This is a genomic window from Pseudofrankia saprophytica, assembly GCF_000235425.2.
GTDB classification, from domain to species: domain Bacteria; phylum Actinomycetota; class Actinomycetes; order Frankiales; family Frankiaceae; genus Pseudofrankia; species Pseudofrankia saprophytica.
On the sequence record NZ_KI912266.1, the window covers coordinates 6279043 to 6374255 of the forward strand.

The following is a 95213-nucleotide window of genomic DNA, read 5'->3' on the forward strand; positions in this document are numbered from 1 at the left end:
CTGGCCGGCGAGTCCCTGGGTGGACCGCAGGTTCAACGTCTGCCCGGCAGAGGTCCCCCGCAGCGCGTCCGCCTCCGCCGCCGCCCGTGAGCGGGCCGACGGGGCCGGCGATTTGGACGGCGGCAGGGCCAGGGGCGGCGCCGGGGTCGGCGGCTGCTCGACCCACGTCACCAGCGCGGTCTCGACCGCCTGGTCCGACTCCTGGGGAGTGTGGATCTCGCGATGCAGCAGGCCGCTGACGAGAACCGTCGCGGACGGACGCGCTCGCGGGTCCTTCGCCAGCGCCGCCCGCACCAGGTCGACCAGCTGGGGCGGGACGCCGGCGAGGTCCGGCTCGGCGTGCTGGATGAGGCCGACGGCCTCGAGCGGGCTCGAGCCATGGAACGGCGAGTGCCCGGTGGTGGCGTAGGTGACGCAGGCGCCCCAGGCGAACACGTCGGCCGGCGGGCCGACCGTTTCGCCGCGCAGCTGCTCGGGCGCCATCCAGACGAGGGTGCCGACGCGTTGGCCGATCTGGGTCCTGGCCTGGGTGAGGTCGGGGTCGGAGTCGGTGGTCGAGCCGCCGAGCATGGGTTGGGTGGTCAGCGCGACCCCGAAGTCGATGATCTTCGGGCCTTCCCAGCCGAGGATGACGTTGGCCGGCTTGAGGTCGCGGTGCACGACGCCGACCGCGTGCATCGCGACCAGCCCGTCGGCGAGGCCGGCGGCGAAGCCGACGACGAGCCGTGGCGCGAGCGGCCCCCTGCCGGCGACCGCGTCGAGGAGGGTGGCGCCCTCGACGTACTCGGTGGCCAGCCACGGCGACTCGGCCTCGGTGTCCGCGTCGACGACGGTCGCCACCGAGCCGCTGCTGATCATCCGGACGGCGTCGACCTCGCGGCGGAAGCGGGCGCGGAACCGCGGGTCGCCGGCGAGCTCGGGCGTGGGGACCTTCACCGCGACCGGGCGGTCGTCCGGCCCGAACCCCAGATAGACGGTGCCCATGCCGCCGGAGCCGAGCCGACCGGTCATCCGGAACGGGCCGATCATGCGCGGATCGGCGTCGCCGAGTGGTGCCAGCACTAGTCCCCCAACCCCCGAGGTGGCGCCGCGGCCGGATCGGGGCCGCGGTCGACCTCACGAAGGTGGCACCACCTTTGCCCCTCACCTTCTCAACAGTCGACCCGCCGCGCCGGTTTATTTCCCGACATCATGAATGTCGGTTCCAGGACATCGCCCATCCGTGCCAGCGGGCCCGACGGAAGGGCCCGGCAGAAGGCCCAGGGGCAGAGCCCGGTGGAGAAGCCGGCGCGCGCCACGGTGACGCCGCCCGGTCAGCGGCGGCTGCCGTCGACCTTGGGGTCGGAGGTCGGGATGCTGGCCTCGTTCTGGGGGCGGAAGGCCTGGCCGTCCCAGTTGTAGCGAACCCGGGCGGTGCCGCTCGGGCAGCAGTCGCCGTCGCTGACGGCGTAGGTGCCGTACTCGAGGACGACGTAGCTCGGCGTCTGGTCGAGCACCTCGATATGGCGGCTTGGCTCCTTCAGGTCGGTGCCGATGAACTCGCCGTTCGCGAAGACGAACGCGAGCTGGGCCGTCGTGTCGCTTCCGTCGACGCCGCCGCCCGGGACATCCTTGGAGCCGATGACGACGTTGAGGTCACGGGTCCGGTCGAACGTGCCCAGGTCAGCCTGGTAGCCCTTGCTGTCGACGATCTGGTCGACCTCCTGCGCGGTCAGCTGATGACGGGTCGGTGAGGGGGTCACGGGCGTCGTGCCCTGCCCACCCGTGGCCACGCCGCCGCCCGTCGACGGCCCGGCGGTGGGCGCATCGGAGCCCGCCGGCGTGGTGACGGCCGCCGTCGACGAGGACACGTCCGGCGAACCGCCATCGCCACCGCCACGGTTCGCGAGCGCGAGGGCCGCGGCGGTGGCGCCGCCGAGCAGCAGGACGAGCGCGACCACGAGCAGGACGGTGCCGGCGGACCGGCGACGCGGCGGCGGCACGGGAGTCGGCCGGCCCGCCTGCAGGGGCCAGCCACCCCCCGACGCGCCGGCAGGCGGGTAGCCGGAGTCGCGGTACCCCGAGCCGCCGTAGGCCGGTGGCGGCGGGGTCGACGGGCCATAGGCCTGCCGCGGCGGCGGCGACTGCTGGTAGCCCGCCGGCGGGTACTGGCCGGGCGGGGGCGACTGCTGGTAGCCCGCCGGCGGGTACTGGCCGGGCGGGGGCGAGTACTGGCCCTGCGGGGTCGAGTGCGGGCCGGGCGCCGTACCCGGCTGGCCGGGCGGCGGGCTGGGGAGCTCCCAGAGCCTCGCGAGCGCCGTCGCGTAGCGGTCGTCGCCGGCGGCCCTGGTGGTCGCGTCGGGGGCGGCGACACCGCGCAGCAGCCGGTCGCGCAGCTCGACGGCCGACGGTCGGCTCGCCGCGTCCTTGGCGAGCGCGGCACGCACCGTCGGCAGCAGCGACGCCGGTACGCCAGCCAGGTCTGGCGGCTCGCCCAGGATCTTGAGGGCGACCGCCTGCGGGTTGTTGGCGTGGAACGGCGGCCGGCCGGTCGCCGCGTAGGCCACGCAGGCGCCCCAGGCGAAGACGTCGGCCGCGGGGCTGGCGCGCTCGCCGCGCAGCTGCTCGGGGGCCATCCAGACGATCGTGCCGACGAGCATGCCGGTGCTGGTGTGCTGGGTCGTCCCGCTGGCGCTCGCGACCCCGAAATCGATGACGCGCGGGCCGTCCCAGGACAGCAGGATGTTGGCCGGTTTGAGATCGCGGTGGATGACGCCGGCGTCGTGGATCGCTACCAGCGCCTCCGCGAGGCCGACCGCGAGGCCGCTGACGAGCCGCTCGTCGAGGTGGCCGCGATCGGTGACCGCCTCGGCGAGGCTCGCGCCCTCGACGTACTCGGTCGCCATCCAGGGGCGCTCGGCGTCCGCGTCGGCGTCGAGGACGGCGGCGACGGCGCGGCCGCGCACTCGGCGGGCGGCGTCGACCTCGCGGCGGAAACGGGCGCGGAACTCGTCGTCACGCGCCAACGCCGGCGAGGGCACCTTCACCGCGACCGCCTTGTCGGCGGGCGAGAACCCGAGGTAGACGGCGCCCATGCCGCCCCTGCCGATCAGGCTCTGGATGCGGTAGGGCCCGATCTCGCGCGGGTCGTCCGTGCCCAGCGGCGTCAGCACGCGTGCTCGTCTCCTCCCGGGGGCCCAGGTCTCAAGTGCCCAGGTATGCCCAGGTCTCTAGTGCCCAGGTATCAGACGCATAGGCGCCTATGCGGTGGTTCCTCGACATCGGGCCCGATATGCGTCCCCGCGAGCGCGCCGACGGATCGCCAGCGCGCACGGCCGGTCACCCGGACACGTCGCCTTCGTACGCATTCTTGCCTGACGCCGGATTCGCCGTCCCCGAAGGTCGGGGCCACGACGGAGGGCGCGGCCGAAGCCCCGGCGGCGATGTGCCAACCTAGAACGCTGGAGTGGCGTTTCGCGCCCCTCGACCACGCCTCGCACCACGCGCACCCGCCGGCCGCGCTCGCACGCGCCCGGCGCGGGCTGGCACCGGTGCCGGGGCGGATCGGGGTGGGTCGAGGCGCGGGTGGAGGCACGCGGAGAGGGTCTGGCGGATGTCGGGGGAGAAGCCGGTCGGACGCGACGGTGGGCGGCCCGGTGACCGGCTCACGGGCGGCCAGGTCGGTATCCTGCTCGCCCTCATGGCCGAGGGCCGGCCGTTGCCCAACCCGGAACTGGCCGCCCGCTTCCGGCTCTCGCTGGACGGCGTCGACCGACGCCGGCTGAACGACCTGAGGCTGGTCACCAGCCGCCGGGCCGGCCGTTCCTACGTCCACGAGCTGACCGACGCCGGCTGGGCCCGTTGCCGCCGCGAGCTCGCCGCACCGCCGCCCGACCGGCGCGGCGGCATCCCGCCCGGCGCCGTCCACGCGCTGCTCGCCGGGCTCGCCCGGCATCTCGACCGCACCGGCCTCGACCTGGCGGACCTGTTCGCCCGCCCGCCCGCCGGCCCGGGCACGACGACGGGCCAGGCCGAACTCGCCGGGACCGAGACCAAGGCCGGGGCGGACGCGGAGTCAGTGGCGGCGGCCAGCGAGGAGGTCGAGCGGCGGATCAGGACGGCGTACGGGGCTCTCGCCCGGTGGCCCGGGGACTGGGTGCGGCTCGCGGAGCTGCGGCCGCGTCTCGGGGCCGACCTGGCGCGCACCGACGTCGACGCCGTGCTGCGACGGATGAACCGCGGACCGGGGGTGACCGTCGCCCCGGACGAGGACCAGAAGGCGCTGACGGGCGCCGACCGGCGCGAGGCCATCGAGATCGGTGGCCAGGCCAAACACCTGATCATGGTCGAGGGCTGAGCGGATGCCGGCAACCACCGAGCGAGAGGCCTTCGCCGCGCTCAACCTCAACTGGATCCGCACCGCCGACGGCGTGTGGACGCCGTCGCCCGTGCACGTGAACGGGCTGCACGCGGACACGGTCCGCTCGCTGCTCGACGCGATCCGGGACGCGGCGGCGAGCCCCGAGGACAACCCGCCGGGCCTCGTCGTCCAGGGGCAGGCCGGCGCCGGGAAGACGCACCTGCTCGGCTGGGTCCGTGAGCAGGTGCACGCCGCCGGCGGTTACTTCTTCCTCGTCGGCCCGCTGGGCGGCGCGGCGCCGTTCTGGGAGAGCGTCATCGGCGCCGTCGTCGACGGCCTGACCCGCCCGGTCGAGGGCGAGGGCGGCGAGACCCAGCTGCGGCTGTTCCTGCGCCGCCTCGCCGGCGTCGTCGGCGCCTCGCCGGCGATCGTCGACGCGGTCACCGGCCGGATCCCGCTGGAGCCGGTCCACCTGAAGGACTTCGTCGTGGCGCTGCGCAGCTACGACCGCCGCCTCGGCGGCGACTGCCAGGACACCCTGCGGGCACTCGTCCTGTTCGGCTCGGAGGACCTCGACGACGAGGACGTGGGGCGCGGCTACCTCCAGTCGATGGAGGAGCAGTTCCCGAACGAGCGCGCCGAGCGCGGCATGCGCGCGCCCGCCAAGCCCGCGACCGAGATCGTCCGCGAGCTGTCCCGGCTGCTCGCGCTCACCGGCCCGACCATCATCGCCGTCGACCAGATCGACACCGCCACCGCCGAGACCCAGCTCCCCCACGGCCACCCCGACTCCCCCGACCGTCCCGAACCCGCCGCCCCCCTGGACGACGACGCGGCCGGCCCGGGCGGCCCCTGGGTCAGCCCGATCGTCAACGAGGTCGCCGACGGGCTGCTGGGGCTGCGTGACCTGACCAGCAGGACGCTGTGCCTGCTCGCCTGCCTGCCGATCACCTGGGACCTGGTGGCCACGCAGGCGGTCCGCTCGGTGCGCGACCGGTTCCGGGTGGTCAGCCCGCTGGGCGTCATCGGCGCGGGAGAGCTCGCCGAACAGCTCGTCGCCCGCCGGTTCGCCCGGCGCTACGGAGCGATCGGGTTCATCCCGCCGTACCCGACCTGGCCGGTGCGCCCCGAGGCATTGCTCGCGGCGGGCGACTACACCCCGCGGGCGCTGCTCCAGCACATCGACGCCCACGTGCGTGCCTGCCTCGCCGCGGCGACCTACACCGAGCTGCGCTCCTTCGACGACGTCGCCACCCCGAACGCCGCGGCCATCGACACCGCGGCCCAGGACGCGGCCGCGCCGACCCTCGGCGCTGCGCCCGCGGCCGGGGGCGCGCCCGGCCGGGGCGCGCCCGGCGGGCGGGGCACCGATCTCCGTCGGCGGCGCGATCCTGGTCAACGACGCAGCCCAGGAGCAGGAGTTCGACCTCGACAGCCCGGCCGGCCGGCGGCTCGTCGTCGGCTTCGCCGAGCTGGACGTCGCCTGGGCCCGCCTGCGCGCCGGTGCGCCGGGGCTCGAGGCGCTGGCCGACCACGACGAGGACGAAGCCGTCCCCGACCTGCTCGCCGCCGGGCTGGACGCCTGGATAGCCGAGCTCGGCCCCGCCGGCCGCGTCTTCAGCCGGGACGCCCGGCCGAGCGCCAAACCCGCGCTGCACGCCCGGCTGCGCCGCGTCCTCGACGAGACGACCGGTGACGAGGCGCACTGGTCGTTCCGGGCGATCCTGACCACCCACCCGGGCACCGCGCTGACCAGGCTGAACAGCGCCTGCACGATGGCCGGGATCGCCACCGGGATCGGCGCGGGCGAGGGCGGCCGCATCCGCCGCCGGGACCGGGGCCTCGCCGGGCTCGACGGCGCCGCGGTGGCGGGGCGGCGGGGGCTGGTGGTGCTGCGCACCGCCGAATGGAGCAAGGGCGCGAAGACGCAGGACGCGGTGGAGGCGTTCGAGCGGGCCGGCGGCATCACCCATTTCCTCGCGGACGAGGACGTGCGGACGTTCGCCGCGCTGCGCCAGCTTCTCGACGGCCGCCACCCCGCGCTGGAGACCTGGCTGCTCGCCCGCCGCCCGGCGAGCTCCACTCCCCTGTTCACGTCGGCCCTCGACGCCGTCTACCGCGAGCTCGCGCCCGCACCAGGCCACTACCCGCCGGTGGTCGGCGCCCCGGCGGCCCAGGTCGCCGCCAATCCGCTCGTCGTGCAGGCCATCCACCCGCCGCGCCGTTCACCGTTCGCCCCGGCGCCAGCACCAGCGCCGGCGTTGGCCCCGACCAGGCTCGTCCTCACCGCCCTGCCTCCGCCCTCCCCGCGTCCGCCGACCCACTCCGCCGCCCCGCCCCCGATGCCGGCGCCCGCCGCCGTGACAGCTCCGCCAGTCACGGCGGCTCCACCGGTCACGGCGGCTCCGCCAGTCACGGCGGCTCCGCCAGTCACGGCGGCTCCGCCAGTCACGGCGGCTCCACCGGTCACGGCGGCTCCACCGGTCACGGCGGCTCCACCGGTCACGAAACTGGAATCGCCGGCGCCGGCGCCAGTTCTCCCCGCATCCCAGCCGCTCCGCCTCGCGCCGTCGGCCGCTCCGACTCCGTCGGCCCCGCTGGCGGCGGAGCCGACGGTCCTGATCCCGCCTGTCCCGGCGTTGCCCCCCACGCCCCCCACACCCGCGCCGCCCCCCACGCCCGCGCCGCCCTCGGCGCGTTCGGAGCCGCCAACCGCCGTGCTCGCTCCCGCGCCGACGCCCACGGTGGGCGCGGTGACCGGGCCGGCGGCGGAGCCGGCCGGCTGGCCACGGGCCGCGCGGCCGGCCTCGCCAAGGACGCCCTGGGCGGCCGGCCCCGACGAGGACGTCCACGACGCGGCCTCCTTGCCCCTGCTGGTGCCGGTGTTCGTCCCCGGCGAGCCGGCACGTTCCTCGTCGGCTCCGCCACCGCCCGCGACAGCGGAACCGGCCCCCGACGCGCCGCTGCTGGTACCGGTGGCGCTGCCGAGGATGCCCGGCGCGGCGGCCCATCCGGGCGACGCCGATCCACTGCCGGTCCCTCTGTCTCCGCCTCCGCTGGAGACTCCTCCGCCCGCGCCGAAGGCTCCTCAGCCCCCGGCGGAAATCGTGCGGCCCGCGACGGAAGCCGCTCAGCCTCCCGCCGTCGTCGAACCGGCCGGGTTCCAGGACGGGGTGGCCCGGCTCGTCCCCGTCGCGCTGCCGCTGGCCACCGGCGGCAACGGATCCCGGGGCCAGGCGGTACCAGCCGAGCGGCCAGCGGCCGCCGGCGGCAACGGGTCCGCGGGCCACGTCGAACCACCCCCACCTGAGCGGGGCGTCGCCAGGCTCGTACCGGTCGCGGGCCCGGCGGGGTACCTACCGGTGGCGCCGGTCAGGCCAGCGGCGTCCGAGGCGCCCCACCTGGCCCCTGCTTGGCCAAGCCTCCCGCAATCCCAGCGGACCCCGCTGGTCGTACCCGCGCCGACGGCCGGCGGCAACGGGTCGGCCGATCCCACCGGGTGGTTGGGGCACGCGGATCCGACGGCGACCGGTGCGGGGTCCGCGAACGGTGTGCCTCCCGGCACCGCGGACGCCGGCGGCGCCGGCCCTGGTGCGGCTGGAGCTGGGGCTGGGGGCGAGGTTGGGGCTGAGGGCGACGACGAGGTCGCGGGCGAGGAGCCGGGCGAGCTGGTGGCGGTCGGGACGGCGGCGGGGACCGGGGCGGCGGTGGAGCTCCGGTTGGCGGCGCTGCGCCGGCACGCGGTGATCTTCGCCGGGTCCGGCTCGGGGAAGACGGTGCTGGTGCGCCGGCTGGTCGAGGAGTGCGCGCTGCGCGGCGTCTCGTCGATCGTGCTGGACCCAACGGGTGAGCTGGCGCGCCTCGGCGAGGCCTGGCCGGCGCCGCCGCGGCACGGGTGGGGTCGCGGCGACGCCGAACTGGCCCGCGAGTACCTGGCGGCCACCGACGTCGTCGTGTGGACGCCGAACCGTGACGATGGCCGGCCGCTGCGCCTGACCGCGGGTGACGACGGCCCGGCGACCGATCCGGGCACGCTGCTCGCCCCGGCGCTGGGACGCCGTGCCCGGGTGTCGGTGGTCAGCCTGGTGGGGCTGGAGACGGACGAGGAGCGGCAGGCCTTCGTCGGCGAGCTGCAGCGGGCGCTGCTCGCCTGGGCCGGCAGACGCTCGGCGGCTGGCCGGCCGCTCGCGGGCCTGCTCGTGCTCGACGAGGCGCAGACGTTCGCGCCGGCCGGGCTGACGACGCCAACCACGGACAGCACGATCGCGTTGCTCGACCAGGCCGGCGATCACGGGCTGGGCCTGGTGCTCGCGACCCAGTCCCCGAAGGGGCTGGACCCAAGGGTCTCGGCGGCCGCGGCCACGCACTTCCTCGGCAGGCTGAACGCTCCAGCGCAGATCGACGCGGCCCGCGCGCTGGCGACGGCGCTCGGCGGCGAGGCGCCGGAGATCGGCCGTCTCGGCGTCGGCGAGTTCTACGCCGCCAGCGCCGGCCTCCCTGTCCAGCGGGTGAGCACCCCGCTCTGCCTCACCCAACATCCCGGCTGGCCGCTGCCCCCCGCCGACATCCTGGCCCGCGCCCGCCGCCACTGATCCGAGCCCATGGCCGTCGGCACGCCAGCGCACCACACACTCCTGGCGGTCGGCCGGTTCCCCTGAGGTCTGGATATTTAGGATGCGCGTAGATAATCTGCGCACAGGTTATCTACGCGGCGACAGGGGCGGTTCATGTGGAGCTTTGAGCACAGCGTGACAACGACGGCGGCGGCCGAGGCGGTGTGGCGGCTGTGGGCGGACGTGAGGGGCTGGGGAGCCTGGAACGCCGACATCGAGCAGATCGAGATCAGCGGCCCGTTCGCGGTGGGAAGCGAGATCGTCATGAACCCGCACGGCGAGAATCCGGTGCGGCTGCGGCTGGCCGAGGTCGTCGAGCCGGAGCGGTTCGTCGACGAGGCCGACCTCGGCGACGTCCTGATACGTACCACCCACCGCGTCGACCCGGTCGAGGGCGGAGACAGCACGGTGACCTACCAGATGGAGATCAGTGGCCCGGCAGCCGACGAGCTCGGACCCCAGGTCGGTCCTATGATTACGGCCGACTTCCCGGAGACGATCGCCGCGCTGGTCCGCCTCGCCGAGATCACCGCGCCGGCGGCGGCACGGGCGGACGCACCCTAGCCGAGGGACGCGCCGCCATGGGCGACGGTCGTGCGGTCGCGGGCTCATCCGGCTGGCGGAGCTGTGACGGAAGGCTGGGCGGTCGAACGTGGCGCTGCATCCGAACGAGAGCCCCGGCTTTCTGTTGTGGCACGCCACGCTGCGCTGGCAGCGCGCCATTGCCACGGCGCTGGCGCCGCTCGGCCTGACGCACGTCCAGTTCGTGCTGCTCGCCTCCGTCTGGTGGCTGAACGGGCAAGGCGAGCGGCCCAACCAGCTGGCCGTCGCCGCATACGCCGGAACCGACGTGAAGATGACCTCCCAGGTGCTGCGCACGCTGGAACGCAACGGCCTGGTCGAGCGCGCGACCGACCCGGACGACACCCGGGCGAAGCTGTTGCGGGTCACCGCGCAGGGCGGCGAGCTGGCGCCACGTGCGGTCGCCACCATCGAGCGGGTAGACGCCGAGTTCTTCAGCCCGGTACACAGCGGCGACGCTGTCCACCTCCTGCGGCAGCTGACAGGACGGGACAGTGGGCCCGGCGCCTGACCCCGTCGCGGGGTCCGCCCACTGTGACTCCCATCAACACGGGCGGGCCGGCGGGCCGCTGCAGCAGCCATCACGAGCAGGCGGACGGTCTGTCGTCGCGTCGAACGCCGTCGGCGTCGTCTGGGGGTTCCCAGATTCCGGTATAGAGATGCTCGACGGTGCGGTGCAGAGGGTTTCTTCGTGGCTGACGCCGCGGGTCGATGGAATAGGGCGGGACAAAGTACGGATGCCCGTCCGATCCCATAACGACGACCCACTCTCCTCGATGCACGGTCCGGTGATGGAAGCCGCACAATAGAGCAAGGTTGTCAAGGTTGGTCTTGCCGCCGGAAAGCCAGTGCACGATGTGATGCGCGTCCGTCCACGCCGCATTCTTCTGGCACCCAGGGAACGTGCATCCGCCGTCCCGCGCGACCAGAGCCCGGCGCAGCGGTGGTGGGATGATTCGGCGGGTGCGGCCAAGCTCAAGGGGCACGCCTTCGCGGGAGAGCAGAACGTGGGTGAGGTTGGCGTCGCAGCAGATTCTTTCCAGAGCGGCGTGGGACAGTGGCAGGCCATGCCCGGTGGCGGCCGGAGTGGCGCCATCCCGGCCGAGCAGGGTGTCGATCGTGGTGGTGACTGTCAGGTGGGGCCGGGTACCGCGGGCGGTCGGCAGCGTGCCCGTGCCCAGGACACGTTCGGTGAGGTCGATGAGGGCGTCGGCGCGCAGCTGCGGGACGGTGCGGCGGTCTTCGGGGTGCTCGCCGAGTGGTTTCGGCCGGGCGAGGGGTTCGAGGGCGGCGCGGAGGGTGGCGGCGCCCTCGGCGTCCAGCGTGCCGTGCAGGCGGGTGGTGCCGTCGGGCTGATCGGTCAGGTGCAGCTCGCGGCGTCGGGCCTGGTCACCATCGTCGCGCGGTTCGGAGCCGGGCGGGTGCAGCTGGTCCCGCAGACGGGCCTGGATGGTCCTGCCAAGTGCGGCCAGGTCGCCGGAGTCGAGGATCTCCGCCTGGACCAGCAGGAACTCCTCGGCCCAGTGACGCTGCTCGCACGGCGTGTCCGCCGGGAGCGCCCGCAGCGCCGTGACGATGACGACGGCCTGGTCACGGCTGATCGCGGTACCGGTGAGGGCCTCACCGACACGCGGGTAGATGCGGTCGAGGTCACGGGCCAGCTCGATGGTGCGGCGGGCGTCGGCGGGGCGCATCTTCAGTTGCCAGCGCAGCAGCTCCGCCGTCGAGGGCAGGTCCTCATCGCCGAACACCGGCCGCAGGTCCCGGCCGCCCAGGTCCCGGACCACCGCGAGCTGGACCGCGCCCAGCAGCCGGCCGGCCCGCTCCGCGGCGTCGAGGAACTCCAACGCCTCTGCGTCGGACAGCGCCCACAGGCTCGCCCCAGCCAACGCCTTCAACCCACCGACCACGCCGTCCAGCTCAGCCAGCACATGATGCCGCCCACCAAACCCGACGCCAGCCCCATCCCCCGGGATATCGGCGCCAGAAATGCCGCCCTCGAATACCGTCGCCGCACAGTTCTCGCGCCCGCTTTCCGTCGCACCCGGCCGGTTGTGGTCAACCGGGCCCAAAGAAACCTCGGACTCCGGCCGGCCCCATCCCCTGATGGGCCGGTCATCCGGTTCCTCGCGAACGGGTGGCTCGGGCATGCCTCAACGGAACCACACATTCAAACACCTGTCCATTCCGCGGCATTCGGGGGGTGCACCCCCCGAATTTTCCGATGCGGAAAAGCAGACGACCACGTTGCGGTGCTCGAATCCTAAGCGACCCGCAGCCAACGCGCACAAGCCGGCAATCAGAGGGGAAGCCACTCCCCCAACGGCTATGCGGGTAATGGTCACGCAAAACGCGAGACCGGGCGGGTCAGTCAGGTACGGGCGGCGGCGTTGGCCAGGATGGCGTCGTGGACGTACCGAGCAAGGCCTGGGGTGACGATCTCGTAGACCTGGGTGAAACGCTCGTCGGCGAGATACATCTCAGCGAGACCGACGTGGATGTCATAACTGCAGTCGTAGAACCAGCGGGTGATGTGCTGGCGGTGTTCCTCGGCCAACGCCGTGGCCTCCGGGCCATCCGCCGGTAGGCCGGACAGCAGCGCCGCACGCCAGGCACACAGCGCCGCGTCACTCTCGGTCTTCAGGCGCGCCCAGTCATCCTTCGTGTAGGACGCGGCCCGGCGCTGGGACTCCTGGTATGCGTCGGTCTCACCGAACCGGTGCTCGGCCTCGTCCGCCCACTCACCGCCCACCTTGTCCGTGCCGAAGACCTCAAGTTGTTCTTCGGGCGTCAGTTGCATGCCCATGGTGCGCGCCTCCAACTGCCTGTCGATCGCGGCGATCATGGCCGCGAGCCGCTCGCCGCGTTCCACCAGCAGCCCGCGCTGCCGGCGGAGGTGGCCGGCGGTGTCCACGCCCGGGTCGCTCACCAGCGCCCGGATCTCCTCCAGTGGAAAGCCGAGCTCGCGGTATACGAGCACCTGCCGGAGCCGCTCGAGATCCGCCGCGCTGTACACCCGGTAACCGACCACTGTCCGCCCGGACGGGCAGACCAGCCCGATCTGGTCGTAGTGATGCAGCGTCCGCACGGTGACCCCGGAAAGCCTGGCCACCCTCCCGACGGTCAGCTCGCCGGCGCTCTCGCCCTCCACACCTCGACTCTGCGCCCTGACGTCGCGGCAGGGTCAAGCCCCGGCGACGCGCCGGCCTGCATCACCAGAGGGCGTCACCAGGGGTAGGTGCCGCCGTTCTCGTTCAGGAACACTCCCGAGCCTTCGTCATGCCTGGCGAGCACCTGGGCCGCGATCCGGGCGCCGCCCTCCTCGGCGCTGTCCCAGCCGGAGTGGCCGTTGAGGTCGGTGGCGCAGTAACCCGGGGAGAGCGCGTTGACGGTGATGCCGACAGTGCGGAGCTCATGCGCGTAGATCAGCGTGATGGCGTTCAGCGCCGCCTTGGACGAGTTGTAGCCGAGAAGCTGCGCGAATTTCCCCAGCGTCGGACCGGGATCGGCCAGGACGGCGAAGGTGCCCAGGCCGCTGGAGACGTTGCCGATGACCGCGCCGGGTGACCGGCGCAGCAGACCGAGCATGGCGTTCGTGACGGCCACGACGCCGAAGACGTTGGTCTCGTAGATCTCGCGCAGCGCGGAGACCGGCAGCGTCGAGGGCGCGCGGCCCTGGTCGCGGGTGATGCCGGCGTTGTTGACGAGGATGTCCAGCCGGCCGTGCCGGGCGTCGATGACCGCGGCCGCGCGCGCGATCGTCGCCTCATCCGTGACGTCCAGGTGAAGAAACGCGACGTCCAGCCCTTGCTGGGCGAGCGCCGCGGCCGCCGCCTCGCCCAGTTCGGGGCTGCGCGCGCCGAGCAGCACGGTGTGGCCCTGCCTGGCGATGGCCGTCGCCGTGGCGAGACCGATGCCCTTGTTCGCTCCGGTGACGAGCACGATCTTGCGAGGGGAGGCCTGGGAAACGGGTTCGTGGGAGGTCATGGGTCTCACCGTCACGTCGGGGACCGGCCATGAGGAGAGCAGTCCCGAGGCTGGTATCGGCGGTCCCATGGTTCGCGGGCCCGCGCGGGTACACCCTCGTGTCATGGACCAGGCCAGCCGCGACGAGATGGCGGCCTTCCTGCGCGGGCGGCGCGCCCGGGTACAGCCGGCGGACGTGGGCCTGCCGGCCGGACCGCGCCGCCGCACGCCGGGGCTGCGCCGCCAGGAGGTCGCCCAGCTGGCCGGCATGTCGGTCGACTACTACGTCCGCCTCGAACAGGGCCGCGGGCCACGCCCGTCCGGCCAGATCCTCGGCGCCATCAGCCGGGCGCTGCGCCTGTCCGACGCCGAACGCGCCTACCTGCACCATCTGTCCGGCGAGCAGCCGCCGACCGCGTCCGTCCTGTCGTCCGACGTCAGCCCAGGGGTCCTGCACCTGCTGGACCGCTTCGACGACGCGCCCGCCCTGGTCTGCGACGCCAAGTACGACATCCTGGCGTGGAACCCGATGGGCGCGGCGCTGCTCGGCGACCTCTCCGCCGTCCCACCGGCCGAACGCAACGTCATCTGGCGTTTCTTCACCCGGGCCGGCACCCGGGAAAGGCACGACCCGGCCAGCGTGGAGCGGTTCGCCCGCGAGTCAGTGGCGGACCTGCTCGCCGCCGCGGCGCGCTACCCGCGCGACCCGGGAATCCGTGACCTGGTCGGGCGGCTGCTCGGCGCCAGCGAGGAGTTCCGTCGCCTGTGGGCCGAACGGGAGCTCCAGGTGCGCCGCTCCACCCACAAACGGATCCGCCACCCCGAGGTCGGCTGGCTCGACCTCGACTGCGACGCCCTGCACGACCCCGAGCGCGACCACTGGATCATCCTGTACACGGCGGCCCCCGGGACGCCCACCCACCGGGCACTCCAACTACTCAAGGTCCTCGGAACGCAGTGGTCGACGGCGCCCGGGTCCACCGCGACCTCCTGACCGTCCGCCGCGCACGCCGCCCCGTACCGCCCCGGCGGTCAGGCCGGCGTCGTGGCCCGCCGCGTGACCAGTCCGAGCACCTCGGCCAGGGCGGCGCGCACCCGCTCGTCGCCGATCAACCCATCCGGCCCCACCGCGCTGCGCGCGACGGGGACGCGCACCGGACTGGGAGTCGCGACGACCGCGCCGACGTAGCCCAGCACGGTCGCCAGCGTGGCGTCCGCCCCGCCCCCTCGCCCCTCGGCGGCCACGTTGATCCAGGCAACCGGCTTGCCGTAGAGCTCACCGCCCCCGACCGTCCAGTCGAGCAGGTTCTTCAGGCTGCCCGGCAACGATCCCGCGTACTCCGGCGTGCAGAACAGCACGGCGTCCGCCGCGTCGATGCGCCGCCTCAGCTCGGCCACGGCCGGGTGGACCGGTTCCTGGTCATCGGGCACGAACGCAGGCAGCCGCGCCAGGTCGTCGTAGAGATCGGCGACGACGCCGTCGGGGGCGGCGGCCCGCGCGGTTCGCAGCGCGGCCGTGTTCGTCGAGCCGCCCCGCGTACTCCCGGACACGAGCAGAACCCTCGTCTCGACGCTCACCGGCACGCCCTTTCGCCTCGCCCAGCAGCAATGTGCTTCCGGTAGCAGCAACGCGAGCACCGAATGGGTTACTCCGGGCGAGCGGCCGCGGGCCGGACGCCTTCCGGACAGCCGCCCGCCCGGAGGGAAGCTCTCCTCGATGGGCGGAGGATTTTCCACGTTCAGGCCGGTGGCAATGGTCTCGACGGCGCGGCCGCACCCGAAGCCGATTTTTCATTCACACTCAAGAACCGACAGAAATCATTCATTACACAACACTCGCTCTACGGATTGGCACGCTTGTACCTAATCGAGCCGTTGGCGCTGGACGGGCATTCCGGCGCCGGTTAGCCTCCAGTTCCTGGAGGGGCAGCGCGGTGCCGGCTGTTTGCGGCACCCCGGCCAGGAGGTTTTCTTTGGCGTCCCTCGCCGTCACCGTGCCAGCTCGGCGCACGCTGCTGGGCCTCGCGACCGCGGCATTCGCCGTCGCCATCGCGGGCTGTCAGCCAGCCGCCGGCGGTGGACCGGCCCAGCCCGCCGCGACCGGCACCCAGGTCACGTCGCCGGCTTCGACGGCCACCACGGCGCTGCCCACGGCCCCCGCCGTACCGGCCACGACCGCGCCGTCGCCGTCGGCCAGCCCGTCGGCCACGCCGAGCAGACCGACGAGGCCAACCACGGCGACACCGGCGCCGCCACCGCCGACCACCCGGCCGGCGCCGGCACCGGTGCCGGCCGGCGCGGGACGCATTCGGCCCGGCGTCGTCTACTCCGGCCCGGCGACGCACTACGACGCCGACGGCGGCGGCAACTGCATGTTCGACCGGCTGAACGATCCCGCCATGCCGGTGGTGGCGATGAACGAGCTGGACTACGAGAACGCCCGCGCGTGCGGCGCCTACATCGAGGTGACCGGGCCGGGCGGGAGCACGGTCGTGAAGGTCACCGACCGGTGCCCGGAATGCGGCGCCGGCCACGTCGACCTGAGCCCGCAGGCGTTCGAGCGGATCGCGGGCGGCGTCCCGGGGCAGGTCAACGTCACCTGGCGGCTGGTCAGCCCGGCCAGCATCGGCTCCGTCCAGTACCAGATCAAGGACGGGTCGTCGGCGTACTGGCTGGCCATCCAGGTCCGGAACCACCGCAACCCGATCGTCTCGCTCGAGGTGCGGGTGAACGGGTCGTGGGTCGCCCTTGGGCGCGAGATGTGGAACTACTTCGTGGCGCCCCAGGGGCTCGGCCCAGGGCCGTTCACCGTCCGGATCACCGACCTGTATGGCGAGCAGCTCGTCCACACGGTGAACCTGGCGCCCACGACCGTGCAGACGACCAACAGTCAGTTCGCCCAGCACTGAGCGCTGTCATCGGGCGGGGACGGCCGGACCGTCCGCCGCCCGGTGGAAACGCCAGCGTCGGGAGGAGCTCGCGAGGGGTCTGAGATGAAGGCGGGTCGGGCGGCGGTCAGGTCCGGCCGTCGGTCCGGAGATCCGTCGCCATCCGATCGCGTTCCGCGATCAGGACCTTCTCCCGTTGGCGCATGGCGGTCGCCGTGGCGAAGTCACCGGCGTCGAGGGCGGCGTCCTTCGCCGCCCTCGCCTGGCTCAGCTCCGCGGCGAGGTTCCGGGCCCGCATGTTGGCCCCGTCGATGGCGGACCGTGACTGGGGGACGGCCTCGGGCGGCGGCGGGATCTCCCCCGCGGCGTCGATGGCGGCGAGAGCCCGGCGGCGGCCCTCCGCGCGGTCGATGCCGACGTGGTCGAGGATGTCGGCGGCGACGCCCTCCTGCTCGGACAGCAGCCCGAGCAGGAGGTGCCCGGAGTCGACGTGGGCGTGGCGGAGCTGCAGGGACTCACGCAACGAGGTCTCCAGGACGTGCTTCGCCCGCGGAGTGAACGGGATGTGCGACGGCGCCTTGGGCGCACCCGTGCCGACGGCCGCCGCGACCGCCGACCGGGCGTCCGCCAGCGTCAGGCCGAACGAGGCCAGGGTGACGCCCCCGGGCCCTGTCTCCTCGTGGACCAGGCCGAGCAGCAGGTGCTCCGCGCCGATCTCGCCGTGGCCGAGCCCTCTGGACTCCTCCTGCGCGAGGACCACGGCACGCCGGGCACTGTCGGTGAATCTCTCGAACATCGGCGGTCCTCTGGACGAATCCGCGTTCCCCTTCCAGGATATCGCCGGGCCGGCCGACAGGCGCGCGGCCGCCGCGGTGTGGGCGAGCTCAGCCGTCGGCGCGTGTCGTTCCTGACTTGACCCTGGCCGACTGGCGCAATTGTCTGGGGTCATGGTCGAGATGAACGTGGCTCAGCGCATGTGGCGGCTGTTCGAACCGGTGCATGCCGTCACCTATTTCGCGCCGGCCAGCCTGGCGGCCTGGGAGACCGCCGGGCTGCGTGGCTACTGGCGCGGGTACTTCGCCGGCCGGGCGGCGCCGCTGGGCCCGGTCGGGGCGGGGCCGGTCGTCGGCGCCTTCTTCGGGTTCGCGCCCGCGATGGTGGCCAGGGCACTGCCGGACGTCTGGACCCGCGTCTCGCCGGAGGAGGCGCTGGCCGTTCGGCTCGACGGCGCTCGCGCGGCGCTCGGGCCGCTGGTCGCCGGCATCGGCGCGGGCCACCTCGCCGAGCTGGCCGCACTGTTGCGGTCGGCGGCCGAGCGGGTGCCGGTCGCCGGTCGGGTGCTCGGCGCCGCGAACGGCGCGCTGCCCTGGCCCGACGACGCGCTCGGCGCGATCTGGCACGCCGCCACGATCCTGCGGGAGCATCGCGGCGACGGACACGTCGCCGCTCTGGTCACCGCGGGTCTCGACGGCCCGGAGAGCCTCGTCTGGCGGGTCAGCAGGGGCGGCACCGAGCGCGCCTTCTACCAGCAGATCCGCGGCTGGACCGACGGCGAGTGGGACGCGGCGGCCGACCGGCTACGGGCCCGCGGCTGGCTGGAGGCCGCCGGCGAGCCGACCGAGGCCGCGCTCGCCGCCGCCGGTGACCTGGAGGCGACGACGGATCGCCTCGCGGGTCCGCCCTGGGACGCGCTCGGCCCGGACGGCGTCGACCGCGCCGCCGCGCTGCTGGCCCCGGTCGCCCAGGCCGCGGCCACGCTGCTGATGTGGCCAAACCCGGTCGGCGTCCCCGACCCGCGGACCGCGGTCGCCGGCTGACCCGCCGATGCCGCGCGTTCCCGGCCAGGCGCGCCGGGCGACGCTCGACAGCGGAACGACGCTCGACAGCAGGAGGAGACGTCCGTGTCCCAACACCGCCGGTCGCTGGTCGTGACCGTTCCCACCGAGGAACTCCGGGCGGCGCTGGCGTCCGAGCCCGCAGCCGTCGTGCTGGTCTGGGACCTGTCCGGCGAACCGCCTCGGCCGGACCTTGACGTCGTCGTCGTGCCGTACATGTCCGATCTGGCTGTGCTCTCGGCACTCAAAGGTCTGCACCCCCTGCTGGTCCAGAGCCAGTCCATCGGCTACGAGGGGGTCAGCGCCGCGCTGCCCGCCGGCCTCACCTTCAGCAATGCCGCCGGAGTCCACGAGGCGTCCACCGCCGAGCTGGCCGTCGGCCTGATGATCGCCAGCCAACGGCGGCTGCCGGCCCTGGTACGCGCCCAGGCGGATCGCCGGTGGGCGCACGCCGGATCACTGTCGCTGGCGGACTCCACGGTGATCGTGGTCGGGCAGGGCGGCGTCGGCAGGGCGATCGCCAGTCGTCTGCGGCCCTTCGAGGTCGAGATCATCCGCGTGGCGAAGACCCGCCGCGACGGCCCCGACGGCGCCATATCGGCGGTCGACGAGCTGCCGGGCCTGCTACCCGACGCCGACGTCGTCGCGCTCGCCGTACCGCTGGACGCGAGCACGACGGGCCTGGTCGACCGGGACTTCCTGGCCGCGATGAAGCCGGGCGCCCTGCTGGTGAACGTCGCCCGCGGCAAGGCGGTCGTCACCGAGGATCTCGTCGACGCGGTCCGCGCCGGCCGGGTCCGCGCCGCGCTCGACGTCGTCGACCCCGAGCCGCTGCCACCGGAACATGCCCTGTGGAACCTCGACGGGGTCCTTCTCACCCCGCACGTCGGTGGGCACAGCGCCGCGATGGGGCCACGCGTCGTCGCGCTCGTCCGCCGCCAGATCGAGGCGCTGTCGCGGGGTGCGCAGCCGCACAACGTCGTCATCCCGCCGGGGACCTGAACCGCGCTGGCCTCGGAGTCAGCTGACGCGCCGGCGCGCCGTCATCGGCTGGCCGGCCTCGCCCGCGCCCGTGCCCTCGACGTCGTCGCGGCGGATGTCGCCTCGTCGCCGGCTCGCGCCCGGACCGGATCCGGGCGCGGGTCGGGGGCCGTAGCGCAGCCTGAGGGTCACGGCATCGGGCTCCGGGCCGCGGTCGGGCTCCGGGACGGCGGCCAACACGGGCGGGCGGCTCACCCGAGTGGGCAGGATCCGCGATCCGGTCGGGCGGCGGCGTTGGATGGGCTGTTCGACCAGGTAGTACGAGGCGGACGCCAGGGCCACCGAGATGCCGCCGATGGCCAGAACCGCCGGCCAACGGCCAAGCGCGCCGGTCAGGTCATGGCCCCAGTGCGCGACCACGGGAAAGTGCCAGAGATAGAAGCCGTAGGAGATCCGGCCGAGCCAGGCGAGCGGCGGCGCGGCGAGGCCGCGGAACAGCCAGCCCGTCGTCGCCCCCTGCTCCAGGGCGAGGACGACGACGCCTGCGAGCAGCGCGACGACGGTGTAGCCGCCGTAGGACAGCGAGGTCGGCCGTGGGCCCCAGCCGGTCGGCGCCGTCACCGTCGCCACGGCCAGCAGCGCGAGCGCGACCGGACCCGCCACGGGCAGCGCGACGGCGACGCGGTCGAGGCGGCGGCGCCAGACGAGCGCACCCTCGCCCACACCGTCCGCGCCGCGCCGCGCCGCGCGCAGCCAGGCGGCCAGCGCGCAGCCGACCAGCAGCGCATCCGCGCGGGTGTCCAGCGCGAAGTACGTGCGCGTCCCCGACGCTCCCAGCGCGATCAGCACGTCGCGCCACAGCACGACAGCGGCCACCCCGCCCAGTAGGACCATGGGCAGCCGGCGGACGAGCCTCGGCCGGCGACACAGGGCGATCAGCGCCAGCGGCCAGAGCAGGTAGAACTGCTCCTCCAGCGAGAGCGACCAGGTGTGCCCGAGCCAGCCGGCCCCCGTGGACTGTCGCACCACCTGGAAGTAGTTGTTCACGTACAGCATCGACGAGGCCAGGCTGTCGAGGAACTCCGACCGCTCGCCAGCCGTGCCGACCCCCAGCAGCACGACGGCCATGAAGCCGACGAGGGCCAGCAGCCAGAACGCGGGCATCAGCCGGTAGGCGCGCCGGACGTAGAACCTCCGCAGCGACACTCCGCCGGTGCGGTCCCGCTCGGCCAACAACTGACCGGTGATCAGGAAACCGCTGAGCACGAAGAACACGTCGACGCCCAGGTAGCCGCCGGGCAGCGAGTCCATGTGGAACACGAGCACGCACAGCACCGCGAGCGCCCGGATGCCGTCCAGCGCGGGGTTGTAGCCACCGCGCCGGGCACCGCCGCGCTCCCGGGCACCGGCTTCCCTGGTTCCGGCTTCCCGGGCCCCGGTGTCCCGGGCGGTCTGCCCAGGGAGGCCGAAGGAGCCGGTCCGGCCGGCCGGCTGGGTACGCGACCGTAGCTGGACGGGCATCCGCGGCAGCGGGTCGGCCAGCGGGGCGTCTGTCCGCTTCCGGGCCGCCGGCGGGCGGCTGCCCGTCACCGTGTCCGTGCGTCGCGATCCGCGTTCCGGGTCGTGTCCGTGCTCAACCATCCGCACTCCCCTCAGAACTGTCGGACTGCCCAGCTCCTGTCCTTTTGCACCTTCTATCCCGCGAACCTTGGTATGACCTGTCAGACAAACCCGGCGACCACGCCGACAGCGGTCACCATGGGCCACCAGAAGGTTACTGAAGAGCTCCGCCGAGACCCAGCCGATCAACATCCGCCCGCCGGCGCGCGCCGCGCGGCCGGCCGTCAAGGTGAGTGGCCCGATGGTGGCAGGAGCTATCCCCCGACTGTCGTCACGACCTCGCCTAGAGCGAGAACGACACGCCACCGACAGGGAGATCGACGATCGGTTGGCCCGGCGGCGGCAACCGTCCCCCGTAAGCCCAGAACCGCCGACAGAGCAGCGCCTGCCGGTGGTTCATATCGGCCCGGGCGGTCCGGTCTCCAGCCTTCTCGAACATCACGCCACCAGCAACGGAAACACAATCCTGGTGTCCGGTTCTCGCCTCGGGCACCGTCGGCTACACACCGGACACAGGGTCTGGTTGACAGCAGATCCACTCCTTTCTTACGTTCGGGGCGGTTCGTACTGGACGTCCTGGCGAATTCCAGAAACCGGTACCACAAGTCCCGAGGGTAATAGCTGGGGGGGCACGCCAACGAACTAAGGAGACGACTCGTTTCATGACGTCCCCGTCTGGAAAGCGCCGCGCCGCAGGGCCGGTGACCGGGAAGGCACTGACGTTTTTCGTCAGAACGATTCTTCTCGCGATGGTGGCCGCCGTCGGACTGTCGGCCTGCCTTCCGTCCCCGGGCTCCGGTGGCGGTGGCGGTGGTCCACTTCCGTCATCGTCCGCCTCGGCGACGTCCACATCCACGCCCACGCCCACGCCCACGACAAGACCGACGACGCCGGGCAGTCCGACGGGCACGCCCACGACGCGGCCCACGCCCACGGCCGGGACGCCCACGGCCACTCCGCCCTCGCCGACCTCCGGCGGAGGCGGTACGAATCCGGCGGCGCCCGCGCTCAGCGGCGTCGGCTACGCCGACCGGGACGAATGGGCGAAATGGCGTGGCTGGCCCGTGCAGATCGCAGAGACCTGGAATGACGCCGCGGATACGACGGCCGGCGGCGCCACGACCTGGAAGTCGATGAACGCGCTCTGGTCCACGCACCAGTACTTCACGGACGCGCATTGGCCGGGCGAGCTCTCGCTCGCGCAGCCAATGTTCGCGAACGACCAGAACTACCAGACGTGCGCCACCGAGGACCAGATCAAGACCTTCATGGGCGAGCTCGTCAAGGCATGGCCGACGAAGGACGCATTCCTCCGGCTGAGCTGGGAGTTCAACGGCAACTGGTACCGCTGGAGCGCCAAGCCGGGCGACGCGGCCAACTTCAAGTCCTGCTGGATCCGGTGGTACAAGATCGTGAAGGGCGTCTCTCCGGGTTTCAAGCTGGTGTGGAACCCCAACGCGGAGAGCTCGGACGGAAGCCTCAACGTGCTCGATTTCTGGCCGGGCGCGCAGTATGTCGACGCCGCCGGGCCCGACCTCTACGCCAACAGCGACAACGGCAAACTACGCGACCCCAACAAGCTCGGGTCACACGGCGAGCCGGTGGGCATCGCCGCCTGGCAGGCCTGGGTCGCCAGGCAGGGCGTCCCGTTCGCGGTCCCGGAGTGGGGCGTGAACGGCGATCCGAACTGGGGCTCGACCGACCCGGCCTACATCACGCAGATGCGCACGGCGTTCGAGAAGGCCGTGGCCTCGCCGTCCGGCCTGGCCTACGAGGACTACTTCGACGGGTCGACCGCCTACAGCTGCAAGTTCACGCTGCACGACAAGGAATGCGGTTACGACTACCACGCGGCCGACGCGAAACGCTATCTGGAGCTCTGGAAGGCGCCGTACGTGAAGCCCTGACCGCACGCCCGGTCAGGTAGCCAGCGAGCGGCCCCCTCCTCCACGGGAGGGGGCCGCCGCCCGTCGGTACGTCCCGGGCGTGCTTCCGGTCTCCCGTCTGAAGGCGGCCGTGAACGCGACGTCGGACTGGTAGCCGACCTGGGCCGCGGTCGCGGCGACTGTCGTCTGCTGGTCGCGCAGCAGTGTCCGGGCCCGTTGCATCCGCAGTGAGAGCAGGTAGCGCATGGCCGGCTCGCCGACACAGGCCGTGAAGCGAGCGGCGAACGCCGCCCTCGACAGCCCGGCCGTACGGGCGAGTCCGGACGGCACGGTCCTGCGCTTTTACCACTTCACCGACCCCACCGACGGGCTGGCCCGCGTCGAGTTCCGCGACGGACAGCACATCGGCACGCACTACTCTCCTCCGCCGGAACGATGACGCCTATGAGTCCTTCTTCAGCCTTCAACGGTCCGGCGGCCGCGGCGGAGGCCGGAGAGGGTATCCCCCTGGGCCGCGAGAGTTAGCGACCTTGATACTCCGAGACATGCACGAATGGGCTGGTAACCACCGCTTAGCGATGGCAAGCCCGCTCGAAACAGCCGCACCTCGCGGTCGACCCGTCTCGCGGGTCACGCTCGGGCTCGGGACGGTGCTGGTCGCGGCGCTCACGCTCGCGGGTGAGTGGCCACTCGTCGAGCACGCCGCCCCCGAGACCACGGCGGTCGTCCTGGTCAACCTGGTCATCACGGTCGGCTTCGTGGCCACCGGGCTGCTGTGCGCGGGCGACAACCTGCTCGCCAGGCTCGGCCCTTTTTTGATCATTTCTGGAGTGCTCTGGGCGCTGTGGTGGGGGGAGGTGTGGCACCGCGATCCGATGGTCTTCGTCGGGTACGAGGCGGGGACGTGGTTCTGGTTCGTCCTCGCTCACGGCGTCCTCGCCTACCCGGGAACATGGCGCCGGGACCGGTCGGAGAAGGCCTTCCTATGGCTGACGATCGTGTCGCTGCCGGTCCTCAGCAATGCCATGCCGCTGCTGGCCCCGCCGGCGCGCTGGGGATTCAGCGACGAGATCTGGTGGCCGACCGTCTGGGACAGCCCGACGGCGTTTCACCTGGTGGCCTGGCTGGCGATCGCCGGCTACGGCGCGTCCACCGCGTACTTCGGCATTCTGTTACGCCGACGCCTGCGCGCGTCCGCGCCACATCGACGCCGGCAGCTCGTACCTGTGGTCGTCGCCCTCCTGATCGCCAGCACCGCGACCACCGTGACCTCGACGCTCGTCCTGGGATCGCCCGTCACGGAGCACCTGTACCTGGCCTACCCGCTCACCGCGCTCGCGCTGGCGTTCGTCGCGGGGTCGTTTCTGACCACCGGGATTCGGCACCGGCTGGCTCGGGCGAAAATCGTCAACCTGCTGGCACGCCAGCGCAGGCCTCCCACCGTCGAATCGGTCCGCTCGGCGCTGCGCCAGGCTCTGCGCGACGACACGGTGGAGGTGCTGTTCTGGCTGGACGCCCGCTGTCATTACGTGGACGGCGACGCGCGGACCGTCGAGCGGCTGCCCGATGCCGCGGATCGCTGTGCCGTCCCGGTCCGCTCCCGGTCCGGCGAGCCACTGGCCCTCATCCTGGTGCACCCGGCCACCCCATGGTCCTGCCCGTTGATCGAGGTCACGGTCTCCGCCGCCCGCTTCGCGCTCGAGAACGTCCATCTGCAGGCGGCGATGGGGGCGCAGCTGGCCGAGCTTCGTTCGGCCAGGACCCGGGTCGCCGAGCTGGCCCTGCGGGAACGTCGGCAGCTGGAACAGGACCTGCACGACGGTGCGCAGCAACGGTTGCTGGGCCTGGCGGCCCGGCTGGCGCTGGCGCGGACGATCGCGAGTGACCCCGGCACCCGTGCGGCGCTCGACGGCGCCCGGGCCGAGCTGCGGGAGGCGCTCGTCGAGCTGCGGGAGTTCGCCCGCGGGATCAATCCCGTCCTGCTCAACCACGCTGGCCTGCCCGCCGCGGTGGACGGGCTGGCCGGCAGCCTGCCCATCGCGTTGAGCGTCGACGTGCCCGAGACGGTACTGCGGGCGATCAGCGACCATCCAGCCGCGGAGACGGTCGCGTACCTGACCATCAGGGAGGCGCTGACCAACGCCGCCGTACACGGTCACGCCTCGAAGGCCAGCGTCGAGGCGTCCCTCGATGGCTCCGCGCTCGTCATCGACATCGTCGACGACGGATTCGGCGGCGCCACCGTCGTTCCCGGCCGTGGGCTGGCCAGCGCCGCCGACCGCCTCGGCGGACTCGGGGGCGAGGCGTCGGTTATCTGCTCAAGGAGCGGGTCGACGACATCGACGCGCTCAAGGACGCGCTCGGCCAGGTCACCCGGGGCCGCCTGGCCATCGACGAGTCGATCATCACATTGATGATGTCGGACCGTCGCAAGCCCGCCGAGTTCGATCGGCTGTCCGAGCGGGAAAAGGCGATCCTCAGCGCGATGGCCGAAGGCCGGTCCAACCAGGGCATCGCCCAGCAGCTCAACCTCTCGCCGAAGACCGTCGAGAACTACCTGACCGCCATCTTCAGCAAGCTGGGTCTGGAGAACTCGGGTGATCACAACCGCCGCGTGCTCGCGACACTGCTGTGGTTGCGAGTGGACCGTCAGCACGCGCCGGTGCTCAGGTCCTGGGACATGCGCGGGCCGGCCTCCCCGAGCTCCCCTGGCTCGCCGGCCCTGGACCCGGTCAGGTCCTCGTCGCCACCGCCGCCGGCACGGTCGCGGTGACGGCCGTCGGGCCGCCCGGCGGGCTTTCGACGGCGAACTGGCCACCGACGGCACGGACACGGTCCGCGAGTCCCGTGAGCCCTCGGCCGGATCGGATGTCCGCCCCGCCCCGGCCGTCGTCGACCACGCGCACCACGAGGTCACGGCCACATACCGACACGGACACGCGCGTCCGTCTGGCGGCGGCGTGCCGGTACACGTTCGTCAGCGCCTCCGAAACGGTGTAGTAGACGGCGAGCTCGATCTCGGGGGCGAACCGGCCATCGACGACATCGGTCTCGACGGCGATGGGCAGCGTGCCCGCGGCGAGGTCGATCGCGGCGCGCAGGCCGGACTCCCGCAGCACCGTCGGGCCGGTGCCGGCCGCCAGCGCACGGATGTCCCGGAACGCGGCCCTCAGCTCCCGATGGGCGGTCTCGACGGCCTCGGTGACCCGGGGATCGTCGGTCTGGCGCCGCACCTCACCCAGCTGCGCGGCCACCGCGAGCAGCCGGCGTCCCGTGGTCGCACGCAGCTGGTCTCGCAGGTTCTGGTGCTGGGCCACGCCGTCGCGGACAAGCCGGTCCAGCGCGGTCTCGGCGAGCTCAGCACGTTCCCGCATCATCATCTCCAGCCGGGCGTTCTCGAGCAGGAGACTGATCGCGGCCACGGTCGCCTCGACGACGTCGAGGTGGCGGTCCAGATCCGGGCGAGCGACCAGCAGCCCGACGAGAACGTCGTCCGCTGACCGGATGGGAATAAGCAGGCGTTCGTCATCCAGAGGCGGACGGCACGGGTTGCCGTCCACGTCCCAGTACCCGCCGGCCCCGTCGGCCACGAGGAGATCGGTCGACGGCGCGTCGAGCGTCCGCCGCACCAGGTCACGCACCATCGCCGGATCCACGGCGTCGCCGTCGAGGCCGGCGCTGGAGCGTGACTGGCCCGTGCGGCCCGTCGCCCGGTCGGGAGTCGAGGCGACGAGCAGCTCGGCCAACGACTGGCCGACCTCCGCGTGGGCGATCTGGCGTCGCAGGTGCAGGACACCGAAGGCGACCGGGACGGCGAGAACCGACAGCATCGACGGGAGCTGGCCCAGGCTGATGCGCGAGCGGGTGAAGTCCGCCAGGTACCACGTGGCCTGGCTGGCGGCCAGGCCAGCGACCACGAACGTCGCGAAGATCGGGATCAGCAGGTGCCTGTCCAGACGCGACGCTCGCCTGACTCGGCGGACCAGCAGGACCAGCAGCGTCACCGCGAGCGCGGTCGTGAAGAGCACAGCCCCGGTCTGGGTCGCCTGGGACAGGGGAAACGAGGTCACCAGAGTGGGCCACCAGGCGCCTGCGGGGTATTCGACCCATTCCGCGGTCGTGAACAAGGCGGCGGCGTTCCAGGTGACCGGCAGTCCCACGACCGTGACAAGAAGGAAGGCCCGCTCGACGCGGCCGTCCGTCCGGCCGGTGGGATATGTCAGCACGGCGACGACGGTAGGAACCCAGAACAGTACCCACCCTTCAAACCCGAGGTAGGCCCACACTCCGCCGTCCCAGGTGTAAAGCCAACGGCTCGCCCATAGGAGGCCAGACAGCACAAGGCATGCGCCGAGGCCGAACATCCGCGGGTCACGGGCGATCATGGCGCCAACCAGCGCGAAGACGCTACAAATGAGCACGTTTAGCGCTACCAGTGCGGGATCGGATCCGCCTGCCGGCAGCTGGCACACGAAAGCGGTCGCCGCGGCGGCCAACGGCACCAGCACCAGCCAGACCACAGAGCGCACCGAGGTGTCCTCGGTCACATCCTCTGCCTATTTACGTCGGTGCACCACCGCCACTGAGCGCCAGTTATGGCCGACGCTCCAATCTCTCCCATCGACCGGCATTTTATCCGGTTCACGCCTTTTGACGGGCAGCAGGCCCGAGACAGTACCGGAGGCGTCCCGTTCGGGCTCCCTCACCGGGGGCACGACGCCGCCAGCCTGATCGTCAGGCGTAGCCGTTGGTCGAGCTGACGAGCCGGACGCCAGAGTCGTCACGGGTCAGGACCTGCGCCAGCGCGGAACCGACGGATGGCGGGCCGCGTCGATAGCGATATCGATCGTCCTGGTCTTGGAGATGCGATGTTCTCGTACGCCAGTCGCCTGCTACTGGTTGTTCCCATCCTCGCACTGGCGGGTGCCGCCAGCTGTGGCCAGCCGACAACCGCCGACTCAGCGCCGGCTGACTCCGCGCCGGCGGCCTGCGACGCGTCGCCGCCGGCAGCGGCCGACGAGGGCGCGACGGACTTGCGGGACTGGTCCACCACCGTGGACCGGGCGGAGTCCTTCCGGACCATCCGCGAGCTCACGGCCGCCTCGGACGCGGTGGTCCGGGTGTGCGCCACCGACCGGACCGAGGTCGTCGCGATCTCGGGTCTGCCCTTCACGATCACTGACGTCGACGTGACACAGACCATCCGCGGAGACGTCCCGGAGACGATCCGGGTCCGGCAGACCGGGGCCGCGCCGGGAACCGAGGTCCCGGAGCCGGGTGGCGATACAACCGTTTCCCACGTCCTGGGTGAGATCCTGCTGCGGCCCGGGACCCCGTACTTCCTGTTCCTGGACGCCTTCGAGCGCCCGGGAGAGGACACCACCAACCAGTACGCCGTTGTCGGCGTGCTGGCCGGCCTCTACCGCGAGGAGTCCGGCCAGGCCCGCCTCCTCGACCCCGAGTCCCCGGGGCTTCCCTCGGTCCTGCCCATCGAGGACCTCATCTCCGAGGTCACCGGCTAGACACCGGGGTGCAGAAGGGTGAAGTCCTGGTTGACGCGGCGGACTGTCAGGCGGGTTGTCGAGAGCAGGCCCGGCAGATGTCGGCGAAGACGTCGACGAACGGTCGGTTGTCGACCGTGCGCCAGACGACGGCCAGCTCGCTGGGCGGCAGTCCGCTGACCGGCCGGCAGACGACGTCGTCGCGGTGGTAGATCTCGGCGTTTCCGGCGGAGAGCAGAGTGATTCCCAGTCCGGAGGCGACCGCTTCGAATGACTCCTCGGCGGTCTCGGCCTCGCCGGCAATGACGGCCGGGGACTGCCGGGCCGCCGCCCCGAGCCAGAAGTCCCGTTGGGCGCCGGCCGTCCTCGGCAGCGCGATGAAGGGCTCGTCGACCAGTTCGGCGAATGGCACCGTGGGAAGGCCGGCGAGGCGGTGCCGTGGCGCGAGCGCGACCCAGACGTCCTCGCGCGCCACGACCCGCCAGGACAGCGCGCCGGTGTCGGGCACCGGCAGCCAGGCGATCGCGACGTCCACCTCGCCACTGCCCAGGCCAACCGTGGGATCGGCCCAGGAGACCTGGCGGAACATCAGCTTCCAGCCGGGAAGGCGCTGTTCCAGCCGCGCGGTGACGGTCGGGATGAGCCCACGACCTATCCGCGTCTGAAATCCGACGCGCACCGTCGTCCCGGCCTGGGTCGACGCCTCCGACACCGCCAGCAGCGCCGCCTCCCAGTCCTCGGTGAGCCGCCGGGCATGCGGCAGCAGGGCCTCTCCGGCCAGGGTCAGCCGGACCGTCCGCCGGTCCCGATCGAACAGAGCGGTCCCCAACGACCGCTCCAGCTGGCGGATCTGCTTGCTCAACGCCGGCTGCGAGATGAACAACCGCTGGCTCGCCGCCCGGGAGAAGCTCTGTTCCTCGGCGACTGCCAAGAAGTAACGGAGATCCCGCACATGCACGTCCATAACCACTGGTTATAACAACAGGTCTTGGACCAACGCCGAGGAACCAGGCACGGTGGTCTGGCGGGGCTACCGACCGCCCCAATTCCCAGTGCCAGTGCCCAGTTCCCAGTGCCCAATACCCATGCCCAGGCCCAGGGAAGGCGACCATGCAGGCACTCGTCTACGACCCGGACCGGCCGGCCGGCCTCCGGCTGGCGGAGGTGGTCGAACCGGCTCTCCGGCCCGATCAGGCGTTGGTCGACGTTCGAGCGATCTCGTTGAACTTCGGCGAGCTGGCCTACCGGGCGGGGCGCGCCCAGCCCGGCGAGGTCCACGGGTGGGACGCCGCCGGGGTTGTCGCCGCCGCCGCCGAGGACGGCTCTGGCCCGGCACCCGGCACGCCGGTCGTGACCTTCGGCTGGGACGGCGCCTGGGCGCGCCGCCGGGCCGTTTCCACCGCGGACCTGGCGGTGCTGCCCGTCACGCTCGATCCAGGCGCGGCGGCGGCGCTGCCCGTCGCCGGGGTGACCGCGCTGCGCGCGGTCCGCCGGCTGGGTTCGGTCCTCGGCCGCCGGGTGCTGATCACCGGAGCTTCCGGTGGGGTGGGGCGGTTCGCGGTACAGCTGGCCGCCCGCGCCGGCGCCGAGGTCGTCGCGTCGGTCGGGAGCCCGGCGCGCGGCGAGGGGCTCGACAGCCTGGGTGCCGCCGAGATCATCATCGGCCCGGCGAACGCGACCGGAACGGTCCACGGGGTTCTCGACAACGTCGGCGGACAGCAGCTCGCCGAGGCGTTCTCGCTGCTCGAGCCGGGTGGTGTCGCGCTGGCCATCGGCAAGGCGTCCGGCCAGCCGACCACCATCGACTTCGAGGCGGAACGGCACCGGTCCGGCGACCGGCGGATCGAGCCGTTCGTCATCGGCTCCGAGCTGGCCGAGGACCTCGGCTATCTCGTCCGGTTGCTCGACCGGGGCGAGCTGGACCCGCAGATCGGCTGGCGGGGCTCCTGGGAGCGGGCCGCCGAGGCCGCCCAGGCGCTGCTGTCGCGCCGCGTCGCGGGCAAGGCCGTCCTCGACCTGCCGGCCTGACGAGACGACGTCAGGTCAGAGGTTCGACGAGCAGAGGTTCTGGTTCTACGAGCAGAGTGCAGAGGAGCGCGAACGTGGAACTCGGTGTCAGTGGTCTGAACGCGAAGGCGACGGCCGGTCCGGAGGCGACCGTCCGCCTGGCCCGGCTGGCCGAGGAGCTGGGATATCGCTCCTGGTGGGCCGGTGAGCACGTCGTGCTGCCCAGCCCCCGGGTGCCGGCCTCGCCGATGGAGGCGACCGACCCGATCCTCGACCCTCTGATCCATCTGACCTACGTGGCCGCGGTCACCGAGCGGCTCGAGCTGGGCACCGGAATCATCATCCTTCCCCAGCGCAACCCGCTGGTTCTGGCGAAGCAGGTGGCGAGCCTGGACGTGCTGAGCGGAGGGCGGACGCTGCTCGGCGTCGGGGCCGGCTACCTGGAGCCGGAGATGTCCGCCATCGGAGTGCCGATGGCCGGGCGCGGCCGGCGCACGGACGAGTACCTGGACGCGATGACCTCACTCTGGCTCGATCCCCGGCCCGCCTACAGCGGGCAGTACGTCTCGTTCGAGGACGTCGACGCGCATCCCCGGCCCGTGCGCCCGGGCGGCCCGCGCGTCGTGATCGGCGGCCACAGCCCGGCCGCCTACCGACGCGCGGTCGCTCGCGGGCACGCGTGGTTCGGCAACGGCACCCCCGCCGACCTGACCACCCACCTGTCCGGACTGGCCGCGGCGGCGGCCGAGGTCGAGCGACCAGCCCGGCTCGGCCGGCTAGAGATCATCTATATGCAGCTCGATCCGATCGAGGTCACCGCCGCCGCCGCCCGCCGGTACGCCGAGCTCGGGGTCGACCGTCTCCTGGTGTATCCGCTGCCGATCGAGTCGGAGAAGGACGTCGCCGCGTTCCTGGAACGGCACGCCTCCCTGTCCGGCTGACCCGCTGACCCGCTGTGGCGACGCAGGCCGCGCGCGGGGGCGCGTCCCGGGTCCGATCGAGTCACGCACCGAACTCGCGGCTCGCTACGCCTCGACCGCCGCCGACTGGGCGCCCGATCCCTTCCAGTCGACCAACTGCACGATGATGCCGTTGGGGTCGCGAACCTGAAAGGCCCGCTCCCCCCACTCCTCCTCGGTCAGCGGCATGGTGATCACCACGCCCTCGCTCCGCAGCCGGGCGAGCTCGCCTTCCAGGTCGTCGACGACGAAGGCGAGGATGAGCCCGCCCGCGCGATCGTCACGCTGGTCGGCGGGAAGCGTCGGCAGGCCGCGGCGCAGGAAGACGACGTTCAGGCAGGCGTCGTCGCGGGCGAGGGAGGCGAATCCCTCCGCGGCCAACTGCTCGGTGAAGCCGAAGTGCCGGGTCAGGAATCCCGCCGACGCCGCCACGTCGTCGACGTTCAGCGAGACCGCGGCCGAGGTGATCTTCATGGTGGGCCCTTCGGGATCGACAACTCTGTACGGCGTACATCGTACATCGTACATCGTTCGATGTACGAAGATGGCCAGGTGACGGATGAGCGCTCGGGATCTGGTGACCCGGCACGCACGCTGGCGCTGCTGTGGGGGAAGCCGCTGGCACCGTCGCGTCGTGGACCGGCCCGGGGGCTGGAACTGACGGCCGTGGTCGACACCGCCATCGGGCTGGCCGACCGCGAGGGGCTGGCCGCGGTGACCATGCGAGCGGTCTCCCGGGCACTCGGTGTCGTGCCGATGACCCTCTACACCTACGTGCCAGGAAAGGCCGAGCTGCTCGACCTGATGCTGGACGCGGTCTACAGCCGGATGCCACGCACGGACACCACGGGTGCGCCGTGGCGCGCACGGCTGACCGCCGTCGCCGACGAGAACCGGGCGCTCTTCGCCGCGCACGCCTGGGCCGCCGGGATCTCGACCCTCCGCCCGCCGCTCGGGCCCGGCCTCATGGCGAAGTACGAGCACGAGCTGTCCGCGTTCGACGGGCTCGGCCTCGCCGACGTCGAGATGGATGACTGCCTGACCTACCTGCTGTCCTTCGTCCAGGCCAATGCCAGGGAGGCGCACCAGGCGGCCACCGCGGCGACAGCCGGCGACGACGCGCAGTGGTGGGAGCGGGTCGGCCCGCTGCTCGTCCAGGTGCTCGACGAACGGCGCTATCCGCTGGCCAGCCGGGTCGGCACCGCCGCCGGCGAGGCGCACGGCAGCGCCCACGACCCCGACCACGCGTACCGCTTCGGCCTCGCCCGCGTCCTCGACGGCCTGGCCTCCCTCATCGAACGCGCTGAGCCAGGTTCGCCGGGCAGGCAGGTCAGCGCCGACGGCACCGGTTGAGGCCGAATCGATCACCCGTCAGGTGTGATCGCACACGATCTCGGCCGGGCCTCGGGATGGCGGGACCGCTCGCCGGGATGCACGGATCAGGCCGGGCCAGAACGCGCGACCCGAAAGCCGACATCGTCGACCTGGTAGCTCGGATGGCTGCGCCGCCGCACGGAGGCCCGGCAGCTCCGGTGCTCGTCGGCCCACCCGCCGCCGCGTAGCACCCGGTAGGTGCCGTAGACCTCGGCGTCGTAGACGTCCCAGCACCAGTCCCAACCGTGGTCGCGCCCGCCAGGTGATCGACGTCGTCGAGTTCCGCTGGGAGGCCGTGTCCGTCGACACCGGCGACGTGGTGGGCGGGGGCCTGGAGATCGTCGTGCTCGACGACGACGGCCGGATCAGGACCGACTACATGTTCCCGGGAGTCTGATCTCCAGCCGCGGGGCGCGCCGCCCCGGCGGCCGCCGCGAGAGCTTCGGCCGTCGCCGGGTCGACCGGCAGGAACGCCTCCAGTTTCAGCTCGGCGAGGGTCACGTCAACGGCGGTGGCGAAGGTCGTCACCGTCGTCATCAGGCGCAGCTCGCCGCGCGATGACGCCAGGTGGAGCGGGACCGCGAAACCGAGCAGCCCGTCGGACGGTCCCAGGTCGGGTACGTACCCCATCAGCTCGGCGCGCAGCTCCGGCAGGTGGCCGAGGCGCGCCAGGATGTGGCGTGCCCATTCGGCGAGGTTGCGGATGCGGGGCGCCACGCCCTCGGGATGCAGCGCGAGGCGGTAGACGTTCCGGCCCGGGCCGACGAGCTCGGGCCGGGCGCCTTCGGTGATCAGGTCGAAGGCGTCGTTCGCGGCGATCAGGTCACCGGCGCCGTCCACGACCAGCGCCGGGTACGGCAGGTGCCCGCGCAGGATGTGGTCGATCGCGGTGCGGACCGGGGCCAACACCGGGTCGCTGAGCACGCTCTCCGGGTAGACGGGCGCGTACCCGGCCGCCAGCAGCAGCTCGTTGCGCTCCCGCAGGGGCAGTTCGAGTGACTCGGCCAGGCGCACCACCAGCCCCCGGCCTGGGGCGGACCGGCCGGACTCGATGAAGCTGAGATGCCGCTGGGTGGTGCCCGCCCGCAGTGCCAGGTCGAGCTGGCTGAGATGGCGGCGGGTACGGCGTTCGCGTAGCGCGCTGGGGAACTCCACCCGCCTGTTCTAACGACGTCGGTGGCGCCCGGCCATTCCCTGGCGGGAATTGTCGCCGTCCGCGCCGGCCGTGAGCATCGGCGGCATGGACATCGGTGTGCTTCTTCCGACCGGGGCCGCCCAGTGGGGCGCGGACGGCGACCCTCGAGAGCTGGTCACGTTCGGCCGTGCGGCCGAACGCCTGGGATTCTCCTCGCTCTTCGTCAACGACTCGCTGATCAGCCCGCGCATCGAGGCGCTGACGATGTTGGCCGCGCTCGCCCCGGTCACCGAGGCGGTCACCTTGGGAACGGGGGCACTGCTGCCGTTCCTGCGCCGGCCGATCCAGGCCGCCCAGTCCCTGGCGTCGGTCGACCTGCTGTCCGGTGGCCGGCTCACGGTAGCGGTGGGCGCGGGCTTCCCAGGTCGTTTCGGCCGGCCCTTCTACACCCTTTCCGAGGTGCCGTGGGAACGGCGCTTCGCCCGGCTGGACGAGACGGTCGCGCTGTGGCGGGCGCTGTGGAACGGCGCCGGCTCGTTCCACGGCGAGATCCTCAGGTTCGACGACGTCCCGCCCGCGACCAGGCCGCCGCGGGCGGGCGGGCCGCCGATCTGGCTCGGGGGCGCGACCCAGGCCGCGCTGGCCCGCGCCGGGCGGGCGTACGACGGGTGGCTGCCCTATCCGCCCGACCCGGCCGACTACGCGTCCGGGCTTCGGGAGGTCCGCACGGCGGCGACCGACGCCGGCCGCGCCGCCGAGGACATCACCCCCGCGCTGTTCGTCTCGGTACGGATCGACGACGACGTCGAGAGCGGCCGCCAGGCGCTGGACGCCTACGCGCGCGCCACCTACGGGATGCCGCTGGAGGAGCTGGAGAAGATCCAGGCGGTGGTCACCGGCTCCGCCGACCAGGTCCTGGCGGGGCTGGCCCGGTACGTCGCCGGCGGCGCGCGGCACATCGTCGCCCGCCTGGGTGCTCTGGATCTGCGTTCCCAACGCGACCAGCTCGAGCGGGTCGCCGCCCTGATCCCCGCCGTCCGGGCATCGGCCCATACGGATCACGTCTAGATAGTTGCTATCTGGAATTAACTATCGTATGGTCGGGCGCATGCACGAACGAACGGACATCGAGGAGTTCTCCGGCGCGGTCATGGCGCTCGTGAACCTCATCCGGCGCGGCCAGGCCAGGGCGTTCGACACCGAGCTGGTCGCCGTCATGCAGCTGCTTGCCGACGGCCGTGCCCTCCCCCCGAGCGAGATCGCCGAGGCTCTCAGCTCCCCGCGCCCCTCCGTGACCCGAAGGATCCAGGCACTCGAAGCCGCCGGAAAGATCGAGATCCACCCGGACCCAGACGACCGCCGGTCGTACCGGGTGGCGCTCAGCGCGGCAGGCCAGGCGGAGCTCGACGACCTGGCCGCGAAGGGCATGAAGCTGTTCGCCACCTGGGTGAGCGCATGGACGCCGGCGGAGGTCCGGACGTTCTCGGCACTCGCCAGGCGGTTGACGGACGGCGCGGTCACGCCACCGGCACCAGCACGCGGGAACGCCTGGTGGCGGGAGCAGCAGGCATGACGAGCCACGCGCCCGGCATCCCCTCGATCGCGGCCCGCCCCGTGACCTCCCGGCGTTTCTGGGGTGCGGTGGGCCTGGCGGCGCAGCTCGTCTTCACCGTCGGCTGGCTGCTCGCGGGCACCTGGCAGGGCCCCCGCTACGACGCGGTCCGGGATTCGATCAGTGACGAGACCGCGCTCACCGCGCCACACGCCTGGCTCCCCATCACCTGCCAGCTTCTGGCCGGTCTGGGCACGATCGCCTTCGCGCTGTTCGGGCTACGGCCCGCGCTGACCACCGCGGGCAGGACGGCCAGATATGCCCCGTGGATGCTGGCGGGTGGAGCCGTGGCCTACCTGGTCATCTTTCCCCGGCTCCCCTGCCGCCTCGCCGACACGGCCTGCGGCGTCCACCAGCATCTCTACAGTGCCGGAGGACTGACCGACGCCATCGCCTCGGGCGCCCTCATCGCCCTGCTCGCCGTCGCGCCCTTTCCCCTCTGGCGACGCATGCGCGAAATTCCTCGCTGGCGTCGCCTTCGACCCGTGATGCTCGGCGCCCGTGTCCTCGGCCCGATACTGCTGATCGCCACCGCCTCGCAGGGCCCCTACGCGCCCGGCTCCCAGGAAGGCCTGTTCGAGCGGATGCTGGCCCTCACGGTCGCGGTCTGGATCTGCGCGCTCGCCGCCAGCCTCCTGGTCTCGTCGAATCACGACACCGCGGCGGGCAGCCCCGACTCCTGGAGCGGCATACCTCCCTTCCCCACCGACCCAGGGCACTGACCCACGCCGCCTCACGCGGGCAGAACGGCCACCTGGGTCTGGTGGAAGGTCGGGGTTTCGGCCTGGTCCGCGATGGCCTGGGCGAGTTGGCCGTAGCCGAGCACACCCTCGAACAGACGGTGGCCGACCGGCGGTTCGACCAGAAGGTAGCCCGCCGCGTCACCGGCGCCGTCGGCCCGCAGGCCGGCCGGTGGGGTCACGACCAGCCAGTCGAGCTCGGTGCCAAGGCCGCGCAACGCGGGCAGCTCACGAGCATGCGCGCGCGCGAACGGCAGCAGCGGCGGTGGAAAGACGTCGGGGTCGTCCATGACCGTTCGCCCGTCGGCCAGGGGCAGGGTGGCGAACAGCCCGATCGTGACGATCCGGGCGGGTGGCGACGTCCGTGCGGCGCCGACGACCGCGGCGACGACGTGCTCGTAGAACGCCTCGTCGAAGCCGTCGAACGAGGGCGGCGGCGCCGAGAAGGGCGTCACGGCGACCACGACGACGTCGGCGTCACGCAGGACGTCGAGGAGGTCGGCGCCGCGGGTGGCGTCCGCCTCGGCCACCTCGACACCTTGGTCCGCGAGACAGCGGTGTCGACGGGCGTCGCGGACCACCCCGGTCACTCGGTGTCCCCGGGCGAGGAGTTCCTGGCTGACGGCTCGTCCCGCGCGACCACCGGCACCGAGCACGGCGACCCGCGCCGACGCGGCCGCTCGGGGTACCGCCGCGGTGAACTGTGTTCCTGTCATGGCGGCCAAGCTAGGGACCGGTAGGCCGGTTACCGCAACGTGACTGGCTACCGTTGGCGGAGTGGACGGAGTGGAGAAGACGGCCGACGCCCCGACATTCGACCCGGCGTGCCCGATGAGTGCCTTCCCGGTACAGATCGGCGACAAGTGGACCGCGATGGTCATCCTGTGCCTCGAGGCCCGACCACGGAGATTCACCGAGCTAAAGCAGAACCTCGGGTCGGTGAGCGCGAAGGTCCTAACCGACACCCTTCGCGCGATGGAGCGTGATGGCCTGGTGAGTAGAAGCGCCTTCGACGAGAACCCGCCCCGGGTGGAGTACCAGCTGACCGCACTCGGCCGGTCGCTTCTGCAGCTGGTCGAAGCGGCCCGGAACTGGGCCCGGGACAACCTCGACGACCTGTTGTCGGCCCGCCGGAGGCACGACGACACGCTTCTCGACGGTCGGGTTGGGCTGAGGGCTGGCGGCTCTAGCGGGGCGTGAACCGGCTGCCGTCGCGGCGGATGCGCAGGGCCCGTTCCCCAGCGAAATGGGCGGGGACGACCAGGGCGTCCGTGTCGGCGGCGCGGCCGAGGACCCGCTGACGGGTCTCGGCGGCTTGCCGTGGGTCGTGGCAGAAGCAACTGGACACGTGTGGCTCCCAGAACCGCATGGGTCGGAGGACCGCCGTGGCAGTGGTCGTGACCGAGCAGCAACGCCGGGAATGCCCGGTGACCGGCGTGCTGCACCGCGTCGGCAACAAGTGGAGCCCGGTGGTCATCGGACTGTTGGCCGACCATCCCTATGGCTTCAACGAGCTCGACCGCGCCATCGAAACGATCAGCCGCCGCGTCCTGACCAGAACCCTGCGCGTCCTGGAAGCCGAGGGATACGTTCGCCGCACGACCCTCGATGGCCGCGCCGCCCGGGTGGAGTACTCCCTCACCGACCGCGGAACCTCGCTGCACGAGCAGCTGCTCGCGTTCAACCAGTGGGCCCTCGACCATCGCGGAGGGGAGAGGGCGGAGGCTGACGCCTAGCGCGTTGTCGCCAGGTCGGCAGAACTGGTCCTCTCTCCCTCCGCGATCCGGCGAAGCTACCAGGCGATGGAGTTGGGGTTGGTGCCGCGCAGGAACGGCAGGCGGGTGGCCCTCGCGGTGGCGATGTCGATGCGGTAGGCGGCGCCGCCGCCGTCGATGACCATCAGGAGCTTGCCGGCCGGGTCGAGGGCCATCTCGGTGAACGTCCAGAGGTCGTTGCCTCGGTTCTCCTTCGGCTCCTCGAACAGAACCCGTAGCTGACGCCCGGTGGCCGCGTCCAGCTCGACGACGCGGGTCACCGGGGTCCCGTCGGAACGTTGCTGGGCGGCGATGACGTAGACCCGGGTGCCGCCGACACCAAGAAGCGGGGTGATCATGGTGTCCAGCTGCAGACGCGTCGGAGGCGAGGTGTTCGGCGGCAGCTGCGGTGGCAGGGGCCCGTCCGTCCCCCAGCCGAAGATCGGCTTGATGGTGCCGTCCCGGACCAGCGAGACCTCGTGGCCCGCCGCGTCGATCGTCAACCGGTACGCGAACCCTCTGGGCGTGGCATGGTCGTAGGCGAAGGCGTGGAACACGCGCGGATCGCCCGTCGCCTCGACCGCCGTGAAGAACTCCCCCGACCGCGGCTGGACGCTCGCGGTGACGGCGCCGGTCAGCGCGTCCCGCACGGCGATCTCCTGGTACTGCCCGTCGGCGATGTTCGTGAGGAAGTAACGAGCCGGGAATCCGGCCTCGGCGACGGCCGCCGCCCAGGGGTCGCCCGGTTTACGGAGTGCCTGGGGCAGCACGATCGCCGAGACGCCGACCAGGAGCAGGACGACGACGCCGACCAGCACAGGCACGAGACGCCGCGCCCGGCCCGCGCGCGGCTCGCTCCGCCGGTACCAGTTCCGATACCGACCCCGCCGAGCCAGGCTGGCGGGCGATACCGGCGCCCTTCCGGGTGCCGGATCGGTCGTCACCAGGTCGGCTGTCGCGGCGGTCGCGTCGCGCAGGCGGTCCTCGAGGGCGGCCATGGGTCGGGTCACCACGCGATCGAGTTCGGCATCGTGCCCCGCGGGAACGGAATGCGGGTGGCATGGGTGGTCGCGATGTCGACGCGGTAGGCGCCGCCGGCTCCGTCGACGACCATCAGCAGACGGCTGCTCGGGTCAAGCGCCATCTCGAAGAAGGTCCAGACGGTGTTGCCGTGGTTGACGTATGGCCGCTCGAACAGGATCCGGAGCTGCTTGCCGGTGGCGGCGTCCAGCTCGATGACGCGGGTGACCGGGGTGCCGTCAGCGCGCTGCTGGGCGTCGATGGCGTAGATCGTCTCGCCGTCGCCGCTGAGGATCGACGAGGCGTAGCCGTTGCCGCCCGCCCGCCAGCTGACGACGCGCCGCGCGTTCGCGAGCAGGTCACCGCCGGGTCCCGTGGTGTCGAGGAGCCACAGTCCGGCCTTGTCGGCTGGTTGCTTGTATCCCATGTCGCTGAACTGGAAGGCGAGGTAGCGCCCGTCTGTCGACCAGCTCAGGTCCGTCGTACCGCCGGGCCGGTCCGCCGTGAAGTGCGTGGCGTGCCCGGTCCGCACGTCCACCACATCGATCCCCGCCGGCGGAAGTTTGCCGTTCGTGACGGGGGACGGGGCCGGGTACGCGAGCCGCCTCCCGTCCGAGGACGCGGCGAACGAGCCGCCACTCCACGGCTGCGAGCCGGTGTTCACCTCGCTCAGCGAGACGACCTTCCCGGCGGCGTCGATCGTGAGCCGGTAGGCCCTGGCCGCGACGAGGCCGGCGTTGCCCGTGACGTAGAAGACCCGCGGGTCGGCCGTCGCGGAGACGGCGGAGAACTCGGTCCCGCCGGGCGGTGGCACCGAGTCGGTGACCTCCCCGGTCAACGCGTCGCGGACCGCGATCTCCATATAGCCCGTGCCGGCCCCACCCATGTTCGTGACGAAGTAGCGGGCCGGCGAGACGGCCGGGGCACCCGTCGTGGCCGGCGTCCGGTCCGGCTGCCGCACCACGCGGGGAAGCAGAACCGTGCCGCCGACGACGAGCAGGACGACGACGGCGATCAGCGCCGGCACAAGCCAGCGGGCGCGACGGCGCGCCTCGCCGCCCCGCTGTGCGCCGCCCCGCGACGCGCCGCCCTGAGGGACGTCGCCCCGAGGGACGCCGCGTTCATACCAGCGCTGCCGGGCGAGGCCCGCAGGCGACATCGCGACGGGTTCGGTCACGCGCCACGCCGCGGGTACGGACGTCGTGGTCACCAGCTCCGCCGCCGCGGAGGTCGCGTCGCGCAGTCGGTCCTCGAGGGCGGTCATTGCGCCCCCTCCCCGAGCTGGCGGGCCAGCGCGCGCAGCGCGCGGGTCGCGGTGGAGCGGACGGTCGCGGGCGTGATACCGAGCATGTCGGCGATCTCGCCGTCGGAAAGGTCCAGGTAGTAGCGCAGCACGAGGACCTGCTGGCGCCGCGGCGCGAGGCGGCGCAACGCGGCCATCACCTCGCGACGGTCCTCCCGGAACATCGCGGCCGACTCGGCCGACCAGATCGGAGGATCGTGGCGGACGCCGAGCCGGCCCAGCACAGCCCGGCGGCGCAGCACGCCGCGGGCGCCGTTGAGGACGGCGGCCCGGACGTAGGCATGTGCGCTTTCCGGGTCGCGCAGCCGCGACCAGTGCCGCATCAGCCCGACGAACGCCTCCTGGACGACGTCCTCGGCTGTGCGCTGATCGCCGAGCAGCACGACCGCGAGTCGCAACAGCCCGGGGCGGTGCTCGCCGAACAACTGCCCGACGGAGGCGTAGGGGTCGGCCACCGGTTTGGCGGAGCTGCCGTCGCTCGGCTCGGGGGTCGGCGGATCCACGGAGGGGAAGTCTCGCGCGGCAGTCACACCTGGCCGCGCGGACGGTTCTGGGCGCACATATCTAGAGATGCGCGAAGGTACCCATCCGCTGCTCGCCGGCTGAGACAACAATTGCCGGCACCACTACGGGGGAATCATCAGGCGCTGTAGGGGTCGCGGAGTGGCTTGGCGATGATCGCGGCGCGGACGGAGCGTTCGGCATGGGCCGCGGAGCCAGTGGCGAGGTAGCGCTGGGTGCGGCCGTGGCCAGCCTCCTCAATCAGACCGGCTGCTTTGAGCCCCTGCAGGTCGCGGATCGCCTGGTCACGGGTCAGATCCTCGTCCCGCATGTAGGTGGCACGACGCACCCCCTCTGGACGGGTCGCCGCGTACAGGGCAGCTACGGTGCGCTCGGAGAGCCCGGCAGCCGCGGCCTGGTCCGCCAGAACCCGCCAGACTTCGGCCGCGATGTCGAGACGGCGCTGGACTACCTGCGCCTGCAGGTGGTGGGCGCGCAGGCAGAAGCGCAGCCAGCCGTGCGCGTCGCGCTCCGGCTGGAAGCTCCCACCCTGCGCCTCGCCAAGCGCCGCGTAATACATCGCGGTGTTGTGAGGGGACGATCCAAGCCATTCCTCGATGCTGGAGAACTCCGGCGCGATGATCAGCTGCCGGGCGAGCACCAGCGTGTGCAGGCAGCGGGCCATCCGCCCGTTCCCGTCCCGCCAGGGATGGATGCTGACAAGGTTCAGATGGGCCATTGCGGCCCGGACGACGACGGGGGCATCGAGGTCTCCGCCCTGGAGCCAGCCACACAGCTCGTCCATGAGGTCAGGTACCCGCTCGGCGTCCGGCCCGGTGTAGACCGGGGGATTGTCCGGCGCACCGGACACCCAGATCGGCCCAAGTCTGTACCGGCCAGGCGACCTTTCGAGATCATTACGAAGCATCATGAAGTGCAGTGCCGACAGGAGCATCGGGTGAAAGGCGAAGACCTCGAACCGGGCGGCCTGGAGCACATAAGTCAACGCGTCCGCGTAACCGGTGACCGCCGCGCGGGTCTGCGCGTCGTGTGCCGTCGGCATCTCCTCGCCGGCCACGACCGCCTCAGCGTCCGCCGCGTCGACGGTGTAGCCCTCGATCGTGTTCGACCCCCTGATGGCGCCCGCGATCAGGCTGCGCCGCAGCTGCCCCAGCCAACGGCGCGGCTCGGCGACCTGGTGGCGCAGCTCGCCGCGGAACCGTTCGAGGTCGACCAGCACCCGCTCATCGGCCGCGTCGACCTCTGGCACCCGAAACAGCATGCGACGATGCTACGCGCCTCGTAGCATCCGCCGCCAACGCCCCGCCGCATCGGCCTGACCCGCGCGCTCGACGTCGCGGACCACACCAACGGGAAGGTGTTCAGGCGACCCCGACGACCGCCGACAAGCCTGGCCGTCACCCGGGCGTCTGGAGGAGCGGCAGCAACTGGCTGCCCTGGCGTTCGATCTCCGGCAGGTACGGCGTGTCCGACAGGATGAAGTGGGTGATCCCCAGGTCGCCGTACCTGCGCAGGGACTTCGCGACATCCGCCGCCGAGCCCACCAGCCAGGTGGTGCCGGCGCCCTCTCCGCCGACCTTGCCCGGTGCGGTGTAGAGATTGTCGTCCAGGACCTCTCCGCGTGCCTGAAGGTCGAGCAGCCGCCGCTGGCCCACCGCGCCCGCGTGGCCGTCGCGGCCAGGACGCCCACGCTGGCGGGCCGCCAGCTCGGCGACCTTCGCTTCGGCGTCGGCCCAGGCCTGCTCCGTGGTGTCCCGGACGAAGGTCGTGATGCGCAGCCCGAACTCCAGCGGGGGATGCTCTCGGCCCAGCTTCTCGCCCAGCGCCCGCAGGCGCGCGACGCGCTCCTGGATGCCGTCCAGCGGCTCTCCCCAGAAGAGCTGGACATCCGCTTCGGTGGCCGAGACCCGCTCCGCCGCCTCCGAGGCCCCGCCGACATACAGCTTCGGGTGGGGGCGGCCCGGGCGGGCCGAGATCCTGGGAACCACGGTCGAGCCGGCCACCTGGAAGTAGTCGCCGTCGTAGGTGACCTTCCGTTCGGTCCACAGCCTGCGGACCAGTTGGATGAACTCCCTGGTCCGGGCGTAGCGCTCGGCCGGATCCGCCTCGCCGTCGCCATACGCCCGGAGGTCGTCCTGGCCGGAGACGATGTTCACCCGCACCCGCCCACCCGAGAGGTGGTCGAGGGTGGCCGCGGCGGAGGCGAAGTTCGCGGGCTTCCAGTAGCCGGGGCGGACGGCGATCAGCGGCTCGAAGCTGGTCGTCCTCGCCGCCAGGGCCGTCGCGACGGTGAAGGTGTCCGGCCGGCCCCAGCCGGTTCCGAGCAGGGCGCCCCGCCACCCGTGCCGCTCGAGCGCGAGGGCCTGAGCGGTCAGCGTGTCGAGACTGTTGTGACCTGTCACGGCGTCGTCGCCGCGGTGCCCGGGCTGGACCTCGTTGGGGATGTACCAGAGAAACTCCCACGTGGTCACCGCAGGCTCCTGCCCGGGACGGGCCCGCGACGGGCCAGTTCCACCAGGCACAACTCGCCGCGCCTCGTCATGTCTTCGGACCTGATCGCCCGCATGCGCCCGTCTCCTCCACCAGCGCTCCGCCGCCGAGGCTCGTCCGCCCTCCGCTGCGGCCTGGCCGCCGAACCCACGCCCGGATCGTCATGCTCCCGGGCAGTGCGGCGCGAGTCGGTCCGGTACTCACAGATCCTCGCGGAAGGCGGCCATCGCATGAGCGCCGGCCATCGCGCGGGCGCCGGCCATCGCGGAGGCCCGCGGCCGTGACTTCCCAATCCAACGGGCCGAAGGCGGCGGCGGGTGCGTCGCACCACACGGCGGCAGAAAATCGGAATCGCGCCCAAATCCGGCCGCACCAAGAATGGCCCGACGGTGAAACCCGATCTCCTTACGGCGCGTTGCCGGCACTTTCACACGGTGCTACGCTGCGATTGCCTCACGCGACGAATCGTGCGCCCATTCATGGCGGCGCGCCGCGATCGCGTTTTTGGCAGCTTCCATCAGGCGCACCCTCGCTAAGGAGAAGTGCAGTGGCCACTATTTCCGCGCGTACCGCCGAGATGCAGGAATGCATTGACGCATGCATCGACGCCCGCTCGGCGTGTCGTAGCACCATGGATTACTGCATGCGCCAGGGCGGGGCGATGATGGACGCCGCGCTGATGCGGATGCTCTTGGACTGCAGCGACACCTGCGGGATGTGCGCCGACATGATCATGCGGGAGTCGGGCAGCATGAAGGACATGTGCCGCATGTGCGCGGACATGTGCACCCGGTGCGCCGACATGTGCGCGAAGATGCCCGACGACCGCCAGATGGCGGCCTGTGCGGAGGCCTGCCGCCGCTCCGCGGCCGCATGCCGGCAGCTGGCGGCGGCCTAGTAGACGGCGCTCCCGCAGAAACGTTTGAGGCGGTGGCATCCAGTGGGTGCCACCGCCTTCGCGCTGCGCAAGCCGGAGCGCGGTGGACCGGAGCGCGGCCGATTGGCCGGCGCCGGAGTACTCGCCCTTCGGAATCCGCTACCGGTCCGCATCCCGGGCGGCCACGCGAAGCTACTTCACAATGTCGACGGTGTTAATGGAATTTCCCCTGGCGGCGGCGACCCATGCCGACGCGGACCACTGCACGGTGCTGGCAGGCTTGGGGGATGACCGAGCCCCGCGCCGCCCCGGGCGTCACCACCGCCTACGACGTCGCCGCGATCCGCGGTCACTTCCCGTCGCTCGCCGCCGGCGCCGCCCACTTCGACGGGCCCGGGGGCTCACAGACGCCCGACGTCGTGGCGCACGCGGTCTATGACACGCTCACCCGTCCGCTGGCCAACCGCGGCACCGTGACGCTCGGCGAACGCAACGCCGAGGAGGCCGTCGTCGCCTGCCGCGCCGCCGTCGCCGACCTCCTCGGTGTCGAGCCGAACGGCGTGATCTTCGGCCGCAGCATGACGCAGAACACGATGGACCTCGCCCGCACGATCGCGAAACGGTGGGGTCCGGCCGACGAGGTGGTTGTCACCCGGCTCGACCATGACAGCAACGTCCGGCCCTGGGTGATCGCCGCGCGGGCGGTTGGAGCGACGGTCCGTTTCGCCGACTTCGACCCCGAGACCGGCGAGCTCGCGCCGGACGACATCGAGCGCGTCCTCTCCCCCTCCACGCGACTGGTCGCGGTCACCGCGGCCTCCAACCTGATCGGCACCATGCCCGACATCGCCGCGATCAGCCAGGTGGTCCACTCCGTCGGGGCCTGGCTGCACGTCGACGGCGTGCACCACGCGGCGCACGCGGCAGTCGACGTCCCGGCCCTCGGCGCGGACTTCTACGCCTGCTCCCCCTACAAGTTCCTCGGCCCCCACTGCGGCGTCACCTACGGCAGGCCCGAGCTCCTCGAGCAGCTCTCCCCCGACAAGCTGCTGCCGGCGACCGACGCGGTCCCCGAACGGTTCGAGCTCGGCACCCTCCCCTACGAGCTGATGGCCGGCACGACCGCGGCCGTCGACTTCCTCGCCGGCCTGGCGCCCGAAGCCGTCGCCGCGGGCACGGGCACGGACCGGCGGGCGAGGCTCGTCGCGTCGATGGCGGCGCTGCAGGCCCACGAGGACGTCCTGCGCGAACGGATCGAGGCGGGGCTGCGCGAGTTGCCCGGGGCCACGCTCTGGTCACGAGCGGCGCGCCGCACGCCCACCCTCCTGACGACCCTCGAGGGCCACGACCCGCAGAGCATCAGGGCCTTCCTCGGCGAGCGCGGGGTCAACGCCCCCGCCGGCTCCTTCTACGCCTACGAGGCCTCCCATCGGCTCGGCCTCGGGGACACCGGCGGCCTGCGAGTAGGCCTGGCGCCGTACAACGACGACGGCGACGTCGACCGGCTGCTCTCGGGGCTGAGGGACTACTTCGACCGTTGAGCGGGTGTTTCACGATCCCTATGGCTATGGGCTATGGAGCTATGGCGTGGGTATGAGACCGCGCAGCGCCGGAGCAAGCTCGCGCCATTCGCGGTCCGGCAGCGCGGTCGGGTCCGCGGTGAGGACCTGGACACAGACGTGGTTCGCGCCCGCGTCGAGGTGTTGGCGTACCCGGTCACGAATCACCTCGACGTCGCCGTAGGCGACGATCGCGTCGACCAACCGACGGCTCGGCCCGTCGACGAGGTCATCGTCGCCGAAGCCCAGCCGCCGCATGCTCGCCTCCTGATGCGGCGCCATGGAGACGTAGCCGGCGACGTGCGCGGTCGCGACCTGACGGGCCCGGTCAGCGGCGGTGTCCAGGACGACGGCCTGCTCGACGCCCAGAAACGCCTCGGGGCCCATGAGTTCGCGCGCCCGCCGAGTGTGTTCGACGGGCACGAAGTACGGGTGCGCCCCCCATGTCCGTTCGGCCGCCAGCGACAGCATCTTCGGACCGAGCGCGGCCAGTACCCGGCGCACGGCCGGGCGCGGTGACGGGCTGTGGGCCGGTACGGCGTCCATGGCCGCGAGGTAGGCGCCCATGGTGGATACCGCCTTCCCCAACGCGGGCAGCGGATAGCCATCCAGCTTGTGGATGCTGTCGTCGACCCGGTGCCCGCCAAGGCCGAGAAGGTAGCGCCCTGGGAACGCCTCGCCCAGCGCGCGTGCCGCGGTCGCCAGGGCGATCGGATCGCGGAACGCGATGTTCGCGATGCCGGACGCGACGGCGATGCGCCGGGTGGCCGACAGCAGCAGCCACGCCTGGCCGACCGTGTCGCGACCGAACGCCTCTCCGTACCAGAGTGCGCCGTAGCCCAGCTCCTCGATCTGGGCGGCGGCCTCCCGCACACGGTTGGCGGGCTGGCCGTCGAGCGCGAACGTCCAGACGCCGACGTGGCCGAGCTCGTGTTCTGGGTCCGCTGTCACGGCGCTCCTTCAGTCCTCACGCGATCAGTCCCATCCGATCCGGACAGGGTGTCCGTTTCCGTTCGCTACGATACGGACACCCTGTCCGGATGTCTATACGGGTGGGCGGAGAGGAGGGAGGGATGGCGATGGGTGGACGAGGCCCTATGGAACGCGTCCAGCGCACCGATGCCCGGCGTAACCGGGAACGCCTGGTCGCGGCCGCGCGCGAGGCCTTCGACGAGGCTGGACCCGACGCGTCCCTCGTCGAGATCGCCCGCCGGTCAGGGGTCGGGCAGGGAACCCTCTACCGGCACTTTCCGACGCGGGCCGCGCTGTTGAGTGCCGTACTCGCGGACCGAATCGAGACGCTGTGCCGACAGGCGGCCGAGCTGTCTGCCACCCGCTCCGCCGACGACGCACTGGCGACCTGGCTACACCTGTTCCTCGTCCACGCCCGCGTCAACCAGGGTCTCGCCGGCGCGTTCATGGCCGAGGGACCCGAGACAGTCCCCGTCGACTGCCATCAGGCCATCACGCGCGCCGCGGCCGATCTCCTCGGCCGCGCCCAGCGGACGGGCACCATACGGCCCGATCTGAGCCCCGACGACCTCGTCCAGCTCGTCGTCGGCATCGCGCTGGCGACCGCCCGCACCGGCGACGCCGACCAGGCCGACCGCCTGCTCGCGCTGGCCCTCGACGCCGTCAGATCTCGCCGTCTTCCATCAGGTACATCCTGAAGTCCGCGAAAATCCGGTCCCGCAAGGGGATGATGTCCAGGTATTCCGGCTCGAAGAACAGCCTTTCAGCCAGCTCCTCCGCCGGGAAGTCGATCACCATGACCAGGTCGGGAGCATGGGAGCCGTAGAGCGCCCTCTTGACGAGCTGGCGGCGGATGACCGTCCCCTGGTTCTTGTCGAGATACGCGCGCACGGTCCTCGAGTACTCCGCGAAGTGCGCCTCGTATCCCTCCCGGAAAGAGCCCTCCACCACGATCGTCGCCTTGCTCAACTCGATTCCTCCGGGGTGAGGCCCACGCGCTGGACTTGGCTGGCCGGCGACGTCGCGGCGAGCCCCTTCGCGGTCGCGTTCGCGTACAGCCGCAGGACGACGAATGCGACGCACGCGCCGCAGGTCCCGAGGGTCATGTCGCCCAGGGTGTCCTCGTAGGCGGTGGCCAGTTCGGTGCCGTGCCGGATGAACGTCCACCATTCGCCGATCTCCCAGGCCAGGGCGAGCAGTGCCCCGCCCCCGACCACCGCGACCCCGCTCACCCAGACCGGCCGCACCGACCAGACGCCGAGTACCAGGCCGAGCCCCAGGCAGACCAGGAACCAGTTCACGAAGTGGTTGGCGTCGTCCCACCACACCACGGTGTCGTAGAGATTCAGCGTGTTGCCGCTGACATCGACGAGGAAGGGTGCCATCACCAGGGCGAATCCCGTCCAGGGCGGATCGTGCGGCGCGGGTCGCCGTCGTTGCGTCAGCCACCACACGGTCGGCACCAGCAGCATCAGGATCGGGTAGAACACCAACCTGGCGCCGAACCCCTTGCCCTCGAACTGTGGCAGGCCGGTCGCCACGCTGGCGATCGCGAGCTGAATGACCGTCGCGGCCAGGACGAGCAGCGAGGCGGCTTTCGCCGACGGACGACGCATACCGGGATCCTCGCCACCACATGCGCGGACGACCCGTCGCTGTAGCGAGCCCGACACCGACTGTCGGTGGTTCGGGCGGCGGCGCCCTCGACCGATCACCGCCGTCGGCGGGTGGGCGTCATGTCTCCGCCGCGTCGGCGTGCGACCCGTCCCGGGGCGGGTGAACGTGCCGCAGGGCGTGGGTCATCCGGTCGACGAGGAGCGCCTCCCCGTCGACCATCGACGGCGCGAGGTGGCTGTTGATCTCGAGTGACACCAGGCCGTGCAGGGTGCCGAACAGGCCCAGCAGGCGGTGCTGGTCGTCGGTGGGCAGCGTGGCGAACTCCGCCAGCCGGTCGCCGCGTCCCTCCGCCTCCCCGACCGCCAGCAGGAACGGCCGATAGACCGTCTGTTCTGCGGTCACGGTGGGTCCGTCCGCCGGGGCCGCGTATCCGGGCAGCTGGTCGGTCCAGATCAGGTTGAACTGCCGGGGGTTGGCGACAGCCCAGGCTCGGTATGCCCGGACGCAGGCGAGGAGCCGGTCGACGGACTCGGCGCCCGCGCTGTCGTCGAACGCCTGGCGGACAGCGTCGGCGAGACTCCGGAAGCTCTCCGTGATCAACGCGGTGAACAGGTCGTCGAGGCTGCCGAAGTAGGTGTAGAGCGAGGCCGGGTTCATGCCGACCTCGCGGGCGACACCCCGCCACGACACGTTGCCTGGACCGCCTTCGTCGAGCTGACGGCGGGCGACGGCGGTGATCTCCGCGACGAGCTCCCGGCGCTGCCGGTCGCGTCGGGACTCCGTGGAGGTGCTCACGCCGTCGAGCCTAGTCGAACAAGCTTGATCTTTCGAACGCCATTGACTCGCCAAACAATGTTTGGCTACTGTCTCCATACAGTGTTCGAACTTCGAATGGTGATTGGAGATGGTGAAGAGGTGCACCTCCTCGACGCCTCCGTCGTCCTGGGCGCGGGCCCCGTCGGCCGGTCGGTCGCGGCCGCGCTCGTGGCCCGCGGGATCCGTCCGCGCGTCGTCACCAGATCGGGGACCACGATCGACGGGACCCAGCCCTGCCAGGCCGACGTGGCCGACCCCGACGGTGCTCGCGGCGCGGTCGGCCGCGCCACCGTGGTCTTCCAGTGCGCCCAACCGGCATACCACCGGTGGGGGAAGGACTTCCCGGCCATCCAGCGATCCGTCGTCCAGGCCTGCGAGGCGAGTGGCGCGGTACTCGTGGCGATCGAGAACCTCTACGGGTACGGGCCGGTGTCCGTACCCATGACCGAGGACCTTCCGATGAGACCGACCACCCGGAAGGGCGCGGTGCGCGCCGCCATGTGGGCCGAGCTGCTCGACGCTCACCGGTCCGGCCGGGTCCGCGTCGCGGCGGTTCGGGCCAGCGACTTCTTCGGCGCCGGGGTGCGCGACTCGGCGTTCGGCGAACGGTTCTTCGCCCCGCTCGTCTCCGGTGGGAAAGCCCAGATCCTTGGCTCACCGCGGGCACGGCACGCGATCACCTATGTGCCCGACCTCGCCGAGGCGGCGGTACGCGTGGCCGAGGATCCCGCGGCCTGGGGGCGAGCATGGCATGCGCCGACCGCCCCGGCGATCAGTCAGCTCGCCCTCGTCGAGGCCACCGCGCGCGCCGCAGGTGTGGCGCCCGCCTTCGTCGCGGTGAAGCCGTGGCAGTTGCGCCTCGTCGGTGCCGTCAACCCAGGCGCTCGGGAGACGGTGGAGATGCTCTACGAGTTCGACCGCGACTTCGTCGTGGACTCGTCGGCCTTCGAGACCCGCTTCGGCCAGCGGCCGACGCCGCTGGACCGCGCTCTCGCCGAGACGGCCGCGTGGTACCAGCGGGCGGAGACCTGAAACAGGCTGGGTACGCGTCACCGGCGCGCTGGTGCTCGTCCCGCTCATCGCGCCAAGAAGCGCGCCGAGCCCTGGCCAGGTGAACATCACTTTTGGTGACGGTTCGGTCCGGATTGAGGTACGACCCGCGGGGCCCCACTGGCCGAGTTTGACTCCTTACCACTGGTTCCCGTTCCTGTTTCCGTAACCAGCCCGGCCGTCGGTCTCGCCATTGCGGTGAGGCGGCGGCTGACCAGGCAGTGCGGCTGGCGGTCCGAAGAACTGTCCTTGTCCGAAGCGGCAACCATGGCGGGCCAATGTGCGTGCCTGCTCTCGGTTCTGGACGCCGGTGGCAACGACCGTGAGACCGAGGTCCTTGGCGAGGGTGAGCAGTGCGTGGCGGAGCAGGTCGGCCCGGTTGGCGCTGCCTGTTAGGCCGCCGGCGAAGGAGCTGTCGAACATAAGTATCTGGATCGGCAGCTCGTCGAGCGCCAGAAAGGTGTTCTGGTTCCTGGCGATGCCGTTCAGCGCGAGGCGCAGGCCACGGGCGACGCATGTCCGCAGGCTGCGCGCGACCTCCTCGTCGAGGCACTCCATGTCCAAAACCTTGAGGACCAAGGCCTGGGCGGGGAGGCGGGAGGCCGCCAGCGCCGCCTCGACGTCAAGCAGTAAGTCACCAGGCGGCCTCGCCGCCGAAACGCTGACGCAGACGGTGACATTCTGACCTGTCTGCCTCCGGTAGTGGCCGATATCATGGCACGCGCGGCCGATGATCAACCGTTCGAGCTGTGCTCTTAGCCCCTCCCCGCTCGCGACCGCGACCATCTGCTCTGCCGTGAGCGACCCGAACGTCGGATGGTGCCAGCACGTTGAAGCCTGGAACGCGACCGTGTGATGGTGGATCAGATCGACGATCGGCTGATAGAGGACATCGATGACGCCGCCGGCGGGATCGCCCCGCAGCAACTGGCACAGCGCGAGTTGCGCCGTCGGCGACCGGCCGTGAGCGAAGATGTCAGGATCGTAGACGACCAGACTGTTTTTCCCCCGCTGCTTGGCCGCGTACATGGCGAGATCTGCCTGCTGGACCAGGTCCTCGGCACTGATCGGGGATCCCGGCACAGCGACTGTCAGGCCAAGGCTCACGTGAATGGCGCATGGCTGCCCGGCAAGAAAGCACGGTGCCCGGACCACCGCGCCCACCCTCTTGCCGACCGCCTCGGCGTCCGCGGCATCGTCCGCCAAAAGCACCGCGAACTCGTCGCCACCGAGACGGGCGACCGTGTCCGAGGGCGGTACGCAACCAAGCAGCCGCCGAGCAGTTATCCTCAGCAATTCGTCCCCGGCCGGATGGCCCAAGGTGTCGTTGACAATCTTGAAGTCATCGAGATCACAGAAGAGCAGAGCCAGCCGGCCGCGGGCTCGCCGAGCGACCGCGGCTTCCACCCGGTCACCGAACAGCACGCGGTTCGCCAGCCCGGTCAGCGGGTCATGGAGCGCCTGGTGGCGCAGCTGGCGACGGCTCTGCTGAACCCTGTCCAGCAGCTTCTGGTTGTCCGCCAAAGTCAGCATCTGCCGGATCAGCACCAGCAAAACGAGCGCGAAGATGCCGTATATTTCGATCGGTTCGACCCGCACCTCGGTTGACATCTGAAGGCCCGCCAGCACGCCCAGCGCGGACAGTGGAATGTACGGGAGGAATATCCTCACCCAGCCTATGCCGGGTCCGGCCCGCCAGCCAGTCCACCGGACGTGCCACGAGGCCCTGCCGTCAGAAGCGGATTCGAGGCTTAGGGGGGAAGCGGCAACTACAGAGCCAGTCGATGACCGTGGTGGCGTGATGCAGGCAAGCCCGATCATCACAGTGCCAATGACGTTAGCGGCTTCGAGTTGCAGGGGCTCCGGTCGGCCGATCGCGACGAAGTAGAGCGACACGTGCAGAAGTACGGTGATGGAGGCCAGCCCACCACCGAGCAATGCGAAGGACTTCTTCTGGCGGGGGCGCCGGAACGCCGCCACGAGCAGCACGGTGATCAGTAGCAGGAGACATCCGAGGCCGAACGCCAACAATATCGCGAGACTGGCTGGTGCGGGTGCTCGCGCACGCATCAGAGGCCGGAGGATGACCACCCAGCCGAGCAGGCTCAGCGAGCTGACGAGGAGCACCGCGTCCATGACGGTGACAGTCCGCCAATGGGTGCCGCCCTGACCGGCTCCGCGCACCGGCTCGTCCTCTGGGCTGAGTGGGTCGGTGGGAAAAGCCAGCAGCGCGACAACGGATGCTGGAATGAACGCCAGATACGCCGGCTCCGTCCCCGACAAGGGTGGCACCGGCTCCTGGCCCGAGAACAACGCCCTGACGGAAGTGATGACCAGGCCGGCTGCCACCGCGATCCATCCGGCGAGCAGGAGCAGTCGCCAACGTCGCTCGCCGCCCTTCGCTCGCCGTGCCGACCACAGCTCGCATCCACCCTGGAACGCAATAGCGGCCATGCCGCAGGCGCGGACTACCAGATCAGCGGCGCGCGGGGGAAGGATGAAGGAAGCGAGCATGACTGTGGGCGCGACTGCCGCCCACACATAGACTATTCGGCGGAAAACGGTCGCGCCGCAGTTCGGTGCGTCGCACTCCGTCGCAGCTGCTCCAGTGATCTCCGCGCGCGACATCGCCCTCTCCGCCTGGGATCATTTCCGCCCACGCCAGCCTGGATCGTCCTGCCAGCCGGAATGGATCGCCGCGACGAACCTCCTCCGACTCGTCCAACCGAAAGCGACGTCATATATACCCAGAGTGATGGCACGCACATTAGTACGGGTGGACGAAGACCGCCAACGAGCCGAGGAGGCCCGATACGCTCTCCGCGCGTTCCTCGCCCCAATCTCAGCGCCGATCAGACCGAAACGGCCTGGCGATCAGGAGGTTGAGCATCGGCTACGGCATCACGCTCACCGCGATGGTCGATCAGGACCGCCTCGTCGTCGAACGGCGGACACCGGCGGCGGCAAGGTGGTACCGCCTGGCGGACGAGTTCGGCGAGCACGGCGCACGAGTGCTCGCCGGCGCGGCCGACCACGTGACGCTCAACGCATCGACCGCTGGATTGGCGGAGCGCACCTACCAGGCCGGCGCGTGCCGTGGCGCTGAGCCGACGGCACCGAAACCACCGTCCTCGCCGCCGAGGACACACAGCCACCCCACGCCACCCCTTGACCAGTCCGCTCGTCGTCCCCGTGCGGGCCCTGATCGACGGCCCTCGCCCACTCCCCTGACGCGGTCCACGCCTGCGCGACAGGCCAAAGGCCACCTCACGGGCTGGCACAGCCGGGACCTACGGCATCAGGCTGGCGGCGATGGTGGCGCCGAGTTCCCAGCAGGCCTCGCGGGCCGCGGTGTCCGGGGTGCCAATCACGGTGACCGGATCGCGCAGGCGCTTCCAGCGCAGACCGGTCGCGATCGACTCAACCGAACGCACCGCGCCCGTCGTGTCGCTGCCGCCGTGGACGTACAACGCGTACGGCCGCCCGACCGTCGCTTCCAAGACCGGGTAGTACACGGTGTCGAAGAAGTGCTTGAGCGCGCCGCTCATGTAACCGATGTTGGCGGGAGTGCCGAGCAGGTAAGCGTCGGCGGCGAGCACGTCGACGGCGGTCGCGGCCAGCGCCGGCCGCACGACGATATCCACACCTTCAATGGCGTCGTCCCGGGCGCCTGACAGCACCGCCTCGAGCATGGCTTGCATCGTCGGGGACGGGGTGTGATGAACGACGAGCAGCGTTGGCACCAGGGTCATTTTACGGCGCCGCTATCGTCTCCCCTCGCGGCGACACCGGCCGGCCGGTCCTGCCCGGTGCCAGTCGCGCTCCTTCCGTACAACGTGGTGGTCCAGGCGTTGATCAGCGTGGCGATCAGGACGTCCGGGTCGTCGAACGGCGCGACGCCGGCGGCGGCGAGGTAGTACAGCCGTTCACCGAGCCAGGTGAGGCCCGCGGCGGTGGCGCGGATGTCCGCGCCACCGAGGTGCCGGAGCGCCGCGGGATCCGCCTCGATCCGGGTGACGGTGGCCTCGGTGAAGGTGTTCATCTGATCGAGCCACAGGACCCGCAGCTCGTCGTCGGAACCCCAGCTGTCGACGATCGCCATCAGCACGCCGGCGTTCTCCCGCCACAGCCGGGCACCGTCGGTGATGCCGAGGCGTAGCCCCTCCATCGGGTCCGAAAGCCCGTCCGCATCGGGGTCCGTCCAGGGGTGTGCCGCCTCGTGCCCCCGGCGGACCGCCTGACGGACCAGCTCGGCGAGCACTGCCTGTTTGCTGGCGAAATAGAAGTAGAAACTGGCCTTCGACACGCCCGCGGCACGAACGATGTCGGCGACGCTCACCGCGTCGAACCTGCGGTGCGCGAGCAGCCCCTCCAGCGCGGCGAGCAGACGGGACCTCAGCTCCGCGGGCGGCGGGTCGCCCACCGCGCGCCGCGCCGATGCCGCAGCGTGGGATCGCGTCATCCCCTCACCGTAGGACACCTGGTCCGGGTTACTGGTTCGGGGACCAAATGTCTGCCCGCGCCAGACGGAAGAGACCGATCTCGCCGACCAGACGGGTAGTCCAGACGGGGTGTATTGTCCCGGCATGACCACCATCGCGATACATCTTGTGGTGACTGATACCGACACCGACGCGGCGTGGTACATCCAGGTGCTGGGCGCGCACGAGGTCAGGCGGCTGGCATTGCCCGACGGGCGAGCCCTCATCGTCGAGCTGCGGCTTGGCGACACCACGCTCGCGGTCGCCGAGGAGATGCCCGAGGCCGGCATCCGCACGCCGAAGAGCCTCGGGGGCACTCCCGCGGCGCTGCACCTCACCGTCCCCGACGTCGACGTGGCCTTTCAGCGCGCCGTCGAGGCGGGAGCGACGGCCTTCGAACCGGTGCACGACGCCATCTGGGGCGATCGCACCGGGCAGTTCCTCGATCCCTCCGGTCACCGCTGGGCGCTCGACACGCACCTCCGGGACGTACCCGACGACGAGATCGCGCGCGAGCTCGCCCGGGTGATCGCCGGGTCCGCCGCGTCATGAGGTACAGGACGCTGGGCACCAGCGGGCTTCGGGTCTCGGACCTCATCCTCGGCGCGATGACCTTCGGCGAGCAGGGCGGGGTCGGCGCCCCGCCGGAAGAGTGCCGCCGCATCCTCGACCTGTACGCCGACGCCGGCGGCAACACGATCGACACGGCGATCAACTATCGCGACGGCGCCAGCGAGGAGATCCTCGGCGCGCTGCTCACCGGCCGCCGCGAGTCCTTCGTGCTGGGCACCAAGTACACCGTTTCCCGCGACCGCGCCGACCCCAACGCGGCGGGCAACGCCCGCAAGAACCTGCGCGCGTCCCTCGAGATCAGCCTGCGGCGGTTGCGCACCGACTACATCGACATCTACTGGGTCCACATGTGGGACCGGTCCACGCCGATCGAGGAGACGATGCGCGCCCTCGATGACGCGGTACGCGCAGGCAAGATCCTCTACATCGGCATCTCCGACACCCCCGCCTGGGTCGTCGCCCGCGCCAACACCATCGCCGACTGGCGCGGCTGGAGCCAGTTCGTGGGTCTACAGGTGCCGTACAGCCTGCTCAACCGCGACATCGAGCGGGAGCTGCTGCCCATGGCGGAATCCCTCGGCCTTGGAGTGACCGTCTGGAGCCCGCTGGGCGGGGGCGTCCTGTCCGGGAAGTACACCCCACCGCCCAGCACACCACTGCCCGGCCCGCCGCCGTCCGGCCCCCCGCCGACCGAGAGCGGCGCGGACCAGGCGAGCGACCTGACCCGGACGCGGCTGAGCGCCGAGTCGCTGACCGATCGGGACCTCGCCGTCGCGAGATCCGTGCGCGCGATCGCCGACGAACTCGGCGTCACCCCATCGCAGGTCGCGATCGCCTGGACGAGAAGCCGCTCGGTGGCGATCCTTCCCATTCTGGGCGCGCGGCGGGTCGATCAACTACGCGACAATCTCGGCGCCCTCGACGTCACGCTGTCACCCGACCTCGTCGACCGGCTCGATGACGCCACCGGCTTCTCGCCAGGCTTCCCGACCGACTTCATCGACCAGAACTCCCCCTGGGTCTTCGGCGCCGCCGACACCCGCTCATGATCCAGCCCTGGGCGTGACTCGACGCGGGCCGGTAGGAGCCAGGCGCTTGTGGCTCAGCCGTGCATCGGTGAGACGGGAGCCGCGGCGACCGCGCGCACGTCGGCGAGGGCGACGGGGTCCAGGACGCGTTCGGCGATCTGGAGGAGCCCCGCGACGACGGGCGGGGGCGCGGTGGCGGCGAGGCGGGCGACCAGGGCGTGCCGGGTGGGCCGGTCCAGGGCGGGGAGCATGTACCGCAGGGTCGTGGCCATGACATCCGGGGTGGTGTCGGCCATGAAGCGGGCGCGGGTCAGGGCGATCTCCTCGTCGCTGCACAGTTCCCAGACCCGCGTCATGACGACGGTCTCCTCGCCGTGCAGGTGGGGGAGGTAGCTGGCGACGAAACGGGTCAGGTCCCGGTAGAGGCCGAGCCCGGCCGAAGGGTCGGGGGCGGCGATCACGGCGATGAACCTGTCGTCGAGGTGGTCGAGCAGGTCGTCGAGGTCGCGGTGCTGCTCGCCGGCCGGTTCGGTGGTCTCCGGGTCGACGCCGTCGAGGATGCGCAGGATGTGGCGGTCCTCGTGCTCGGTGTGGGCGCGCAGCAGGTCGAGCAGGGGCCACCACCTCTCGCCGAGGGCCGCCACCTCGGCGGGGTCCGCCCAGTCGGTGCGGCCAGCCTGGATGGTGAGCTCGAACAGTCCCAGGCGCAGGGCCTTGTGAATGTGGGTGAACAGGTCGTCGCGGACGAGGGTGTCAGCAGTCATGGCCTCGAAGGTAGGAATCGCCGTGCCGCCCGCCTATCCCAGATTTCAGGGGTTGGCCCGGCCGGTCGGCGTGGTCATCCTGGAATTCGTGAACCTGTGCGAGCGTGTCCGGGCGCTGGCGGCCGAGGGCGGCGACCTCACCGCCGTGCGCGGCCGCCTGGACCGCCTCCTACGCACGAGCGTCCCGTACGACATCGCCGCGATCTCGACCGTGGACCCGGCCACCATGCTGTGGACGAGCTGTTTCCTCAGCGGGCAGCCAGCGGGCGACGAACGAGACCGGGAGAATGTCCTCTACGAGCTGGAGTTCACCGGCACCGACCTCAACGGCTACCGCGACCTGGCGAACGACGGCCGCCTCGTCGGCCGGCTACACCAGACGACCGGCGGGGACCTGACCAGGGCGAAACGCTGGGAATCGCTCCTGTCACCGCTGTCCTGCGTCGACGAGATGCGGGTGATCCTGCGGTCGGGCACCATGACCTGGGGAACGCTGACGCTTTACCGCACGGGCAGCAGCCGGCCGTTCAGCGACCGGGACGAGGCGACCATCCGCGCCGCGCTGACCGCCATCGCCGACCTGTTCCGCCTCACCATGCTCCGCGCCGCACTCGCCTCGCCGGGAGGCCTCGAACGGCCGCCGGGCCTGCTGCTCGTCACCGCCCGCGGCGAGATCGAGTCGGTCACCGACGACGGCCGCGCCTGGCTCGCCGCGCTGGACGACCGGGGCCGGCTGCCCAGCGTCGTGCGGTCCATCGCCGTCGCCGCCGCCACCGGCAACGGCCTCGCCCGCGCCGCGCTACCGGCCCGCGACTGCCGCTGGGTCGTGCTGCACGGCTCGCCGATGCCCGGCGGCGACTCGCCCATGATCGCCATCATCATCGAGGGCGCCCGCCCGGTCGTCGTCAGCGAGGTGATCGCCGGCGCCTACGGCCTCACGCCGCGCGAACGCGAGGTCATCGGGCTCGCCGCCCAGGGCAGATCCACCCGGCAGCTGGCCACCGCGCTAGGTATCTCCCCCTTCACCGCGCAGGACCACCTCAAGGCGGTGTTCGCCAAGACCGGCGTGCGCACCCGTGCCGAACTGGTCGCCACGCTCTACGTCCAGCAGTACGAGCCCCGCCGCGCCAGCGCCAGCCAGCCCAGCCCCTACGGCTGGTACCTCGACGACCAGGTCCCCGCCTGAGGCAGGCCGACTGGCGTGGGCTGGCTGAACGTGGGCTGGCTCAGGCGGGTTCTGGCCGCCGCCCCGAGGCGCCTTTCCTTCCGCCCTCGCTGCCCCGTACCGATCGATCGTCGCCGTCGGCGACCTATCTCGTGCGGACCGCCACCGCGCCTGGATACCCTGGAAGACGGCCGTCGCGCTGGCGGCCCTGGACGCCGGGCCGACGCCTGCCGCCCAGCTCGAGGTGAGGAGCGCACACAGATGCTGCGTGTTGGCGACACCGCGCCGGACTTCGAACTACCGGACGAGACCAACACCCCTCGCAGGCTTTCCGCTCTCCTGGCGGATGGTCCGGTCGTGCTGTTCTTCTACCCGGCGGCGATGACCAAGGGCTGCACCGCGGAGAGCTGCCATTTCCGGGACCTCGCGGCGGAGTTCGCCAAGGTCGGCGCCCAGCGGATCGGTATCAGCACCGACACCGTGGCCAAGCAGAAGGAGTTCTCCGACAAGCACTCCTTCGACTATCCGCTGCTGTCGGACGCCGACGGCACGGTGTCGCGGGCGTTTGGCGTGAAGCGGCCGCTCGACCTGCTGCGAGTCAAGCGCGCCACCTTCGTGATCGGTACGGACCAGGTCATCATCGAGGCCATCGTCAGTGAGCTGAACATGAACATGCACGCCGACAAGGCCTTGGCCGCGCTGGGCGGCTAGGACGACCGGCACGGTCTGTAGCCGGACGCACGGGCGGCAGAGCCGACAGACAAGGGCGAGATGGCGGCCGTCGTCACGAGCGAAGGCCCTGGCCCCACAGGGCATTCCAGTGACAAGCCGGCCACTCTCGGTGGGCCTGTTCCACGTGCGGACAGCGCAGGAGTTGACATATCGATGGCCGCGAGCCCGTTCCAGCCAGTTCGGACCTGGCGCTCCGCCGCTGCCGCCGCGCCCCTGGCCGCGGCCATCGCCCTCGCCATGGTTCTCTGCCTGGCCGCTGCCGGATGTTCTTCTGATGGCGGGTCTGGACGCACGGAGGCTCCCGGCGCGTCCCTCTCGCCCGCCGCGGCCGTCACCGCCTTGCCACCAGGTTCGGGCAGAAACATCACGGTGAGCACGTCGGATCAGCTGACCGCCGCCATCGCCGGCGCCCGCCCCGGCGACACCATCAACCTCGCCGACGGCACCTACACCGGCAAGGAGGCGGTTGGGAAATACACGGGAAGCTTCTCCGTCACGACGGCGGGGACCGCGACCGCCCCCATCACGCTCCGCGGGGGGCGCGGCGCCGTCATCGACGGCGGTGGTGCCGGCGGCCACTACGGGCTGTACCTGGTGAAGGCCGACTACTGGCAGATCCAGGGAATCTCCGTGACGAACGCGACCAAAGGCGTGGTGCTCGACGGCTCAAACCATGTCCTGATCGACCGTGTCAGGGTCTCCAACACCGGGCAGGAGGGGGTTCACTTCCGCGCCTTCTCCAGCGACAACACCATCTCGAACTCCGACGTGACGGCCACGGGCAGGCGCTCGGCCGGATATGGCGAGGGGGTCTACATCGGCAGCGCCCACTCGAACTGGGGCACCTACACCGGCGGCCGGCCGGACGCCTCGGACCGCAACAAGGTCATCGGCAACACCTTCAGCGACACCGCCGCCGAGAATATCGACATCAAAGAAGGCAGCACCGGCGGTCTTATCCAGGGAAACCACTTCGACGGCGCTGGCACGGGGCAGACGAAGGATGGCGTCCGCAAGGCCGCGAACTCCGCCGACTCGTGGATCGACGTCAAGGGCAACAACTACACGATCATTGACAACACCGGCGCCCACGCCCTCTCCAACGGCTTTGAGATCCACAACGTCAAGGATGGCTGGGGCAGGGGCAACGCCTTCCACAACAACACCCTCGACGTCGACGCATACATCACCGACGACCCCAAGCACTCGGGCTTCGGTTTCTGGGTACAGAACACCGCTACCGGCAACGTCGTCGGCTGCGACAACACGGTCACCAACGCGGTGTCCGGGTTCGCGAACGTCGCCTGCACGCCGCGAAGCAGCTGATCACCAGGACGTACGGGCCCGATGGCTCCCCGCGACGCGCCCACGATCCCGCGAGGATCAGGCGAGCTGATCGCGCAGCCACGAGAGCGGGCGGCCGTCGAGTTTCGCCAGGCCCTCCTCGGCGGTCATCGCGGTCGAGGCGGCGACAGGAAACCGCCGCAGCATTCGGGACCCGGGGTAGTAGACGAGGCGCTCGTCGAATTCCAGGCAGAGCCGGAACGAGGCGACCCAGGAGGCAACCCTTTCGTCCGCGCCCCGCGCGGCGAGCAGCGCCTCCGCACTGGAGAAGCGTTCGACGGTCTCCTGCGGATCCTTCCGGTCGATCGAGTAATAGGCGTAGACGTTCTCGATTGGGTCGAAGAAGTAGCCGAACTCGTGCCACTGATCGGCCTCAATGGTCAACACCGGGTAGGCCTTCGAGGTGACGGCGACGAACTCGCGCACGGAGAGCTGATCGTCAGGCATGTCCCGCACTTTACAACTCGAAGCGGGCGGCGGCGTCCTGCGCTATCCGCGCTATCCGCGCTCGTAGCTCGCTTTCAAAGGCCGGCGTGGTCCAGTCGTCACCGGCGAACTCGGTCCCCACATCGGCTGTGACCTCACCCACCCGCCGGTCACCGTCGAATACCCTGACCCGGTAGTAACAGACTTCGCGGTACTGGTCGTAGCTGTCGAACTCCGCCGTCCATGAAAGCCGCCCGTCGACGGTCCTGCTCGTCGCGAACTCGGGCCAGGAGAATTCCATTGGGCCGGGACCAGGACCGCCTACGTGCCGTTGTCCTGTCTGCCCGTGGCCAGCAGGTCCTCCGTCTGGACATCCGGGAGGAACAGTGCCGCGATCGCCGCCGCGGCGGCGAGAACCGTGATCGCGATGGCGACGGTGTGCAGGGCGGGCACCTGCCCGACGCGGGCGCTGCGCTGGGTGAACAGGGTCGCGACGATCCCGATCCCGAACGAGCCGAGAACCCGCTGGACGACGTTGAAGGCGGTGTTCGCGTCCGCCTGCTGCTCGGGTCGCAGTGGCTCGGTCGCCACCAGGACCAGCGGCGTGATGACCAGCCCCACGGCCGCGGCGCGCAGCGTGAGGATCAGCCCGGTGAGCCACAGCGGGGTTCCCGCGCCGATCGCGAACAGGCCCGCGCTGGAGGCGACCAGCAGAAGGAACCCGCCGAGGACCGTGGGACGTACCCCGATCCGCGCGGCGGCGCCCGCGCCCGCCAGGGTGCCGACGCCGGTCACGATCCCCTGCGGCAGCAGCGCCACGCCGGTGATGAACGCCGAATGGCCCTGGCCCGACTCCAGGAAGATCGGGACCACGAACACGATCGACCAGGCCGCGACCGACGCCGCCCCACACAGGGTGAAGGCCAGCGCCACGGACCCCTGGCGCAGGATCGACAGGTCGAGCGCCGGGTGCGGGATCCGGCCGGACCGGACCGCGTAGACGGCTAGTACGGCGACGCCGCCGACGATCGGCCCCCACGTCGCGGGCGGCGTCAGGGCGCCGCGGGTGATGCGGTCGACGCCGTAGAACACGGCCACCAGCCCGACCGCGAGCAGGCCGAGACCGGCGAGGTCAGGCCGGGCCGCCGGCTGGGCCGGTGGCCCGAGGTTCGCGGGCAGCCGCCGGGCCGCGGCGACGGCCAGCAGCCCGATCGGCACGTTGATCAGGAAGATGGCCCGCCAGCCCTCGCCGCCGCCGATCGCGCCGAGCAGCATGCCGCCGATGCTCGGGCCGAGCGCCGGGCCGAGGAAGAGCAGGACGCCCGCGGCCGGGGACATCCGCCTCGACCCGCCGGACCCGCCGAGCAGCATCGACATCGCCAGCGGCACGAGCGGCGCGCCCGCGAGGCCCTGCAGCACCCGGGCGGCGATGAGCACCCCCACGCCCGGTGCCGCCCCGCACAGCGCAGACGCGGCGGTGAAGGCGGCGAGGAAGGCGGTGTAGGTGGGAATGGTGCCGAACCGCCGCGACAGATAAGAGGTGAGCACGAGCCCTGTGCCGAGGGCCAGCAGGTAACCGCTGACGATCCACTGCACCGTCGGCAGCGACGTGCCCGTCTGCCGGGAGATCGGCTCGACCGCGACGTTGACGATGCTGGAGTCGAGCATCGTCAACAGCGGGCCGGCGAGCAGCGCGTACTGCGCGCCCGGACGGAACCTGACCACCGGCGATGTAGCCGTATCGGCGGTCGTGTCCGGCATGGCCTCGGTCACCACGTCCATGCCTCCTCGCTGACCTGCGGCATCGTGTGTCGGCCTTACTGCCCGGCTAGGTGCTCATCGTGGCATGCGTCGTTTGCGCGCCTCGGGTCGGGACGCGCGCGGACGGGCGTTTGGTCCGGGAGGAACACACCCGGGCCACCTCGCACGCGTCAGCGCGACGCGGAATCCGCGACCAGCGCCGCCGCGGCCTGGTCGGCCGCCGGGACGATCCCGGCCGCGCGTTCCAGGCCCTCGATCTCGGCCAGCCAAAGCCTGGCCAGTTCCGCGGCGCGCGGCGCGGGCACGGTGAAGCCGGCCGTGGCCGTCCGCCCGAGGCCACCGAGCGTGACCACCACCTGCCGACGCCCCTCCCGCGCGGGCGGCACCGGCATCGCCGCGGTGACCGGAGCTCCCGCCACCGCCAGCGGCCCGGGAATCGGCCCCAGATTCGTCGTGTTCACCGCGGCCTTGCGAAGTTCCTGGCCGCCGCCGATGGTCCGGCGGCCGAACCGGCTGGGCACCCGGTCGGACCAGAAGCGATCGCTGAGGCTCGCGCTCGAACCCCCTTTGTAGGGGGCGGTCTGGCGGCACACCTGCTCGAAACGCTCGCCTGGCGAGGTGAGCTCCAGGGGCAGTGCCACCCGGGTCGCCACGAAAGCGTTGCCGAGGATGGAGCGCTCGGCTGGGCGCCGGGCGCTGACCGAGAGCACCGTCCGCACCGGCAACTGATCCAGCGGCGACGACCAGGCCGCGAGCGCCCCGCCCATGCCGACCAGATAGACGTCGTTGACGGAGGCGCCGTAGGCCTGGCCGACCGCGCGCAGCCGGTCGACCTCGATGGACGCCCAGCCCATGCTGTGGCCATCGGCGGCGGGACCAGTGAGCGCCGCGAGCGCCCCGGACGGCCCTGCCCACGTCGTGGCCTGACGCCGCGCGGCCGACACCAGCCCCCCGGGCGTGAGCTTCCCGGTCCGCATCCAGGCCGGGCCCGTGGTGGCCCCGGCCGCCGCCTCATCGCCGAACAGGAACGTCAACACCCGGTTCTGCGAGAGACCGTCCACCCAGACGTGGCTGGACCGGAACAGGACATGGACGTCGCCCGTGTCGGGGCTGGTGAGCAGGCCGACCTCCCAGGCCGGCCTGTCCAGCGGCATCACCATCCCCGAGAGCCGCCCGGCCGTCGCCCGCAGGTCGTCCTCGGTGGCGCCCGCCGGCAGCGGGTACTCCCGCACGTGCCGGGTCACGTCGATCTCCCCGTCCGCCTCCCAGCGCGGCGCGCGGCCACGACGCGTCACCAGCCGCTCCGTGAGCACGGGGAATGCCCGGACACGGTCGAGAACCGCGGCCCGGACCTCGTCGAGATCCGGCGACCCGGACATCCGTAGCAGGTAACCGCTGACGCTGACCGGACGGGTCGGATAGGCCCGCTGGAAGTCGAGCATGTACCGGTCCATCGGGCTCAGCCGCCGGCCACCCGGGTACGCACCGTAAAGAGGCTCCGCGCCGTCGATGGAATCCGAGCGCATCTCGACCCCCGTCTCGCGACGCGGGCCCTACGCCGACGCCGAACCCGCCCCGCGCGGGAAGGGTTTCCACCGCTCCTGGCCGAGGCCGAGAGCCACGCGTGACCGTAACGCCCTGTATGGGCGGTACTGCGACGGGCCAGCAGCCTACTGGCGCCCCAACGGGCGACCGCAAGGAGGTCGCGGATCGGATACACCGCCTCAAAGCGCTGAGCCCGAGCACCGGCGACGGGCCGAGCGAGCACATCAGCCGCCTGGCCGGGCTCCCACTCGGCGCACCCAGCGCCTCCCGGCCGCACCCAACGCCACCCGGCGCCACCCGGCCGCACCGCACCGCACCGGACTGGCCAGGCCGCCGGACGGCCCCGGGATCGACGGCTCGAGACCGAATGAACGTTCCAGCGGTTTGGCGGCGTGCCTGGAAACATTCGGAGTCCGCCGTCCGCATTGCGCGTGCCGGTCGCATACTCGGCAGGCGATCAATGGGCCGCCGGGACGGATGGCCGAGGGGCGTCCAGATGCACCGATCATGGCGCATGATCCGCTGCCCGAGCCGGCCTGGAACTCTTATCTTCGTGAATCTTCAACGGAGTCCGCACTCGCCGCGCGATTACACCTCGACCTCGGGCCAGAGGTAGTCATAAAACAGTACCCACCCTGTCGCGTCGGCGACATCGTCCTCTCCGGCCGCCCGAGCTCCCTGTCTAGTATCTGTCCTCGGCCCGGGGTTGCCAACACCCGGGCCCGAACCTTCCAAAGCCGTAGACAATGCCATCTCCCCAGGTCAGAGCGCTGCCCGCACCCAACCGTTCCCGGGCGCCCTGGGAGCGGACTCCCAGGCGGACCAGGAAAGACCGGGATCACTTGCCGGATTTTTCCCAGGTCCGGGGACCGCCGCCCACCTATATTCATCCTTGTCGTTCGGCTTACGACCGGCATCGCCGCACGGTCGGCACCCCGCCGCCGCCGCACGCCGGAGGTAAACCGGTTTCCAGCTCAGCCAGGGAGCCAGTCGTGAAAATCGCGCGGCGAACCGTCTGCGTTATCCAGGGCGGTCCGCGATGACAAGGTCGGGCGGCGAGACGGAAAGGCGCGAGCGGGCCACGGCGATCGCCGGCGGCCACGCGGACGCGCGAGCCCTCACCGCTGTCGACAAGATCACCCTTGGATACCAGCGGGCGTATCCACGGACCCGGCTGGCGGTCGGAAACCTGCTGGTCGGCCATGGGCCGGCCCCGGAGATCCAGGAGCTGCGAGACCTGGTCGCGGACCGGGCGCGCGCCTTTCCCCCGCTGACCCACCGGGTCACGCCGGCGGGATGGGGCCGCCTGGTCTGGACGCCCGACACCGACTTCGACCCCGCGTCACACGTCCATGGGTACCGGCTGCCGGCCGGATCCGGGTTCGCCGGGCTGCGCGAGGCGATCGAGCGGCTGTCCGCCATCGAGATCTCGCTGAAGACGCCGCCGTGGCAGCTCTGGCTGCTCCATGGCGACCGTCCCGACGGCTTCGCCCTGCTCTTCCGCGGCAGCCACGCCCAGATGGACGGAGCGGCCCTGGACGTGGTCCTGGGAAAGCTGTTCGGCCAGTCCAGCCCGGAGGAGCCCCGGGCGCCTCGGCGCCCGTTGCCGGAGCAACGCCGGTACAGCCCTCTGACGGTCGGTAAGGCGCTCGCGCGCTCGGTGGGCTGGCTCGCCAGCACCACCGCGATCGCCCCGTTCACCGGGGCCCCGACCGGCGAAACCCGCCACGCCTGGCTGGAGATCGACCTTGCCAGGCTGCGGACGATCGGGCGGGCGTACGTGGCGACCGTGAACGACATCTTCCTCGCCGCGCTCGCCGGCGCCCTGCGGGCGTGGTGCCCGCCGGAAGCCGGCACCACCGGCACCACCCGGTGGGTCCGGCGGCGCGCGGTACACGCCGCGATGCCGGTCAGCACCCGTCTCGCGGCGCAGCGGGAGGTGGTGAGCAACTACCTGACCACCGTGCGGATCGCGCTGCCTTACGGCGAGGCGTCGATGCGCGGGCGGGTCGACGCGATCCGTCGGCAGACCATCCAGCTCAAGAGGAACGGAACCCCGGGGGTCGCCGAGCGCCTCTTCCTCTGGACGGTCCCGGCGCCGTTGCGGACCGCGGTGCTGTCCACCGGGATCGCCACCCGCGGCTTCGCGCTCACGGCGTCCAACCCGGCCGGCCTCACCGGTCCCTTCGAGGTCCTCGGCCGGCCGATCATCGACGCCGTCCCCGTGCCGCCCGTCCCCGCCGGCCAGCGCCTGGCGGTGCTGCTGAGCGGGCTCGACGAGCAGGTGCGCGTCGGCTTCTCGACGGACGCCTCGGTGCCCGGCCATGAACGCCTGGCCGAGCTGTTCGCCGCCGAGCTCGACGCCCTCGAGGCCGAGGCTGGCATTCACCAGGACCCGTCCGACGGCGCGGTGGCACGCCCGGTGGGCAGCCTCGTCGGGCCGACCAGCCCGAGCGCCCCGGACTCCCCCGCTACGCACTTCCCGGCCCAGGACTCTCCCGGCACGCACTCCCTCGGTACCCCCGTCCCACAGTTCCCCATCCCGCACTCCCTCGGCATCCCTGCCACGGGCTCCGACCCACGATCGGCCGACGCGCCGGTCGCGGGCACGGGCGCGGGCGCGGGCGCGACCAGCCAGACCAGACAGTGACGAAAGAGCGGTTCAGCGATGACCATGCATGCACGCCTGGTTGATCTCGTGGCGGTGACGACGCCAGACCCGGACGCCGCGTCCCCCGCCGTTCCCACGACTCCCACGTCCGCGGCCGACCTCGTGGACGCCGCGGACCTCGCGGACCTCGCGGGCCTGCGGGTCCTGGTGGTCGGTACCGGTCTGATCGGCACATCGGTCGGCATGGCGCTGCGCCGGCACGGGACCGACGTCCTGCTCTACGACCGGTACCCGGCCCAGTCCGCCGTGGCGGCCCGTCGCGGTGCCGGTCGGGTCTGGCCCTTCCCCGGCCCCCGTCAGGCCGGCCTCGCCGGGCCGCGCCCGGTCGATGCCGCGGACGCCGGCGCCCGCGGCGCGCAGGCGGACGACCCCGCGGCCGACGCGGGCGACCCCGCGGCGAGCGCCGGGCAGGCCGTCGACCACGTCGTGATCGCCGTTCCCCCGCGCGACGTGGGCCACACGCTCGTCGCCTGGCAGCGCCTGCTTCCCGGGGCGACGTTCAGCGACACGGCGTCGGTGAAGGTCGAGCCGCTGACCGACGCCGAGCGCCTCGGCGCGGACATGTCCCGGATCTGCGGCGCCCACCCGGTGGCCGGCCGCGAGCGCGGCGGTCCCGAATGGGCCGTGGCGGACCTGTTCGCCAACCGGCCCTGGGTCATCACCCCGTCGGCGGCGACGTCGCGGCTCGCCCAGCGGCACGCGAGCCTCATGGCCGTCGGCTGCGGCGCCTGGGTCGCGCACCTCGACCCGCGCACGCACGACTTCGCTCTCGGCCTGCTCAGCCATCTGCCGCACATCGTGGCCAGCGCCTTCGCGGCTCGGCTGGCGACGATGCCGGAGGACCTCGCCCGCCTCGCCGGTCCCGGCCTGATGGACTTCACCCGGATCGCGGGGGCGAACGCCGACCTCTGGACGGAGATCGTCGGAGCCAACGCGTCCCCGCTGGCGGACCTGCTCGCCGACGTCGTCGCCGACCTCGACCGGGTGCGCGACGCCCTCGGCGCGGGCGCGGTCCAGGGCAGCGGGACCGATCCGGTCGTCGAGTCGCTGTTCCGGATGGGGAACACGGGCCGCTGTCGGCTGGAGGCGGCGAAGGCCCTGCCAGCCCCTCGGACGGCCATCGACGACCACATCGGCGGTGTCGACGGGCGGATGTCCGCATGACCACCGAGGCCGCGGGCAGGCTCGACCCGCTCGTCGCCGGGCTGCTCCCCTCGCCGTCGCCGGTTCGTTTCCTCGACCCCGGCGGCGAGCCCGTCGACGAGCACGACGGCTACCGGCCACCGGCGGACGAGCTGCTGGTCCGGGCGTACGAGGCCATGACGCTGGTCCGCCGCCTCGACACCCAGGCCACGGCGCTGGCCAGGCAGGGCCGGATCGCGGCCTTCCCGTCGTCATCGGGCCAGGAGGCGTGCCAGGCCGGCGCGGCGCTGGCGCTGCGCCCGCGCGACTGGCTGTTCCCGACCTACCGGGACAGCGGCGCGCTGCTGTCGCGGGGCGTGGACCCCCTGGAGGTGCTGGCCCCTGTCCGCGGGCACCGGCACTGCGGCTACGACCCCCGCGCCCACCGGTGCGCGCCGATGAGCACGCCGCTGGCGACCCAGGCGCCGCACGGCACGGGCCTGGCCGTCGCGGCCCGCTGGCAGGGCACGGACGAGGTCGCGCTCGTCCTTCTCGGCGACGGCGCGACCAGCGAGGGTGACTTCCACGAGGCGCTGAACTTCGCCGCGGTGTTCCGCGCCCCGGTGGTGTTCCTGGTGCAGAACAACCGCTACGCGATCAGTGTCCCCGTCTCCCGGCAGAGCGCGGCGCCGTCGCTGGCCTACAAGGGCATCGGCTACGGGGTACGCGCCGAGCAGGTCGACGGCAACGACGCCGTCGCCGTCCTGTCGGTGCTGGCCGAGGCCGTGGACCACGCCCGGGCCGGCCTCGGGCCGATGCTGGTCGAGGCGCACACCTACCGCATGGGGCCGCACACCAGCGCGGACGACGCGAGCCGCTACCGGGACGACGGTGAGGTGGCGATCTGGCGGGCGCGGGACCCGATCGAACGCCTGCGGGCGTACCTGCGCGGGCGGGGCCTGCTCGACGACGCGGCCGAGGCGGCCGTCGCGGCGCGGGCGGAGGCGCTCGCCGCCCGAGTCAGGGCCGGCGTGGCCGAGGACCCGTCGGTCGAGCCGACGGAGATCCTCGACCAGGTCTACGCCGTCGCGCCGGCCTTCCTGGCCGAGCAGCGCGCGGCGCTGCTGTCCGAACTCGACGCGGAGGGCGGGGCCGCGCGATGACCACGAGCCAGCACGTCAGGCCGGGCGCCTCGTCCCCGGGCGGGCAGGTGGGCCCGGCGGGAGACGGTACGGACCGGGCGGCGGCGGTGACCATGACGCAGGCGCTCAACCGGGCGCTGCGGGACGCGATGGCGGCGGACGACCGGGTGCTGGTCCTCGGCGAGGACGTGGGCCGCCTCGGCGGCGTCTTCCGCGTCACCGACGGTCTGCAGGGCGCCTTCGGCGAGCGGCGCTGCTTCGACACACCACTGGCGGAGGCCGGGATCGTCGGGTTCGCGGTGGGCCTGGCGATGTACGGCCTGCGGCCGGTCGTGGAGCTGCAGTTCGACGCGTTCGCCTATCCGGCGTTCGAGCAGGTGGTAAGTCACGTGGCGAAGCTGGGCGCGCGCACCGCGGGCCGCCTCCGGCCGGGCATGGTGCTGCGGATCCCCTACGGCGGCGGGGTGGGCGCGGTCGAGCACCACTCCGACAGCTCGGAGGCGTACTACGCGCACACGGCCGGCCTGAAGGTCGTGACCCCGGCGACGGTCGCGGACGCCTACTCCCTGCTGCGGGACGCGATCGACGATCCCGACCCGGTGGTGTTCCTGGAGCCGAAACGGCTGTACTGGAACCGTTCACCGGTGGACCTGCCCGTGCGGACCGAGCCGCTGGGCCGGGCAGCCGTGCGTCGGACCGGGCGGGACGTGACGGTGGTGACGTACGGGGCGACCGTCCCGGTCGCGCTGGAGGCCGCCCAGGTCGCCGCCGGGCACGGCTGGGATGTCGAGGTCGTCGACCTGCGCTCGATCGTGCCGTTCGACGACGACACGGTCGTCGCCAGCGTGCGGCGCACCGGCCGCTGCGTGGTCCTGCACGAGGCCCAGGGATTCGCCGGGGTCGGCGCGGAGATCGCGGCCCGCGTCCAGGAACGCTGCTTCCACTCGCTGGCGGCGCCGGTCCTGCGGGTGACCGGGTGGGACATCCCATACCCAGCTCCGAAGCTGGAGCACCACCACCAGCCGGGCGTCGCGCGCGTCCTGGCCGCGTTCGAGCGCCTGCAGTGGGACGACGAACCGGACACCCGCTGGCTCGACACGGGCGGGGGCCTGGCGTCATGAACGGTTCGCGTGGCGGTGCCGCCACGGCCTCAGCGACCTCCACCAGTCCTGGGGCCGGCGTCGCCGAGTTCGCCGTCCCCGATCTCGGCGAGGGGCTGACCGACGCGGTCGTGGTGCGGTGGCTCGTCGAGGTCGGGGACCCGGTCGAGATCGACCAGCCGATCGTGGAGATGGAGTCGGCGAAGGCGCTCGTCGAGATTCCCTGCCCGTACGCCGGGATCGTCGAGGCCCGCCACGGCGGCGAGGGCGACGTCCTGCCGGTCGGCTCACCCCTCGTGCGGGTCCGGGAGCGGGCCGCCGCGGTCACCGACCGGCCGGCCGGTCGCACCGACCAGCCGGCCGCGCCGGCGCTCGTCGGCTTCGGCCCCGCCGCGGCGGGGCCCAGCGCGGCCAGGCGGCCGCGGCCGCCGAAGCCGGTCACCCACGCCGCCGCGGGCGATCAGGCCGCGCAAGCCGCCGACGGCACCCCGGCCACTCCGGCCAACGCGGCCAACGCGGCCAACGCCCCGAGGATCATCTCGCCCGTGGTCCGGCGGCTCGCCCAGGCCGCGGGTCTCGATCTGGCCACGGTCGCCGCCACGGCCACCGGCGCCGGCGGCGTCATCCGCCGGGCGGACGTGGAACGTCTCCTGGCCTCGCCCGGTCACGCCGAGAGCCATCCCCCGGCGTCCCCTGAGCCGCCAGCCGCGCCCGCGATCCGCCGGATTCCGCTGGCGGCCAGGCGGGTGGTCGCGGAGCGGATGACACGCAGCCGCAGGGAGATCCCGGAGGCGACGGCCTGGCGCGACGTGGACTTCACCGACCTGCTCGCGGCCCGTGAGGCGATCAACGCTGACAGCCGGGACCGGCCGGTGAGCGTGCCCGGCCTGCTGGCCAGGATCTGCGTCGCGGGGCTCGCGCGCCATCCCGAGCTCAACGCCACCGTCGACACCGAGCGGGGCGAGATCGTCCAGTATCGGTCGGTCAACCTGGGATTCGCGATCGCCGGCGCCCGGGGCCTCGTCGTCCCGGTCATCCCGAACTCCGACGCGATGACGGCGCCAGCGCTGTCCGAACGGCTCCAGGAACTGACCTCCCGGGCCCAGGCCGGCTCGTTGACTCCGGCCGAGCTCACCGCGGGCACGTTCACCATCAACAACCACGGCGCACTCGGCACGGACGGCGCGGTCCCGATCATCAACCATCCCGAGGTCGCGCAGCTCGCGGTGGGCCGGATCGCCGAGCGGCCCTGGGTCGTGGACGGCGAGATCCGACCGCGGCGGGTGGCTCAGCTCACCGTCGCCTTCGACCACCGCGCCTGCGACGGCGCACCGGTGGCCGGCTTCATCACCTTCCTGGCCCGCTGCGTCGAGCAGCCGCTTCTCATGATCTCCGAACTGTAGATCGAACTGTAGGAAAGAAGGACGAGGTACCAAAGATGGGCGCGCGAACCGGCAAGGAGTTCCTCGAGGGGCTGGTGGACGACCGCGAGGTCTGGCTGGACGGCGAACGAGTGGCCGACGTGACCGCGCATCCGCGGACCGCCGGCGCCGCCAGGACCCTCGCGGGCCTGTTCGACCTGCAGCACGAGCGGCCCGACCAGTTCCTGGCCGTGGAGCCGGAGAGCGGGGAGACGGTCGCGGTCACGCACCTGATCCCCCGCTCGGCCGCGGACCTGGCCCGCCGGCACGAGGCGATCGCCGGCATCGCCCGGCGCACCCTGGGGCTGATGGGCCGCAGCCCCGACTACCTCAACGTCACGCTCGCCGGCTTCGCCGGGCGTCCGGACGTGTTCAGGCGCGGCGGCAACGACGAGGGCACCGCCAACCTGCTCGCGTACCACCGTCAGGTCATGCGCGACGACCTTGCGCTGACCCACGCGATTGTCAACCCGACCGTCGACCGGTCGATGCCGGAGACCGCGGCCGGCGGCGGCGAGATCGTCGTCCACAAGGTGGCCGACACCTCGGAAGGGATCGTGGTGCGCGGCGCCCGGGCGCTGGCGACCCTCGCGCCGTTCGCCGACGAGATCTTCGTCTATCCCGGCTACCCGCTGGCCGAGGGCGACGAGCGCTACGCCGTGATCTTCGCCATCCCGATGTCCACGCCGGGCCTGAAGGTGCTCTGCCGGGACAGCTACTCCTCGACGGCGCCGGCGGCCGACGCGCCCCTGTCGAGCCGGTTCGACGAGCAGGACGCCGTCATCGTCTTCGACGACGTCGAGGTGCCGCGCCACCGCGTCTTCCTCGACGGCGACGTGGACCTCTACAACCGCGTCATGCAGCGGTCCGGCTGGACCGCCAACGTCATGCAGCAGACGACGATCCGGGCCGTCTCGAAGCTCCAGTTCGCCTGGGAGCTCGCGACCAGGATGGCCGGGGCCGTCAACAACACCAGCCCCGCGGCCGTTGAGATGCTCGGCGAGATCTGGAGCTACCTGGAGCTGACCCGGTCGACGCTGACCGCCGCGGAGGCCGGCGCCCACGAGTGGGGGTCGGGAACCTGGTTCTGCGCCGAGCCGCCGTTCGCGGCCCTGCGCCCCACGCTGCCCCGCTGGTTCCCCAGGGTGACCGAGATCATCAAGCTGCTGGGGAGCCACAGCCTGCTGGCCACCCCGACCCAGGCCGAGCTGGCGAACCCGCTGCTGCGCCCGCTGGTGGACCGCTACTACCAGGGCGCGAACGGCCTGCCCGCCGACGAGCGGACGGCGCTGTTCCGGCTGGCCTGGGACTTCGTCGGCACCAGCCTGGCGGGCCGCTCCGACCTGTACGAGCGGTTCTACCTCGGCTCGCCGGGCCGTTTCCTGCAGCTCGCCCAGCGCCAGGCGGCCCGCGGCGCCGACTTCGCCCTGGTCGACTCGGTCCTGTCCTGATCCTCGCCGCCCGAACGCCCGTACGGCCGCCGGGGAGGGCTGAGCATTCCCCGAACGTGACCTGCACGCTCCCGGTCCGCCCGACGTGTCTCGGTCGACCCGGTCAGCCACACACGGTGTCGAGGCATGTACGGCTGAGCGGGCCGTAGACCGCCGAAAGCAGCCCGACGGGTATGGCGGACCACAGCCCGATCCGCCCGCCACCCAGATGACCTCCCCCCGCGGCACCAGCAGACCTCGAAGCGCGGCATCTGACCGCGTCTATAGACACGCCCAGATGCCACAGTTCACCCGAGGATGATCGGACTGTGGCATCTGAGCGTGTCTATCGGCACGCTGACGTGCCACGGTTCGGCGATGGGGCGGGTGCCGCGGGTGATCGGGCGGAGTCTCAGGCGCCAGGAATGCGGAGACTCCGCCCGATCACGTAGTGGTGGGCGACGCGCCCGCGGGCTGGCGGGCACCGCCGCCCCCGAGCCGCGGCGGTGCCCCCCAGCGGCGCGCTTCCCGCTCGCGGCCTGAGCAGGAAGCACGCTGCCATGTCGGACGCCACCGCCTGGCGAGACGTTGCGCGATCGATCGGTCCAGTCCGGACCAATCCAGGCTGGACCGAGCCGAGCCGGATCAACCACAGCGGGCCTGGCCAAAGCCAACCGAGCCAGATCGAGCCGGATCGGAGCGACAACGACGGCGAACCGCCGGTATCGCTCGCGCGGCGGACGTGCCAGTGAGCGATGCCGGCGAGAGCGGGACTCAGCGGTGGCTGCCACCGAGCTGAAGACCGATGACGCCGAGGATGATGAAGGCGAGGCCGCCGGCCTTGAGGACGGTCATCTCCTCTTTGAAAGCCAGCACGCCGATGACGGCGACGATCGCGGTACCGACGCCGGACCAGATGGCGTACGCGACCGCGAGCGAGATCGTGCGCAGCGCCCGGGAGAGCAGGTAGAACGACACCGGGTAGCAGGTCGCGACCACCAGGGTCGGCCAGAGTTTGGTGAAGCCGTTGGACTGGCGCAGCGCCGTCGTCGCCACGATCTCCAGCCCGATGGCCAGGGCAAGCTGCAGGGCCGCGATCACTAGCCGACCCTAGCCGGCAAACATGCTGGTCGCGGGCGGCATTTCGGCCATGTCACGCGGCATTCAGCCGACGTCCTCGCGACCGCCGGGACGCGGTCGCGAGGACGGCCGGGACGGTTACCAGGGGCGACCGCCGGGCCCACCGGGCTGCCCGAACAAGCCGCCGAGAGCGCCGCCAAAGCCGCCCTGCAGATGGCCGGGCTGGCCGGAGCCGTGCGGGTTGCCCTGCCCGCCGAGCCGGTTGCCGGCGAAGCCGCCCTGGCCGACGCCGAACAGGCCGGCCGCGCCGCCGCCGGACAACGCCTGGTACGGCGGCAGCAGCTCACTCGGCTGAATGATCGCGTAACCATCGCCAGCGAACGACATCTGCCAGCTCTCGCCCGTGTTGCCGCGCGGCTTCCACGCCGACGAGGACGTCACGGCGGCCTCCATGGAGACCTGCAGACCGCTCGACCAGCCGACGACCGCGTCCGCGTCGGCGAAGTAGTAGTTCTGCGGCGTGACCCGCATGACCAGCGGCGCGCCGGTGGTGCACAGCGCGACCTTGCCTGAGCCGGTCAGCTCGACCTGGTAGCTGCCGACGCCCGCGATGCCGACGTCGCTCTGGATCCGGACGATGTTCCAGTTCAGGCTCATGTCGAAGGCGAGCACGTTGCGCCCGTCGATGGTCACGCCGTCGCGGCCGTCCAGGTCGAGCAGGAAGATGTCCTGCGCCTGGTAGGCGAGGAAGACGCTGCCCGCGCCGGACACCTTCATCAGATGCAGGCCTTCGCCGTCGCCGAAGAGGTGGCTGAAGTGCCCGGCCCAGCCCTCCCACTGCCCGTCGAACTGGGCGGCGCCCTGGTAGGCGACCATCGAGCCGGCGCGCGCGAAGAACTCGCGCATGCCCTGGGCGCCGAGCGTCGCCTTGAGCATCTTGCCGTTCTGCAGCGTGAACCGCTCGCCGCTGGCCACCTCGGGGTTGTCGAGCAGCGAGCTGCGGATCCCGGCGCTCGGGTTGCCGCCCGGCATGCCACCCATCCCGGCCGGCGGGGGCGGCATGCCGGGGGGCATGCCGCCTGGCGGCGGTGGCATGCCCGGAGGCATCCCACCTGGCGGCGGCGGGAAGCCAGCGCCAGGGGGCGGCGGGTAGCCACCTGGCTGAGGCGGATAGCCGCCACCGGGCGGCGGCGGGTAGCCACCTGGCTGAGGCGGATAGCCCCCTCCGGGGGGCGGCGGGTAGCCGTGGCCGGGCGGCGGCGGTGGGTAGCTCATGACGTCGTCCTTCCAGCCACGGCGGGGCCAGCGGCGGACCTGCTGACGGTGGGCGGCACGGGTCGTCAGCCCCGGACCGCGAAGTTCGGGCGCTCGTCCTCGCTCGGCTGCACGACGACGAAGCCCTGGCCGTGGAAGCCGAGCTGGAACGCCTCGCCGGAGCCGCGGCCGAACATGCTGCCGAAGCCGGCGGTGCGCCGCTTTTCGATGCTCAGGCCCTCGGTGTAGGCGACCAGCGCGTCGGTGTCGACGAAGGTCGGCGCCTCGCGGGTGTCAAGCATGATCGGGTTGCCCTTGGAGACCATCGCGACCCAGCCCGCGCCCTGGGTGTTGTTGCGGATGACCACGTTGAACATGCCCATGCCCGACAGCATGGTCACGCCCTTCACCCGCTCGATCCCCCACTGCAGGCTGGCGTCGAACGCGAGGATGTTCTTGCCGTTTACCGACACGGCCTCACCCGGGGTGAGCTGCAGGACGATGACGTCCTTGCCGTAGTCGGCGAGGTAGAGCAGGCCCTGGCCGCGCGCCGTCATCAGCGGCACACCCTCGCCGGTGGCCCAGCTGGAGGCCAGCCGGCGCACCTCCGGCGGCTGCGGGTCGAACTCGATCAGGCCCTCGTAGCCGATCATCGAGCCGGACCGCGCGAACAGGTCGAAGCCCGGCCACATGACCACCTTGGCGATCTTCGACCCGTGCTTGCTCATCCGGTCCATGACCGGGGTCGGGCCGTAGTGCTGAATCAGCTGTCCCTGCACCGCGGGCTCCTCGTCTGCGTCTGCGCCGCCCGCGTCATCGCGGGACACCTACGGGTCTCGGCCATCGCGGGCTCACACCTCGTACGGCTGGACGACGATGAAGTGGCCGCCGCCCATCCCCTGGAACTGCAGGTTGTGGGACTCGCCGCTGGCCGTGTGGTAGACCTGCCGCGAGATCCGGACCTGCGACGACACGCTGACGCGCATCCCGACGGTCCAGGCGACCAGCGCGTTGATGTCCCCGAACGTCGGCCCCTGCACGGGCAGCGTCATCGGCGTGCCCTTCGTCATCACGACGATGGTGCCCGGGCCGGACATCTCGAAATGGAAGATGCCGCCGCCCGGGATGCCGGCGCTCTCGATCCGCTTGACCTCGCTGGTGATCGTCGCGTCGAAGGCCAGCACGTTCTTGGTGTTGACGCACAGCTTCTGGCCGGGGCCGAGCTCGACGATGTGCAGGTCGGACGCGTCCTGGGCGAGGAACACCTCGCCTTGGCCCTTGCAGGTCATGAGCTTCAGGCCCTGCCCGGTGAGCTTCTCCTCGATCATCCCGCGCAGGCCGCGGCTCTTGTAGTCGAACTCGATGTTGCCCTGGTAGGCGACCATCGCGCCCCGCAATGCCATCGCGTCCTCGCCGAGGCGGACCTTGACCAGCTTGCTGTTCTGCTGCACCCAGCGGCCCTGTGCCTGGTTCTCGGCATACGAGGTGAGGCTCGCCATCGCGCCCGGCGGCACCGGCTGCGCCTGCGACGGCGGTGGCTCCTTGTACAGGTTCACCAGCGGCGACGCGGCGCCGGCCGCCGCGGCCGGCGGCTGGCCATAGCCCGGCGCCTGGGGCGCGGCGGGTGCCGGCGGGCGCGCGGCCGGTCCACCGGGGGGCGGCGCGAAGCCACCAGCCGGAGCGGGCGGCGGGGCGAAGCCACCGGCCGGAGCGGGGGGCGGCGGGGCGAAGCCACCCGCCGCCGGCGCGGGCGGCGGCGCGGGCGCCGGGTCCTCGACCTCGCCGCCGAAGGAACGGATGAGCTCCGCGAGCCCGCCGGCGAAGCCCTGCCCGTTCGCGGTGACCCGCCAGACGCCCTTGCGGTACACGTCGCCGATCATGACGGCGCGCTCGGAGGTGAAGTCGGCCCCGGTGAACGGGTACCGCATCACCTCCTGGCCGCCGACGACGATCCGGAAGTAGCCGGAGGTGATCTGGCTCGCGCTGCCGGCGCCGTCGAGCGCAGCGCAGAACGACAGCTTGTGGATCGAGGGCGGCACCGCGTCGAGGGTGAGCCGGAACGACTCGGTGTCGCCCGACTGGGCGCCAAGCTGCTGGATCGAGCCCTCAGGCGACTTCGGCTGGTTGAAGAAGACGAAGTAGCGGTCGTCGGAGAGCCGGTCGTTCGCGTCCAGGCCGAAGCAGGAGATGTCCCAGCTGGTGCCCGGAGCGTTGACCTGGATACCGATGTAGAGGTCGGTACCCTGCGTGATCGCGGACAGCTGGCTCTTCTGACCTCGACCGAACTGCGTGACCACGCTGTTCCTCCCGCCGCGCCCTACGATTCCAGCCGGCCCAGACCCCGGCGCGGATCCCCGCGCCACGGCCGCCGGACGCCGACTCCGCCGATGTGACCATCCCCATGGTCGCACCGCAGGCGAGCACCCGATGTGGACCGGACTGACCGGAACCTAACAGTCCGGGTCCCGGGTCACCGCATCACCCGACGCCACTGTGGTGTCAGCCGGCGGACAACGCGGGTCCGCCGGGCCGGCGGCGCTGGCGCCGGTACGACCAGAACCGTTTGGTGCCGCGCCATGCGAGGCGGCGCCGTTCGGGCCGGCGCCGGCCGGGGCACCGCCGTCGGTGGCCGAGACACCGCCGTCGGTGGCGGGCGCGGGTGGCTCGTCGTCGGCGAACGGCAGCGGCGGCGGCTGGAAGGCGGACGCCGCGGCGAACACCGCGTCCGGCTCAGCCGGCGCCCCCGGCTCGGCCACCAGCTCGTCGGTTCCGCCCCAGCCCCGGCCACGCGGCCAGGGCGCCGGCAGCCACAGCGACAGGGCCAGTACCAGCAGGGCCACCACCGGCAGCACCAGGTACAGGCCGGTCGCGCGCACCCGCATGTCGACCAGGTCGATGACGTAGTTGCCCGCGTTCGGCGGCAGCTTGTCCAGCACGCCCGGCGAACGGATCAGGTGGCCGATCCAGCCGGCGAGCAGGGAGCCCGCGAATCCGCCGACGGTGAGTCCCACGGGCACCGGCCAGCCGCCGTCGGCCGCCTTGAGGCGGGCCAGCACGCCAGCGGCGATGCCAGCGCCCAGGCAGATGAACCCGAAGATCGCGTCGATGTCGGCCTGCGTGGTGAACGCGTTCTCGCTGCCGCTGATGCTGGCCGCGACGTCCAGGTGCGGCGCGGTCGCCGCCCACAGCAGGCCCAGCAGCGGCCCGGCGGCGGTGAGCGCCAGCAGGCAGACGATCCCGGCGCGCACCCCGGGACGCCGGTACAGCCCGGCGAACCACCCGGCGAGGCCGGCGAGGAGCGGCCCGAACTGCTGGTTCACGCAGTCCCGGCCCGGCGCAGCGCCCCGGCGGCGGCCGCCAGGGTGATGACGGCGACGAGGGCGCACACGCCCAGGTCGAGGGCGACGATGCCCCAGCGGGCCGACGGCAGGAACGTCTCTGAGAGGGCGTCGACGGCGTAGCTGCTCGGCAGCACGTCGCGTACCAGCCAGCCGACGCCCGGCAGGCGGTCCGACGGGATGATCCCGAGGAAGAGCACGATGCTCATGCCAAGCTGGCCGGCGACCGTGGCGAGCTCGGGACGGGGCGCGAGCAGCCCCGCCGCGGCGCCGATGCCCGCGAGGCTGGCGCCGGCGAGCAGCGCCACCGGTGCGAGGACCCAAAGGCCGGACAGCGGAAGGCCGAACAGCAGGGCGCCGGTGACGGCGGTGACGATGACCCCGGGGACGGCGAACGTCGCGTAGGAGGCGGCCGTGCCGAGCACGACGGCGGTGCCGGGCACCGGCAGCGTCAGGTAGTAGTCGAGCGCGCCGGCGGCGCGCAGCGCGCCGAACCGCTGCGCGAGCAGGTTCAGCGCGACGAACGCGACCACGAGCACGGTGCACCCGGCGACGACCTGGGCGCAGGTGGTGACGTCGGAGATGCTCACGACGCCGCGCAGCAGCAGGAGGATGCCCACCGACTGCAGCGTGGCGACGAACATCAGCGGCATGCGAGCGACCCTGCCGCGCGAGAGCTGCCCCCGGTAGACGGCGACGAACGCCACCGAAAACGAGGTGCGCCCCGGCACCGCGGGGACTACCGGCACGCCCACCGGCCCGGCGCCAGCGCCAGCGCCAGCGGCGGCGCTCGCTACCGGGGAGGTCTGGGAGCCGCCGGTCACGCGGGCCGGCACTGCGGGGATGCCGCCGTGGGCGACGGGGGCCACAGTCACCGGGGCACCAGCCCAGGCCGGGGGCCGCGCGCGTGGATGGGGGTCATGTGCGCTCCAGGTCGCGGGAGGTGCCGCCGAGCGACAGGTAGACGTCTTCGAGGGACGGCGTCGCCAGGCTGAAGTCGTCGAGGGCGGCGAACGCCGGGCCGGTGGTGAGCAGGGCGAGCGCCTCCCGGGCGCGCTCCGGCGTCATCCGGACCGTCCAGCGCCGGCCCGCGCGGCTCGCCTCGGCGCCGAGCCAGCGCACGGTCGGGTCGTCGGCCGGCGGGTCCTGGCGCCAGGCGAGCTCGAGGCGCACGTCCGCGTCGACCAGGGCCTTGAGGCGGCCGGGGGTGTCACAGGCGATCACCCGGCCGGCGTCGAGCACCGCCACCCGGTCGAGCACCGTCTCCGCCTCCAGCACGTTGTGGGTGATGAGGACCACCGTCACACCGGCCTCGTCGCGCCGCCGCCGCAGCGAGGCCCAGACCGCCCGTCGGCTGCGCGGGTCGAGCCCGGTCGTGGGCTCATCCAACACCAATACCGGGCGGGAGCCGACCAGTGCCGTCGCGACGCAGGCGAGCCGGCGCTGGCCGCCGGAGAGCTTCCCGAGCGGCCGGTCGGCGACGCCGGTCAGCTCGAGCTCGTCGAGCACGGCGTCCCGTTCGGCCCTGGCTGCGGCCTTCGTCAGGCCGCGCATCCGGCCGGTGGTCTCGATCGCGATGGCGACCGGCAGCTCGGCCAGCGCGAGGTCGCTCTGGCCGAGGTAGGCGACCAGCCGCGCCGGCAGGTCGGGCCGGGCGACGACATCGTGCCCGAACAGCTCGATGCTGCCCTCGTCCGGGCGCAGCAGCCCCATCAGCTGCCGCACGAGCGTCGTCTTCCCCGCCCCGTTCGGCCCGAGAATCCCGAACACCTCGCCCGCGGGGACGTCAAGGTCGACACGGTCGTTGGCGACCACGACCGTGTCCCCTGTCCGGTGCCGTCGGGTCAGACCCCGGACGGCGAAACTACGCACTCGCCCATTCTCCCGTACGACGGGCGTCGTTCGTACGGCCGCTCTGTCCGGAACGTCACTCGCCGGCCCACACGCCGTGCCACCTCGGGGCCGCACGGCCGCGGACGGGGCAGACATCACACTGTTCGAACGTCACTGAACACACATCCGTGCCCCAGAAACGTCCTATAGGCCTCGACATCACGCCATCGCCGTTGGTGAGCATCAAGCGCAACCGAGCCCAAGAGGTGACGGCGCATCAGCGCCGGCACCAGACCAACCACGTCCTGTGCCCGGAGCCAGTCCAACTCGGAAATATGCCTTCACCCGGATCCACCCGGGGAGGGCGCTCAGCGCCCGACGGCCGCGCCCTGCCGGATCGCGAAGCCGGGGTCCCTGCCGGATCGCCGGAGGCGATCTGGGAGGTCTGCTGGGAGGTCTGGGGCGCGGAGCGTCCGCCACGGGACGGCCTCAGACGGCGCTGCTCATCCAGACGACGATGTCGAGCATCCGCAGCGCGGTGACGGGCGGGCCGCCGCCGGGGACGAGGGTGGCCAACCGCTGGAACTCCGCGGCGTTCTCGCGCAGGTCGTACTGCATGGCGCGGACGAGCAGCTGCATGTACTCGCGCCAGGAACGGCCGTCCTTCGGCGCCGCCGGGACGCAGTTCTCATGCTGGTAGAAGATCCGTACCTTGGAGTCGAACAGCGGCACGAGGGCGGGCCGCTTGCGGTGCAGCACCTTGGCGATGAGTGAGCCCTTGACGTCGCGGTCGACGACGTCAGGGTCGTCCAGCGGGTCGTAGAGCGCGGCGACCAGGTCCAGGGTGACGTCGTCCGCCTCGATCAGCTCGATCCCGGGCGGCAGCTTGTCCAGCGCGCGCTGGAGCAGCGGCAGCAGCGCGGTCAGGGTGTGCAGCCGGTCGATGTCCACGCCGACGCCCAGCAGGCAGGGTGCGAGCAGGTCCCCGGTGCAGAGCAGGTCCGAGTCGCCGTTCGTCACCAGGCCGTCGTAGTACGGGTAGGCGTAGCGCAGCCCACGCTTGCGTGGTCCCAGGTACTCCTCGAGCAGGCTCTCCGCGTCGAAGACCTCCCGGGTGCCCATCGCCAGCTTCACCGAAAGCTCCTCATCCCTCACGTCGGGTGCCGTTCTTGGCACACGGGCGTCGGCGGCCGGTCGGCTGTGAGGGCGTTCTCCCCCGATACCGGGCTGCGCGGCGCCAGTTTCCCAAACAGTACGGCCGAGCGTGGCACTCTGTGACCATCCGTCGGGATCGTCACTGATCGCCCCGAGCACCCGGCGGCGATCCCCGCACGCCACTTTGGCGGGTACGGGCATCTCATCATCTCCCGACCCGCCATCCCCGGGAAGTACCGGTTACCGCCCCGCGAACGCGCGGCCCAACAGTTCCGGACCGTCCCGTTTGACCAGTCCCGGTTGACCAATCCCGTTTGACCGGTCCGTTCGGCCGTCAACGGTGTCGCGTGGGCGCGGCTACCGGGAGCCAGCCACGACGGGCCACCGCGATGTGGTGACGTAGCGGTATGAACGAGCTCTCAACCGAGGTCATCACGATCAGCGCGTGCCTTCGGGGCGGAAGCGGCGGAAGCGGCGGAAGCGGCGGCAGCCCCACCGCGGTCGTCGTGGACGGCCGCGGGCTCGGTGACGCGGAGCTCGCGCGGATTCCCGCGCGGATGGGCACCTCACACGTCGCGGTCGTCGCCCCGCGCACCGGTGCGCGGGGCGAGCGGGGTGTCCGGTTCTTCACGGCAACGGGCGAGCTACCCGGATGCGGCCACGGAACGGTGGCGGCGATCGCCCTCCTCACCGTCCAGGAGGCGGGGCTCCCGGAGGGAGCGCAGGCAGCGACGGCCGCGGCAGCGGCCGTGGGCAAGGACTTCCAGGGCCTGCTGCGCGTGGCTGGACGGGACGTCGAGGCCACCGGCGTGCTCGCCGCCGGATCCGGCGGCGCCGTGGTGGAGGCCTGGTTCGACCAGGGTCTGGTGGACCACCGCGCCGCCACCGCCTTCGAACGCGACGCGTTCCTGGCCGCTCTCGGCCTGGAACCGGACGCGCTGCACCCCGAGGACGACGTGTCCATCGCCTCGCCCGGCCGGGAGCGCCTGATGATCCCCGTCACCGACCGCGCCGTCCTGGCCGGCATCCGGCCGGATCAGGACCGGCTGGCCGCCGAGAGCCGTCGCCATGGGCAGCTCGGCTGCTTCGTGTACGTCCCGCCGTCCCTCACCGAGCCGACCGCCGCGGCACGCATGTTCGCCCCGGCCATCGGCGTACCGGAGGACGTCGCCAACGCCAACAGCAGCGGCTGCCTGGCCGCCCATCTCCTCCTTAGCGGCCACGACTCGACCGTCGCCGTCGATCAGGGCGACGCCCTCGGACACCCATCCACCGTCCACGCCGCCGCCACCCGCACCCCGCGCGGCATCACCACCCGGGTCGGCGGCACGGCCCGCGTCCTGCCCAGCCGCTAGCTGGCCGCTGGTTCCGCGACGCCGAGGGCGAAGGTGACGCCCAGCTCGTCGGCGGTGTGGTGGATGCCGGCCGGAAGGGCGCCCTCGACGAAGCGGACGGCCAGGACCTCGTCGGCGACCGCGGCGGCGTGCTCGCGCAGCGCCAGGGCGGTCGACGCTCTTGAGGCGGTCCACCAGACGTCGATGCGGTCGGTGATCTGCAGGCCGGAGCTCTTGCGGGCGTCCTGCAGGACGCGGACGACGTCGCGGGCGAGGCCCGCGCGGGCGAGCTCGGGGGTGATCTCCAGGTCGAGCGCGACCGACAGGCCGGACTCGGAGGTGACCGCCCAGCCCTGCCTCGGCGTCTCGGTGACGATCAGCTCGTCGCCGGAGAGCTCGACCCGCTCGCCGTCGACCTCGACCTGGAGCACCCCGTCGGCCGGGAGGCCCGCGGCGGCCACTGCCGCGGCGACGACGGGCGTGCGCTTGCCGAACCGGCGGCCCAGCGCCCGGAAGTTCGGCTTGACGGTGACGTCGACGACGTCGGCGGTCGCGCCCTCGACGCCCGCGACGTTGAGCTCGTCGGCGATCTGCGCGCGCAGCTCGGCGGGCAGCGCCTCGAACGCGGCGCCGCCGACGACGGCGCGCGGCAACGGCTGGCGGGTGCGGACCGCGCTCGACGCGCGGGCCGCGCGGCCGAGCTCGACGATCCGGCGGACCAGGTCCATCTGCTCGGACAGCGTCTCGTCCACCCATTCGGCGGGCAGCTGCGGCCAGGTCGCCAGATGCACCGAGTCCGGCGCGCCCGGCGCCGCCGCGAACAGCCGCGCCCACAGCCAGTCGGTGAGGAACGGGGCGAACGGCGCCATCGCCCTCGTCACGCCGTCCAGGCAGCGGTACAGCGTGTCCAGCGCGTCCGGGTCGCCGTCCCAGAAGCGGCGCCGCGAGCGGCGGACGTACCAGTTCGACAGGTCGTCGATGAACCGGGTCAGCCGCCGGCCGGCGCGCAGCGAGTCGAAGCCCTCCAGCGCCTCGTCCACCTCGCGGACCGTCGCCGCCAGCTCCGAGAGCGCCCAGCGGTCGAGCACCGGCCGCTCGGCGGGCGCCCGGCCGGGCGCCGCCGCGGGGTCCCAGTGCGCGGCGGAGGCGTAGAGGGCGAAGAACGAGGCGGTGTTCCAGTAGGTCAGCAGGACCTTGCGGACGATGTCCTCGATCGCCTCGTGGCCGACGCGGCGGTCCGACCACGGCGAGCCGCCGGCGAGCATGAGCCAGCGGACCGCGTCCGCGCCGTGCTGCTCGAACAGCGCGAACGGGTCGAGGACGTTGCCCAGGTGCTTCGACATCTTGCGGCCCTCGGCGTCGAGCAGCAGGCCGAGGCACAGCACGGTCTCGTAGCTCGACTGGTCGAAGACCAGCGTCCCGATGGCCATCAGGGTGTAGAACCAGCCGCGGGTCTGGTCGATGGCCTCGCAGATGTACCGCGCCGGGTAGTGCTTCTCGAACTCGGCCTGGTTGCGGTGCGGGGCACCCCACTGGGCGAACGGCATCGCGCCGCTGTCGTACCAGACGTCGATCACCTCGGGCACGCGGCGCGCGGTGCCGCCGCAGCCGGCCCGCTGGCAGGGCAGCGTCACCTCGTCGACGAACGGGCGGTGCGGGTCGAGGCCGGACAGGTCGCGGCCGGTGAGCGTCGAGAGCTCGGCGAGCGAGCTGACACAGGTCAGGTGAGCGGGGTCGTTCTCGCAGCGCCAGATGGGCAGCGGGGTGCCCCAGTAGCGGTTGCGCGACAGCGCCCAGTCGACGTTGCCCCGCAGCCACTCGCCGTAGCGGCCGTGCTTGATCCGGTCCGGGTGCCAGTCGGTCTTCTCGTTCTCCTCGACGAGCCGGTCGCGGACCGCCGTCGTCCGGATGTACCAGCTCGGGAGCGGGTAGTAGATCAGCGGTGTGTGGCAGCGCCAGCAGTGCGGGTAGCTGTGCACGTAGCTGGTGCCCCGCCAGAGCAGCCCGCGGGCCGCCAGGTCGGCGGACAGCGGCGCGTCGGCGTCCTTGAAGAACATCCCGCCGACGAGCGGGACCTCGGGCAGGAACCGGCCGTTCGAGCCGATCGGGTTGACGACCGGCAGGCCGTTCGCCCGGCAGACCGCGAGGTCCTCGGCGCCGAACGCCGGCGACTGGTGGACCAGGCCGGTGCCGTCGGTGGTGGTGACGTAGTCGGCGAGCAGGACCGAGTGCGGGGCGGCGGGGGTGGCGCCGGCGGCGTGCCGGCCGACGACGCCGTCGGCGCCCGGCTCGAAGCGGGCGGCGTCGAGCAGCTCGAACGGGCGGCGGTAGCGGGTGCCGGCGAGCTGGGCGCCGGTCAGCCGGTCGACGACCTCGGCGTCCTCGGCGGCGTCTCCCAGCGCGGCCGCCAGCAGTGGCTCGGCGACGACGAGGTGCTCGCCGGCGGCGGTGCGGGCCAGGACGTAGGTGACGTCGGGGTGGGCGGCGACGGCGGTGTTGGAGACGAGCGTCCAGGGCGTGGTCGTCCAGACGAGCAGCTTGGCGTCCCGTTCCGGGGTGAAGATGCCCTCAGGCCCGGTGCCAGCCACGACCGGGAAGCGGACGTAGACCGACGGGTCGGCGACATCCTTGTAGCCCTGGGAGACCTCGTGGTCGGACAGCGGCGTCTCGTCGCGGGGGCAGTACGGCGTGACGCGGAAGTCCTCGACCAGCAGGCCCTTGTCGAAGATCTGCCCCAACGACCACCACACCGACTCGATGTAGGAGGTGTCCATCGTGCGGTAGGCGCCGTCGAGGTCGACCCAGTAGCCCATCCGCTCGGTCATCGCCGAGAAGTCGGCGACGTGGCGCAGCACCGACTCGCGGCAGCGGGCGTTGAACTCGGCGATCCCGAACTTCTCGATGTCGCTCTTGCTGGTGAAGCCGAGCTCCTTCTCCACCGCGAGTTCGACGGGAAGACCGTGGCAGTCCCAGCCGGCCTTGCGGGGAACGTGATAGCCCTTCATCGTCCGGTAGCGCGGGAAGATGTCCTTGAACACCCGCGCCTCGACGTGATGGGCGCCCGGCTTGCCGTTGGCGGTCGGTGGGCCCTCGTAGAACATCCACAGCGGCGCGTCGGCACTCGCCCGCAGCGAACGTTCGAAGACCTTGCTGTCACGCCAGCGGTCGAGCGTCTCCTGCTCGAACTCCGGCAGGTCGACCTTCGCCGGCAACGGCGCGAACACCGCCGGGCGGGCGGCGGCAGGCGCGTGAGACGTGGCGGCCGCGGTGTTGGCGGACGTGGTGGCTGGGGTGCTGGTGGGTGTGGGGGTGCTCATCGCTGTGGGGTCCCGGTCTCCGTCGGACGTGGCAGTTCCGGCGGAGGGACGACGCCACTCCATTCCCAGGGCCGCTAACGGCCTCGGGGTGGGCGGGGCACCGCGGTACCACCCTCCTTGCGCGCCGCCAGGTCTCGGACCCGCGACGGCCACTCGTTCGCGCCACGGCTGCCGGATCTACTGACGCCCCGGATCGCTTCAACGTCCCAGGAACGCGTTCTCCCGACGGCTCCGGGGTGATGTTCACGACGCGCTGGCCACCGGGCTTCCACCGTCCCCGGCTCGCTCAGTACCTGTTGGATCCAGGTACCTGTTGGATCTAGGCCGCGCCTGCCGCTACTCGTCCCCATCGACGCCTTGCCGCTGGCTTGCTGCGCCCAGCCTAGCCGAACCGCCGCCGGGCTGGCACCGGGGTTTCCCGCAAGATCACGTCGCGCGGATGGCGCTGAGCCGCCTCCCGGGGTTTCGGCGACGGTCACGTCGACGTTCCCCGGGCCGTACCCGCGCGGTCATATTCTTTGTCATGCAAAAAGTCGGCACTTTCCGGGGCAGCCCGGACGGACGCTGAGGACCGGTGAGGATGAGCACGTCGACGTGGGAGCGGTTCGCCAAGAAGCTGCGGCAGGCGAGCCAGCGGAAGTCGGTGCGGACGCCGTTCGGAGTCCGAATGTCGGACGGCTCATCGTTCCAGGTCGGTGACGGCGAGCCACGGTTCTGGCTCGAAAGCCGGGGCAGCGCCGGAGACCGGGCGCTGTCGTCGATGGACCTGTTCCAGGTGGGTGACGCGTTCATCGCCGGCGCGTTCGACATCGACGGCGACGTGGTGGCGGCCTTTGCCGCGCGCAGGGTTTTCTCCGATTTCCACCCGATCGTCTGGATCAGGCGGTTCGCGCCGCTGGCGCTCGGCGCGCGCGGCCGGCGCAAGAAGGACGACGAGGCGATCGCCGCGCACTACGACGAGGACGCCGACTTCTTCCGCACGTTCCTCGACAGCGAGTTCCGCTGCTACACGCATGGGGTCTTCACCGCGGACGCCGAGCCGCTGGAAGCCGCGATGGCGAACAAGATGCGCTACGCCTACGACGCGCTGGCGCTCAGGCCGGGGGCGCGGGTGCTCGAGGTCGGCGGCGGCTGGGGGGCGTTCCTGCAGTACGGCTCCGAGCAGGGCGCGCGGGTGACCTCCCTCACCCTGTCGAGGGCGTCCGAGATGTTCATGAACGACCTCGCCAAGGAGCGCGGTTACGAGGAGGCCACCGTCGTGCGCCAGCACCTGTTCGCCTACGAGGGCGCGGGCGAGACGTACGACGCGCTGGTGAACATGGGCGTCACCGAGCACCTGCCCGACTACGAGACGACGCTGCGCAGGTACGCCGCGCTGGTCCGCCCCGGCGGGCGGGTCTATCTGGACGCGGTGGCGATGCGCCGCAAGCACCACCTGTCCAGCTTCATGAGCCGGCACATCTACCCGGGCCGGTCGACCCCGATGGTGCTGCACGACTATCTGGCCTGCGTGGCGAGGTCAGGGCAGTTCCGGGTGCGGACCGTGATCGAGGACACCCACAACTACATGCTGACCTGCCAGGCCTGGGCGCTGCGGCTCGACGCCGCCCGTGAGCAGATCGTCGAGCGCTGGGGACAGGAGGTGTACCTGAAGTTCCGCGCCTTCCTGTGGGGCTCGACCGCCGGTTTCGTCACCGGCCAGCTGGAGGCCTACCGCGTCGTCCTCGAGCGCCTCGGCACCCCCGACCCCACCCCGTCGGCCGCCTGACCGCCTGACCGCCTCCGCCGTCAAACCGCGCGGCGGGGTTTGTGATGTCGTTCTGGCAAGCCAGGCACGCAACCCAGCCACACCTGGTGACGGCGCATCGGCGCTGCGCCAACCCAGCCACGTCATCAGCCCCGGTCCAGCCCCACCACCGCTATATGCCAGCACCCGGAACCACGTAGGGAGGGCGCTCAGCGCCCGACAGGCTGCGCCCGGGTGCGGGCGCGGAGCGTCCGGCACCGGGACAGCCGTACAGTTGACGACGTGGGAGAGGCGCCGACCAGCGAGGGCGATGTACCCGGGCCTGGCGCGCGGGGCGATGAGGAGACCTCCATCGCGCGCGCATACCTGGACTGGGGCAGGGGCCCCGATCTGGCGGCCGGGAAGGCCACCGGCGCGCACGCCGGTCAGTCCGCGCAGCCGCGGGCCGACGGTGCGCCCGGCGGGGTCACCCGGGCCGGCGATGACGGGGAGGATGGGGGCGGAGGGTCCGCCCCGCACACCACCCCGTCCCGCCGGTCGGCGGGACGGCGCCCGATCGCCGTGCTGCTCGCCACCAGCCTCGGCGTGGTCCTGCTCGACGCCATCACGAAGATCATCGTGGTGGCGAGGATGAAGCCGGGCAACCCCGTCACGCTGATCCCCGGCGTGCTCGACCTGCAGCTGACCCGCAACTCCGGCGCCGCGTTCAGCATCGCCGGCGGCGCGACGGCCCTGTTCAGCATCATCGCGGTGGCCGTGGTCGTCGTGGTCGCGCTCACCGCGCGCAAGCTCGGCTCCCTCGGCTGGGCCGTCGTCCTCGGCGCCATCGTCGGCGGCGCGGTCGGCAACCTCGTCGACCGGCTGGTACGCGCCCCCGGCCCACTACGCGGCCACGTCGTCGACTGGATCCACCTGCACCACTGGCCGATCTTCAACGTCGCCGACTCGTCGATCGTCGTCGGAGCCGTCCTCGCCGTGGTGATCTCCGCGCTCGGCATCGGCCTCGACGGCTCGCGCCTGGCCCGGCAGGGCCCGGCGGCGGACGCGGACGGTGGCACGGCGGGCGAGCCCGAGACGGACAGACCGTCCGAGCCGGCGGGCCGGGAATGACGGCGGTGCGGGCCGGCGAGCGGCGGTCCCTGCCGGTTCCGGACGGGCTCGACGGCCTGCGCCTGGACGCGGCGCTCGCGCGGATGTTCGGCCTGTCGCGGACGGTGGCCGCGGCGCTGGTCGCCGACGGGCAGGTCAGCGTCGACGGCCAGATGCCCGGCCGGTCGGACCGGGTCCGCGGCGGCGCCTGGTTGGAGGTCGAGCTGCCGCCCCCGCCGGGCCCGGCCGTCGAGGCCGCGCCGACGCCGGTCGAGGGCCTGACGGTCCTGCATGACGACGACGACATCATCGTGATCGACAAGCCGGTCGGCGTCGCCGCCCACCCGGCGCCCGGATACACCGGCCCGACCGTGATCGGGGCGCTGGCCGCCGCCGGCTACCGGGTCTCCACCTCCGGTGCCTCCGAGCGCCAAGGGGTCGTGCACCGCCTCGACGTCGGCACGACCGGGGTCATGGTCGTCGCGAAGAGCGAGCTGGCCTACACGGCGCTCAAGCGGGCGTTCCGCGAGCGGACCGTCGACAAGCGCTACCGCGCGGTGGTCCAGGGCCACCCCGACCCGCTGCGCGGCACGATCGACGCCCCGATCGACCGGCACCCCCGCAAGCCCGGGCTGTTCGCCGTCGTCGCGGACGGCAAGCCAAGCGTCACCCACTACGACACCGACGAGGCGTTTCGGGCGGCGTCGCTGCTGATCATTCGGCTCGAGACCGGGCGAACCCACCAGATCCGGGTGCATCTCTCCGCGTTGCGCCACCCGTGCGTCGGCGACCTGGCCTACGGCGCCGACCCGACGCTCGCCGAGAAGCTCGGCCTGCGCCGGCAGTGGCTGCACGCCTTCGAGCTCTCGTTCGAGCACCCGGCGGACGGGCGGCCGGTCACGTTCACCAGTCCCGACCCGCCGGATCTCGCCGAGGCGCTGGAGCGGCTCCGGGCGATGTCGTGAGCCTGCGCCCGCCGCCGGTGCGCGCCAGCGGCTCCGGGGGCAAGGACCGCCAGGTGGGGCACGAACGAGGAGCATTTCCGCGCACCATCTGGTCTTCCGGGGCCCGTTCGGCGCGGAGCGCGGCCGACGCGGTCACGCACCGGGCCACCGCGGCGGTGGTGGAGGTCGCGACCGCCAGCGGCGCCGAGATCGCGAAGGCGGCGGATCGGGCCGGCCCGATGCTCGACCGACTGGACGACGCGCTGGTGCCCAGGACCGGCCAGGTGCTGGAGGCCGCGGTCGGCGCCGCCGCGGCGACGAGCAGGACGGTCACGGCCGGGCTGCTGCGTCTCGCGCTGCGCACCCGGCTGCTGCCCGGTCCGCCCCGCCCCCGGCGGGCGGACCACGGGTCCGGCTCGTTTCCCGCCGACGCGGCGGACGCCGAGGGGGCGGACACGGCGGACGGGCCGTCGGTCGGCCGGGCGTTACTCGAGCGCGGTGCCCGGATCGCCGTCCTCGGCCTCGTCGCGATGATCGTGTTGAGCGCCGCCGCCGCCCTGCTGCCCGGGATCGACGGCCAGCCCCGCAGCACGGGCGGGGCCGAGCCGGCGAGCCCACCGGCGGGAAACACGCCTGGCGGTCAGGCGAGCACCGCCGTCGTGCCCAGCGTGACGATCGGGCCGCCGGCAGGCGAGTCGACGGCGGACTACATCGGCGGCGCGGACCAGTCCCTCGCGTCGCTCGCCAGGGCCGCGCCGGCGGCGGACCTGCTGGCAGTGGTGAGCCTGACCGGCTACCGGAACCCGGACGGCCTGCAGGCGCTGCTGGCCACCTACCGGGTGACGCAGGTCTTCTTCGCGATCCCCGGGTCGGGCGCGGTACACCAGGCGGCGGTGCGCACCCCGGTGGACGACGTGCTGACGGCGTTCGCCGCGCAGGCCGCCGAGTCGTCCAGGCGAGCGACGACGGCCACCGACCCGGGGGCGCGGGAGAGCGCTCGGGCGGAGGCGGAGGCGCTGCGGGGTGGCCGGAGCTGCTCCTGCCTGTTCGCCGCCGTCGTGCGGGCGTCGGCCGCCCGGCTGCTCGCGCTGCGCCAGGACCCGTCGGTCCGCGTCATCGACGCCGCCCCACCGGCCACCCTGGAAAACACCGCCCGTTTCGTCCCCGTGAGCCCTGACCGACCGTAAGCCCCGCCCCTGACCGACGTGACGAGCCGCCGTCACGGCCATGCCGGGAACTCGTTCGCCGGGGGCGCGCCGGGCGGGTTGTGGCTCGGGGTGAGGTCAGGAGCTGACGGCGCCTCGGGCGGCGCGGCGGGCACGGCGGGCGGCGCCCAGTGGGAGCAGGCCAGCGGCGAGAAGCGTCAAGGCCAAAGATGCATACACGCACGCGGTCGGGCCCACGGCGCCGGCGACCAACAGCACCGCGGCGAGGACCAGCAGCACACCGCTAAGAATGATCACCTCGACCACCTCCGTCGTTCACCATTGTCGCCGCGGGTGACGCCCTGGCGGGCACGACACGGACGACCACGGCAGTGCGCGCGGGACTTCCCCGGCCCGCGCGCCGAAAGCTCGCGCGCCGGAAAGCGCGCGGGCGGCGACGGAGCTCCGCGCGGGCCGGCGGCGCGGCGGTCCACCACCAGTAGGCGGACGCGACCGTCCACCGGCCTGGCGACGGCGGACCCTCGGGCGGGTCAGAACTCCTGGATGCCGCCAGCGCGCGGGTCGCGCTCCCCGTGGTTGACGCCGTTCTGGCCACCCATGGCGGGCGGCCCCGGCTGGTAGGCACCTGCCGGAACCCCTACGGCCGCGGGCTGAGGCTGCTGGGGCTGCTGCTGACCGCCGCCCTGGGTGCCCGGGTTCAGGCCTGGACGGGCTGGGCCACCAGGGCCTACGGCCGGCTGGGTCGGCATGCCGTCGAGGTCGCGCAGCTGCATCTCCAGGTAGGCGCGCAGGCGCGTGCGGTACTCACGCTCGAACGCGCGCAGCTGCTCGACCTGGCCCTCGAGGCGGCGCTTGTCCTCCTCCAGGCCACCGAGCTGCTCGGCCACGTGCGCCCGCGCCTCGGCGAGGATGCGGTCGGCGTCCGAACGCGCCTCGCGGCGAGCCCGCTCCGACTCGGCGCGCGCCTCACGCAACGCCTCGTCCGCGGTCCGCTGGGCGAGCACCAGCGTGCGAGCCACCCGCTGCTCGATCTCGGCGTCGAGCTGGGCGCCGGCATTGGCGGGCGCGGGCACGCCGCCGCCACGCTGGCCGACGGCCGGCATGACCTGGGTGGCCCCGCCGGGGATCGGCACCGGCGAGGTGGACGGGCCTCGGGCGGCCGCCGCCTGTGCCTGGGCCTGGGCCTGCTGGGCCGCCGCCTGGGCCTGGGCGGCGGCCCGGCGCGCGTCGTCGAGCTGCCGGCGCAGCTGCTGGTTCTCCTCGAGAAGCTGGGGGGGCACCCCGGGGCCGCCGCCACCGGTGCGACGCGCCTCGTCGAGCTGGCGGCGGGTGTCGGCGTTCTCGTCGAGCAGACGAGTCAGCTCGGCCTCGACCTCGTCGAGGAAGGTGTCGACTTCGTCCTCGTTGTAACCGGTCCGGAACCTGGTCGGGCTGAAGACCTTGTTCTGCACATCCTGTGGTGTCAGCGCCACGTCGCCTCCTCTTGCGGCATCGCCGCTCCCCGAAGAGAGGGCGGTCTACGGGCAGTCTCCCGCGCTCGTGTCAGCGGCGTGCACACGACCCCGTCACAACCTCGTCGCATAGTTCTGCAACACCACGATCACGATGAACAACAGCAGGAAACCGAGGTCGAAGGCCACAGCCCCCACGCGCAGCGGCGGGATGAAGCGCCGAAGCAATCGTAACGGCGGGTCCGTGGCCGTATACACGACCTCGCAGAGCACCACCCACGGGCCGGTGGGCCGGAACGAGCGGCTCACCGACTGCAGCAGGTCGATAACCATCCGCGCTATCAGGAGCAGTAGGTACGCGGTCAGCACCCAGTAGAGCACGGTGCCGAAGATGCTTATGGCTGCCTCTCCCTGCCTTGCGGACGTCGACGGCCGGGCACCGCGACGTCAGGACTGGTTGTAGAAGCCACCTTCGGCGATACGACGCTTGTCGCTCTCGGTGACCTCGACGTTCGAGGGGGTCAGGAGGAAGACCTTGTTGGTCACCCTCTCGATCCTCCCGTGCAGACCGAAGATCAGCCCAGCGGCGAAGTCGATCAGCCGCTTGGCCTCGACATCGTCCATCTCGGTGAGGTTCATGATGACGGGCGTGCCGTCCCTGAACTCCTCACCGATCTGACGGGCGTCATTGTAGCTCCGCGGCTGGAGCGTTGTGATCCGGTAGGGGGATGCTTCCTCGACGGCGGCTACCCTCCGCATCGGAACGGCACCAGAGGGGCGCAACGGTTCGACGGAGGAGGAACGTCTGGCCATGGTCGGCGGCTCCTCGCGTGCGTCGATACGCCTCACCGTCCGGTCGAACGGAACGGGCTCGCGCACGTCCCGCCGGTCATCCTGCTGGTCGTCCTGACCGTCGTCATCGTCGTAGTCGTCGAGATATTCGTCGTCCTCCTCGGCCAGACCGAGGTAGACCATCGCCCTGCGACCGAGCCCCATGGCGCGACTCTAAGGGACAGGGCGCCGCTCACCGAACAAAGCGGTGCCGATCCGTAGGTGTGTCGCGCCTTCGGCCACCGCGGCCTCCAGATCGCCCGACATTCCGGCACTCATGACCCATGCCTCCGGGTGATCGCGCGTCAACCGTTCAGACACTTCCCGTAACCGGGCGAACGCCGGCCGTGGATCTTCTCCCCGGGGGGCCACCGCCATCACACCCGCCAGCCGCAGCCCGGCCGCCGCGGCGACAAGATCTGTCAACCGGGCGACATCGCTCGGCGCCACGCCACCTCGTCCGCTGACGCCGCCATCTCCCGATGTGTCCAGGGACACCTGGAGGCAGACGGCGATCATACGGCCCTGGCTCGTCGCCGCCCTCGCCAGGGCCGCCACCAGCTCCGGCCGGTCGACCGACTGCACCCAGTCCGCCCACCGGACGACCGCGTTCGTCTTGTTGCGCTGCAACTGCCCGACGAAGTGCCAAACCGGTCCATGCAACCCATCCGGTGCACCCGGCTCATCCGGCGAGGCCGTTCCGCCCAGCCGGGACAGTACCTGGGCGACCTTCGGGGCGGCCTCCTGCTCGCGGTTCTCGGCGAAATGGGCGACGCCCAGCGCACGCAGCGCCAGCACGTCGTCGGCGGGCCAGGTCTTGCTGACGGCGACGAGCGTGAGCCCGGCCGGGTCACGGCCGGCGGCGCGCGCCGCCGCGTCGATCCGCTCCCGGACGTCGCGCAGGTTCGCCCGCAGCCGCGCGAGGCGCGCCGCGCCGACCCCCCACCGGGCCGCCAGCTCGTCGGCCTCGCCCGCCGCGAGGTCGGGAGGAGCGCCGCCGGCCGGCGCCCCCGGATCACCGGGACTCAAAGCCAGACAACCCCGGCGAAACGGCCCGTACGCCCCTGGTCCCGACGGTGCGAGAACAGGGTGGGGTCCTCCATCGTGCAGCGGTCGGAGACCTCGACGTCGGTGACCCCGACGGCACGCAGCTGGGCGGCGACGCCCGCGCGCAGGTCGAGTGCCGGGGTGCCGGCCCTGGTGACGCTGGCCGTGCCGGGGACCAGTGCGGCGACCTCGTCGCGCATCGACGCGGGCACCTCGTAGCAGCGCCCGCACACCGACGGGCCGATGACGGCGCGCAGCTCGCCCGGCTCGGCGCCGAGCTCCCCGAGCGCCGCCACCGCCGCGGGCACGACGCCGGCGGCGAGCCCGACCCGCCCGGCGTGTGCGACGCCGACGGCTCCTGGGCTGGTGAACACGACCGGGACGCAGTCCGCGACCAGCACGGCGAGCCCACATCCCGGCGCGGCGGTGACCATGGCGTCGGCCTCCGGCGGCCGCGGCCAGCCGGCCGCCTCACCGGAACCACCCGGCAGGTCCCCGACCGGGGCGTCACCCGGCGGGCCGTCGGGTGACCAGCCGTACCGCGACGCGTCCCGGTACGTGATGACGCTGGCGCCGTGGACCTGGCGCATGAAACGGACCGGCACGCCGGTGGTCTCCACGAGCCGCTGCCGGTTGGCTCCCACGGCGGCCGGGTCGTCGCCGACCTTGCCGCCGAGGTTCAGCGAGCTGTACGGGCCGGTGGAGACGCCGCCGGCCCGGTCGGTGAACAGCAGTGGCACGGCTACTTGAGGAAGTCGGGGACGTCCAGCTCGTCCTCGTCGTCGGCGATCGGCCGGACCGGGCGCCGGGGCGGCGGGTAGCTCGGCCGCGCCCCCTGGCGGGGGCCCGCCGGGTCGGCGCCGTAGCCGCCCCCGGGACCAGCCGGCAGCCCCTGGCCCTCACT

Annotated in this window: 89 protein-coding genes and 1 pseudogene (1 of these 90 running past the window's edge); 42 read left to right on the forward strand and 48 right to left on the reverse strand. The window is 72.2% G+C overall.

Annotation, left to right across the window (positions count from 1 at the left end; translation table 11 throughout):
- On the reverse strand, positions 1 to 1029 hold the 5' portion of the coding sequence (locus tag FRCN3DRAFT_RS56535) for a serine/threonine-protein kinase (RefSeq protein WP_232794155.1). The gene continues 735 nt to the left of window position 1, outside the view; the window shows 1029 of its 1764 coding nt (coding positions 1-1029); the start codon lies at positions 1027 to 1029; its stop codon lies beyond the left edge, outside the window.
- A 284-nt stretch (positions 1030 to 1313) separates the two neighbouring features.
- Entirely contained in the window at positions 1314 to 3152 is a 1839-nt protein-coding gene (locus FRCN3DRAFT_RS0226595; protein ID WP_007509413.1) for a protein kinase domain-containing protein, read from the reverse strand.
- 440 nt (positions 3153 to 3592) lie between these two features.
- Here FRCN3DRAFT_RS0226595 and FRCN3DRAFT_RS0226600 point away from each other — a divergent pair, with 440 nt between their 5' ends.
- The 4 genes from FRCN3DRAFT_RS0226600 (at position 3593) to FRCN3DRAFT_RS0226615 (ending at position 10045) form a co-directional block, all read left to right on the forward strand.
- Positions 3593 to 4336 (forward strand): hypothetical protein, encoded by a 744-nt coding sequence (locus FRCN3DRAFT_RS0226600; protein ID WP_007509411.1) that lies wholly within the window; start codon positions 3593 to 3595, stop codon positions 4334 to 4336.
- Positions 4337 to 5535: 1199 nt separating this feature from the next.
- Positions 5536 to 8931 (forward strand): helicase HerA-like domain-containing protein, encoded by a 3396-nt coding sequence (locus FRCN3DRAFT_RS56540; RefSeq protein WP_232794156.1) that lies wholly within the window; start codon positions 5536 to 5538, stop codon positions 8929 to 8931.
- A 135-nt stretch (positions 8932 to 9066) separates the two neighbouring features.
- Entirely contained in the window at positions 9067 to 9516 is a 450-nt protein-coding gene (locus FRCN3DRAFT_RS0226610) for an SRPBCC family protein (RefSeq protein ID WP_007509406.1), read from the forward strand.
- An 88-nt stretch (positions 9517 to 9604) separates the two neighbouring features.
- Positions 9605 to 10045 carry a MarR family winged helix-turn-helix transcriptional regulator gene (locus FRCN3DRAFT_RS0226615; RefSeq protein WP_007509404.1) on the forward strand — a complete coding sequence of 147 codons (441 nt, stop codon included), beginning with the start codon at positions 9605 to 9607 and terminating at the stop codon, positions 10043 to 10045.
- A gap of 70 nt (positions 10046 to 10115) precedes the next feature.
- Here the strand turns inward: FRCN3DRAFT_RS0226615 and FRCN3DRAFT_RS0226620 are convergent, their stop codons facing one another.
- From FRCN3DRAFT_RS0226620 to FRCN3DRAFT_RS0226630, 3 genes are all read right to left on the reverse strand, one after another.
- Positions 10116 to 11465 (reverse strand): HNH endonuclease signature motif containing protein, encoded by a 1350-nt coding sequence (locus tag FRCN3DRAFT_RS0226620; RefSeq protein ID WP_007509402.1) that lies wholly within the window; start codon positions 11463 to 11465, stop codon positions 10116 to 10118.
- A gap of 440 nt (positions 11466 to 11905) precedes the next feature.
- On the reverse strand, positions 11906 to 12685 hold the full coding sequence (locus FRCN3DRAFT_RS0226625) for a MerR family transcriptional regulator (RefSeq protein WP_007509400.1): 780 nt from the start codon (positions 12683 to 12685) through the stop codon (positions 11906 to 11908).
- Between the two features lie 74 nt (positions 12686 to 12759).
- Entirely contained in the window at positions 12760 to 13521 is a 762-nt protein-coding gene (locus tag FRCN3DRAFT_RS0226630) for an SDR family NAD(P)-dependent oxidoreductase (protein ID WP_007509398.1), read from the reverse strand.
- Positions 13522 to 13624: 103 nt separating this feature from the next.
- Here FRCN3DRAFT_RS0226630 and FRCN3DRAFT_RS0226635 point away from each other — a divergent pair, with 103 nt between their 5' ends.
- A complete protein-coding gene (locus tag FRCN3DRAFT_RS0226635; RefSeq protein ID WP_007509396.1) occupies positions 13625 to 14494 on the forward strand; it encodes a helix-turn-helix transcriptional regulator in 870 nt (289 codons plus the stop codon).
- A 38-nt stretch (positions 14495 to 14532) separates the two neighbouring features.
- On the opposite strand, the gene FRCN3DRAFT_RS0226640 is transcribed toward FRCN3DRAFT_RS0226635, so the two are convergent.
- Positions 14533 to 15078 (reverse strand): NADPH-dependent FMN reductase, encoded by a 546-nt coding sequence (locus FRCN3DRAFT_RS0226640; protein ID WP_035929641.1) that lies wholly within the window; start codon positions 15076 to 15078, stop codon positions 14533 to 14535.
- Positions 15079 to 15473: 395 nt separating this feature from the next.
- Between FRCN3DRAFT_RS0226640 and FRCN3DRAFT_RS56545 the strand changes: the two genes are divergently transcribed.
- The gene (locus tag FRCN3DRAFT_RS56545; protein ID WP_051466377.1) at positions 15474 to 16409 is read left to right on the forward strand and encodes an expansin EXLX1 family cellulose-binding protein; all 936 of its coding nucleotides are present in this window, start codon (positions 15474 to 15476) and stop codon (positions 16407 to 16409) included.
- Between the two features lie 106 nt (positions 16410 to 16515).
- Here the strand turns inward: FRCN3DRAFT_RS56545 and FRCN3DRAFT_RS0226650 are convergent, their stop codons facing one another.
- Entirely contained in the window at positions 16516 to 17184 is a 669-nt protein-coding gene (locus FRCN3DRAFT_RS0226650) for a Clp protease N-terminal domain-containing protein (protein ID WP_007509391.1), read from the reverse strand.
- Positions 17185 to 17335: 151 nt separating this feature from the next.
- Between FRCN3DRAFT_RS0226650 and FRCN3DRAFT_RS0226655 the strand changes: the two genes are divergently transcribed.
- Both FRCN3DRAFT_RS0226655 and FRCN3DRAFT_RS0226660 read left to right on the forward strand, forming a co-directional pair.
- Entirely contained in the window at positions 17336 to 18205 is an 870-nt protein-coding gene (locus tag FRCN3DRAFT_RS0226655; RefSeq protein ID WP_007509389.1) for an SCO6745 family protein, read from the forward strand.
- A gap of 84 nt (positions 18206 to 18289) precedes the next feature.
- Entirely contained in the window at positions 18290 to 19225 is a 936-nt protein-coding gene (locus tag FRCN3DRAFT_RS0226660; protein WP_007509387.1) for a 2-hydroxyacid dehydrogenase, read from the forward strand.
- Between the two features lie 18 nt (positions 19226 to 19243).
- Here FRCN3DRAFT_RS0226660 and FRCN3DRAFT_RS46435 read toward each other — a convergent pair whose 3' ends face one another.
- Positions 19244 to 20845: an acyltransferase family protein gene (locus tag FRCN3DRAFT_RS46435; protein ID WP_007509385.1), complete on the reverse strand. Its 1602-nt coding sequence runs from the start codon at positions 20843 to 20845 to the stop codon at positions 19244 to 19246.
- 1043 nt (positions 20846 to 21888) lie between these two features.
- On the opposite strand from FRCN3DRAFT_RS46435, the gene FRCN3DRAFT_RS51925 reads away from it, so the two are divergent.
- A complete protein-coding gene (locus tag FRCN3DRAFT_RS51925; protein ID WP_232794159.1) occupies positions 21889 to 22731 on the forward strand; it encodes a glycosyl hydrolase in 843 nt (280 codons plus the stop codon).
- Between the two features lie 12 nt (positions 22732 to 22743).
- Here the strand turns inward: FRCN3DRAFT_RS51925 and FRCN3DRAFT_RS0226680 are convergent, their stop codons facing one another.
- Positions 22744 to 23040, reverse strand: a complete 297-nt coding sequence (locus FRCN3DRAFT_RS0226680) for a helix-turn-helix domain-containing protein (RefSeq protein ID WP_083401266.1) — start codon at positions 23038 to 23040, stop codon at positions 22744 to 22746.
- On the opposite strand from FRCN3DRAFT_RS0226680, the gene FRCN3DRAFT_RS54345 reads away from it, so the two are divergent.
- The 3 genes from FRCN3DRAFT_RS54345 (at position 22955) to FRCN3DRAFT_RS49870 (ending at position 25483) form a co-directional block, all read left to right on the forward strand.
- Entirely contained in the window at positions 22955 to 23149 is a 195-nt protein-coding gene (locus FRCN3DRAFT_RS54345; RefSeq protein WP_007509380.1) for a hypothetical protein, read from the forward strand. The two genes, FRCN3DRAFT_RS0226680 and FRCN3DRAFT_RS54345, sit on opposite strands and share 86 nt — an antisense overlap.
- A gap of 139 nt (positions 23150 to 23288) precedes the next feature.
- Positions 23289 to 25124, forward strand: coding sequence for a sensor histidine kinase (locus FRCN3DRAFT_RS49865; RefSeq protein ID WP_007509378.1), 1836 nt, complete (start codon positions 23289 to 23291; stop codon positions 25122 to 25124).
- Complete coding sequence (locus FRCN3DRAFT_RS49870) at positions 25124 to 25483, forward strand: response regulator transcription factor (protein ID WP_007509376.1); 360 nt, start codon at positions 25124 to 25126, stop codon at positions 25481 to 25483. Before FRCN3DRAFT_RS49865 ends, FRCN3DRAFT_RS49870 begins: the two co-directional genes overlap by 1 nt.
- Here the strand turns inward: FRCN3DRAFT_RS49870 and FRCN3DRAFT_RS0226700 are convergent.
- Positions 25443 to 27257, reverse strand: a complete 1815-nt coding sequence (locus FRCN3DRAFT_RS0226700) for a sensor histidine kinase (RefSeq protein WP_027140971.1) — start codon at positions 27255 to 27257, stop codon at positions 25443 to 25445. The two genes, FRCN3DRAFT_RS49870 and FRCN3DRAFT_RS0226700, sit on opposite strands and share 41 nt — an antisense overlap.
- A 321-nt stretch (positions 27258 to 27578) precedes the next feature.
- On the opposite strand from FRCN3DRAFT_RS0226700, the gene FRCN3DRAFT_RS0226705 reads away from it, so the two are divergent.
- The gene (locus FRCN3DRAFT_RS0226705; RefSeq protein WP_007509372.1) at positions 27579 to 28232 is read left to right on the forward strand and encodes a hypothetical protein; all 654 of its coding nucleotides are present in this window, start codon (positions 27579 to 27581) and stop codon (positions 28230 to 28232) included.
- Positions 28233 to 28278: 46 nt separating this feature from the next.
- Here the strand turns inward: FRCN3DRAFT_RS0226705 and FRCN3DRAFT_RS0226710 are convergent, their stop codons facing one another.
- On the reverse strand, positions 28279 to 29175 hold the full coding sequence (locus tag FRCN3DRAFT_RS0226710; protein WP_035925248.1) for a LysR family transcriptional regulator: 897 nt from the start codon (positions 29173 to 29175) through the stop codon (positions 28279 to 28281).
- A 146-nt stretch (positions 29176 to 29321) separates the two neighbouring features.
- On the opposite strand from FRCN3DRAFT_RS0226710, the gene FRCN3DRAFT_RS0226715 reads away from it, so the two are divergent.
- Together FRCN3DRAFT_RS0226715 and FRCN3DRAFT_RS0226720 are read left to right on the forward strand one after the other, a co-directional pair.
- Positions 29322 to 30239, forward strand: coding sequence for a zinc-binding dehydrogenase (locus tag FRCN3DRAFT_RS0226715; RefSeq protein WP_007509369.1), 918 nt, complete (start codon positions 29322 to 29324; stop codon positions 30237 to 30239).
- 74 nt (positions 30240 to 30313) lie between these two features.
- Complete coding sequence (locus FRCN3DRAFT_RS0226720; protein ID WP_007509367.1) at positions 30314 to 31159, forward strand: LLM class F420-dependent oxidoreductase; 846 nt, start codon at positions 30314 to 30316, stop codon at positions 31157 to 31159.
- Between the two features lie 84 nt (positions 31160 to 31243).
- Here the strand turns inward: FRCN3DRAFT_RS0226720 and FRCN3DRAFT_RS0226725 are convergent, their stop codons facing one another.
- Positions 31244 to 31651 carry a VOC family protein gene (locus FRCN3DRAFT_RS0226725; RefSeq protein ID WP_007509365.1) on the reverse strand — a complete coding sequence of 136 codons (408 nt, stop codon included), beginning with the start codon at positions 31649 to 31651 and terminating at the stop codon, positions 31244 to 31246.
- Between the two features lie 78 nt (positions 31652 to 31729).
- On the opposite strand from FRCN3DRAFT_RS0226725, the gene FRCN3DRAFT_RS0226730 reads away from it, so the two are divergent.
- Positions 31730 to 32530, forward strand: coding sequence for a TetR/AcrR family transcriptional regulator (locus tag FRCN3DRAFT_RS0226730; protein ID WP_027140973.1), 801 nt, complete (start codon positions 31730 to 31732; stop codon positions 32528 to 32530).
- A gap of 86 nt (positions 32531 to 32616) precedes the next feature.
- On the opposite strand, the pseudogene FRCN3DRAFT_RS51930 reads toward FRCN3DRAFT_RS0226730, so the two are convergent.
- Positions 32617 to 32793: pseudogene (locus FRCN3DRAFT_RS51930) on the reverse strand (SUMF1/EgtB/PvdO family nonheme iron enzyme); the annotation flags it as partial.
- Positions 32794 to 32813: 20 nt separating this feature from the next.
- Between FRCN3DRAFT_RS51930 and FRCN3DRAFT_RS57225 the strand changes: the two are divergent.
- Positions 32814 to 32948 carry a hypothetical protein gene (locus FRCN3DRAFT_RS57225; RefSeq protein WP_007509362.1) on the forward strand — a complete coding sequence of 45 codons (135 nt, stop codon included), beginning with the start codon at positions 32814 to 32816 and terminating at the stop codon, positions 32946 to 32948.
- On the opposite strand, the gene FRCN3DRAFT_RS0226740 is transcribed toward FRCN3DRAFT_RS57225, so the two are convergent.
- Positions 32927 to 33706 (reverse strand): helix-turn-helix transcriptional regulator, encoded by a 780-nt coding sequence (locus FRCN3DRAFT_RS0226740; RefSeq protein ID WP_007509360.1) that lies wholly within the window; start codon positions 33704 to 33706, stop codon positions 32927 to 32929. The two genes, FRCN3DRAFT_RS57225 and FRCN3DRAFT_RS0226740, sit on opposite strands and share 22 nt — an antisense overlap.
- 85 nt (positions 33707 to 33791) lie before the next feature.
- Between FRCN3DRAFT_RS0226740 and FRCN3DRAFT_RS0226745 the strand changes: the two genes are divergently transcribed.
- Genes FRCN3DRAFT_RS0226745 through FRCN3DRAFT_RS46445 form a run of 3 tightly spaced genes read left to right on the forward strand, consistent with a single transcriptional unit; the run spans position 33792 to position 36020 of the window.
- Positions 33792 to 34754, forward strand: coding sequence for an LLM class flavin-dependent oxidoreductase (locus FRCN3DRAFT_RS0226745; RefSeq protein ID WP_007509358.1), 963 nt, complete (start codon positions 33792 to 33794; stop codon positions 34752 to 34754).
- A gap of 40 nt (positions 34755 to 34794) precedes the next feature.
- Complete coding sequence (locus FRCN3DRAFT_RS0226750; RefSeq protein ID WP_232794160.1) at positions 34795 to 35259, forward strand: MarR family winged helix-turn-helix transcriptional regulator; 465 nt, start codon at positions 34795 to 34797, stop codon at positions 35257 to 35259.
- Positions 35256 to 36020: a DUF998 domain-containing protein gene (locus FRCN3DRAFT_RS46445; RefSeq protein ID WP_007509354.1), complete on the forward strand. Its 765-nt coding sequence runs from the start codon at positions 35256 to 35258 to the stop codon at positions 36018 to 36020. Before FRCN3DRAFT_RS0226750 ends, FRCN3DRAFT_RS46445 begins: the two co-directional genes overlap by 4 nt.
- 11 nt (positions 36021 to 36031) lie before the next feature.
- Here FRCN3DRAFT_RS46445 and FRCN3DRAFT_RS0226760 read toward each other — a convergent pair whose 3' ends face one another.
- Entirely contained in the window at positions 36032 to 36754 is a 723-nt protein-coding gene (locus FRCN3DRAFT_RS0226760; protein ID WP_232794161.1) for an NAD(P)-dependent oxidoreductase, read from the reverse strand.
- A 61-nt stretch (positions 36755 to 36815) separates the two neighbouring features.
- On the opposite strand from FRCN3DRAFT_RS0226760, the gene FRCN3DRAFT_RS0226765 reads away from it, so the two are divergent.
- The gene (locus FRCN3DRAFT_RS0226765) at positions 36816 to 37238 is read left to right on the forward strand and encodes a winged helix-turn-helix transcriptional regulator (RefSeq protein WP_232794162.1); all 423 of its coding nucleotides are present in this window, start codon (positions 36816 to 36818) and stop codon (positions 37236 to 37238) included.
- On the opposite strand, the gene FRCN3DRAFT_RS0226770 is transcribed toward FRCN3DRAFT_RS0226765, so the two are convergent.
- Positions 37225 to 37386 carry a hypothetical protein gene (locus FRCN3DRAFT_RS0226770; RefSeq protein WP_157845265.1) on the reverse strand — a complete coding sequence of 54 codons (162 nt, stop codon included), beginning with the start codon at positions 37384 to 37386 and terminating at the stop codon, positions 37225 to 37227. The two genes, FRCN3DRAFT_RS0226765 and FRCN3DRAFT_RS0226770, sit on opposite strands and share 14 nt — an antisense overlap.
- 37 nt (positions 37387 to 37423) lie before the next feature.
- Between FRCN3DRAFT_RS0226770 and FRCN3DRAFT_RS0226775 the strand changes: the two genes are divergently transcribed.
- The gene (locus tag FRCN3DRAFT_RS0226775) at positions 37424 to 37774 is read left to right on the forward strand and encodes a winged helix-turn-helix transcriptional regulator (protein WP_007509346.1); all 351 of its coding nucleotides are present in this window, start codon (positions 37424 to 37426) and stop codon (positions 37772 to 37774) included.
- A 56-nt stretch (positions 37775 to 37830) separates the two neighbouring features.
- Here the strand turns inward: FRCN3DRAFT_RS0226775 and FRCN3DRAFT_RS0226780 are convergent, their stop codons facing one another.
- The 5 genes from FRCN3DRAFT_RS0226780 to FRCN3DRAFT_RS0226800 all read right to left on the reverse strand — a co-directional run bounded on the left by FRCN3DRAFT_RS0226780 (position 37831) and on the right by FRCN3DRAFT_RS0226800 (position 43108).
- Entirely contained in the window at positions 37831 to 38802 is a 972-nt protein-coding gene (locus FRCN3DRAFT_RS0226780; RefSeq protein WP_131803377.1) for a hypothetical protein, read from the reverse strand.
- The gene (locus tag FRCN3DRAFT_RS0226785; protein WP_007509343.1) at positions 38799 to 40076 is read right to left on the reverse strand and encodes a TolB-like translocation protein; all 1278 of its coding nucleotides are present in this window, start codon (positions 40074 to 40076) and stop codon (positions 38799 to 38801) included. The genes FRCN3DRAFT_RS0226780 and FRCN3DRAFT_RS0226785 overlap by 4 nt, the downstream gene beginning before the upstream one ends.
- A complete protein-coding gene (locus tag FRCN3DRAFT_RS0226790) occupies positions 40073 to 40618 on the reverse strand; it encodes an RNA polymerase sigma factor (RefSeq protein WP_007509341.1) in 546 nt (181 codons plus the stop codon). Before FRCN3DRAFT_RS0226790 ends, FRCN3DRAFT_RS0226785 begins: the two co-directional genes overlap by 4 nt.
- Before the next feature lie 137 nt (positions 40619 to 40755).
- Positions 40756 to 41898 carry a Fic family protein gene (locus FRCN3DRAFT_RS0226795; RefSeq protein ID WP_007509340.1) on the reverse strand — a complete coding sequence of 381 codons (1143 nt, stop codon included), beginning with the start codon at positions 41896 to 41898 and terminating at the stop codon, positions 40756 to 40758.
- A 136-nt stretch (positions 41899 to 42034) separates the two neighbouring features.
- Positions 42035 to 43108, reverse strand: coding sequence for an LLM class flavin-dependent oxidoreductase (locus FRCN3DRAFT_RS0226800; protein WP_007509338.1), 1074 nt, complete (start codon positions 43106 to 43108; stop codon positions 42035 to 42037).
- Between the two features lie 566 nt (positions 43109 to 43674).
- On the opposite strand from FRCN3DRAFT_RS0226800, the gene FRCN3DRAFT_RS0226810 reads away from it, so the two are divergent.
- Entirely contained in the window at positions 43675 to 44025 is a 351-nt protein-coding gene (locus tag FRCN3DRAFT_RS0226810) for a four-helix bundle copper-binding protein (RefSeq protein WP_007509335.1), read from the forward strand.
- A gap of 266 nt (positions 44026 to 44291) precedes the next feature.
- On the forward strand, positions 44292 to 45545 hold the full coding sequence (locus tag FRCN3DRAFT_RS0226815) for a cysteine desulfurase-like protein (RefSeq protein WP_007509334.1): 1254 nt from the start codon (positions 44292 to 44294) through the stop codon (positions 45543 to 45545).
- A gap of 39 nt (positions 45546 to 45584) precedes the next feature.
- Here FRCN3DRAFT_RS0226815 and FRCN3DRAFT_RS0226820 read toward each other — a convergent pair whose 3' ends face one another.
- Positions 45585 to 46514, reverse strand: coding sequence for a TIGR03620 family F420-dependent LLM class oxidoreductase (locus tag FRCN3DRAFT_RS0226820; protein ID WP_007509332.1), 930 nt, complete (start codon positions 46512 to 46514; stop codon positions 45585 to 45587).
- 146 nt (positions 46515 to 46660) lie between these two features.
- On the opposite strand from FRCN3DRAFT_RS0226820, the gene FRCN3DRAFT_RS0226825 reads away from it, so the two are divergent.
- The gene (locus tag FRCN3DRAFT_RS0226825; protein ID WP_232794163.1) at positions 46661 to 47233 is read left to right on the forward strand and encodes a TetR/AcrR family transcriptional regulator; all 573 of its coding nucleotides are present in this window, start codon (positions 46661 to 46663) and stop codon (positions 47231 to 47233) included.
- Here the strand turns inward: FRCN3DRAFT_RS0226825 and FRCN3DRAFT_RS54350 are convergent.
- The 3 genes from FRCN3DRAFT_RS54350 to FRCN3DRAFT_RS0226840 all read right to left on the reverse strand — a co-directional run bounded on the left by FRCN3DRAFT_RS54350 (position 47199) and on the right by FRCN3DRAFT_RS0226840 (position 48947).
- Complete coding sequence (locus tag FRCN3DRAFT_RS54350) at positions 47199 to 47504, reverse strand: DUF1330 domain-containing protein (RefSeq protein WP_007509328.1); 306 nt, start codon at positions 47502 to 47504, stop codon at positions 47199 to 47201. The genes FRCN3DRAFT_RS0226825 and FRCN3DRAFT_RS54350 overlap by 35 nt on opposite strands.
- Entirely contained in the window at positions 47501 to 48151 is a 651-nt protein-coding gene (locus tag FRCN3DRAFT_RS0226835; protein ID WP_007509326.1) for a DUF2238 domain-containing protein, read from the reverse strand. Before FRCN3DRAFT_RS0226835 ends, FRCN3DRAFT_RS54350 begins: the two co-directional genes overlap by 4 nt.
- Before the next feature lie 118 nt (positions 48152 to 48269).
- Entirely contained in the window at positions 48270 to 48947 is a 678-nt protein-coding gene (locus FRCN3DRAFT_RS0226840) for a TetR/AcrR family transcriptional regulator (protein WP_007509324.1), read from the reverse strand.
- Positions 48948 to 49043: 96 nt separating this feature from the next.
- Here FRCN3DRAFT_RS0226840 and FRCN3DRAFT_RS0226845 point away from each other — a divergent pair, with 96 nt between their 5' ends.
- Positions 49044 to 50000, forward strand: a complete 957-nt coding sequence (locus FRCN3DRAFT_RS0226845) for an NAD-dependent epimerase/dehydratase family protein (RefSeq protein WP_051466378.1) — start codon at positions 49044 to 49046, stop codon at positions 49998 to 50000.
- 156 nt (positions 50001 to 50156) lie between these two features.
- Here FRCN3DRAFT_RS0226845 and FRCN3DRAFT_RS0226850 read toward each other — a convergent pair whose 3' ends face one another.
- The 3 genes from FRCN3DRAFT_RS0226850 to FRCN3DRAFT_RS57230 all read right to left on the reverse strand — a co-directional run bounded on the left by FRCN3DRAFT_RS0226850 (position 50157) and on the right by FRCN3DRAFT_RS57230 (position 54480).
- The gene (locus tag FRCN3DRAFT_RS0226850; RefSeq protein ID WP_007509320.1) at positions 50157 to 52646 is read right to left on the reverse strand and encodes a diguanylate cyclase domain-containing protein; all 2490 of its coding nucleotides are present in this window, start codon (positions 52644 to 52646) and stop codon (positions 50157 to 50159) included.
- 662 nt (positions 52647 to 53308) lie between these two features.
- Positions 53309 to 53770 (reverse strand): flavodoxin family protein, encoded by a 462-nt coding sequence (locus tag FRCN3DRAFT_RS0226855; RefSeq protein WP_007509319.1) that lies wholly within the window; start codon positions 53768 to 53770, stop codon positions 53309 to 53311.
- On the reverse strand, positions 53767 to 54480 hold the full coding sequence (locus FRCN3DRAFT_RS57230; RefSeq protein ID WP_106410280.1) for a TetR/AcrR family transcriptional regulator: 714 nt from the start codon (positions 54478 to 54480) through the stop codon (positions 53767 to 53769). The genes FRCN3DRAFT_RS0226855 and FRCN3DRAFT_RS57230 overlap by 4 nt, the downstream gene beginning before the upstream one ends.
- Before the next feature lie 124 nt (positions 54481 to 54604).
- Between FRCN3DRAFT_RS57230 and FRCN3DRAFT_RS46455 the strand changes: the two genes are divergently transcribed.
- Positions 54605 to 55051 carry a VOC family protein gene (locus tag FRCN3DRAFT_RS46455; protein WP_007509315.1) on the forward strand — a complete coding sequence of 149 codons (447 nt, stop codon included), beginning with the start codon at positions 54605 to 54607 and terminating at the stop codon, positions 55049 to 55051.
- Positions 55048 to 56121 carry an aldo/keto reductase gene (locus FRCN3DRAFT_RS0226870; protein ID WP_007509314.1) on the forward strand — a complete coding sequence of 358 codons (1074 nt, stop codon included), beginning with the start codon at positions 55048 to 55050 and terminating at the stop codon, positions 56119 to 56121. The genes FRCN3DRAFT_RS46455 and FRCN3DRAFT_RS0226870 overlap by 4 nt, the downstream gene beginning before the upstream one ends.
- A gap of 53 nt (positions 56122 to 56174) precedes the next feature.
- On the opposite strand, the gene FRCN3DRAFT_RS49875 is transcribed toward FRCN3DRAFT_RS0226870, so the two are convergent.
- The gene (locus FRCN3DRAFT_RS49875; RefSeq protein WP_007509312.1) at positions 56175 to 56864 is read right to left on the reverse strand and encodes a hemerythrin domain-containing protein; all 690 of its coding nucleotides are present in this window, start codon (positions 56862 to 56864) and stop codon (positions 56175 to 56177) included.
- Between FRCN3DRAFT_RS49875 and FRCN3DRAFT_RS46465 the strand changes: the two genes are divergently transcribed.
- The 3 genes from FRCN3DRAFT_RS46465 (at position 56863) to FRCN3DRAFT_RS46470 (ending at position 60087) form a co-directional block, all read left to right on the forward strand.
- Positions 56863 to 58050: a helix-turn-helix transcriptional regulator gene (locus FRCN3DRAFT_RS46465; RefSeq protein WP_035925252.1), complete on the forward strand. Its 1188-nt coding sequence runs from the start codon at positions 56863 to 56865 to the stop codon at positions 58048 to 58050. The two genes, FRCN3DRAFT_RS49875 and FRCN3DRAFT_RS46465, sit on opposite strands and share 2 nt — an antisense overlap.
- Positions 58051 to 58290: 240 nt before the next feature.
- The gene (locus FRCN3DRAFT_RS0226885; protein ID WP_007509309.1) at positions 58291 to 58740 is read left to right on the forward strand and encodes a peroxiredoxin; all 450 of its coding nucleotides are present in this window, start codon (positions 58291 to 58293) and stop codon (positions 58738 to 58740) included.
- Positions 58741 to 59130: 390 nt separating this feature from the next.
- Complete coding sequence (locus FRCN3DRAFT_RS46470; RefSeq protein ID WP_051466379.1) at positions 59131 to 60087, forward strand: right-handed parallel beta-helix repeat-containing protein; 957 nt, start codon at positions 59131 to 59133, stop codon at positions 60085 to 60087.
- A gap of 57 nt (positions 60088 to 60144) precedes the next feature.
- Here the strand turns inward: FRCN3DRAFT_RS46470 and FRCN3DRAFT_RS0226895 are convergent, their stop codons facing one another.
- From FRCN3DRAFT_RS0226895 to FRCN3DRAFT_RS0226910, 4 genes are all read right to left on the reverse strand, one after another.
- Positions 60145 to 60552 carry a hypothetical protein gene (locus FRCN3DRAFT_RS0226895; RefSeq protein WP_035929678.1) on the reverse strand — a complete coding sequence of 136 codons (408 nt, stop codon included), beginning with the start codon at positions 60550 to 60552 and terminating at the stop codon, positions 60145 to 60147.
- 10 nt (positions 60553 to 60562) lie between these two features.
- The gene (locus FRCN3DRAFT_RS0226900; protein ID WP_007509304.1) at positions 60563 to 60832 is read right to left on the reverse strand and encodes a hypothetical protein; all 270 of its coding nucleotides are present in this window, start codon (positions 60830 to 60832) and stop codon (positions 60563 to 60565) included.
- Between the two features lie 20 nt (positions 60833 to 60852).
- On the reverse strand, positions 60853 to 62313 hold the full coding sequence (locus FRCN3DRAFT_RS0226905) for an MFS transporter (RefSeq protein WP_106410281.1): 1461 nt from the start codon (positions 62311 to 62313) through the stop codon (positions 60853 to 60855).
- 149 nt (positions 62314 to 62462) lie between these two features.
- Positions 62463 to 63818, reverse strand: a complete 1356-nt coding sequence (locus tag FRCN3DRAFT_RS0226910) for a wax ester/triacylglycerol synthase domain-containing protein (RefSeq protein ID WP_007509301.1) — start codon at positions 63816 to 63818, stop codon at positions 62463 to 62465.
- Between the two features lie 1058 nt (positions 63819 to 64876).
- Between FRCN3DRAFT_RS0226910 and FRCN3DRAFT_RS46475 the strand changes: the two genes are divergently transcribed.
- The 6 genes from FRCN3DRAFT_RS46475 to FRCN3DRAFT_RS46490 are packed head-to-tail and all read left to right on the forward strand — an operon-like array spanning position 64877 to position 72744.
- The gene (locus tag FRCN3DRAFT_RS46475) at positions 64877 to 66487 is read left to right on the forward strand and encodes a wax ester/triacylglycerol synthase domain-containing protein (RefSeq protein ID WP_007509300.1); all 1611 of its coding nucleotides are present in this window, start codon (positions 64877 to 64879) and stop codon (positions 66485 to 66487) included.
- 18 nt (positions 66488 to 66505) lie between these two features.
- The gene (locus tag FRCN3DRAFT_RS46480; protein ID WP_007509299.1) at positions 66506 to 67672 is read left to right on the forward strand and encodes a prephenate dehydrogenase/arogenate dehydrogenase family protein; all 1167 of its coding nucleotides are present in this window, start codon (positions 66506 to 66508) and stop codon (positions 67670 to 67672) included.
- Positions 67669 to 68793 (forward strand): pyruvate dehydrogenase (acetyl-transferring) E1 component subunit alpha, encoded by a 1125-nt coding sequence (gene pdhA, locus FRCN3DRAFT_RS0226925; RefSeq protein ID WP_007509298.1) that lies wholly within the window; start codon positions 67669 to 67671, stop codon positions 68791 to 68793. The genes FRCN3DRAFT_RS46480 and pdhA overlap by 4 nt, the downstream gene beginning before the upstream one ends.
- A complete protein-coding gene (locus FRCN3DRAFT_RS0226930) occupies positions 68790 to 69893 on the forward strand; it encodes an alpha-ketoacid dehydrogenase subunit beta (protein WP_007509296.1) in 1104 nt (367 codons plus the stop codon). Before pdhA ends, FRCN3DRAFT_RS0226930 begins: the two co-directional genes overlap by 4 nt.
- The gene (locus FRCN3DRAFT_RS46485) at positions 69890 to 71275 is read left to right on the forward strand and encodes a dihydrolipoamide acetyltransferase family protein (protein ID WP_051466380.1); all 1386 of its coding nucleotides are present in this window, start codon (positions 69890 to 69892) and stop codon (positions 71273 to 71275) included. The genes FRCN3DRAFT_RS0226930 and FRCN3DRAFT_RS46485 overlap by 4 nt, the downstream gene beginning before the upstream one ends.
- A gap of 35 nt (positions 71276 to 71310) precedes the next feature.
- Entirely contained in the window at positions 71311 to 72744 is a 1434-nt protein-coding gene (locus FRCN3DRAFT_RS46490; protein ID WP_007518471.1) for a 4-hydroxyphenylacetate 3-hydroxylase family protein, read from the forward strand.
- A 753-nt stretch (positions 72745 to 73497) separates the two neighbouring features.
- On the opposite strand, the gene FRCN3DRAFT_RS0226945 is transcribed toward FRCN3DRAFT_RS46490, so the two are convergent.
- From FRCN3DRAFT_RS0226945 to FRCN3DRAFT_RS0226980, 8 genes are all read right to left on the reverse strand, one after another.
- On the reverse strand, positions 73498 to 73824 hold the full coding sequence (locus tag FRCN3DRAFT_RS0226945) for a DMT family transporter (protein WP_007518470.1): 327 nt from the start codon (positions 73822 to 73824) through the stop codon (positions 73498 to 73500).
- Between the two features lie 117 nt (positions 73825 to 73941).
- Positions 73942 to 75078 (reverse strand): AIM24 family protein, encoded by a 1137-nt coding sequence (locus FRCN3DRAFT_RS49880; protein ID WP_007518469.1) that lies wholly within the window; start codon positions 75076 to 75078, stop codon positions 73942 to 73944.
- Between the two features lie 65 nt (positions 75079 to 75143).
- Positions 75144 to 75836, reverse strand: coding sequence for an AIM24 family protein (locus FRCN3DRAFT_RS0226955; RefSeq protein ID WP_007518468.1), 693 nt, complete (start codon positions 75834 to 75836; stop codon positions 75144 to 75146).
- Positions 75837 to 75908: 72 nt separating this feature from the next.
- On the reverse strand, positions 75909 to 77354 hold the full coding sequence (locus FRCN3DRAFT_RS0226960; protein ID WP_007518467.1) for a TerD family protein: 1446 nt from the start codon (positions 77352 to 77354) through the stop codon (positions 75909 to 75911).
- A 153-nt stretch (positions 77355 to 77507) separates the two neighbouring features.
- Positions 77508 to 78377, reverse strand: coding sequence for a hypothetical protein (locus FRCN3DRAFT_RS49885; RefSeq protein ID WP_007518466.1), 870 nt, complete (start codon positions 78375 to 78377; stop codon positions 77508 to 77510).
- The gene (locus tag FRCN3DRAFT_RS0226970; RefSeq protein ID WP_007518465.1) at positions 78374 to 79270 is read right to left on the reverse strand and encodes an ABC transporter permease; all 897 of its coding nucleotides are present in this window, start codon (positions 79268 to 79270) and stop codon (positions 78374 to 78376) included. The genes FRCN3DRAFT_RS49885 and FRCN3DRAFT_RS0226970 overlap by 4 nt, the downstream gene beginning before the upstream one ends.
- Positions 79271 to 79313: 43 nt before the next feature.
- On the reverse strand, positions 79314 to 80267 hold the full coding sequence (locus FRCN3DRAFT_RS0226975) for an ABC transporter ATP-binding protein (RefSeq protein WP_007518464.1): 954 nt from the start codon (positions 80265 to 80267) through the stop codon (positions 79314 to 79316).
- 450 nt (positions 80268 to 80717) lie between these two features.
- A complete protein-coding gene (locus tag FRCN3DRAFT_RS0226980; RefSeq protein ID WP_007518463.1) occupies positions 80718 to 81362 on the reverse strand; it encodes a DUF6308 family protein in 645 nt (214 codons plus the stop codon).
- Between the two features lie 428 nt (positions 81363 to 81790).
- Between FRCN3DRAFT_RS0226980 and FRCN3DRAFT_RS0226985 the strand changes: the two genes are divergently transcribed.
- Complete coding sequence (locus FRCN3DRAFT_RS0226985; protein WP_007518462.1) at positions 81791 to 82738, forward strand: PhzF family phenazine biosynthesis protein; 948 nt, start codon at positions 81791 to 81793, stop codon at positions 82736 to 82738.
- Here the strand turns inward: FRCN3DRAFT_RS0226985 and ileS are convergent.
- Positions 82735 to 86034: an isoleucine--tRNA ligase gene (gene ileS, locus FRCN3DRAFT_RS0226990; RefSeq protein ID WP_007518461.1), complete on the reverse strand. Its 3300-nt coding sequence runs from the start codon at positions 86032 to 86034 to the stop codon at positions 82735 to 82737. The two genes, FRCN3DRAFT_RS0226985 and ileS, sit on opposite strands and share 4 nt — an antisense overlap.
- Positions 86035 to 86614: 580 nt before the next feature.
- Here ileS and FRCN3DRAFT_RS46505 point away from each other — a divergent pair.
- The 4 genes from FRCN3DRAFT_RS46505 (at position 86615) to FRCN3DRAFT_RS0227010 (ending at position 91001) form a co-directional block, all read left to right on the forward strand.
- The gene (locus FRCN3DRAFT_RS46505; protein ID WP_007518460.1) at positions 86615 to 87802 is read left to right on the forward strand and encodes a class I SAM-dependent methyltransferase; all 1188 of its coding nucleotides are present in this window, start codon (positions 86615 to 86617) and stop codon (positions 87800 to 87802) included.
- 261 nt (positions 87803 to 88063) lie between these two features.
- Positions 88064 to 88891 (forward strand): signal peptidase II, encoded by an 828-nt coding sequence (gene lspA, locus FRCN3DRAFT_RS51935; RefSeq protein WP_232794164.1) that lies wholly within the window; start codon positions 88064 to 88066, stop codon positions 88889 to 88891.
- Complete coding sequence (locus FRCN3DRAFT_RS0227005) at positions 88888 to 89835, forward strand: RluA family pseudouridine synthase (protein ID WP_007518458.1); 948 nt, start codon at positions 88888 to 88890, stop codon at positions 89833 to 89835. The genes lspA and FRCN3DRAFT_RS0227005 overlap by 4 nt, the downstream gene beginning before the upstream one ends.
- Complete coding sequence (locus FRCN3DRAFT_RS0227010) at positions 89832 to 91001, forward strand: hypothetical protein (RefSeq protein WP_007518457.1); 1170 nt, start codon at positions 89832 to 89834, stop codon at positions 90999 to 91001. Before FRCN3DRAFT_RS0227005 ends, FRCN3DRAFT_RS0227010 begins: the two co-directional genes overlap by 4 nt.
- A 96-nt stretch (positions 91002 to 91097) precedes the next feature.
- On the opposite strand, the gene FRCN3DRAFT_RS0227015 is transcribed toward FRCN3DRAFT_RS0227010, so the two are convergent.
- The 6 genes from FRCN3DRAFT_RS0227015 to pgeF all read right to left on the reverse strand — a co-directional run bounded on the left by FRCN3DRAFT_RS0227015 (position 91098) and on the right by pgeF (position 95049).
- The gene (locus FRCN3DRAFT_RS0227015) at positions 91098 to 91277 is read right to left on the reverse strand and encodes a hypothetical protein (RefSeq protein WP_007518455.1); all 180 of its coding nucleotides are present in this window, start codon (positions 91275 to 91277) and stop codon (positions 91098 to 91100) included.
- 233 nt (positions 91278 to 91510) lie between these two features.
- Complete coding sequence (locus FRCN3DRAFT_RS0227020) at positions 91511 to 92452, reverse strand: DivIVA domain-containing protein (RefSeq protein ID WP_007518453.1); 942 nt, start codon at positions 92450 to 92452, stop codon at positions 91511 to 91513.
- Positions 92453 to 92545: 93 nt separating this feature from the next.
- Positions 92546 to 92800: a YggT family protein gene (locus FRCN3DRAFT_RS0227025; RefSeq protein WP_027140979.1), complete on the reverse strand. Its 255-nt coding sequence runs from the start codon at positions 92798 to 92800 to the stop codon at positions 92546 to 92548.
- Positions 92801 to 92878: 78 nt separating this feature from the next.
- The gene (locus FRCN3DRAFT_RS0227030) at positions 92879 to 93427 is read right to left on the reverse strand and encodes a cell division protein SepF (protein WP_007518449.1); all 549 of its coding nucleotides are present in this window, start codon (positions 93425 to 93427) and stop codon (positions 92879 to 92881) included.
- Positions 93428 to 93436: 9 nt separating this feature from the next.
- The gene (locus FRCN3DRAFT_RS0227035) at positions 93437 to 94291 is read right to left on the reverse strand and encodes a YggS family pyridoxal phosphate enzyme (RefSeq protein WP_007518447.1); all 855 of its coding nucleotides are present in this window, start codon (positions 94289 to 94291) and stop codon (positions 93437 to 93439) included.
- Entirely contained in the window at positions 94288 to 95049 is a 762-nt protein-coding gene (gene pgeF / locus FRCN3DRAFT_RS0227040) for a peptidoglycan editing factor PgeF (protein WP_007518446.1), read from the reverse strand. Before pgeF ends, FRCN3DRAFT_RS0227035 begins: the two co-directional genes overlap by 4 nt.
- Positions 95050 to 95213 lie beyond the last annotated feature (164 nt).

Excerpts from the sequence above, each read along its gene's own strand:
- FRCN3DRAFT_RS0226905 (WP_106410281.1), bottom strand. The coding sequence starts at position 62,313 with ATGGACGTGGTGACCGAGGCCATGCCGGACACGACCGCCGATACGGCT.
- FRCN3DRAFT_RS46480 (WP_007509299.1), top strand. The coding sequence starts at position 66,506 with ATGACCATGCATGCACGCCTGGTTGATCTCGTGGCGGTGACGACGCCA.
- FRCN3DRAFT_RS0226900 (WP_007509304.1), bottom strand. The coding sequence starts at position 60,832 with ATGGAATTCTCCTGGCCCGAGTTCGCGACGAGCAGGACCGTCGACGGG.
- FRCN3DRAFT_RS0226845 (WP_051466378.1), top strand. The coding sequence starts at position 49,044 with ATGGTGATTGGAGATGGTGAAGAGGTGCACCTCCTCGACGCCTCCGTC.
- FRCN3DRAFT_RS0226855 (WP_007509319.1), bottom strand. The coding sequence starts at position 53,770 with ATGACCCTGGTGCCAACGCTGCTCGTCGTTCATCACACCCCGTCCCCG.
- ileS (WP_007518461.1), bottom strand. The coding sequence starts at position 86,034 with ATGAGCACCCCCACACCCACCAGCACCCCAGCCACCACGTCCGCCAAC.
- FRCN3DRAFT_RS0226870 (WP_007509314.1), top strand. The coding sequence starts at position 55,048 with ATGAGGTACAGGACGCTGGGCACCAGCGGGCTTCGGGTCTCGGACCTC.
- FRCN3DRAFT_RS0226655 (WP_007509389.1), top strand. The coding sequence starts at position 17,336 with ATGGTCGAGATGAACGTGGCTCAGCGCATGTGGCGGCTGTTCGAACCG.
- FRCN3DRAFT_RS0226930 (WP_007509296.1), top strand. The coding sequence starts at position 68,790 with ATGACCACGAGCCAGCACGTCAGGCCGGGCGCCTCGTCCCCGGGCGGG.
- FRCN3DRAFT_RS0226885 (WP_007509309.1), top strand. The coding sequence starts at position 58,291 with ATGCTGCGTGTTGGCGACACCGCGCCGGACTTCGAACTACCGGACGAG.
- FRCN3DRAFT_RS49880 (WP_007518469.1), bottom strand. The coding sequence starts at position 75,078 with ATGAGCTACCCACCGCCGCCGCCCGGCCACGGCTACCCGCCGCCCCCC.
- FRCN3DRAFT_RS0226795 (WP_007509340.1), bottom strand. The coding sequence starts at position 41,898 with ATGCTGTTTCGGGTGCCAGAGGTCGACGCGGCCGATGAGCGGGTGCTG.
- FRCN3DRAFT_RS0226815 (WP_007509334.1), top strand. The coding sequence starts at position 44,292 with ATGACCGAGCCCCGCGCCGCCCCGGGCGTCACCACCGCCTACGACGTC.
- FRCN3DRAFT_RS49865 (WP_007509378.1), top strand. The coding sequence starts at position 23,289 with ATGGCAAGCCCGCTCGAAACAGCCGCACCTCGCGGTCGACCCGTCTCG.
- FRCN3DRAFT_RS0226850 (WP_007509320.1), bottom strand. The coding sequence starts at position 52,646 with ATGTCGCGCGCGGAGATCACTGGAGCAGCTGCGACGGAGTGCGACGCA.
- FRCN3DRAFT_RS49875 (WP_007509312.1), bottom strand. The coding sequence starts at position 56,864 with ATGACTGCTGACACCCTCGTCCGCGACGACCTGTTCACCCACATTCAC.
- FRCN3DRAFT_RS0226650 (WP_007509391.1), bottom strand. The coding sequence starts at position 17,184 with ATGTTCGAGAGATTCACCGACAGTGCCCGGCGTGCCGTGGTCCTCGCG.
- FRCN3DRAFT_RS0226760 (WP_232794161.1), bottom strand. The coding sequence starts at position 36,754 with ATGACAGGAACACAGTTCACCGCGGCGGTACCCCGAGCGGCCGCGTCG.
- FRCN3DRAFT_RS46445 (WP_007509354.1), top strand. The coding sequence starts at position 35,256 with ATGACGAGCCACGCGCCCGGCATCCCCTCGATCGCGGCCCGCCCCGTG.
- FRCN3DRAFT_RS0226910 (WP_007509301.1), bottom strand. The coding sequence starts at position 63,818 with ATGCGCTCGGATTCCATCGACGGCGCGGAGCCTCTTTACGGTGCGTAC.
- FRCN3DRAFT_RS0226635 (WP_007509396.1), top strand. The coding sequence starts at position 13,625 with ATGGACCAGGCCAGCCGCGACGAGATGGCGGCCTTCCTGCGCGGGCGG.
- FRCN3DRAFT_RS54345 (WP_007509380.1), top strand. The coding sequence starts at position 22,955 with ATGGCCGGCTCGCCGACACAGGCCGTGAAGCGAGCGGCGAACGCCGCC.
- FRCN3DRAFT_RS0226825 (WP_232794163.1), top strand. The coding sequence starts at position 46,661 with ATGGAACGCGTCCAGCGCACCGATGCCCGGCGTAACCGGGAACGCCTG.
- FRCN3DRAFT_RS57230 (WP_106410280.1), bottom strand. The coding sequence starts at position 54,480 with ATGACGCGATCCCACGCTGCGGCATCGGCGCGGCGCGCGGTGGGCGAC.
- FRCN3DRAFT_RS46465 (WP_035925252.1), top strand. The coding sequence starts at position 56,863 with ATGGCCTCGAAGGTAGGAATCGCCGTGCCGCCCGCCTATCCCAGATTT.
- FRCN3DRAFT_RS46490 (WP_007518471.1), top strand. The coding sequence starts at position 71,311 with ATGGGCGCGCGAACCGGCAAGGAGTTCCTCGAGGGGCTGGTGGACGAC.
- FRCN3DRAFT_RS0226785 (WP_007509343.1), bottom strand. The coding sequence starts at position 40,076 with ATGACCGCCCTCGAGGACCGACTGCGCGACGCGACCTCCGCGGCGGCG.
- pdhA (WP_007509298.1), top strand. The coding sequence starts at position 67,669 with ATGACCACCGAGGCCGCGGGCAGGCTCGACCCGCTCGTCGCCGGGCTG.
- FRCN3DRAFT_RS46485 (WP_051466380.1), top strand. The coding sequence starts at position 69,890 with ATGAACGGTTCGCGTGGCGGTGCCGCCACGGCCTCAGCGACCTCCACC.
- FRCN3DRAFT_RS0226750 (WP_232794160.1), top strand. The coding sequence starts at position 34,795 with ATGCACGAACGAACGGACATCGAGGAGTTCTCCGGCGCGGTCATGGCG.
- FRCN3DRAFT_RS46455 (WP_007509315.1), top strand. The coding sequence starts at position 54,605 with ATGACCACCATCGCGATACATCTTGTGGTGACTGATACCGACACCGAC.
- FRCN3DRAFT_RS46505 (WP_007518460.1), top strand. The coding sequence starts at position 86,615 with ATGAGCACGTCGACGTGGGAGCGGTTCGCCAAGAAGCTGCGGCAGGCG.
- FRCN3DRAFT_RS0226985 (WP_007518462.1), top strand. The coding sequence starts at position 81,791 with ATGAACGAGCTCTCAACCGAGGTCATCACGATCAGCGCGTGCCTTCGG.
- FRCN3DRAFT_RS0227005 (WP_007518458.1), top strand. The coding sequence starts at position 88,888 with ATGACGGCGGTGCGGGCCGGCGAGCGGCGGTCCCTGCCGGTTCCGGAC.
- FRCN3DRAFT_RS0227030 (WP_007518449.1), bottom strand. The coding sequence starts at position 93,427 with ATGGGGCTCGGTCGCAGGGCGATGGTCTACCTCGGTCTGGCCGAGGAG.
- FRCN3DRAFT_RS0226725 (WP_007509365.1), bottom strand. The coding sequence starts at position 31,651 with ATGAAGATCACCTCGGCCGCGGTCTCGCTGAACGTCGACGACGTGGCG.
- FRCN3DRAFT_RS0226745 (WP_007509358.1), top strand. The coding sequence starts at position 33,792 with ATGGACATCGGTGTGCTTCTTCCGACCGGGGCCGCCCAGTGGGGCGCG.
- FRCN3DRAFT_RS0226710 (WP_035925248.1), bottom strand. The coding sequence starts at position 29,175 with ATGGACGTGCATGTGCGGGATCTCCGTTACTTCTTGGCAGTCGCCGAG.
- FRCN3DRAFT_RS0226705 (WP_007509372.1), top strand. The coding sequence starts at position 27,579 with ATGTTCTCGTACGCCAGTCGCCTGCTACTGGTTGTTCCCATCCTCGCA.
- FRCN3DRAFT_RS0226895 (WP_035929678.1), bottom strand. The coding sequence starts at position 60,552 with ATGCCTGACGATCAGCTCTCCGTGCGCGAGTTCGTCGCCGTCACCTCG.
- FRCN3DRAFT_RS0226610 (WP_007509406.1), top strand. The coding sequence starts at position 9,067 with ATGTGGAGCTTTGAGCACAGCGTGACAACGACGGCGGCGGCCGAGGCG.
- FRCN3DRAFT_RS0226715 (WP_007509369.1), top strand. The coding sequence starts at position 29,322 with ATGCAGGCACTCGTCTACGACCCGGACCGGCCGGCCGGCCTCCGGCTG.
- FRCN3DRAFT_RS46435 (WP_007509385.1), bottom strand. The coding sequence starts at position 20,845 with ATGGTTGAGCACGGACACGACCCGGAACGCGGATCGCGACGCACGGAC.
- FRCN3DRAFT_RS0226600 (WP_007509411.1), top strand. The coding sequence starts at position 3,593 with ATGTCGGGGGAGAAGCCGGTCGGACGCGACGGTGGGCGGCCCGGTGAC.
- FRCN3DRAFT_RS0226835 (WP_007509326.1), bottom strand. The coding sequence starts at position 48,151 with ATGCGTCGTCCGTCGGCGAAAGCCGCCTCGCTGCTCGTCCTGGCCGCG.
- FRCN3DRAFT_RS49870 (WP_007509376.1), top strand. The coding sequence starts at position 25,124 with ATGATGTCGGACCGTCGCAAGCCCGCCGAGTTCGATCGGCTGTCCGAG.
- FRCN3DRAFT_RS46475 (WP_007509300.1), top strand. The coding sequence starts at position 64,877 with ATGACAAGGTCGGGCGGCGAGACGGAAAGGCGCGAGCGGGCCACGGCG.
- FRCN3DRAFT_RS0226630 (WP_007509398.1), bottom strand. The coding sequence starts at position 13,521 with ATGACCTCCCACGAACCCGTTTCCCAGGCCTCCCCTCGCAAGATCGTG.